This is a genomic window from Streptomyces sp. NPDC001744, from assembly GCF_042892575.1.
Taxonomy (GTDB): Bacteria; Actinomycetota; Actinomycetes; order Streptomycetales; family Streptomycetaceae; genus Streptomyces.
Genome location: NZ_JBIAUG010000012.1, coordinates 33,330 through 148,672, shown reverse-complemented (window position 1 = coordinate 148,672; position 115,343 = coordinate 33,330). Strand labels below are relative to the sequence as shown.

General features: G+C 72.7%; 93 protein-coding genes, 2 pseudogenes and 1 riboswitch (1 of these 96 only partly in view). Of the genes and pseudogenes, 68 read left to right on the top strand and 27 right to left on the bottom strand.

The features are described 5' to 3' along the window. Positions 1–917, bottom strand: partial view of a trypsin-like serine peptidase gene (locus tag ACFYZY_RS16730; RefSeq protein ID WP_388694278.1) — the 5' portion only. Its footprint begins 259 nt before the window's first position; only the first 917 of its 1,176 coding nucleotides appear in the window; it begins with the start codon at positions 915–917; the stop codon falls past the left edge of the window. Between the two features lie 566 nt (positions 918–1,483). Between ACFYZY_RS16730 and ACFYZY_RS16725 the strand changes: the two genes are divergently transcribed. From ACFYZY_RS16725 to ACFYZY_RS16705, 5 genes are all read left to right on the top strand, one after another. Then, on the top strand, positions 1,484–2,842 hold the full coding sequence (locus ACFYZY_RS16725) for a diaminobutyrate--2-oxoglutarate transaminase family protein (RefSeq protein ID WP_388694374.1): 1,359 nt from the start codon (positions 1,484–1,486) through the stop codon (positions 2,840–2,842). 207 nt (positions 2,843–3,049) lie between these two features. Next, positions 3,050–4,996, top strand: a complete 1,947-nt coding sequence (locus tag ACFYZY_RS16720; protein ID WP_388694373.1) for an IucA/IucC family protein — start codon at positions 3,050–3,052, stop codon at positions 4,994–4,996. A 57-nt stretch (positions 4,997–5,053) separates the two neighbouring features. Next, a complete protein-coding gene (locus ACFYZY_RS16715) occupies positions 5,054–5,938 on the top strand; it encodes a GNAT family N-acetyltransferase (protein ID WP_388694276.1) in 885 nt (294 codons plus the stop codon). A 246-nt stretch (positions 5,939–6,184) separates the two neighbouring features. Then, the gene (locus ACFYZY_RS16710) at positions 6,185–7,954 is read left to right on the top strand and encodes an IucA/IucC family protein (protein WP_388694273.1); all 1,770 of its coding nucleotides are present in this window, start codon (positions 6,185–6,187) and stop codon (positions 7,952–7,954) included. 37 nt (positions 7,955–7,991) lie between these two features. Further along, positions 7,992–9,989 (top strand): ATP-dependent DNA helicase, encoded by a 1,998-nt coding sequence (locus ACFYZY_RS16705; RefSeq protein ID WP_388694270.1) that lies wholly within the window; start codon positions 7,992–7,994, stop codon positions 9,987–9,989. A 91-nt stretch (positions 9,990–10,080) separates the two neighbouring features. On the opposite strand, the gene lexA is transcribed toward ACFYZY_RS16705, so the two are convergent. After that, a complete protein-coding gene (gene lexA / locus ACFYZY_RS16700) occupies positions 10,081–10,869 on the bottom strand; it encodes a transcriptional repressor LexA (RefSeq protein ID WP_388694267.1) in 789 nt (262 codons plus the stop codon). A gap of 436 nt (positions 10,870–11,305) precedes the next feature. On the opposite strand from lexA, the gene nrdR reads away from it, so the two are divergent. Continuing rightward, positions 11,306–11,815, top strand: coding sequence for a transcriptional regulator NrdR (gene nrdR, locus ACFYZY_RS16695; RefSeq protein ID WP_388694265.1), 510 nt, complete (start codon positions 11,306–11,308; stop codon positions 11,813–11,815). 177 nt (positions 11,816–11,992) lie between these two features. Beyond that, positions 11,993–14,890 (top strand): vitamin B12-dependent ribonucleotide reductase, encoded by a 2,898-nt coding sequence (locus tag ACFYZY_RS16690; protein WP_388694264.1) that lies wholly within the window; start codon positions 11,993–11,995, stop codon positions 14,888–14,890. 117 nt (positions 14,891–15,007) lie between these two features. On the opposite strand, the gene ACFYZY_RS16685 is transcribed toward ACFYZY_RS16690, so the two are convergent. After that, the gene (locus ACFYZY_RS16685; protein WP_388694262.1) at positions 15,008–15,538 is read right to left on the bottom strand and encodes a TerD family protein; all 531 of its coding nucleotides are present in this window, start codon (positions 15,536–15,538) and stop codon (positions 15,008–15,010) included. Positions 15,539–15,775: 237 nt separating this feature from the next. On the opposite strand from ACFYZY_RS16685, the pseudogene ACFYZY_RS16680 reads away from it, so the two are divergent. Then, positions 15,776–15,943, top strand: a pseudogene (locus ACFYZY_RS16680) (arylamine N-acetyltransferase); the annotation flags it as partial. 114 nt (positions 15,944–16,057) lie between these two features. Next, a complete protein-coding gene (locus ACFYZY_RS16675; RefSeq protein WP_388694261.1) occupies positions 16,058–16,663 on the top strand; it encodes a YdbC family protein in 606 nt (201 codons plus the stop codon). Between the two features lie 7 nt (positions 16,664–16,670). On the opposite strand, the gene ACFYZY_RS16670 is transcribed toward ACFYZY_RS16675, so the two are convergent. Continuing rightward, positions 16,671–17,300 carry a TetR/AcrR family transcriptional regulator gene (locus ACFYZY_RS16670; protein ID WP_388694259.1) on the bottom strand — a complete coding sequence of 210 codons (630 nt, stop codon included), beginning with the start codon at positions 17,298–17,300 and terminating at the stop codon, positions 16,671–16,673. A gap of 278 nt (positions 17,301–17,578) precedes the next feature. On the opposite strand from ACFYZY_RS16670, the gene ACFYZY_RS16665 reads away from it, so the two are divergent. From ACFYZY_RS16665 to ACFYZY_RS16650, 4 genes are all read left to right on the top strand, one after another. Further along, positions 17,579–18,238, top strand: a complete 660-nt coding sequence (locus ACFYZY_RS16665; protein WP_388694256.1) for a histidine phosphatase family protein — start codon at positions 17,579–17,581, stop codon at positions 18,236–18,238. 12 nt (positions 18,239–18,250) lie between these two features. Next, entirely contained in the window at positions 18,251–19,159 is a 909-nt protein-coding gene (locus ACFYZY_RS16660; RefSeq protein ID WP_388694254.1) for an ADP-ribosylglycohydrolase family protein, read from the top strand. 190 nt (positions 19,160–19,349) lie between these two features. Then, positions 19,350–20,054 (top strand): ribonuclease HII, encoded by a 705-nt coding sequence (locus ACFYZY_RS16655; RefSeq protein WP_388694251.1) that lies wholly within the window; start codon positions 19,350–19,352, stop codon positions 20,052–20,054. 105 nt (positions 20,055–20,159) lie between these two features. Then, the gene (locus ACFYZY_RS16650) at positions 20,160–20,789 is read left to right on the top strand and encodes a hypothetical protein (RefSeq protein WP_388694249.1); all 630 of its coding nucleotides are present in this window, start codon (positions 20,160–20,162) and stop codon (positions 20,787–20,789) included. A gap of 60 nt (positions 20,790–20,849) precedes the next feature. Here ACFYZY_RS16650 and ACFYZY_RS16645 read toward each other — a convergent pair whose 3' ends face one another. Beyond that, positions 20,850–21,479, bottom strand: a complete 630-nt coding sequence (locus tag ACFYZY_RS16645) for a hypothetical protein (protein ID WP_388694247.1) — start codon at positions 21,477–21,479, stop codon at positions 20,850–20,852. A 401-nt stretch (positions 21,480–21,880) separates the two neighbouring features. Between ACFYZY_RS16645 and ACFYZY_RS16640 the strand changes: the two genes are divergently transcribed. From ACFYZY_RS16640 to ACFYZY_RS16620, 5 genes are all read left to right on the top strand, one after another. Next, positions 21,881–24,040, top strand: coding sequence for a RecQ family ATP-dependent DNA helicase (locus tag ACFYZY_RS16640; protein WP_388694245.1), 2,160 nt, complete (start codon positions 21,881–21,883; stop codon positions 24,038–24,040). A gap of 265 nt (positions 24,041–24,305) precedes the next feature. Further along, on the top strand, positions 24,306–25,823 hold the full coding sequence (locus tag ACFYZY_RS16635; RefSeq protein WP_388694242.1) for a DUF4192 family protein: 1,518 nt from the start codon (positions 24,306–24,308) through the stop codon (positions 25,821–25,823). A gap of 709 nt (positions 25,824–26,532) precedes the next feature. Further along, positions 26,533–27,297 (top strand): NUDIX domain-containing protein, encoded by a 765-nt coding sequence (locus ACFYZY_RS16630; protein WP_388694240.1) that lies wholly within the window; start codon positions 26,533–26,535, stop codon positions 27,295–27,297. Between the two features lie 121 nt (positions 27,298–27,418). Next, positions 27,419–29,257: an ATP-binding cassette domain-containing protein gene (locus ACFYZY_RS16625; RefSeq protein WP_388694237.1), complete on the top strand. Its 1,839-nt coding sequence runs from the start codon at positions 27,419–27,421 to the stop codon at positions 29,255–29,257. Positions 29,258–29,417: 160 nt separating this feature from the next. Next, on the top strand, positions 29,418–30,305 hold the full coding sequence (locus ACFYZY_RS16620; protein ID WP_388694235.1) for a FadR/GntR family transcriptional regulator: 888 nt from the start codon (positions 29,418–29,420) through the stop codon (positions 30,303–30,305). A gap of 192 nt (positions 30,306–30,497) precedes the next feature. Here the strand turns inward: ACFYZY_RS16620 and ACFYZY_RS16615 are convergent, their stop codons facing one another. After that, on the bottom strand, positions 30,498–30,728 hold the full coding sequence (locus tag ACFYZY_RS16615; RefSeq protein WP_388694382.1) for a hypothetical protein: 231 nt from the start codon (positions 30,726–30,728) through the stop codon (positions 30,498–30,500). On the opposite strand from ACFYZY_RS16615, the gene ACFYZY_RS16610 reads away from it, so the two are divergent. Both ACFYZY_RS16610 and ACFYZY_RS16605 read left to right on the top strand, forming a co-directional pair. Then, positions 30,661–32,199: an RNA polymerase sigma factor gene (locus ACFYZY_RS16610; RefSeq protein ID WP_388694232.1), complete on the top strand. Its 1,539-nt coding sequence runs from the start codon at positions 30,661–30,663 to the stop codon at positions 32,197–32,199. The genes ACFYZY_RS16615 and ACFYZY_RS16610 overlap by 68 nt on opposite strands. A gap of 142 nt (positions 32,200–32,341) precedes the next feature. Beyond that, positions 32,342–33,160, top strand: a complete 819-nt coding sequence (locus ACFYZY_RS16605; RefSeq protein ID WP_388694229.1) for a S1 family serine peptidase — start codon at positions 32,342–32,344, stop codon at positions 33,158–33,160. A 159-nt stretch (positions 33,161–33,319) separates the two neighbouring features. Here ACFYZY_RS16605 and ACFYZY_RS16600 read toward each other — a convergent pair whose 3' ends face one another. After that, the gene (locus ACFYZY_RS16600) at positions 33,320–33,550 is read right to left on the bottom strand and encodes a hypothetical protein (protein WP_388694226.1); all 231 of its coding nucleotides are present in this window, start codon (positions 33,548–33,550) and stop codon (positions 33,320–33,322) included. 432 nt (positions 33,551–33,982) lie between these two features. Here ACFYZY_RS16600 and ACFYZY_RS16595 point away from each other — a divergent pair, with 432 nt between their 5' ends. The 4 genes and pseudogenes from ACFYZY_RS16595 to ACFYZY_RS16580 all read left to right on the top strand — a co-directional run bounded on the left by ACFYZY_RS16595 (position 33,983) and on the right by ACFYZY_RS16580 (position 38,709). Beyond that, positions 33,983–36,100: a type IIA DNA topoisomerase subunit B gene (locus tag ACFYZY_RS16595; RefSeq protein WP_388694224.1), complete on the top strand. Its 2,118-nt coding sequence runs from the start codon at positions 33,983–33,985 to the stop codon at positions 36,098–36,100. Between the two features lie 113 nt (positions 36,101–36,213). After that, positions 36,214–36,535 (top strand): annotated as a pseudogene (locus tag ACFYZY_RS16590) (DNA-binding response regulator); the annotation flags it as partial. 99 nt (positions 36,536–36,634) lie between these two features. After that, positions 36,635–37,120: a DUF485 domain-containing protein gene (locus tag ACFYZY_RS16585; RefSeq protein WP_388694221.1), complete on the top strand. Its 486-nt coding sequence runs from the start codon at positions 36,635–36,637 to the stop codon at positions 37,118–37,120. Next, a complete protein-coding gene (locus ACFYZY_RS16580; RefSeq protein WP_388694218.1) occupies positions 37,117–38,709 on the top strand; it encodes a cation acetate symporter in 1,593 nt (530 codons plus the stop codon). The genes ACFYZY_RS16585 and ACFYZY_RS16580 overlap by 4 nt, the downstream gene beginning before the upstream one ends. 19 nt (positions 38,710–38,728) lie before the next feature. Here ACFYZY_RS16580 and ACFYZY_RS16575 read toward each other — a convergent pair whose 3' ends face one another. Together ACFYZY_RS16575 and ACFYZY_RS16570 are read right to left on the bottom strand one after the other, a co-directional pair. Beyond that, positions 38,729–39,418: a response regulator gene (locus tag ACFYZY_RS16575; protein WP_388694216.1), complete on the bottom strand. Its 690-nt coding sequence runs from the start codon at positions 39,416–39,418 to the stop codon at positions 38,729–38,731. Then, positions 39,415–41,103, bottom strand: coding sequence for an ATP-binding protein (locus tag ACFYZY_RS16570; protein ID WP_388694213.1), 1,689 nt, complete (start codon positions 41,101–41,103; stop codon positions 39,415–39,417). Before ACFYZY_RS16570 ends, ACFYZY_RS16575 begins: the two co-directional genes overlap by 4 nt. A 422-nt stretch (positions 41,104–41,525) precedes the next feature. On the opposite strand from ACFYZY_RS16570, the gene ACFYZY_RS16565 reads away from it, so the two are divergent. Further along, on the top strand, positions 41,526–42,590 hold the full coding sequence (locus tag ACFYZY_RS16565; protein ID WP_388694210.1) for a CobW family GTP-binding protein: 1,065 nt from the start codon (positions 41,526–41,528) through the stop codon (positions 42,588–42,590). A 145-nt stretch (positions 42,591–42,735) separates the two neighbouring features. Here ACFYZY_RS16565 and ACFYZY_RS16560 read toward each other — a convergent pair whose 3' ends face one another. Beyond that, on the bottom strand, positions 42,736–45,195 hold the full coding sequence (locus ACFYZY_RS16560; protein WP_388694208.1) for a DNA topoisomerase (ATP-hydrolyzing) subunit A: 2,460 nt from the start codon (positions 45,193–45,195) through the stop codon (positions 42,736–42,738). 181 nt (positions 45,196–45,376) lie between these two features. Here ACFYZY_RS16560 and ACFYZY_RS16555 point away from each other — a divergent pair, with 181 nt between their 5' ends. From ACFYZY_RS16555 to ACFYZY_RS16540, 4 genes are all read left to right on the top strand, one after another. Then, a complete protein-coding gene (locus ACFYZY_RS16555) occupies positions 45,377–46,729 on the top strand; it encodes a M16 family metallopeptidase (RefSeq protein ID WP_388694206.1) in 1,353 nt (450 codons plus the stop codon). 26 nt (positions 46,730–46,755) lie between these two features. Further along, positions 46,756–48,123 carry a M16 family metallopeptidase gene (locus ACFYZY_RS16550; RefSeq protein ID WP_388694370.1) on the top strand — a complete coding sequence of 456 codons (1,368 nt, stop codon included), beginning with the start codon at positions 46,756–46,758 and terminating at the stop codon, positions 48,121–48,123. 261 nt (positions 48,124–48,384) lie between these two features. Next, a riboswitch (cyclic di-AMP (ydaO/yuaA leader) is annotated at positions 48,385–48,551 on the top strand. 13 nt (positions 48,552–48,564) lie between these two features. Continuing rightward, the gene (locus ACFYZY_RS16545) at positions 48,565–49,335 is read left to right on the top strand and encodes a M23 family metallopeptidase (RefSeq protein ID WP_388694203.1); all 771 of its coding nucleotides are present in this window, start codon (positions 48,565–48,567) and stop codon (positions 49,333–49,335) included. A 211-nt stretch (positions 49,336–49,546) separates the two neighbouring features. Further along, complete coding sequence (locus ACFYZY_RS16540; RefSeq protein WP_388694201.1) at positions 49,547–50,230, top strand: GntR family transcriptional regulator; 684 nt, start codon at positions 49,547–49,549, stop codon at positions 50,228–50,230. Between the two features lie 142 nt (positions 50,231–50,372). On the opposite strand, the gene ACFYZY_RS16535 is transcribed toward ACFYZY_RS16540, so the two are convergent. Next, entirely contained in the window at positions 50,373–50,654 is a 282-nt protein-coding gene (locus ACFYZY_RS16535) for an HPr family phosphocarrier protein (protein WP_388694198.1), read from the bottom strand. A 174-nt stretch (positions 50,655–50,828) separates the two neighbouring features. Here ACFYZY_RS16535 and ACFYZY_RS16530 point away from each other — a divergent pair, with 174 nt between their 5' ends. The 4 genes from ACFYZY_RS16530 to ACFYZY_RS16515 are packed head-to-tail and all read left to right on the top strand — an operon-like array spanning position 50,829 to position 56,344. Further along, on the top strand, positions 50,829–53,792 hold the full coding sequence (locus ACFYZY_RS16530; protein WP_388694196.1) for a GNAT family N-acetyltransferase: 2,964 nt from the start codon (positions 50,829–50,831) through the stop codon (positions 53,790–53,792). Between the two features lie 40 nt (positions 53,793–53,832). Further along, the gene (locus ACFYZY_RS16525; RefSeq protein ID WP_388694193.1) at positions 53,833–54,429 is read left to right on the top strand and encodes a DUF5998 family protein; all 597 of its coding nucleotides are present in this window, start codon (positions 53,833–53,835) and stop codon (positions 54,427–54,429) included. Beyond that, positions 54,429–55,634 (top strand): alkaline phosphatase family protein, encoded by a 1,206-nt coding sequence (locus ACFYZY_RS16520; protein WP_388694191.1) that lies wholly within the window; start codon positions 54,429–54,431, stop codon positions 55,632–55,634. Before ACFYZY_RS16525 ends, ACFYZY_RS16520 begins: the two co-directional genes overlap by 1 nt. A gap of 59 nt (positions 55,635–55,693) precedes the next feature. Continuing rightward, complete coding sequence (locus ACFYZY_RS16515) at positions 55,694–56,344, top strand: thymidine kinase (protein ID WP_388694188.1); 651 nt, start codon at positions 55,694–55,696, stop codon at positions 56,342–56,344. Positions 56,345–56,372: 28 nt separating this feature from the next. Here ACFYZY_RS16515 and ACFYZY_RS16510 read toward each other — a convergent pair whose 3' ends face one another. Next, entirely contained in the window at positions 56,373–57,077 is a 705-nt protein-coding gene (locus tag ACFYZY_RS16510) for a TetR/AcrR family transcriptional regulator (protein WP_388694186.1), read from the bottom strand. Between the two features lie 182 nt (positions 57,078–57,259). Here ACFYZY_RS16510 and ACFYZY_RS16505 point away from each other — a divergent pair, with 182 nt between their 5' ends. From ACFYZY_RS16505 to ACFYZY_RS16490, 4 genes are all read left to right on the top strand, one after another. Then, positions 57,260–57,877 carry an isochorismatase family protein gene (locus tag ACFYZY_RS16505; RefSeq protein WP_388694184.1) on the top strand — a complete coding sequence of 206 codons (618 nt, stop codon included), beginning with the start codon at positions 57,260–57,262 and terminating at the stop codon, positions 57,875–57,877. Positions 57,878–58,130: 253 nt separating this feature from the next. Next, the gene (locus tag ACFYZY_RS16500; RefSeq protein WP_388694182.1) at positions 58,131–60,704 is read left to right on the top strand and encodes a YfhO family protein; all 2,574 of its coding nucleotides are present in this window, start codon (positions 58,131–58,133) and stop codon (positions 60,702–60,704) included. 145 nt (positions 60,705–60,849) lie between these two features. Then, the gene (locus ACFYZY_RS16495; protein WP_388694179.1) at positions 60,850–61,815 is read left to right on the top strand and encodes a glycosyltransferase family 2 protein; all 966 of its coding nucleotides are present in this window, start codon (positions 60,850–60,852) and stop codon (positions 61,813–61,815) included. A 3-nt stretch (positions 61,816–61,818) separates the two neighbouring features. Then, entirely contained in the window at positions 61,819–63,183 is a 1,365-nt protein-coding gene (locus ACFYZY_RS16490; RefSeq protein ID WP_388694177.1) for a polysialyltransferase family glycosyltransferase, read from the top strand. A 38-nt stretch (positions 63,184–63,221) separates the two neighbouring features. Here the strand turns inward: ACFYZY_RS16490 and ACFYZY_RS16485 are convergent, their stop codons facing one another. Beyond that, positions 63,222–63,992: a VOC family protein gene (locus tag ACFYZY_RS16485; RefSeq protein ID WP_388694175.1), complete on the bottom strand. Its 771-nt coding sequence runs from the start codon at positions 63,990–63,992 to the stop codon at positions 63,222–63,224. Positions 63,993–64,154: 162 nt separating this feature from the next. Between ACFYZY_RS16485 and ACFYZY_RS16480 the strand changes: the two genes are divergently transcribed. After that, the gene (locus ACFYZY_RS16480) at positions 64,155–64,982 is read left to right on the top strand and encodes a sulfurtransferase (RefSeq protein WP_388694172.1); all 828 of its coding nucleotides are present in this window, start codon (positions 64,155–64,157) and stop codon (positions 64,980–64,982) included. 45 nt (positions 64,983–65,027) lie between these two features. Here ACFYZY_RS16480 and sepH read toward each other — a convergent pair whose 3' ends face one another. Beyond that, on the bottom strand, positions 65,028–66,098 hold the full coding sequence (gene sepH, locus ACFYZY_RS16475; protein WP_388694169.1) for a septation protein SepH: 1,071 nt from the start codon (positions 66,096–66,098) through the stop codon (positions 65,028–65,030). 451 nt (positions 66,099–66,549) lie between these two features. Between sepH and ACFYZY_RS16470 the strand changes: the two genes are divergently transcribed. Beyond that, positions 66,550–67,557, top strand: coding sequence for a hypothetical protein (locus ACFYZY_RS16470; RefSeq protein WP_388694166.1), 1,008 nt, complete (start codon positions 66,550–66,552; stop codon positions 67,555–67,557). Positions 67,558–67,595: 38 nt separating this feature from the next. On the opposite strand, the gene ACFYZY_RS16465 is transcribed toward ACFYZY_RS16470, so the two are convergent. Beyond that, positions 67,596–68,945, bottom strand: coding sequence for a D-arabinono-1,4-lactone oxidase (locus tag ACFYZY_RS16465; RefSeq protein ID WP_388694163.1), 1,350 nt, complete (start codon positions 68,943–68,945; stop codon positions 67,596–67,598). After that, positions 68,884–70,149, bottom strand: coding sequence for an MFS transporter (locus ACFYZY_RS16460; RefSeq protein WP_388694159.1), 1,266 nt, complete (start codon positions 70,147–70,149; stop codon positions 68,884–68,886). Before ACFYZY_RS16460 ends, ACFYZY_RS16465 begins: the two co-directional genes overlap by 62 nt. Positions 70,150–70,353: 204 nt before the next feature. Here ACFYZY_RS16460 and ACFYZY_RS16455 point away from each other — a divergent pair, with 204 nt between their 5' ends. Next, entirely contained in the window at positions 70,354–71,481 is a 1,128-nt protein-coding gene (locus tag ACFYZY_RS16455) for a ferrochelatase (RefSeq protein WP_388694156.1), read from the top strand. 130 nt (positions 71,482–71,611) lie between these two features. After that, on the top strand, positions 71,612–72,421 hold the full coding sequence (locus ACFYZY_RS16450) for an inositol monophosphatase family protein (RefSeq protein ID WP_388694154.1): 810 nt from the start codon (positions 71,612–71,614) through the stop codon (positions 72,419–72,421). An 86-nt stretch (positions 72,422–72,507) separates the two neighbouring features. Here the strand turns inward: ACFYZY_RS16450 and ACFYZY_RS16445 are convergent, their stop codons facing one another. After that, the gene (locus tag ACFYZY_RS16445) at positions 72,508–72,681 is read right to left on the bottom strand and encodes a hypothetical protein (protein ID WP_388694151.1); all 174 of its coding nucleotides are present in this window, start codon (positions 72,679–72,681) and stop codon (positions 72,508–72,510) included. A gap of 377 nt (positions 72,682–73,058) precedes the next feature. Here ACFYZY_RS16445 and ACFYZY_RS16440 point away from each other — a divergent pair, with 377 nt between their 5' ends. The 4 genes from ACFYZY_RS16440 to ACFYZY_RS16425 all read left to right on the top strand — a co-directional run bounded on the left by ACFYZY_RS16440 (position 73,059) and on the right by ACFYZY_RS16425 (position 76,691). After that, positions 73,059–73,712: a response regulator transcription factor gene (locus tag ACFYZY_RS16440; protein ID WP_388694149.1), complete on the top strand. Its 654-nt coding sequence runs from the start codon at positions 73,059–73,061 to the stop codon at positions 73,710–73,712. 4 nt (positions 73,713–73,716) lie between these two features. Next, complete coding sequence (locus ACFYZY_RS16435) at positions 73,717–74,955, top strand: sensor histidine kinase (protein WP_388694146.1); 1,239 nt, start codon at positions 73,717–73,719, stop codon at positions 74,953–74,955. Between the two features lie 395 nt (positions 74,956–75,350). After that, positions 75,351–75,647: a DUF4193 domain-containing protein gene (locus ACFYZY_RS16430; RefSeq protein WP_003955561.1), complete on the top strand. Its 297-nt coding sequence runs from the start codon at positions 75,351–75,353 to the stop codon at positions 75,645–75,647. A gap of 12 nt (positions 75,648–75,659) precedes the next feature. After that, on the top strand, positions 75,660–76,691 hold the full coding sequence (locus tag ACFYZY_RS16425) for a hypothetical protein (protein ID WP_388694143.1): 1,032 nt from the start codon (positions 75,660–75,662) through the stop codon (positions 76,689–76,691). Between the two features lie 54 nt (positions 76,692–76,745). On the opposite strand, the gene ACFYZY_RS16420 is transcribed toward ACFYZY_RS16425, so the two are convergent. Further along, positions 76,746–77,258, bottom strand: coding sequence for a DUF3093 domain-containing protein (locus tag ACFYZY_RS16420; RefSeq protein ID WP_388694140.1), 513 nt, complete (start codon positions 77,256–77,258; stop codon positions 76,746–76,748). Positions 77,259–77,429: 171 nt separating this feature from the next. On the opposite strand from ACFYZY_RS16420, the gene ACFYZY_RS16415 reads away from it, so the two are divergent. The 8 genes from ACFYZY_RS16415 (at position 77,430) to ACFYZY_RS16380 (ending at position 85,028) form a co-directional block, all read left to right on the top strand. Next, positions 77,430–78,014, top strand: coding sequence for a PaaI family thioesterase (locus tag ACFYZY_RS16415; RefSeq protein WP_388694138.1), 585 nt, complete (start codon positions 77,430–77,432; stop codon positions 78,012–78,014). Next, on the top strand, positions 78,014–78,526 hold the full coding sequence (gene dut / locus ACFYZY_RS16410) for a dUTP diphosphatase (protein ID WP_388694136.1): 513 nt from the start codon (positions 78,014–78,016) through the stop codon (positions 78,524–78,526). The genes ACFYZY_RS16415 and dut overlap by 1 nt, the downstream gene beginning before the upstream one ends. A 1-nt stretch (position 78,527) precedes the next feature. Further along, positions 78,528–79,292 (top strand): DUF3710 domain-containing protein, encoded by a 765-nt coding sequence (locus ACFYZY_RS16405; RefSeq protein WP_388694134.1) that lies wholly within the window; start codon positions 78,528–78,530, stop codon positions 79,290–79,292. 360 nt (positions 79,293–79,652) lie between these two features. Then, the gene (locus tag ACFYZY_RS16400; protein WP_388694368.1) at positions 79,653–80,321 is read left to right on the top strand and encodes an ABC transporter ATP-binding protein; all 669 of its coding nucleotides are present in this window, start codon (positions 79,653–79,655) and stop codon (positions 80,319–80,321) included. A 77-nt stretch (positions 80,322–80,398) separates the two neighbouring features. Continuing rightward, a complete protein-coding gene (locus ACFYZY_RS16395; protein ID WP_388694133.1) occupies positions 80,399–82,945 on the top strand; it encodes an ATP-binding protein in 2,547 nt (848 codons plus the stop codon). A 148-nt stretch (positions 82,946–83,093) separates the two neighbouring features. Beyond that, the gene (locus ACFYZY_RS16390) at positions 83,094–83,780 is read left to right on the top strand and encodes a response regulator (RefSeq protein ID WP_388694130.1); all 687 of its coding nucleotides are present in this window, start codon (positions 83,094–83,096) and stop codon (positions 83,778–83,780) included. Between the two features lie 114 nt (positions 83,781–83,894). Further along, on the top strand, positions 83,895–84,293 hold the full coding sequence (locus ACFYZY_RS16385; protein ID WP_388694127.1) for an OB-fold nucleic acid binding domain-containing protein: 399 nt from the start codon (positions 83,895–83,897) through the stop codon (positions 84,291–84,293). 3 nt (positions 84,294–84,296) lie between these two features. Next, complete coding sequence (locus ACFYZY_RS16380; protein WP_388694125.1) at positions 84,297–85,028, top strand: DUF3159 domain-containing protein; 732 nt, start codon at positions 84,297–84,299, stop codon at positions 85,026–85,028. 105 nt (positions 85,029–85,133) lie between these two features. On the opposite strand, the gene ACFYZY_RS16375 is transcribed toward ACFYZY_RS16380, so the two are convergent. Together ACFYZY_RS16375 and ACFYZY_RS16370 are read right to left on the bottom strand one after the other, a co-directional pair. Further along, on the bottom strand, positions 85,134–85,805 hold the full coding sequence (locus ACFYZY_RS16375) for a potassium channel family protein (RefSeq protein ID WP_388694122.1): 672 nt from the start codon (positions 85,803–85,805) through the stop codon (positions 85,134–85,136). Next, positions 85,805–86,473, bottom strand: a complete 669-nt coding sequence (locus ACFYZY_RS16370) for a potassium channel family protein (protein ID WP_388694119.1) — start codon at positions 86,471–86,473, stop codon at positions 85,805–85,807. Before ACFYZY_RS16370 ends, ACFYZY_RS16375 begins: the two co-directional genes overlap by 1 nt. Before the next feature lie 234 nt (positions 86,474–86,707). Between ACFYZY_RS16370 and ACFYZY_RS16365 the strand changes: the two genes are divergently transcribed. The 3 genes from ACFYZY_RS16365 to ACFYZY_RS16355 all read left to right on the top strand — a co-directional run bounded on the left by ACFYZY_RS16365 (position 86,708) and on the right by ACFYZY_RS16355 (position 91,010). Next, positions 86,708–88,759 carry an APC family permease gene (locus tag ACFYZY_RS16365; protein ID WP_388694116.1) on the top strand — a complete coding sequence of 684 codons (2,052 nt, stop codon included), beginning with the start codon at positions 86,708–86,710 and terminating at the stop codon, positions 88,757–88,759. Between the two features lie 60 nt (positions 88,760–88,819). Beyond that, positions 88,820–90,148, top strand: a complete 1,329-nt coding sequence (locus ACFYZY_RS16360; protein ID WP_388694114.1) for a class I SAM-dependent RNA methyltransferase — start codon at positions 88,820–88,822, stop codon at positions 90,146–90,148. A 319-nt stretch (positions 90,149–90,467) separates the two neighbouring features. After that, positions 90,468–91,010 carry an SMI1/KNR4 family protein gene (locus tag ACFYZY_RS16355; protein ID WP_388694112.1) on the top strand — a complete coding sequence of 181 codons (543 nt, stop codon included), beginning with the start codon at positions 90,468–90,470 and terminating at the stop codon, positions 91,008–91,010. Positions 91,011–91,379: 369 nt separating this feature from the next. On the opposite strand, the gene ACFYZY_RS16350 is transcribed toward ACFYZY_RS16355, so the two are convergent. Together ACFYZY_RS16350 and ACFYZY_RS16345 are read right to left on the bottom strand one after the other, a co-directional pair. Continuing rightward, a complete protein-coding gene (locus tag ACFYZY_RS16350; protein WP_388694109.1) occupies positions 91,380–91,931 on the bottom strand; it encodes an EF-hand domain-containing protein in 552 nt (183 codons plus the stop codon). A gap of 133 nt (positions 91,932–92,064) precedes the next feature. After that, entirely contained in the window at positions 92,065–94,362 is a 2,298-nt protein-coding gene (locus tag ACFYZY_RS16345) for a molybdopterin-dependent oxidoreductase (RefSeq protein WP_388694107.1), read from the bottom strand. A 477-nt stretch (positions 94,363–94,839) separates the two neighbouring features. On the opposite strand from ACFYZY_RS16345, the gene ACFYZY_RS16340 reads away from it, so the two are divergent. Together ACFYZY_RS16340 and ACFYZY_RS16335 are read left to right on the top strand one after the other, a co-directional pair. Next, entirely contained in the window at positions 94,840–95,430 is a 591-nt protein-coding gene (locus ACFYZY_RS16340; protein WP_388694105.1) for an isochorismatase family protein, read from the top strand. A gap of 406 nt (positions 95,431–95,836) precedes the next feature. Then, complete coding sequence (locus ACFYZY_RS16335; protein ID WP_388694366.1) at positions 95,837–96,679, top strand: hypothetical protein; 843 nt, start codon at positions 95,837–95,839, stop codon at positions 96,677–96,679. On the opposite strand, the gene ACFYZY_RS16330 is transcribed toward ACFYZY_RS16335, so the two are convergent. Continuing rightward, complete coding sequence (locus ACFYZY_RS16330; protein ID WP_388694103.1) at positions 96,666–97,007, bottom strand: beta/gamma crystallin domain-containing protein; 342 nt, start codon at positions 97,005–97,007, stop codon at positions 96,666–96,668. The two genes, ACFYZY_RS16335 and ACFYZY_RS16330, sit on opposite strands and share 14 nt — an antisense overlap. 303 nt (positions 97,008–97,310) lie before the next feature. Here ACFYZY_RS16330 and ACFYZY_RS16325 point away from each other — a divergent pair, with 303 nt between their 5' ends. The 3 genes from ACFYZY_RS16325 to ACFYZY_RS16315 all read left to right on the top strand — a co-directional run bounded on the left by ACFYZY_RS16325 (position 97,311) and on the right by ACFYZY_RS16315 (position 101,524). Further along, positions 97,311–97,874 (top strand): DM13 domain-containing protein, encoded by a 564-nt coding sequence (locus ACFYZY_RS16325; protein WP_388694100.1) that lies wholly within the window; start codon positions 97,311–97,313, stop codon positions 97,872–97,874. Positions 97,875–98,677: 803 nt separating this feature from the next. Then, positions 98,678–100,921 (top strand): DNRLRE domain-containing protein, encoded by a 2,244-nt coding sequence (locus ACFYZY_RS16320; RefSeq protein WP_388694097.1) that lies wholly within the window; start codon positions 98,678–98,680, stop codon positions 100,919–100,921. A gap of 60 nt (positions 100,922–100,981) precedes the next feature. Further along, positions 100,982–101,524 (top strand): hypothetical protein, encoded by a 543-nt coding sequence (locus ACFYZY_RS16315; protein ID WP_388694095.1) that lies wholly within the window; start codon positions 100,982–100,984, stop codon positions 101,522–101,524. Between the two features lie 107 nt (positions 101,525–101,631). On the opposite strand, the gene ACFYZY_RS16310 is transcribed toward ACFYZY_RS16315, so the two are convergent. Genes ACFYZY_RS16310 through ACFYZY_RS16300 form a run of 3 tightly spaced genes read right to left on the bottom strand, consistent with a single transcriptional unit; the run spans position 101,632 to position 105,919 of the window. Further along, entirely contained in the window at positions 101,632–103,662 is a 2,031-nt protein-coding gene (locus ACFYZY_RS16310; RefSeq protein ID WP_388694092.1) for a JmjC domain-containing protein, read from the bottom strand. Continuing rightward, positions 103,659–104,630 (bottom strand): metallopeptidase TldD-related protein, encoded by a 972-nt coding sequence (locus tag ACFYZY_RS16305; protein ID WP_388694089.1) that lies wholly within the window; start codon positions 104,628–104,630, stop codon positions 103,659–103,661. Before ACFYZY_RS16305 ends, ACFYZY_RS16310 begins: the two co-directional genes overlap by 4 nt. Then, positions 104,627–105,919 carry an MFS transporter gene (locus tag ACFYZY_RS16300; protein WP_388694087.1) on the bottom strand — a complete coding sequence of 431 codons (1,293 nt, stop codon included), beginning with the start codon at positions 105,917–105,919 and terminating at the stop codon, positions 104,627–104,629. Before ACFYZY_RS16300 ends, ACFYZY_RS16305 begins: the two co-directional genes overlap by 4 nt. A 643-nt stretch (positions 105,920–106,562) precedes the next feature. On the opposite strand from ACFYZY_RS16300, the gene ACFYZY_RS16295 reads away from it, so the two are divergent. From ACFYZY_RS16295 to ACFYZY_RS16270, 6 genes are all read left to right on the top strand, one after another. Continuing rightward, complete coding sequence (locus ACFYZY_RS16295) at positions 106,563–106,691, top strand: hypothetical protein (protein WP_360737009.1); 129 nt, start codon at positions 106,563–106,565, stop codon at positions 106,689–106,691. 96 nt (positions 106,692–106,787) lie between these two features. Next, positions 106,788–108,650, top strand: coding sequence for a B12-binding domain-containing radical SAM protein (locus ACFYZY_RS16290; RefSeq protein WP_388694084.1), 1,863 nt, complete (start codon positions 106,788–106,790; stop codon positions 108,648–108,650). Next, on the top strand, positions 108,637–109,605 hold the full coding sequence (locus ACFYZY_RS16285) for a DUF692 family multinuclear iron-containing protein (RefSeq protein WP_388694082.1): 969 nt from the start codon (positions 108,637–108,639) through the stop codon (positions 109,603–109,605). Before ACFYZY_RS16290 ends, ACFYZY_RS16285 begins: the two co-directional genes overlap by 14 nt. Next, positions 109,587–110,351, top strand: a complete 765-nt coding sequence (locus tag ACFYZY_RS16280; RefSeq protein ID WP_388694079.1) for a hypothetical protein — start codon at positions 109,587–109,589, stop codon at positions 110,349–110,351. The genes ACFYZY_RS16285 and ACFYZY_RS16280 overlap by 19 nt, the downstream gene beginning before the upstream one ends. After that, positions 110,348–111,568, top strand: coding sequence for a tol-pal system YbgF family protein (locus ACFYZY_RS16275; RefSeq protein ID WP_388694077.1), 1,221 nt, complete (start codon positions 110,348–110,350; stop codon positions 111,566–111,568). The genes ACFYZY_RS16280 and ACFYZY_RS16275 overlap by 4 nt, the downstream gene beginning before the upstream one ends. Then, the gene (locus ACFYZY_RS16270) at positions 111,565–113,616 is read left to right on the top strand and encodes a JmjC domain-containing protein (RefSeq protein WP_388694075.1); all 2,052 of its coding nucleotides are present in this window, start codon (positions 111,565–111,567) and stop codon (positions 113,614–113,616) included. Before ACFYZY_RS16275 ends, ACFYZY_RS16270 begins: the two co-directional genes overlap by 4 nt. 56 nt (positions 113,617–113,672) lie before the next feature. Here ACFYZY_RS16270 and ACFYZY_RS16265 read toward each other — a convergent pair whose 3' ends face one another. After that, positions 113,673–114,680 (bottom strand): helix-turn-helix transcriptional regulator, encoded by a 1,008-nt coding sequence (locus ACFYZY_RS16265; protein ID WP_388694073.1) that lies wholly within the window; start codon positions 114,678–114,680, stop codon positions 113,673–113,675. Between the two features lie 153 nt (positions 114,681–114,833). On the opposite strand from ACFYZY_RS16265, the gene ACFYZY_RS16260 reads away from it, so the two are divergent. Then, on the top strand, positions 114,834–115,229 hold the full coding sequence (locus ACFYZY_RS16260) for a RidA family protein (protein ID WP_388694363.1): 396 nt from the start codon (positions 114,834–114,836) through the stop codon (positions 115,227–115,229). Positions 115,230–115,343 lie beyond the last annotated feature (114 nt).

Below are 115,343 nucleotides of genomic sequence, written 5' to 3'. Positions count from 1 at the left end.
TGGCCGTCGAACGGCGGCGCCGCCGGGTAACCGGTCGCCGTCAGGCTTGCGACCTTCGGCACGGCGGGGGCGTTGAACTCCACCGGAAGCGCCGATCCGACCGTCTCCTCCAGGGACTTGCCCGACGAACCCTTCTCCGGGGTCACCTGGATGACCGCGAAGTCGTAGGGAGCGCCCGCGCCGCCCGTGTTCGCGCCCTCGGCGATCCACTGGTCGGAGGTCTTGACCCACTCCGCCCACCACACGCCGTACGGGGCGATCTTCTCCCGCGACGCCTTCTCCAGCTCGGAGGTCGCCAGCGCGGAGTCGTTGTACGAGGGCACGAAGGCGATGTTGCGGTACCAGCCGCCCTTCTTCCCCTTGTGCACGCAGTGACCGGCCGTCCAGACCATGTTCGACCTGCCCGGGTGCGCCGGGTCCCGCACGACGGTGGCCGAGCAGACCATGGAACCCTCGGGGCCGTCGAAGAAGACCTTGCCGGACTCCGGGACCCTGTCGTGGTACTTGGCGCCCACGGCCTTCGCCCGCACCGGGTCCGGCGCCGGGTCGGTGACGCCCTTGTCGCCGGAGATGTCCTCCTCCTCGACCGGCCGGTCGGGGCGCTCGGCCTCCCGCATCCGGTCCGGGTTCCAGAGGTCCTCGATGATCGGGTTGACGAAGTCCTTGGCCTCACGCAGCCACTTGTCGCGGTCCCAGTTCTTCCACTCGCCGTTGCGCCACTTGTCGAGGTCGATCCCGTGCGCCTTCAGGCGGTCCTTCAGGTCCTCCGGAATCTTGATCCTGGCGTCCGGACTCGGGCTCGCGGGCGCGCTGGGCTTGTCTCCCGCGTTCTCCTCGCTCGGCCCGCAGGACGTAACGGTGAGCGTCAGCACCGCGACGGCGGAGACCGCCCTCAGCAGCGGACGAATCGATCGCATCTCGTGATCCCCCTGGGACTACGTCAACTTGTACGGCTTGTTCGTGGGCGAACAGCGGCCGAGTCCTCGCGGGCTACGGCCGGCGGCCCCCACTATGCCGGTGCCGGAGGGGACGGTACGCGCCCCGCCGGCGGTTCCGGGAACCGTTCGGCCGTTGTCGTGCCGTGATCCGGGACACGCCAAGATCTCGTCCCCGGCCCGTGATCCCCGGCAGTTCCCGTCGTTGGTACGTACGGGGGACACGACGGAGGCGCTCGGGACGGCCCTCGCGGCCGTTCCGCGACGTCCCGATGTGCAACGCAACTGTTACCGCGGGAGGACACCGAGCCGTGGCCGTGACCGAACCAGCTCCAGCCGTCCCACCGGCCGCGCGTGCGCAGACCGGACCGGCCGGCGGGACCGCCGACGGGCCGCACCCCGCCGTCGGCGCTCCGGCCCGGGGCACCGGCCCGGGGCCGGGCACCCCGCCGACCCCGGCGGACGGAACGGGCAGAGCGGACCCGGGGCGCGAGGGGGAACAGGCGTCCCCCGCGGGCCGGACGGTACGGGGGACCGGATACGAGGGCATCCTGCGCCGCCAGGCCCTGCGCGAATCCGCCGCCCGCACCTACGCCCGGTCCCTCCCGATCGTGCCCGTCCGGGCCCGGGGACTGACCATCGAGGGCGCCGACGGCCGCCGCTACCTGGACTGCCTCTCCGGCGCCGGGACGCTCGCGCTCGGCCACAACCACCCCGTGGTCCTCGAAGCCGTCAAGAAGGTCCTCGACTCGGGCGCCCCGCTCCACGTCCTCGACCTCGCCACCCCCGTCAAGGACGCCTTCACCTCCGAACTGTTCGCCACCCTCCCCGGCGAATTCGCCGACGACGCCCGCATCCAGTTCTGCGGGCCGGCCGGTACGGACGCCGTCGAGGCCGCCCTCAAACTCGTCCGCACCGCCACCGGCCGCAGCGGGCTCCTCGCCTTCACCGGCGCCTACCACGGCATGACCGCGGGAGCCCTCGCCGCCTCCGGCGGAGCGAACGACGTCCGCGTCACCCGCCTCCCCTATCCACAGGACTACCGCTGCCCCTTCGGCGTCGGCGGCGCGTACGGCGCGGAACTCTCCGCACGCTGGACCGAGAGCCTCCTGGACGACCCCAAGAGCGGCGTCACCGCTCCCGCCGGAATGATCGTCGAGGCCGTCCAGGGCGAGGGCGGGGTGGTCCCGGCCCCCGACGACTGGATGCGCCGGATGCGCCGCGTCACCGCCGACCGCTCCATCCCGCTCGTCGTCGACGAGGTCCAGACCGGGGTCGGTCGCACCGGCGCCTTCTGGGCCGTCGAGCACAGTGGCGTCGTGCCCGACGTGATGGTCCTCTCCAAAGCCATCGGCGGCTCCCTCCCGCTCGCCGTCATCGTCTACCGCTCCGCGCTCGACGCCTGGGAACCCGGTGCCCACGCGGGCACCTTCCGCGGCAACCAACTCGCCATGGCCGCCGGTACGGCCACCCTCGCGTACGTCCGCGAGAACGGGCTCGCCCAACGGGCCGGTGCCCTCGGCGACCGCATCCTCGGACAACTCCGGGGCCTCGCCGCCTTCCACCCGTGCGTCGGTGACGTCCGGGGCCGGGGCCTGATGATCGGGATCGAACTCGTCGACCCCGAGGCGGCGGGACCGGGCGACCCCGTACCGCCCGCCGCCCCCGCCCTGGCCCGCGCCGTCCAGCAGGAGTGTCTGGCCCGCGGACTCATCGTCGAACTCGGCGGCCGGCACTCCGCGGTGGTCCGGCTCCTGCCGCCGCTCACCCTCACCGACGAGCAGGCCACCGCCGTCCTGGACCGCTTCGCCGACGCCCTCGCCGCAGCCGAACGGGCCCACACCCCCCGCCCGCCCGTCCCCCACGGGGCTCCGGCTCCCACGATCGCCCCCGAGCGGTCCGACTGATCCCGGACCGATCGGCCCCACCCCCCAAGGAAGCCCGTGAACGCCACCCCCGCCTCCCCGGCGCCCGCCACCGAGGCCCCTCTCGTCACCGAGTACTCCGCCGCTGATTCCCCCCTCACGCTCGAGCCCCCCGGCTCCGCGTCCCGCACCCCCGGAAGGACCGGCCGGGGGAGGGCCGCCCAGGAGGCGTTCGGATCCGGCGGGCACGTGCCCGAGACGCTCGTTTCCGAGACGCTCCACCCCGGAACCCACCCCTCCGAAACGTCCGGCTCCGCATCGCTCACGTCCGCATCGCTCACGTCCGAGACCCTTGCGTCCAGTGCGCCCGCGTCCGGAACCGCGACACCCGGAGCCGGACGCGGCCTCCTCGCGGAGCCCGAGGTCCCGTGCCGGCGCGCCGGCACCCACGCCCCCCGGCCGCCCCGGCCCGACACCGCCGACCCCCTGGACGATCCCGACCCGCAACGCGCCGCCGACACGGCCACGGTCGAGAACCTCCTCCGCTGCTGGGTCCGGGAGAAGAACCTTCCCGCTCCCGAGTCCACCACTCTGCGCATCCCCCTCGACGCCAGCGGCACCGCCCTCCTCGTCCCGGTCCGCTACTGGTCACCCACCGGCTGGCACCGCTTCGGCGCCCCCTCCCTCGAAGGGCTCCCCGCCTCGACACCGTCCGTCGACGCCGTCACCGTCGCCGCCCTCATCGCCCGGGAGACCGGCCGCCCCGCGGGCACCGACCTCGTCGGCCGGGTCGCCGACTCCGCCCGCCGCACCGCCGACTTCCTCACCGAACGCCGCCGACGGCCTCAGCCGCACCCGGAGGCCGACTTCTTTCTCGCCGCCGAGCAGTCCCTCCTGCTCGGCCACCCGCTCCACCCCACCCCCAAGAGCCGCGAAGGCCTCACCGAGGCCGAGAGCCGTCTCTACTCTCCCGAGTTGCGGGGCGCCTTCTCCCTCCACTGGTTCGCCGTCGACCCCTCCGTTCTGGCGGCCGACTCGGCCTGGACGGAACAGGGCCGGCCCGTCACCGCCGAACGGCTCGCCCTGGACCTCGCCGAGGGGCTCGTCCTCCCCGCCGGGACCGTGCCCCTGCCCCTGCATCCCTGGCAGGCCCGCGACCTGCGGCACCGCCCCGACGTCCACGCCCTCCTCGACGCCGGCCTCCTCCACGACCTCGGCCCCCACGGCAACCCCTGGCACCCCACCTCCTCCATCCGTACCGTGCACCGCCCCGGCGCCCGGGCCATGCTCAAACTCTCCCTCGGCCTGCGCATCACCAACTCCCGCCGAGAGAACCTCCGCAAGGAACTCCACCGCGGCGTCGAAGTCCACCGGCTGCTCCGCACCGGCCTCGCCGACGAATGGCAGGCCGCCCACCCGGGCTTCGACATCGTCCGCGACCCCGCCTGGCTGGCCGTCGACACCCCGGACGGCGCTCCCGTCACCGGCCTGGACGTCATGATCCGCCACAACCCCTTCGGGCCCGGCGACGACGCCGTCTGCATCGCCTCCCTCACCGCCCCCCGCCCCTGGCCCGGGGCCACCGCCGTGCGCTCCCGGCTCGCCGACCTCATCGGCCGGCTCGCCGCCCGTACCGGTCGTCCCGCCACCGCCGTGGCCACCGAGTGGTTCCTCCGCTACCTCGACCAGGTCGTCCGCCCCGTCCTCTGGCTCGACGGACACGCCGGCGTCGCCCTGGAAGCCCACCAGCAGAACACCCTGGTGCTCCTGGACCCGGAGGGCTGGCCGATCGGCGGCCGCTACCGCGACAACCAGGGTTACTACTTCCGCGAGTCCCACCGGAGCGAACTGGAGAGCCGCCTTCCCGGCATCGGGGCCGAGAGCGACACCTTCGTCTCCGACCAGGTCACCGACGAGCGCTTCGCCTACTACCTCGGGATCAACAACGTCCTCGGCCTGATCGGTGCGTTCGGTTCCCAGCACCTCGCCGACGAACGCGTCCTGCTCGCCGCCTTCCGCAGTTTCCTCACCTCCGCCACCAACCTGGGCTCGCCCCTTCCGCACCGGCTCCTGGAGGCCGAGACCCTGCGGAGCAAGGCCAACCTCCTCACCCGTCTGCACGGTCTGGACGAACTCGTCGGTCCCGTCGACACCCAGTCCGTCTACGTCACCGTCACCAACCCCCTCCGTACCTGAACCCGCCCGCGGCCGGCGGCCCCGCCCCGGCCGTCCCGTCGAGAGGAGAGCGACAGCGTGTCACCCATCCGCCCCCCGGCCGATCCGTCCGGGAACGACACCCCCGCCCCGGGAGCCGAAGGCGTCGTCGCCCTCCTCACCGGGAGAGCCCCGGTCCCGGCCCGCGCCATCCCTCCGGGCACCGCCTTCCCCGGTGGCCTCCCGCCGCACCACGGCCCCGCTCCCACCGGCCGGCCCGCCACCGATCACCCCACCCCCGGACTCCGCGCCACAGGTCTCCGTGCCCCAGACCTTTCCGCAGGTCTCTTCGGAGACCGCTCCCTGGACAGTGCCCTTCCGGGAGACGCCTTCCCGGGCGGGCTCCTCGACGGCGACCTGCTCGATGCCGTGGCTACCTGGAGCCCCGTCGCCACCCCGGCCGGTTCCTTCAGGCTCGTCCCCGTCCGGCTCGAACGGGACCTGCCACTCCTCACGGCCTGGATGAACGACCCCGTCGTCTCCGCCTTCTGGGAGCTGGCCGGGCCCCCGGCCACGACCGCCGAGCACCTGCGTGCCCAACTGGAGGGCGACGGCCGGAGCGTCCCCTGCCTCGGCGTGCTCGACGCGACGCCCATGAGCTACTTCGAGATCTACCGCGCAGACCTCGACCCGCTCGCCCGGCACTATCCGTCGCGTCCCCACGACACGGGTATCCACCTGCTGATCGGAGGCGTCACGGACCGGGGCCGAGGCATCGGCACCACACTCCTGCGCGCCGTCGCCGACCTGGTCCTCGACCACCGTCCCCACTGCACCCGCGTCATCGCCGAACCCGACATCCGCAACACCCCTTCCGTCTCGGCCTTCCTGGGCGCCGGCTTCCGCTACGCGACGGAAGTCGACCTTCCCGGCAAACGAGCGGCGCTCATGATCCGCGACCGCGCCCTGCGCCACGTCCTGTGACCACCCCTCCGTCCCGCGTACACCGCTGACCCACAGCGGCTTCCACTCCGAGGAGTCCCCGTGTCGACGTCCCCTGCACCTCACGACTCCGCACCACCCGCCCCTCCCGCGAGGACTTCCGAGAGCATCCCGGTCCAGCCCTCCGGAGGGACACCCCCCGCACCCACCCGGACCTCCACCTCCGTTCCGCCTTCCGTTTCCGTCCCGGCCCCCGCGCCCGATCCGCTCGCACCGGCCGATCCGTCCGTGCCCTCCGCTCTGTTCGCACCTCCCGAGCTGAATGCCGCCGCCTGGAACCGGGCGTCCTCCCGCCTCCTCGCCAAGGCGCTCGCCGAGTTCGCGTACGAGGAGATCCTCGAACCCGTCCCCGTCGAAGACGGCACCCCCGACCGGTACGGCCTGCGCCTCGACGACGGCACCGCCCTCACCTTCCGGGCCCTCCGCGGCGCCTACGGCGGCTGGCGCGTCGAGGCCGACTCGATCACCCACGAGGGCCGGCCGCTGACCGACCCGTTCGACTTCCTGGTCCGTGCCCGCGGTCTCCTCCGGCTCGACGGCGCCACCCTCGGCCACCTCATCCGTGAACTCTCCGCCACCCTCGCCGCCGACACCCGCCTCGACCACACGGCCCTCACCGCGGGCCGACTGGCCGACCTCTCCTACGCGGAACTCGAAGGCCACCAGACCGGTCACCCCTGGCTCGTCCTCAACAAGGGACGGGTCGGCTTCTCCGCCACCGACGCCGCCCGCTGGGCGCCCGAGGCACGCCGCCCCGTCCGGCTGCCGTGGATCGCCGTCAGCAACCGCCTCGCCACCTACCGGGGCGTCCCCGGCCTCGAAAGCCCCGGACGCCTCTACGCCCGCGAGTTCGACCCCGAGGTCCACACGGCCTTCCGTGCCGCCCTCACCGCGCGCGGTCACGAGGCCGACGACTACCTCCTGCTGCCCGTCCACCCCTGGCAGTGGGACGAGATCCTGCTCCCGCTCTACGCGCCGGCCGTCGCCGCCGGAACCATAGTCCCGCTCACCACCGACGGCGACCTCCGCCTGCCGCAGCAGTCCGTCCGCACGTTCCTCAACACCGACCGTCCGGACCGACACACCGTCAAGCTCCCGCTGTCGGTGCTGAACACCCTCGTCTGGCGCGGACTGCCGACCGAACGCACCCTCGCCGCCCCGGCCGTGACCGCCTGGGTCCACGGTCTGCGCGACGCCGACCCGTTCCTGCGGGACGAGTGCCGCGTGGTCCTCCTCGGCGAGGTCGCCTCCGTCACCGTCGAGCACCCCCTGTACGACCGGCTGCCCGAAGTCCCGTACCAGTACAAGGAACTGCTCGGCGCCATCTGGCGCGAACCCCTGAAGCTCCCCCCGGGCGAGCGCGCCCGCACCCTCGCCTCCCTCCTCCACACGGACCCGGACGGCCGGGCGTTCGTCGCCGAACTGGTCGAACGCTCCGGGCTCGCCCCCGTCGTCTGGCTCCGGCACCTCTTCACCGCTCTGCTCCCCCCTCTGCTGCACTTCCTCTACCGGTACGGCACGGTCTTCTCCCCCCACGGGGAGAACGCCATCGTCGTGTACGACGACGAGGACGTCCCCGTTCGTCTGGCGATCAAGGACTTCGTCGACGATGTGAACATCAGTGCCCAGCCGCTTCCCGAACACGCCACCCTCCCGGATGACGTCCGCGCCGTCCTGTTGACCGAAGAGCCCGGTTTCCTGATCCAGTTCATCCATTCGGGGCTCTTCGTGGGCGTCTTCCGCTATCTGGCACCACTCTGTGAAGACCAACTGGGAGTGTCCGAGCGGGACTTCTGGGACCTTGTCCGCGCCGAGATCCTGCGCCACCAGGCGCGTTTCCCCGAGCTGAAGGAGCGGTTCGAACTCTTCGACCTCCTCACCCCCCGCATCGAGCGGCTCTGCCTCAACCGCAACCGTCTGCATCTGGACGGTTACCGCGACAGGCCGAGGCGTCCCCACGCCGCCGTCCACGGGACGGTTCCCAATCCGCTCGCGTGACCGGGCTGTCGGTGCCGCCCCGTAGGGTGGGAGGGCTATGACGAAGCCATCCCTCCCCGACCTCCTCCATGCCGCCGTCTCCGCCGTCGGCGGCACGGAGCGGCCCGGCCAGGTCGCCATGGCCGAGGCCGTGGCCGAGGCCATCGACGACAACTCCCACCTCCTCGTCCAGGCCGGCACCGGCACCGGCAAGTCGCTCGGCTACCTCGTGCCGGCACTGGCCCAGGGGGAGCGGGTGGTGGTGGCCACGGCCACCCTGGCGCTGCAGCGCCAGCTCGTCGAGCGCGACCTTCCCCGGACGGTCGACGCACTGCATCCGCAGCTGCGCAGGCGCCCGCAGTTCGCCATGCTCAAGGGCCGGTCGAACTACCTCTGTCTGCACCGGCTCCACGAAGGGGTGCCGCAGGACGAGGAGGAGGGTCTCTTCAACCCCTTCGAGGCGGCCGCGCCCACCAGCAAGCTGGGACAGGACCTGCTGCGTCTGCGGGACTGGTCGGACGAGACGGAGACCGGTGACCGGGACGACCTGACGCCGGGGGTCTCCGACCGGGCCTGGTCCCAGGTCTCTGTTTCCTCCCGGGAGTGCCTCGGCGCGAGCAAGTGCGCGTACGGGGCGGAGTGCTTCGCCGAGGCGGCCCGGGAACGCGCCAAGCTCGCGGACGTCGTCGTCACCAACCATGCCCTGCTCGCCATCGACGCCATCGAGGGCGCTCCCGTGCTGCCGCAGCACGAGGTGCTGATCGTCGACGAGGCCCACGAGCTGGTCTCCCGTGTGACCGGCGTCGCCACCGGGGAGCTCACCCCCGGCCAGGTCAATCGTGCGGTGCGGCGGGCCGCGAAGCTCGTGGACGAGAAGATCGCCGACCAGCTCCAGACCGCCGCCGAGGGTTTCGAACGCGTCATGGAGCTGGCCCTGCCGGGGCGCCTGGAGAAGATCCCGGACGACCTCGCGTACGCCCTGATGGCGCTGCGCGACGCGGCCCGCGCCGTGATCACGGCCCTGGGTTCGACCCGTGACCGGGCCGTGCAGGACGAGGACGCCGTGCGCAAGCAGGCCATGGCCTCCGTGGAGACCGTCCACGGCGTCGCGGAGCGGATCACCCAGGCGTCCGAGTACGACGTCGTCTGGTACGAGCGCCACGAACCCCGGGGCGGGGCCGCCCCCCGGTACAGCGGCGCCTCGCTGCGGGTCGCGCCGCTCACGGTCTCCGGCCTGCTCCGGGAAAAGCTGTTCGCGGAGCGGTCCGTGGTGCTCGCGTCGGCCACGCTCAAGCTGGGCGGCGACTTCAACGGCGTCGGCGCCTCGCTCGGTCTGGCTCCCGAGGGCGTCACGGGCGACGACCTGCCCGTCTGGAAGGGCATCGACGTCGGCTCGCCGTTCGACTATCCGAAGCAGGGCATCCTGTACGTCGCCAAGCACCTCTCCCGCCCCGCGCGCGACGGGGAGCGGGGTGACATGCTCGACGAGCTCACCGAACTGATCCAGGCGGCCGGCGGCCGGACCCTGGGTCTCTTCTCCTCCATGCGTGCGGCGCAGCAGGCGGCGGAGGAGCTGCGGACCCGCATCCCGGAGTTGCCGATCCTGCTCCAGGGCGAGGACACCCTGGGCGAGTTGATCAAGAACTTCGCCGCCGACCCGAAGACCTGTCTCTTCGGCACGCTCTCGCTCTGGCAGGGCGTGGACGTCCCGGGCCCCAGCTGCCAGCTGGTCGTCATGGACAAGATCCCGTTCCCGCGTCCGGACGATCCGCTGACGAGCGCCCGGCAGAAGGCGGTCGAGGAGGCGGGCGGCAACGGCTTCATGGCGGTGGCGGCGACCCACGCGGCCCTGCTGATGGCTCAGGGCGCGGGCCGCCTCGTGCGGGCCACCGGCGACCGGGGCGTCGTGGCGGTCCTCGACCCCCGCCTGGCCACGGCCCGGTACGGCAGCTACCTCAAGGCGTCACTGCCCGACTTCTGGTACACCACGGACCGCAACCAGGTGCGGAAGTCACTGGCTGCCATCGACGCCGCCTCGAAGGCGGCGGAGGCCTGAGGATCGACCCCCGGCTCCGCTTTCCGGACAGAGCGGGGCCCCGGAACCGGCGCGGCGGGTTCCGGGGCCCGGTCGGAACCGGAGGGACGGGTCACACCCGCCGCAGCACCGCCACGACCTTGCCGAGGATGGTGGCCTCATCGCCGGGGATGGGCTGGTAGGCCGCGTTGTGCGGAAGCAGCCAGACATGACCGTCCTCGCGCTTGAAGCGCTTGACCGTGGCCTCGCCGTCCAGCATCGCGGCGACGATGTCACCGTTCTCCGCGACGGGCTGGCGGCGGACGGTGACCCAGTCGCCGTCACAGATGGCGGCCTCGATCATCGAGTCGCCGACGACCTTCAGGACGAACAGTTCGCCGTCGCCGACCAGCTGCCGGGGGAGGGGGAAGACGTCCTCGACGGACTCCTCGGCCAGGATCGGACCGCCGGCGGCGATCCGGCCGACCAGCGGGACGTACGAGGCGGCGGGCTTGCCGGTGGTGTCCGTGGGCTGGGTGCTCGGCTGGTCGGAACCGCGCACCTCGTACGCCCGGGGGCGGTGCGGATCGCGGCGGAGGAAGCCCTTGCGTTCGAGAGCCATGAGCTGGTGGGCCACCGAGGAAGTGCTGGAGAGGCCCACCGCCTGCCCGATCTCACGCATCGACGGTGGGTAGCCACGTCGCTGGACCGAGTCGCGGATGACTTCGATGACCCTGCGCTGTCGGTCGGTGAGTCCCGAGCTGTCGGCCCGGATGCCAGGAGGTCGTCCGGGAAGGGCGCGGGCGGGACGCCCGGCCTCCTCACCGTTCATGTTCGCGTCACTCATGGCGTGCACCGCCTCGAGTCGGCCCTGGGAGCGGTCCTGGGCGGTGATGGTGGCACTGTCTGCGGTGGTGGTCACGTCGGCCCCTCTCGAATGGTCTCCCTGGCTGGCACAACGGTAGTAGCTTTCGAAAGGTTGCGCCAAACACACGTTCGAGTGAAAATTCGCAGATTGCCCTACGCCTGTACGAAGAGAGGTGTATGCGCAGGGCCGCTTCGTAACCCCGGCCGGGCGTTCCGGTAGCCTTCGCCGCTGGGTCGCGATCACCCGGCGGACCCCCCTCTGCGCCACACCCGCCGAAGCGGGGTCCGGGAACGGGCATGCCGCGACACGCGGAAGGGCTGGAAGTCCGCCCAACCCAAGATCTAGTGGTTGGATGTCACCGGCCACCCAGGGGTAGTGGTCCCCGGTCTGCCGGGGGTGCCCGTATCGCCTATGCTGGTGGTCGCTTCGCGGAGCCCCCACGGGCAGCGTGAGGTCCGTCAGTCGTGCCGCGAGGGAGGCTCTGGAACCAATGCACTGCCCCTTCTGCAGGCACCCCGACAGCCGTGTCGTCGACAGCCGAACCACCGACGACGGGACGTCGATCCGGCGCCGTCGCCAGTGCCCCGAGTGCTCCCGTCGTTTCACGACGGTGGAGACGTGCTCGCTCATGGTGGTGAAGCGTTCCGGCGTCACCGAGCCCTTCAGTCGCACCAAGGTCATCTCCGGAGTGCGCAAGGCGTGTCAGGGGCGGCCGGTCACCGAGGACGCCCTCGCCAAGCTCGGCCAGCGCGTCGAAGAGGCGGTGCGCGCCACCGGCAGCGCCGAGCTGACCACTCACGACGTGGGGCTGGCCATTCTCGGCCCCCTGCGGGAACTCGACCTCGTCGCGTACCTGCGCTTCGCGTCCGTGTACAAGGCGTTCGACAGCCTCGAGGACTTCGAGGCCGCCATCGCGGAACTCCGCGTGCGGCCTTCCGCCGAGGATTCCGGAACCGGCGCGACCCCAGGGGTCCCCGTTCCGGCCACCGCCGCCGACTGACCGGCGGTCCGGGCCGGCGACGGCCCGGGCGACCCGGCCGCCGTCGTGCGGCCCGGCAGACGTGCCCCGAGGTCCCTGAGGGTCCTCGTGGCAGCAGTACAGAACGACGTACCAGAAGACGGTGCCCTGGGACTATCTGGGCGCCAAAGTGTGTTTTGCCCGTATATGGGAGGCGGCATGACAGAGACGGCGAGCGGCCCGGCACGTGGTTCCCGAACCAAGGGAGCCAAGTCGGCGAGCAAGGGTCTGCGCATCGAGCGCATCCACACCACCCCCGGCGTGCATCCGTACGACGAGGTGACGTGGGAGCACCGGGACGTCGTCATGACCAACTGGCGCGACGGCTCGATCAACTTCGAGCAGCGTGGCGTCGAGTTCCCCGACTTCTGGTCGGTGAACGCGGTCAACATCGTCACCAGCAAGTACTTCCGCGGTGCGGTCGGCACCCCGCAGCGCGAGACCGGTCTCAAGCAGCTCATCGACCGGATCGTGAAGACCTACACGAAGGCCGGCGAGGAGCACGGCTACTTCGCCTCCCCCGCCGACGCCGAGATCTTCGAGCACGAGCTGGCCTACGCCCTCCTGCACCAGATCTTCAGCTTCAACTCGCCGGTCTGGTTCAACGTCGGCACCCCGCAGCCCCAGCAGGTCTCCGCCTGCTTCATCCTGTCCGTCGACGACTCCATGGAGTCCATCCTCGACTGGTACAAGGAAGAGGGCATGATCTTCAAGGGCGGCTCCGGCGCCGGCCTGAACCTCTCCCGCATCCGCTCCTCCAAGGAGCTGCTCTCCTCCGGCGGCAACGCCTCCGGCCCGGTCTCCTTCATGCGCGGCGCCGACGCCTCCGCGGGAACGATCAAGTCGGGCGGTGCCACCCGCCGCGCGGCCAAGATGGTCATCCTCGACGTCGACCACCCCGACATCGAGGACTTCATCCAGACCAAGGTCAAGGAGGAGGAGAAGATCCGCGCGCTGCGCGACGCGGGCTTCGACATGGACCTGGGCGGCGACGACATCACGTCCGTCCAGTACCAGAACGCCAACAACTCCGTCCGCGTGAACGACACGTTCATGAAGGCCGTCGAGTCCGGCGGCACGTTCGGCCTCACGTCCCGCATGACCGGCGAGGTCATCGAAGAGGTCGACGCCAAGTCGCTCTTCCGCAAGATGGCCGAGGCCGCGTGGGCCTGTGCCGACCCGGGAATCCAGTACGACGACACGATCAACCGCTGGCACACCTGCCCCGAGTCCGGCCGGATCAACGGCTCGAACCCCTGCAGCGAGTACATGCACCTGGACAACACGTCCTGCAACCTCGCCTCGCTGAACCTGATGAAGTTCCTCAAGGACGACGGCAAGGGCAACCAGTCCTTCGAGGTCGAGCGCTTCGCCAAGGTCGTCGAACTCGTCATCACCGCGATGGACATCTCCATCTGCTTCGCCGACTTCCCCACCCAGAAGATCGGCGAGAACACCCGCGCCTTCCGCCAGCTCGGCATCGGCTACGCCAACCTCGGCGCCCTCCTGATGGCGACGGGTCATGCGTACGACTCCGACGGCGGCCGCGCCCTCGCCGGTGCCATCACCTCCCTGATGACCGGCACCTCGTACAGGCGTTCCGCCGAACTCGCCGCGGTCGTCGGCGCGTACGACGGTTACGCCCGCAACGCCGAGCCGCACCAGCGCGTCATGAAGCAGCACGCCGACGCCAACGCCAAGGCCGTTCGCATGGACGACCTGGACTCGCCGATCTGGGCCGCCGCCACGGAGGCATGGCAGGACGTGATCCACCTCGGCGCCAAGAACGGTTTCCGCAACGCGCAGGCGTCGGTCATCGCCCCCACCGGCACCATCGGCCTCGCGATGTCCTGCGACACCACCGGCCTCGAGCCCGACCTCGCCCTGGTCAAGTTCAAGAAGCTCGTCGGCGGCGGTTCGATGCAGATCGTCAATGGCACCGTTCCGCAGGCCCTGCGCCGCCTGGGTTACCAGGAGGAGCAGATCGAGGCGATCGTCGCCCACATCGCCGAGCACGGCAATGTGATCGACGCTCCCGGACTCAAGACCGAGCACTACGAGGTCTTCGACTGCGCCATGGGTGAGCGTTCCATCTCCGCGATGGGCCACGTCCGCATGATGGCCGCCATCCAGCCGTGGATCTCCGGGGCCCTCTCCAAGACCGTGAACCTGCCGGAGACGGCCACGGTCGAGGACGTCGAGGAGGTCTACTTCGAGGCGTGGAAGATGGGCGTCAAGGCGCTCGCGATCTACCGCGACAACTGCAAGGTCGGCCAGCCGCTCTCCGCCAAGAAGAAGGAGAAGGAGAAGGCCGAGGTCACCGCGAAGTCCGAGGCGACGATCCGCGAAGCCGTCGAGAAGGTCGTCGAGTACCGCCCGGTCCGCAAGCGCCTGCCCAAGGGCCGCCCGGGAATCACCACTTCCTTCACCGTCGGTGGTGCCGAGGGGTACATGACGGCCAACTCCTACCCGGACGACGGTCTCGGCGAGGTCTTCCTGAAGATGTCCAAGCAGGGTTCCACCCTCGCCGGGATGATGGACGCCTTCTCCATCGCCGTCTCCGTCGGTCTGCAGTACGGCGTCCCGCTCGAAACCTACGTGTCGAAGTTCACCAACATGCGCTTCGAGCCGGCCGGTATGACGGACGACCCGGACGTGCGGATGGCGCAGTCGATCGTCGACTACATCTTCCGCCGCCTGGCGCTCGACTTCCTGCCCTTCGAGACCCGGTCCGCCCTCGGTATCCACTCGGCCGAGGAGCGCCAGCGTCACCTGGACACCGGCTCGTACGAACAGCCCGAGGACGAGGACGTCGATGTCGAGGGCCTGGCCCAGTCGGCCCCCCGCACCCCGGAACTGAAGGCCGTCGCCACCGCTCCGGTCCCGAAGGCCGAGGTTCCGGCCCCCAAGCAGGTCCACACCTCGGCGGAACTGGTCGAGATGCAGCTCGGCATCAGCGCAGACGCCCCGCTCTGTTTCTCCTGCGGCACGAAGATGCAGCGGGCCGGCTCCTGCTACATCTGCGAGGGCTGCGGCTCCACCAGCGGTTGCAGCTGACACCGGCCCACGGCGGACCGGTGCGCTCGTGAACGGCGGGAGCCGCTGAGCGCGCCGGACCGCCCGGGAGGGGCGTCGATCCACAGGGTCGGCGCCCCTCGTCCGTATCGGGACCGTTCAGGAGGCCACGGAACCCAGGAGTTCGCCGAAGGTCTGCGGGTCGGCGTCGAAGCCCCGGGTGACCGGACGGTACGTCCAGCCGTCCGTCCCGTCGCGGACGAACTCCACGACCGTCGCCGCCAGGGCGTCCGGTACGTCGGTGAAGTCGTGGGCCAGGAGGTCGGTGTAGCCCTCGCGGACCCGTATGCCGACGCCCGTCACGTCACCGAAGGCCAGCCGCCCGCCGTTCTGTTGTAGGGCCACGCCCACCACCACGCGTGCGTACCGCGGTGCCAGGCGGTCCAGCTCCAGGGTCATGGCCTCGTCGTAGCCGAAGCCCTGGCCCGTACGGCTGTCGCGGTGGAGCGTGATCGTGCCGTCGGGGGAACGGCTGCCGAAGTGCACCAGGTACACCGGTGCTCCGTGAGGTTCGTCGGTGGTGAACACACCGGCGACGAGGTCCAGGTCGTGGGCCGGAGCGCCCGCCGGCGCCGGGTCCCATTTGAGCGTCACCTCGACCCGTCCCACCCCTTTGTTGAGTCCGCTCATGGTGCTTCCCCTCTCCGCGCGCTCCCCGCGCACGCCTCGTCCCGTACCGCCGTACCGCTCGAAAGCCCTTGGTCGTGGGCCGGTTGTTCATGGTGTCACGTGCCTACGACAGGGGACCCGGCGCTTGAGGGGGAGAGTGGTGCGCGGAGTGATGACGAGCCGGATCTCGACGTTTGCCTGGCTCGAATCGGATACGGCAGCGGATGGAGCGGGGAACCCGCCGCGGATTCATGAGCCCTGACGGGGTTTCACCGGACGCAGGTCCGGACCGTTCCGTTCGAGAACCTCGACATGCCGTCCGGAAGAGCGATCCCGCCGGACCTGAGGGGGCTTCAGGAGAAGCTCGTCGAACGGTGCCGGGGCGGTTCCTGCCGCGAGCGGAACTTCCTGGTCGCGGCGGTCGTCGGACGGATCGGGACCGGACGGGGCGACGAGGAGCGCACGGGGCCGGAGCGAATGCGCCCGCCGGGAGGCCGCCGAAGTCTGCCGGGGTCCTCCCGTGCCCCGTACGATGGCGCGGTGCTGGTCAAGTGGATTCGCTGCACCGTGGTGGACCGTCGAGGGTTCGAGCGGGGGCAGCGGAAATGGGCGGGGCTGCTCGGCGAGCCCGGGTTCCGGGGGCAGGGCGGCGGTTGGAGCCGGGGCCGGCCGGACGTCGCCCATGTCTTCGCCTTCTGGGAGAGCCGGGCCTTCTACGACTCGTTCATGGCGCGGTCGCACGATCGGCTGGCTTCCTCGCAGGCGGGCACGTTCAAGGACGCCCAGGTCAAGCTGTTCGACCACCGCTTCGACGTGAAGACGGGGTTCGAGCCGCGGTTCTCCGACGCCGACGTGGCGAGGGTGGCGCACTGCCGTGTCCACGAGGAGCGTGCCGAGCACTTCGCGCTCATGCAGGAAAAGGTGTGGAACCCGGCGATGGCCGGTTCCCCCGGCATGCTGCGGGGCATGTTCGGCGAGGCGCCCGGCAGCGAGTTCCTGGTGCTTTCGATGTGGCAGTCCGCCGCCGAGCACGGCAAGTACCGGGAGGAGCGGGTGGAGCGGCTCGGGCTGCGGGCCCGGACCGCGGCCGATGTGGCGGCGCTGAGCGGGGACGTGGTGCGGCTCGAGCCGGCCTGGACGGTCTGAGGAACGCTCAACCCGCCACGAACGCGCCCGCCGCGACCCCCGCCAGCACCGCGCGGGCGGCCTGGTCCGCGAGCGCGCCGTCGATCGGCTCACGGGTGACGAAGAGCCGGAGCAGCAGGGGCGCGAGGGCCGCCCGGACGACGGCGGCGGCGTCGGTGCCGTCCGGGGCCTCGCCGCGGGCGGTGGCACGGGTGACGACGGCCTCGCAGCGGCGGAAGCGTTCGGAGGAGAACGCGTGCAGGGCGTCGGCGGCCCGGGAGGACTGGAAGGCGGCGCCGACGAAGGCGGTCGGGACGGCCGCCTCGCCGGGGTCGCCGAAGGCGTCGACGACTTCGTGCGCGAGCGCGCGCAGGTCTCCCGCGAGGCTGCCGGTGTCCGGAGGCGTCCAGGCCCTCTCGCCCGCCAGGCCGAGCACGTCGGCGAGGAGCCCTTCGACGCTGCCCCAGCGCCGGTAGAGGGTCGCCCTGTGGACCCCCGAGTGCTCCGCCACGTATTCCATCGTGAGGGCCGGATAGCCGTGCTCGGAGAGGCCGGTCAGGACGGCGTCGCGGACGACGGCCCGGGTGCGGGCGGTACGCCCACCGGGGCGTCTGCTGCCCGGTGCGGGAGCCGGCGGCTCCACGATCGGGTCATTCATGTGCCCCTCCTGTTGCCTCGGGGATGCCGACCGTGCCACGCTCATTCTAACGCGATGGATGTCGCATTTATGTCCGCTCTCGGAGGTGACCTTGTCCAGCCCTTTCCCGTCGTGCGAGGCCGCCGTGCCCCGTGGCGAACCCCGCTTCCGCCCGCGTTCCGTTCTCCGTGTGCTCCGGGGAGCGGATCGGGGCAGAGGGGGAGAACGGCGCGGACGAGCCGACCCCCGCCGCGCCCCTCGGTCGAGCCCGTCGAAGACCGGCGATCTAGGGTCGGGGTATGGCACGACCGCGGCGCATCGTTCTCGTACGGCACGGAGAGTCCGAGGGCAATGCCGATGACACGGTGTACGAACGGGAGCCCGACCATGCCCTGCGGCTCACGGAGACCGGCCGGCGGCAGGCGGAGGCGACGGGGGAGCGACTGAGGAAGCTCTTCGGAGAGGAGACGGTCAGCGTCTACGTCTCGCCGTACCGGCGCACCCACGAAACCCTCCACGCCTTCCGGCTCCCTCCGGAACAGGTCCGGGTGCGCGAGGAACCGCGGCTGCGGGAGCAGGACTGGGGCAACTGGCAGGACAGGGGGGACGTGCGCCTCCAGAAGGCGTACCGTGACGCGTACGGGCACTTCTTCTACCGCTTCGCCCAGGGAGAGTCCGGAGCGGACGTCTACGACCGGGTCGGGGCGTTCCTGGAGAGCCTGTACCGCAGCTTCGAGGCGCCCGATCACCCGCCCAACGTCCTGCTGGTCACCCACGGACTGACCATGCGGCTGTTCTGCATGCGCTGGTTCCACTGGACGGTCGCGGAGTTCGAGTCCCTGTCGAACCCCGGCAACGCCGAGACGCGCGTCCTTCTGCTCGGCGACGACGGGAGGTACCGCCTGGACAGGCCCTTCGAACGCTGGCGTACCCCTGAGCCGTACGGCCCCACCGGATAGAGTGGCAGACCGATGACCGCTGACTCCTCACCCGACCGGCGCTTCGAGCGCGCCCTGGCCAGTCTGCGAGGGCTGTCCGTGGGAGACGCCCTCGGCTCCCAGTTCTTCGTACCCGCCCACTACCCCCTGCTGAAGCGGCGCGAACTGCCGCCCGGCCCCTGGCAGTGGACCGACGACACCGAGATGGCCTGCTCCGTCCTGGCCGTCCTCGTGCGGCACGGCCGGATCGACCAGGACGACCTGGCCACGTCGTTCGCACAGCACCACGACTTCGACCGGGGCTACGGCCCGGCGGTCAACAGGATGCTCGGGCTCATCCGGGAGGGCGGCGACTGGCGGGAGCTGGCCGCCGCGCTCTTCAAGGGACAGGGCTCCTGGGGCAACGGTGCCGCGATGCGGATCGCCCCGCTCGGGGCCTGGTACGCGGGTGACCCGGAACAGGCGACCCACCAGGCGGAGATCTCCGCCTACACGACGCACCAGCATCGCGAGGCCGTCGTGGGGACGATGGCCGTCGCCGCCGCGGCCGCCATCGCGGCCGACCCCGCCGGACCGCCCACGCCCGAAGCGCTGCTCGACGGGGTCATCGCCCTGGTGCCGCGCAGCGCGGTCGGAGCGGGGCTGCGCAGGGCCCGCGACATGCTCGACTACGGCGACGCCGGCACGGTCGCCGCCGTGCTCGGCAGCGGCCGGCGGACGAGCGCGCACGACACGGTTCCCTTCGCCCTCTGGTCGGCGGCCCGCGGGCTCGGCGACTTCGAGAGGGCGTTCTGGACGACCGCGCAGGTCGGTGGCGACGTCGACACGACCTGTGCCATCGCCGGGGGCGTGGTGGCGGCCACGGCGAACGGCGCGCCGCCGGCGGACTGGCTGCACCGGACCGAGGGACTCCCGGCCTGGGTCCCGACCGCGGCGGTCTGACACCGCACCGCTTCCCCCGGGTGCCGATGTACCCGGCTCCCGGTGGCCGTCGGCCTTCCCGGCCACCGGGACCGGCGGTGCCGGGCCGGGCGTGGCGACGGCTCCCGGAGGCGCGGCAGGGATTTCCCCGGCGTCCGGAGGGGAGCCGGGTATCGCGCGCGGCGCCGAGCGGCGTAACCTGTCTGGCGCCATGCCGTACGAACCCCCCACCCACACCGTCGAGCGATCGCTCCGCGCCACCACCGGCGCCAGGATCGTCGCCGGAATCGACGAAGTCGGGCGCGGGGCGTGGGCCGGGCCCGTCACGGTGTGCGCGGCCGTCACCGGCCTGCGCCGACCCCCCGCCGGGCTCACCGACTCCAAGCTGATCACCCCCAAACGCCGTACCGCGCTGGCGGCGGAACTCGAACGGTGGGTCACGGCGTACGCGCTCGGTGACGCCTCCCCGCAGGAGATCGACGACCTCGGGATGACCGCGGCACTGCGCCTCGCGGCCGTCCGGGCCCTCGAAGCTCTCCCCGTGCGGCCCGGCGCGGTGATCCTCGACGGCAAGCACGACTACCTCGGCAGCCCTTGGCAGGTCCGTACGGTGATCAAGGGCGACCAGTCCTGCGTCTCCGTGGCCGCCGCCTCCGTCCTCGCGAAGGTCCGCCGGGACGACCTCATGGCAGGGCTGGAGGCCGGGGAGTACGCGCCGTACGCCTTCGGGGCCAACGCGGGCTACCCGTCGCCGGTCCACAGGGCCGCCCTCGAAGAGCTGGGGCCCACCCCGTACCACCGGCTCTCCTGGTCCTACCTGGACGCGCTGCCCCGGTGGCGCCACCTCAAGAAGGTCCGTCTCCCCGCCGGGACGGCCGCACTGGAAAGCGGGGGCCAACTCGGCTTCGACTTCTGAACTTCCGGACGCGAGCCCTGCCGAAGGGCCGTGCACGCGCCCGGAGCGCACCTGTGTGCCCACCCGCCGATGTCCCACGCACCGGCGTTTGATAGACAACCACCCATGCCTCTCATCCCCGAGGAGCCTCAGATTCACGAGAGCGCCCAGGGTCCCCGCGCCACCACGGCCGCCGGCCGCCCCGCGTCGACCCCCCGTCCCGTACCCGGCCCGCGCTCCGCGGCCACCCCGCGTCCCGGACGCCCCGTTCCCGGCCCCGCCAGGCCCGTACCGCCGCCGCGCCCCGGCGCCGGGAAGGCTCCGGCCGACGGCCCGGAGAATCGTTCCGGTCAGCGGCCCTCCCCGCAGCTCCAGCTGATCCCGGCCCCGGTCGACGGCGCCCTCGACGCCGCCGAGGAGGCTCTGGACCTCCTGCTGGAGAACGGCCGGGCCCCCGGCGACGTCCTGTTGCTCACCACCGGCGCACAGCACCCCTGGACGGCACACGAGCTGTCCTTCGGCGAGGCCGCCTACTGGGCGCAGCAGGACACCGGCGACGACGTGTTCTTCGCCGATGCCTCCGCGGTGGAGCGGACCGCCCCCCGCCCCGTGGTGATCGTCGCCGTCAACGGCGGGGACGACGAGACGGCGGCCCGTGCCCTTCCGGCGGCGCTGGCTCGTGCGGGCGCGCTGCTCGTCGTCTGCGGCGACCCGCAGCGCATCACGGCCCTCCTCGGAGCGGGCGCCGGCGTCTGACCGGTCCTCTGCCCGCCGAACCGGTACGGACCGGCGGGCAGAGGGAAGCCGCCCGTCCGTTCAGCGCGCGGCGGCCCGGCGCAACGGTTCGCTCGCGCCGCTCGCGGTCCTCGGCACGAGCCGGCCCAGCTCGGCCGGCCCCTCGCCGATCGGCAGGGGGAGCGAGTCGGAGTTCGGGCGGCGGCCCCCACGGCCCTCCCCGAGCACCTGCCAACCCGCCCGGGTCAGCGTGATGTACGCGCCGCAGCGGAGCCCGTGCAGGGTGCAGGCGTCACGGAGCCCCCACATCCAGGCTCCGTCCTCCTCCGTCCATCGCTCGTCCCCCTCGCGGCAGTACAGCAGTACCGCGGTCCGTACGGGTGAGCGTCTCCTGAGGTCGTGGGGGATGACGCGCCGCAGGTGGGCCAGGAGCGCGTTGCGGAAATCCCACCCGTCCGCCGGGGCGGGACGGTGGACGAACGAGGCGCTGGCGGCGAGCCGCTCCTCGTGGTCCAGGACCGCGAGGACCGCTGTCGAGGGCGTGGGGGCGTGACGCGAGTGGAGACCGCTGACGACCTCGCGCGGATTGCGCAGCAGAGGAATCCCCGCCGCGGTCCACTCGGCCGGTTCGAGCATCCGGGCGAGGCGGCTGGCGGACCCGGACGATGATCTGAACGAGGTGGCTGTGGGCGGAGCGAATCCGAGGGTCACGGTCCTCCCTTCGGATACGCGCCCGCTGGGCGGGCAAGGTCGGGTGAGGGCGCACCACGGCACAGTCCTTCCGGACCGCTGACGGGCCGTGCGGGGCGGTGCCCCAATTCTTGCTGGCCCGTGCGTGAGCGGCAATGAGCAATTGAGGCCGCTGACGGGAATGGGTTGGTATGCCACTCATATCCCTGCCCAGTTGCCCATTGTTCACTCCCCGTTCCCTTGTCGGTTTCCTCGCGGGCGGGGAGAGCGCCGACGCGAGCCTCCCGCCGTCGCGCTCGGGCGCGCTGCGCGGCCGACGGGCCCGTGGCGCCGGGAGGCGTGTGGGCCGGGGACCGTCCGTGAGAGACGCGTCACTCCGGGTGAACTGGTCGATTGTCGGTGCCATCGGGTTGCATGGAGGCATGACCAACCTGGAACTCCGCGCCGAAGCCGATGCCGTCCTCGCCGAACTGGTCGGCGACCCCGGGGGCTCGGCACGGCTGCGGGAGGACCAGTGGCAGGCGGTGGCGGCTCTCGTGGAGGAACGCCGACGGGCGCTGGTGGTGCAGCGCACGGGATGGGGCAAGTCGGCGGTGTACTTCGTCGCCACCGCGCTGCTGCGTCGGCGCGGCTCGGGACCGACGGTGATCGTTTCGCCGCTGCTGGCGCTGATGCGCAACCAGGTCGAGGCGGCGGAGCGGGCCGGTATCCGGGCGCGCACGATCAACTCGGCCAACCCGGAGGAGTGGGACACGATCTACGGGGAGATCGAGAGCGGGGCGACCGATGTGCTCCTCGTGAGTCCGGAGCGACTCAATTCCGTGGACTTCCGGGAGCAGGTGCTGCCCAGGCTCGCGGCCACGACGGGCCTGCTGGTGGTCGACGAGGCGCACTGCATCTCCGACTGGGGCCACGACTTCCGCCCCGACTACCGCCGGCTGAGGGCCATGCTCGGCGAGCTGGCCCCCGGTGTGCCGGTGCTCGCCACCACGGCGACGGCGAACGCACGGGTGACGGCGGACGTGGCCGACCAGTTGGGCACCGGCGCGAGTGAGGCCCTGGTGCTGCGCGGTTCGCTGGAGCGGGACAGCCTCCGGCTCGGCGTGGTGCGGCTGCCGGACGCGGCGCACCGGCTGGCGTGGCTGGCCGAGCACCTGGACGAGCTGCCGGGCTCGGGGATCATCTACACGCTGACGGTGGCCGCGGCCGAGGAAGCCACGGCTTTCCTCCGGCAGCGGGGTTTCGCGGTGGACTCCTACACCGGGCGGACGGAGAACGCCGACCGCCTCCAGGCCGAGACCGACCTCCAGCAGAACAAGGTCAAGGCGCTCGTGGCGACGTCGGCGCTGGGCATGGGCTTCGACAAGCCGGATCTCGGCTTCGTGATCCACCTCGGTTCGCCGTCCTCGCCGATCGCGTACTACCAGCAGGTGGGCCGTGCCGGCCGCGGAGTGGAGCACGCGGAGGTGCTCCTGTTGCCGGGGCAGGAGGACGAGGCGATCTGGCGCTACTTCGCCGACACCGCCTTCCCGCCCGAGGCCCAGGTCCGGCAGACCCTGGCGGCCCTCGCCGACGCGGGGCGCCCGCTGTCCGTGCCGAGCCTGGAGGCGGCGGTGGACCTGCGGCGCACCCGTCTGGAGACGATGCTCAAGGTTCTCGACGTGGACGGAGCGGTCAAGCGGGTGAAGGGCGGCTGGGAGAGCACCGGACGGCCCTGGACGTACGACACCGAGCGGTACGCGTGGGTGGCGCGCCAGAGGGCGGCGGAGCAGCAGGCCATGCGCGACTACGTCGGCACCTCCCGGTGCCGCATGGAGTTCCTGCGGCGACAGCTCGACGACGAGGGCGCGGTCCCGTGCGGCCGGTGCGACAACTGCGCGGGCCCGTGGATCGACTCCTCGGTCTCGGCCGACGCGCTGACGGGGGCGACGAAGGAACTGGACCGCCCCGGTGTGGAGGTCGAGCCCCGCCGTATGTGGCCGACCGGCATGCCCGCACTGGGCATCGACCTCAAGGGACGCATCCCCGCCGGTGAACAGTGTTCCACCGGCCGTGCCCTGGGCCGGCTCTCGGACATCGGCTGGGGCAACCGGCTGCGCCCCCTCCTGGCCGACAACGCCCCCGACGCCCCCGTTCCCGACGATGTCCTGAAGGCCGCGGTGGCCGTCCTCGCCGACTGGGCGCGCTCTCCGGGCGGCTGGGCACCGAACGTCCCGGACGCCGCCGCGCGCCCCGTGGGGGTCGTGGCCGTACCGTCCCTCTCCCGCCCGCAGTTGGTCGGTTCCCTCGCCCGGGGGATCGCGGCCGTCGGCCATCTTCCCTACCTCGGCGCCTTGGCGTACGCCGGGCCGGACGGCGCGCGCTCGGCGAGCCGCAGCAACTCCGCCCAGCGCCTCCGGGCCCTCTCCGGGGCCTTCACCGTCCCCGAGGACCTGGCCGCGGCCCTGGCGGGCTCCCCGGGACCCGTCCTGCTCGTGGACGACCGCACCGATTCCGGCTGGACCCTCGCCGTCGCCGCCCGTCTGCTCCGCCGGGCAGGCAGCGGGCCGGTGCTCCCGCTGGTTCTCGCCGCGGCGGGCTGAGCGGTTCTTCCACGACCGCGCAGCCGGGTCCCGTCCTGCCCGCCGGGCCCGGAACGGGCCGGACGGATGCGGCACCGACGGCCGCACGGCACACGAGCCCGTCTTCCGGAAGCCGCACGAGTCGTCTCCATGAAACCCGACGGCGCGGCCCCCACGCGGATGAGCCGCCGAACCTGTGGACAACCGGGCGAACCGACGGATGCCGCGTTCCGGGAGTTATCCACAGGGGTTTCGGATTTCGGGAGATCGCGAGACCGTCCTGACCATGAACGCGAATCACCACGAAACCAGCGGACCCACCCGTACCCAGCGGATCACCCTGCGAGGCCCGGCCGAACTGGCCGACGCCCTCCCGTTCATGCTGGGCTTTCACCCCACGGACTCCGTCGTCATGGTCGCTCTCCACGGCGAACACGGCCGTTTCGGCGGCCGGATCAGGCTCGGGATCCCGAACTCGCCCCGCGAATGGGCCTCCACCGCCGACCACCTCGCCGAGTGCCTCGTCGAAGGGGGGGCCCGAACCGGTGCCCGGCCCGACGGCATCGTCGTCTTCCTCTGTCAGGACCCGGAACCCGGTGAGACGGGCCGGAGGGTCATGGAGCGGCTGCGCCCCTTCGCCCAACGACTGCGCACCGCCTGCGGAGCCCTCGACATTCCCGTCTACGAAGCCCTCTGCATCTCCGACGGCCTCTACTTCTCCTACTGCTGCCCCGACGCACGCTGCTGCCCACCCGACGGCACTCCGCTCGCGCTGAGCGGCACGACGGTGATGGCGGCGACCGCCGCGTACGCCGGAATCCAGGTGCGGGGTTCCCTGAGGGACATGGAGGCCCGGCTGAAGCCGGCCGACGGAACCGGAGCGGAGGAGCAGCGGGCCGCGCTCGACGCCGCCGCCGCCTCGATCGTCCCCCGCATCGTCGAGGGTTCCGAGGAGCGGGGGAGGGAGGAGGTGCGCGAGGGGACACTGCGTCTCGCTCGCGAGATCCTCCGTCGATTCGCCGGCCCGGAGGCCCCGAAAGTTCCGGACGGTCCACGGGAACCGAAAACCCCGGAAATCCCGAAGGCCTCGGACGGCCCAAGGGATCCGGAGGCCCCGAAGGCGCCGGGAGGGCCGAGGAGTTCGACGAACCGGAGGAGCCCGGGGAGCACGGTGAAACCGGGGAGGTGCGCCGCCGGCGCTGCGGCGGGTGACGCCGCCGACGACGCCCTGGTCACGGCCGACGAGGCCGCCGCACTGATCCTGGGCCTCCAGGACCGCGTCACCCGGGACCGCGCCGCCGAATGGATGGAAGGCTGGGAGGGGGCCGCCGCCCTGCGGCTCTGGCGCGTACTGGCCCGGCGTTGCGTCACCCCCTACCAGGAGCATGCCGCCGCGCCCCTCACCCTCGTGGGCTGGACGGCGTGGTCCACCGGTGACGAGCCGACGGCCCGGGTCGCTCTCGGACTCGCGCTCGACGCGGACCCCGAGTACGTCTTCGCCCGGTTGCTGCACCAGGCGTGCAACGAAGGTCTCGATCCCGAGTCGCTGCGTTCCTGCCTGAGGAGCGAGCGGGACGCCCGGACCGTCCCGGAACGGGCCGCGCCGGCGTCCTCCCGGCGGGTCAGGGTGCGTGCCACCCGTCGGCGGACCACCCGCCAGGGCCTGGTCGGGGCGGGACGGCAGACCGGGACGGGGGACCGGAGGGCCGCGGCCGGGGTCCGACCCGCTGGGCCCGCCACCAGCAGGCCCGGGAGCGGGGTTCCCCGGCCCGGCGGACATCGTGGGACCAGGAGCGGCCGATGACGACCGTGATCGGGTCGGTCGCAAGCGCGTTCCCCTCCCCGGCGCGGATGCGCGGACCGTGCCATCGGTGCTCCTCCGGCCTCCTGGTCCGCGCGGAGGGCGCTCCGTGTCCACCACGGCCCTCGGTCGCCCCGCCGGACAGCCGACCGGACACGTCCACGGCGTTCGTCTCGCATCCCCGCACGGCACGACGGACGCAACTCCCTCCGGCACACGGCATGTTCGATCACGTCCTCCCGCTCGTTCCCGACGTTCTGCGCACCTCCGAGGAGGCGGGCCCCGGGGTGCCACCCTCGGACGTGCGCGGGGCGGGGTCGGAAGGGAGCGGGGCATCTCGTGGAGCGCCGCCGCCCGTTCCCGTCGACTTCCTGCGGAAAACGCTCCGCGCGTGGACTTCGCGGGCTCCGGAACGAGGGCGGTCGCGGATCCCGGCCCGAACCCGCGGTGGGTCTCCGCGGAACCGGACCGGACCTGTCAGGAGGCGCCGGGCGTTCCGGTCGTCGGGCCCCGTGGTCACGGAGAACCGCGCACCGTACGGACGGCCGGGTGTGGTCTCGGTATGGTCGGGACAGCAGCGGAGGCGTTCGATCGGGGGTGTGACGGGATGCCGGGCACGGACATGAGGGAAGCTTCGCGGCACGTCGGGGAAGCCGTCGCCGAAGATTCCCCGGGACGTGCTTATCGTCAGGAAGACGACTATGATCCCGGCATGCCTCCCTACGACCCGTCGGCCTTTCCGCCCTTCGCCGTCACCGTCGATCTGGTCGTGCTCACCGTGCGGCGCCACGCACTCTGTGCGCTGGTCGTCAAACGGGGGGAGGCGCCGTTCAAGGGGAGCTGGGCGCTGCCCGGAGGTTTCGTGCGGGCGGAGGAGGACCTCGGTGCCGCGGCGGCGCGCGAACTGGTCGAGGAGACCGGCCTTCGTGCCCACGACCCGGCCGCACCGACTCCCGTGCCGAGCAACGGCGCGCACCTGGAGCAGCTGGCGACGTACGGGGCGCCCGACCGCGACCCCCGGATGCGCGTGGTCAGCGTCGCCCACCTCGCCCTGGCTCCCGACCTTCCCGCCCCCCGGGCGGGCGGCGACGCCAACAGCGCCCGCTGGGCCCCGGTCGAGGAGCTGCTCGGGGAGGGCGGGGCCGCCGGCGCCGAGGGCGAAGGGGCGCTCGCCTTCGACCACTCCAGAATCCTCGCCGACGGGGTGGAGCGTGCTCGATCCAAGATCGAGTACTCCTCCCTGGCCACTGCCTTCTGTCCGCCGGAGTTCACGGTCGGCGAGCTGCGGCGCGTTTACGAGGCGGTCTGGGGGGTGACCCTGGATCCGCGCAACTTCCACCGCAAGGTGACCGGCACGCCCGGCTTCCTGGTTCCGGCCGGTGGCACCACGACCCGTCAGGGAGGGCGTCCCGCCCAGCTCTTCCGTGCGGGTGGGGCGACCCTTCTCAATCCGCCCATGCTGCGCCCCGAGGTCTGAGGAGGGCGGAAATCCGGCGCCCCTGATGCCCGCCATGCGCCTCAAGTCCGAAATGTAGCGTTATCTTGCTGCGGTAGCGCCGCCCTGCCGCGGAGCGGTGTCACCTACCGCGAGAGAAGCGATGCTCCAGGCAATCGGACTCACCAGCACTTCCCGCCCCGGTCGTCCGCCCTCCGTGGACGATCTGACCTTCGACGCCCGGCCGGGTGCCGTGACCGCCCTTCTCGGACCCCGGGGCTCCGGCAAGACCACCGCCCTCCGCCTCATGCTCGACATCGAACCGGGGCGGGGGATCACCTACTTCCGCGGTCGGCCGCTGCACCGCATCGCCCACCCCCCTCGCGAGGTCGGCGTGCTCCTCGGCGACGTCCCCGCGCATCCCGCCCGTACGGTCCGGGGGCAGCTCCGGATGCTCTGCGCCGCCACGGGAGTCCCCGCCTCGCGCGCGGAGGAACTGGTGCGGGAGGTCGGCCTCGCCGGCCTGGAGCGACGGCGGATCGGCACCCTGCCGATCGGGGCGGATCGCCGTCTCGGCCTCGCCGCGGCGTTGTTGGGCGGCCCCCACACGCTGCTGCTCGACGAACCGGGCGCCGGTCTCTCCGCATCCGAGAGCAGGTGGCTGCACGCGTTCCTGCGTGCCCACGCCTCCGCGGGGGGCACGGTGCTCTACACCACGCGGGACCCCAAGGACGCGGCCCGCAACGCCGACCGGGTGGTCGCCGTCGACCGCGGCCGGCTCGTCGCCGACCAGGACGCGGCCGAGTTCGTCCGCACCCGGCTGCGTCCGCGGGTCGCCGTCCGCACCCCGCACGCCGCGCGTCTGGCCGCGGCCGTGACCCGGGAGGCGAGAGCCGCCCGCCGCCCGGTCGAGGCGGTCGCCGAGGACGGCAACCGTCTCCTCGTCTACGGCAGTGACTGCGCCTCCGTCGGTGACACCGCCTTCCGGCACGGCGTGCCGGTCCACCGCCTCACCGAGGAGGTCGGCGACACCGGTGCGACGGGCACGGCCGGAGGCGCCGACGTCCGTGGCGACGGCGGCGTCGGACGGCGTGCCGAACAGGGTGGTGCTCCCGGGAGGGCCGCGTCCGGGGGGGACGGCGCGGCGGCGTCGCGGTACACCGGACGGCCTCGCGCCACCGCGGCCGGTGACGCCCCGCCCGGGAGGCCGGATGCTGCCCGAAAGCCGGTCCGCGCGCCCTCGCGTCCGCTCCGGTACGAGGTCCACCGCCTTCTGGGCGTGCCGTCCACGCCCCTCGTGATGGGCGCCGTCCTGCTCGTCTCCGTGGCGTTCGCCCTCCTCCTCGGTCGCGGTGGCCGGACCGCGCTGCCCGCCGTCCTCGCCGGCTGGCCCGCGTTCTCCCCGCTGCCGCCCGCGGCTCTGGGGGCCGGATTGCTCGGCGCCCTCTCCTTCGCGGAGGAGTACCGCCATCCCGCGCTCACCGCCGGCCGTGGGGCCGTGGCCCGCGAACCCGCCCTGCTGCTGGCCAAACTCGCCGTGGCGGCGGCCGTCGCCCTCGTGCTCGGAGTGCTTGTCGTGATGGCGGCCCTGGGGGCGCTGCGGCTCGTCCACGGAACCGATTTGATCCCCGTTCCGGAGAACGCTCCCACGCTGTGGGCGAGTTGGCTGGGGTTGATCGTCGGCTGCGCCTGGGCGGGAGTGCTCGGGGCCGGCGTCTTCCGGGCCGCTGCGGCCGGGATGGCCGCGGTCCTCGCCGTACCGGTCGCCTTCGTCCCGCTGATGCAGAAGGTGTTGACGGGGCCGTCGGTGCGGTCGGCCGCCGGCCTTCCGGAGCGGCTGCGCGCGTTTGTGGGGCCGCACTGGTCGCCGGTCGTGGACCAGTGGCTGACGGCGGCGCTGCGGGTGGTCGGACAACCCGCAGGAGTGGCCCTTTCGTTGACGTTGACGGGGTTGCTCTGCGCTTATGTGCTCACCGGACTGCGCCGCAGGGCTCGTTGGTGATCGTGTGCAGACCGAAAGGTTCCGCCTGATCGACAACTCTTTTGCGTTATGCACTATATGACCGATTAATCGTCAATTGTGTAAGGGGTGCTGATCACCCTTTCGTGTGCTTTTCAGCAAAGACCTCAAGGGCTGTCGAAGCAGCGCCGACAAAAGATGCGTGAGTACCCTTGCGCACACCATGATGACCGCCGCCCGCTCCGTCGACCCCGGCCTCGGCGCCCCGGGCGATCTCGACCGCTACCCCTACCCGGAGGCGCCCGCCGCCGGTCGTGTGGGCCCCTCCTCGTGGGAGGGGGTGGAGACCGACCTGGGCCGCGTCGGACGCAGGAGCACCGGCAGCCGGGGTCGGGGACTGCACGGACAGCTCGTCCAGCAGCTCGGCCAGATGATCGTCTCCGGTGACCTCGGCGCCGACCGTCCGCTCGTCCCCGAGGAGATCGGCCAGCGGTTCGAGGTCTCGCGCACCGTGGTGCGCGAGTCGCTCCGTGTGCTCGAGGCCAAGGGGCTCGTCAGCGCCCGTCCCAACGTCGGTACCCGGGTCAGGCCCGTCAGCGACTGGAACCTCCTCGACCCCGACATCATCGAATGGCGCGCCTTCGGCCCGCAGCGCGACGATCAGCGCCGTGAGCTGAACGAGATGCGCTGGACCATCGAACCCCTGGCCGCCCGCCTCGCCGCCGGACACGGTCGCGAGGACGTGCAGCAGCGCCTCGCCGACATGGTCGAGATCATGGGGCACGCCTTCACCCAGGGGGACGGCACCACCTTCTCCCGGGCCGACACGGAATTCCACTCCCTCCTCATCCAGCTCGCCGGGAACCGCATGCTGGAGCACCTCTCCGGCATCGTCGCCGCCGCGCTCCAGGTCTCCGGCGGCCCCGCCACCGGTTGCGACCGGCCGAGCGAGGCGTGCCTCGCGCACCACGGCCGGATCGTGGACGCGCTCGCCGCCGGAGACGCCCAGGGGGCCGAGGCGGCCATGCGGCAGCTGCTCGTGGTCCACCCCGAGGGGGAGCGTGTCGTTCCCGCTCCCCGCGAACACTGACCCGCGAGCCGCGGCCGGGCGCCGAGGCGTACGCACCGGGTCCCGGGAGTTCGGCGGAGCCCTCCCGCGAGGCTTCGGGGTTTCGGCGGTACGAATGTGCACTGATCCACCGGTCTGGGCTGTTCGTCGCAAATAGGGTGTGACTCGGGCCACGAAGATTGGGCGTAACACTCCTCCGGGCCGTGCGATGACCTAAGAGGTGACAGCCGAGGAAGGAATACAGCAGCCGTCCCAGGCGCTGTGCAGTTCCCCGGTCCAGCCCGCGCCGTCGGCACACTCCCCGTCGACGGTCGTCGGCTCCAGCCCGATCCAGGGCGGGGCCGGAAGCCGTTTCCATCGTTCCGAGAGGTTGTTCGTGTCGGCCAGCACATCCCGTACGCTCCCGCCGGAGATCGCCGAGTCCGAGTCTGTGATGGCGCTCATCGAGCGGGGAAAGGCTGATGGGCAGATCGCCGGCGATGACGTGCGTCGGGCCTTCGAGGCTGACCAGATTCCGCCAACCCAGTGGAAGAATGTTCTGCGCAGCCTCAATCAGATCCTCGAGGAAGAGGGTGTGACGCTGATGGTCAGTGCAGCGGAGTCGCCCAAGCGCGCCCGCAAGAGCGTCGCAGCGAAGAGCCCGGCCAAGCGCACCGCCACCAAGACCGTCACCGCCAGGACGACCGTGACGAAGTCCACCGTCTCGGCCCCCGCGGCCGAAGGTGCCGACTCGGCCGACGAAGCGGGCTCGCCCGCCAAGAAGGCGGCCGCCAAGAAGACCGTCGCCAAGAAGGCGGTCGCGAAGAAGACCGTCGCCAAGAAGACGGCGGCCAAGAAGACCGCGTCCAAGAAGGACTCCGACGAGCTCGTCGAGGGCGAGGAGCTGATCGAGGACGTCGCGCCCGGCAAGGGTGAGGAAGAGGAGACCGAGGGCGAGGCCAAGGGCTTCGTCCTGTCCGACGAGGACGAGGACGACGCTCCCGCGCAGCAGGTCGCCGTCGCCGGTGCCACCGCCGACCCGGTCAAGGACTACCTCAAGCAGATCGGCAAGGTCCCGCTGCTCAACGCCGAGCAGGAGGTCGAACTCGCCAAGCGCATCGAGGCCGGCCTGTTCGCCGAGGACAAGCTCGCGAACTCGGACAAGCTCGCCCCGAAGCTCAAGCGCGAGCTGGAGATCATCGCCGAGGACGGCCGCCGGGCCAAGAACCACCTCCTGGAGGCCAACCTCCGTCTGGTGGTCTCCCTCGCCAAGCGCTACACCGGCCGGGGCATGCTCTTCCTGGACCTGATCCAGGAGGGCAACCTGGGTCTGATCCGCGCCGTCGAGAAGTTCGACTACACCAAGGGCTACAAGTTCTCCACGTACGCCACCTGGTGGATCCGTCAGGCGATCACCCGCGCCATGGCCGACCAGGCCCGCACCATCCGCATCCCGGTGCACATGGTCGAGGTCATCAACAAGCTCGCGCGCGTCCAGCGGCAGATGCTCCAGGACCTGGGCCGCGAGCCCACCCCGGAGGAGCTGGCCAAGGAACTCGACATGACCCCCGAGAAGGTCATCGAGGTCCAGAAGTACGGCCGTGAGCCCATCTCCCTCCACACCCCGCTGGGTGAGGACGGCGACAGCGAGTTCGGCGACCTCATCGAGGACTCCGAGGCGGTCGTCCCGGCCGACGCGGTGAGCTTCACGCTCCTCCAGGAGCAGCTGCACTCCGTCCTCGACACGCTCTCCGAGCGTGAGGCGGGTGTCGTCTCGATGCGCTTCGGCCTCACCGACGGCCAGCCGAAGACGCTGGACGAGATCGGCAAGGTCTACGGCGTGACGCGGGAGCGGATCCGCCAGATCGAGTCGAAGACGATGTCGAAGCTCCGCCACCCCTCGCGTTCGCAGGTGCTGCGCGACTACCTCGACTGAGTCGTACGCGACGCGGAACGTCACGCCGAAGGACCCGGCTCCCCGGAAGAGGGAGCCGGGTCCTTCGGCGTGCGGGGGTGCGCCGGGGCCGCCGGTGCTGGACTCTGGGTGAACAGATGTCACCGGAGAGTCAGGAGGCTCCATGCGTGGTTCCCTCACCCGAGCGCTGACGGGTGTTCTCGGCCTGATCACCGCGGCGGCGGGACAACTCGCCGTCGCCGCCCCCGCGACCGCCGACGGTGTCGTGGTGGGCGGCAGCCGGGTCCGGATCGCGGACGCGCCGTGGGTCGTGGCGCTGTCCAGCCGTGACCGGTTCGGAGGTGCGCGCGCGGGACAGTTCTGCGGTGGCGTGGTCGTCGCGCCGACCAAGGTGCTCACCGCGGCCCACTGCCTGGGCAGGGAGGTCCTCGGAGGCGAGCCGGGGGAGGTGTCCGACTTCGCGGTCGTCGCGGGCCGTACCGCGCTGCGTGGCCAGGGCGGTCAGGAGGTGCGGGTCTCCGGCGCCTGGATCAACCCCGGCTACGATCCGGCGGCCAACACGGGAGACCTGGCGGTGCTGACGTTGGCGAGGGCGCTGCCGGAGTCGTACGTGATCGGCGTCGCCCGCGGCGGGGACGCCGCGTACGCGCCCGGGACGGCCGCACGCGTCTACGGCTGGGGGGACACCACCGGAAACGGTTCCTACGCCTCCACGCTGCGTACGGCGAGCGTCCAGGTGCTGCCGGACACGGCGTGCGAGCGGGCGTATCCGGGCGGTTCCGGCGTGCGGTACCAGAAGGACACGATGATGTGCGCGGGGGACCCACGAGGCGGCAAGGACGCGTGCCAGGGGGACAGCGGGGGTCCCCTGGTGGCCCGGGGGCTCCTCGTGGGGCTGGTGTCCTGGGGCAGCGGGTGCGGGCGGGCGGAGAGCCCCGGTGTCTACACGCGCGTCTCCGCCGTGCTGCCCGAACACTTCTGAGCCGGGGTCCGCGGAAGGCGCCGGGGGTGCCGCGCCGGACTCCGCCGCGGTCGACCGGGGCGGAGGAACGAGAACGGGCGGCCACCCTCCTCGGAGAGAGGGGTGACCGCCCGCCGTCCGGTCAGTGACCGACCCTGGGCTCGTCGTGGATGCGGGGCGTCAGTGTTCGTCACCCATCGTGCGGGCCGGCGCATCGGTCAGCCGGTCCGTCTCATCCTGTATCTCAACGGCGATCTTCTTGAGTTCCGGCTCGAACTTACGTCCGTGGTGGGCGCAGAAGAGCAAGTCACCTCCGCTGGTCAGAACGACACGCAGGTAGGCCTGGGCGCCGCAGCGGTCGCAGCGGTCAGCGGCCGTCAGGGGGCTCGCGGGGGTCAGAACAGTAGTCACGTCGCCTCTTCTCTAGCTCGACGAGCTGTCGTACCAGGGTCAACATCCAACCAGGCCGAAAACGTTCCCGCTCGTGGCTTTTCCTTGAAACTTCTTCCAAGGTGGCTGTCTGTTGCCGGTTGCGGCGAATGAGCCGTATTGCGTCGCACTACGGTTTTCGCGTTGCTTGTCTCGGTCGGCCCTCCCGGCGTGGTTGCCGGTTGTTCATGAGGACGTGCCCGGAGCCTAAATGGTTCATGCCTGGAAGGGAACGTGATGTTCGCGTCAGCCCTCCGAGGGATCGAACATCTATGCGACTCTGGACTAGCATGAGGAAACGGGGAGGGTGGCGTGGCAACGGCTCTACCAGGCATCGGTACGCTCTGAACCGGTGAACCGACGCCGGGCCTTACCCATCGGGCCAGATTTCAAATTCAGCGAGGAGCGAACCGCGTGACCGCCGAAACGTCCGTGCCGTCCAGTGCGCTGCTGACCGCAGACCGTGACGGTTCCAACTACACCGCGCGGCACCTGCTCGTACTCGAAGGGCTCGAAGCGGTTCGCAAGCGCCCCGGGATGTACATCGGGTCCACCGACAGCCGCGGCCTGATGCACTGCATCTGGGAGATCATCGACAACTCGGTCGACGAGGCCCTCGGCGGCTACTGCGACCACATCGAGGTCCTCCTCCACGAGGACGGCTCCGTCGAGGTCCGGGACAACGGCAGGGGCATCCCGGTCGACGTCGAGCCGAAGACCGGTCTCTCGGGCGTCGAGGTCGTCATGACCAAGCTGCACGCCGGCGGAAAGTTCGGCGGCGGTTCGTACGCGGCCTCCGGCGGTCTGCACGGCGTCGGCGCCTCCGTGGTCAACGCCCTGTCGGCCCGTCTCGACGTCGAGGTCGACCGGAACGGCGCGACCCACTCGATCAGCTTCCGCCGCGGCGTCCCCGGAGTCTTCACGGAGCAGGGGCCCGACAGCCCCTTCGACCCGGCCAACGGGCTCCACAAGGGCAAGCGGATCCCCAAGACCCGCACCGGCACCCGCGTCCGCTACTGGGCGGACCGGCAGATCTTCCTCAAGGACGCCAAGCTCTCCCTGGAGACGCTCCACCAGCGCGCCCGGCAGACCGCCTTCCTCGTGCCCGGCCTCACCATCGTCGTCCGCGACGAGCGGGACCTGGCCGGCATCGGCAAGAGCGAGGAGACCTTCCGCTTCGACGGAGGGATCAGCGAGTTCTGCGAGTACCTCGCGCAGGACAAGGCCGTCTGCGACATCCAGCGCCTCACCGGACAGGGCACCTTCAAGGAGACCGTCCCGGTCCTCGACGATCGCGGTCACATGACCCCCACCGAGGTCACCCGGGAGCTCGCGGTCGACGTCGCCCTGCGATGGGGCACCGGCTACGACACGACGGTCAAGTCCTTCGTCAACATCATCGCCACCCCCAAGGGAGGCACCCACGTCTCCGGCTTCGAGCAGGCCGTCACGAAGACCGTGAACGAGGTGCTGCGCTCGGCCAAGATGCTGCGGGTCGCCGAGGACGACGTCGTCAAGGACGACGCCCTGGAAGGGCTCACGGCCGTCGTGACCGTGCGTCTCGCGGAGCCGCAGTTCGAGGGGCAGACCAAGGAGGTGCTCGGCACCTCCGCTGCCCGCCGGATCGTGGCGAACGTGGTGGCCAAGGAGCTCAAGGCGTTCCTCACCTCCACCAGGCGGGACGCCAAGGCGCAGGCCCGCGCCGTCCTGGAGAAGGCCGTCGCGGCGGCCCGGACCCGGATCGCGGCCCGGCAGCACAAGGAGGCGCAGCGCAGGAAGACCGCGCTGGAGTCCTCCTCCCTGCCGGCCAAGCTCGCCGACTGCCGCAGCGACGACGTGGAGCGCAGCGAGCTCTTCATCGTCGAGGGGGACTCCGCGCTCGGTACGGCCAAGCTCGCCCGCAACAGCGAGTTCCAGGCCCTGCTGCCGATCCGCGGCAAGATCCTCAACGTGCAGAAGTCGTCGGTCTCGGACATGCTCAAGAACGCCGAGTGCGGTGCGATCATCCAGGTCATAGGAGCGGGTTCGGGCCGCACCTTCGACATCGACGCGGCCCGCTACGGCAAGGTCATCATGATGACCGACGCCGACGTCGACGGCTCCCACATCCGCACCCTGCTGCTGACCCTCTTCCAGCGCTACATGCGGCCCATGGTCGAGGCGGGGCGGGTCTTCGCGGCCGTACCCCCGCTGCACCGCATCGAACTCGTCCAGCCGAAGCGGGGCCAGGACAAGTACGTCTACACGTACTCGGACAACGAGCTGCGGCAGACCCTGCTGGAGTTCCAGCGCAAGGGGGTCCGCTACAAGGACTCCATCCAGCGCTACAAGGGCCTGGGCGAGATGGACGCGGACCAGCTCGCGGAGACCACCATGGACCCGCGCCACCGCACCCTGCGCCGGATCAACATCGGTGACCTGGAGGCGTCCGAGCAGGTCTTCGACCTGCTCATGGGCAACGACGTGGCACCCCGCAAGGAGTTCATCACCAGTTCGGCGGCCACTCTCGACCGCTCGCGCATCGACGCCTGAGGCGCTCCGCCCGTGGGTGGAGGCACATGCTCCACCCACGGGTCGATCACACGATGCCTGACTCTCCGTAGTGCTGTGGTGACGGATGGGATGGGGGTGGGTGCGGACCGTGGATGCCCCGCTGCGACGGTGTCGGGGCCACCCGCCGGATCCGCGAGCGGCGCCTCGGAGCGGAGGTCGTGGTGCTGGCCGCGTACGCCGACGACATCTCCTTGTTCCCGGTTGTTCCCGGCGTTGCGGGCCGGTGCGCGCGGACGCCTCGCCGAGGGCGCCGGCGGAGGGGAGACCGCAGGACGCCCGCGGATCTCCACGGCGACGGTGGAGACCCGCATCGACGACCTCTTCGCCAGGACCGGAGCACGCGACCGCGCGCAGGCCGTGCGGTACGCATATCAGCACGGGCTTGTCAGGGTGCCCGGAGGAAAACTCACCTGATGGGGTGAAGTTGGAAGGGAGAAGAGTCCGGGAACTTCCCGCTCTGTCCATCCTTGGATGCGCGGCCGAAACGGTCCGCTGACAAGGAGAGTTGGACCGGTGGAGCAGGTGGACAAGCAGGAGGGGCGCGGCACTTCGACGGTGCCGGCCGACGACCCCTGGTACGACGTGACGACCCCGGGCCGGGAGGGGTGGGCGGAGAGCGGAACGGCCGGTGACGGCCATCGGGGCACGGTGCCGCGGCAGCGGGTCCCCAGCGCGGCGGAGATCTACCTGGAGGTCCAGCGCAGCCCCGCCTTCCAGGAAGTGCGCGGCCGCTACCGCCGGTTCGTCTTCCCGGCCACCTCCGCCTTCCTGCTCTGGTACCTCGCCTACGTCGTGGCGGCGACCGCCGCGCCGGAGCTCATGGCCCGGCCGGTCGCCGGAGCGGTGAACGTGGCGATGGTCGCGGGACTCGGGCAGTTCCTCACCACCTTCCTGCTGACCTGGGCCTACGCGCGCCACGCGCGGCTGCGCAGGGACCGGGCGGCGCTGGAACTGCGCTGGGACACGCAGGAGATGACCCGAGGGGCGGCACAGCGGTGACCGGAGACCACCAGACCCTGGCGCTCGTGCTGTTCAGCGTCTTCGTCGCCGTGACCCTGGGCATCACCACCTGGGTGAGCCGCAGCCGACAGGGTTCGGCGGAGGAGTTCTACGCCGGCGGGCGGCTGTTCTCACCGATGGAGAACGGCTTCGCCATCGCCGGCGACTACATGTCGGCGGCGTCCTTCCTCGGCATCTCCGGACTGATCGCGCTCTACGGCTACGACGGCATGCTGTACTCGATCGGCTTCCTCGTCGCCTGGCTGGTCGTCCTCCTGCTGGTCGCCGAACTGGTCCGCAACTGCGGGCGGTTCACGCTGGCCGACGTCGTCGCCGCGCGGATGTCCGAGCGTCCCGTGCGGATCGCCGTCGGGACGTCCTCGGTGGCCGTCTCCGTGCTGTACCTCGTGGCGCAGATGGTGGGCGCCGGAAGCCTGGTCGCCCTGCTCCTCGGCGGCACCGGCGAGGCGGCCCGCTCCTGGACGGTGATCGGCGTGGGGGCACTGATGGTGATCTACGTGTCGCTCGGCGGCATGCGGGCCACCACCTGGATCCAGATCGTCAAGGCGGTCCTGCTCATGGCGGGCACGGTCGCGCTCACCGTCCTCGTCCTGCTCCGTTTCCACGGCGACGTGAACGGTCTGCTCTCCACCGCCGCCGAGCGCAGCGGCCACGGCCCCGGCTTCCTCGCCCCCGGACTCCGGTACGGCGGCGACTGGACGGCCCGCCTCGACTTCATCAGCCTCGGCATCGCCCTGGTCCTGGGCACGGCGGGGCTGCCGCACATCCTGTCGCGCTTCTACACCGTGCCGACCGCCCGGGCCGCCCGGCATTCCGTCGTCTGGTCCATCGGCCTCATCGGCAGCTTCTACCTGATGACCATCGTGCTCGGCTTCGGCGCGGCCGCCCTCATCGGCCCCGACGAGGTCCGCGCGTCCAACGCGGCCGGGAACACCGCCGTACCGCTCCTCGCGCTCGACCTCGGCGGAGGCGCGGGCTCCACCGGGGGCACCGTGCTCTTCGCGGTGGTCGCCGCCGTCGCCTTCGCGACCATCCTCGCCGTCGTCGCGGGGATCACCCTCGCCTCCTCGGCCTCCGTCGCCCACGACCTCTACGCCTCGCTGCGCCGCCGGCACGCGAGGCAGTACAGCGAAGTGGCCGTGGCCCGGGTCGCCGCGGCCGTGATCGGCGCCGCCGCCATCGGCCTCGGACTGCTCGCCAGCGACCTCAACGTGGCCTTCCTCGTCGGCCTGGCCTTCGCGGTCGCGGCCTCCGCCAACCTGCCGGTGCTGCTCTATTCGCTGTTCTGGCGGAAGTTCACGACCAGGGGGGCGGTCTGGTCGGTGTACGGCGGTCTGGTTCCGGCCGTGCTGCTGGTCCTGTTCTCACCGGTCGTCTCCGGTGCCCCCGAGGCGCTGTTCCCCGGCGTCGACTTCCACCTCTTCCCGCTCCAGAACCCGGGTGTGGTGTCCGTTCCGCTCGGTTTCCTCGCCGGCTGGATCGGTACGGTCACCTCCGCCGAGCCGCCCGACGAGGCGCGGCACGCGGAGACCGAGGTCCGGGCGCTCACCGGAGCGGGAGCGGTCTGACCCGGTCCCGTTCCGGGCGTCAGACGGCGGCCGGTGGAGTCGTCCAGGTGTACTGGTGCTCGGGGCGGCCCGTCTCGCCGTACCGGAGCGAGAGGCGTACGCGGTCGGCGCGCTCCAGGAGCTTCAGGTAGCGCTGGGCGGTCTGGCGGCTGACGCCGGAGCGCTCGGCGATCTCCTGCGCGGACAGCGGGCCGTCGGCGGCGAGCAGGACCTGCCGGACCAGTTCGGCCGTGGTGGGGGAGTGGCCCTTGGGCAGGTCGGGGGCGACGGAGCCCGCCGACAGGGCTCCGAAGATCCGGTCCACCTCGACCTGTTCGGCCTCGCCCCCGCCCTCCAGGGTGCGGCGGAGCGTCGCGTACGCCTCCAGTTTGGCGCGCAGTCCGGCGAAGTTGAACGGCTTGACCAGGTACTGGAGGGCACCGTGCCGCATCGCCGCCTGCACGGTGGCCATGTCCCTGGCCGCCGTCACCATGATCACGTCGCACTGGTGGCCACGCGCGCGGAGTTCGCGTACCGCCGCGAGGCCGTTCTCGTCCGGCAGGTAGTGGTCGAGGAGGACCAGGTCCACCGGCCGCGCGTCCAGGGCGGCGAGCGCCCCGGCGGTCGAGTGGGCGGTGGCGACGACCCGGAAGCCGGACGTCTTGGCGACGTAGGCGGCGTTGATCCGGGCGACCCGCACGTCGTCGTCCACCACGAGTACGTCGATCATCGCGCCTCCCCGGCCGGTCCCGGTGACGCGGTGGGCACGCCGGGCCCCGGGTCGTCCGAGGGGTCGGAGAGCGCGTCGGGGAGGACGACGGTGAACCGGGCGCCGCCGTCGGGGCCTCCGGTCACGGTGGCGGTTCCGCCCCGGCGCTCGGCGAGTCGGCGCACCAGGGCGAGACCGAGTCCGCGCTTTCCGTGGGACGGAAGGGGCTTCGTCGTCCAGCCCTCGGTGAAGATCAGTTCACGGCGGTCCTCCGGCACACCGGGCCCGCTGTCCGAGACCCGCAGGACGACCGCCCGGCCCTCGGCGCGGAAGGAGACGTCGATCCGTGCTTCGGGGGTACCCGCGGCGGCGTCCAGGGCGTTGTCGACGAGGTTGCCGACGACGGTGACCAGTTCGCGAGGGTCGACGAGCCGGTCCGGCAGCAGGGAACCGGACGCGATCCGCAGCGAGACGCCGCGCTCGGCGGCGACGGTGGCCTTGCCGACCAGGAGCGCGGCGAGGAGCGGGTCGTGGACCTTCTCGGTGACCTGCTCGGCGGTGGCCCGGTGCACCCCGACCACCTCGGTGACGAATTCCACCGCGTCCTCGTACATCTCCAGTTCCAGGAGGCCGAGGAGGGTGTGCATCCGGTTGGCGTGCTCGTGGTCCTGGGCCCGGAGGGCGTCGATCAGGCCCCGGGTGGAGTCCAGCTCGCGGCCGAGGCGTTCCAGCTCGGTGCGGTCGCGGAGGGTCGCCACCGCGCCGCCGTCGTCCGTGGGCATCCGGTTCGCGATCAGTACCCGGTGTCCCCGGACCGTGACCAGGTCCTCGCCGGTGACCCGGCCCGCGAGGACGTCGGAGGTGCGGCCCCGGCCGAGGACCTCGTCGAGCGGCCGGCCCGCGGCCTCGGGGCCGAGGCCGAGGAGCCGCTGCGCCTCGTCGTTCATGAGCCGTACGGAGCCGTTGCGGTCCAGGGCCACGACCCCCTCCCGGATGCCGTGGAGCATGGCCTCGCGTTCGGCGAGGAGGGCGGAGATGTCGGAGAAGGCCAGGTCGTGGGTCTGCCGCTGGAGACGCCGGGAGATCAGGTACGCCGCCAGGGCCCCGGCCGCGAGCGCCCCGCCGGCGTAGGCCAGGAGGCCGGGGATCGCGGCGAGGAGCCGGGCGCGGACGCTGTCGTACTCGATGCCGACGGAGACCGCTCCGACGATCCGCCCGTCCGCGTCGCGCAGCGGCACCTTGCCGCGCGCCGAGCGGCCCAGGGTGCCGTCGTCGATCTCCATCACCTCCCGCCCGGCCAGGGCGGTGCTGGGGTCGGTGGAGACGAGCCCGCCGATGCGGGCGGGATCGGGGTGCGACCAGCGCACTCCTCGCGTGTCCATGACGACGACGTACTCGGCGCCCGTGGAGGTCCGGACCCGCTCGGCCTCCGTCTGCACCGGGCCCCGCGCGGACGGCGGCCCGGCGTCGAGACCGGCGGCGAGCCGGGGCGACGCGGTGGCCCCGGCGATGGCCAGGGCGCGCCGCATGGCCTGGTCGTCGAGCTGTGCGCCGAGCGGAGCCAGGAAGAGTCCGGTGGCGAGGACGGTCACGCCGGTCGCGATGGCCAGCTGCATCAGCAGGACCTGCGAGAACACCCGCTGGGGCCACCCGAACCGCCGACGGCGCGCGAGGGGGCACGCAAGGCCGGTCTGTGCGGGGTTCATGTCCGAAAAGGTACGGGGAGACACCCCGGGACGGGAAACGAGCCTCCCGGACGAAGGGCACCGGGCCGGTCGCGGAGGCCCGGACGGTGGGGGGAAGCGCTGTGGGGACCACGCGAAGGGCGGGGGAGAGAGCCGGGGCCGGGACGGAGACGAGGGGGGAGGACGAGGGAGGACGGAAGGCCGGGACGGAGACGAGGGGGGACGGAAGGCCGGGACGGGGCGTGCGGGGGCCGGGGCCGGCGGGCGGAGGCGGCGCGCGTGCGGGGGCGGGAGCGGGGTAGGACCCGGAGGACCGCAGCGGTACCCGCGGCACCGCGCCGTTCCGGAGCCCGCCACCGGCCGGACGGACGCCTATCCTGGGCCTTTCCGCGGGGTGGCGTGCCACGGAGACCGCGACCGAGTACGACCGGAGGCACGTTCCCTTGACCACACAGCAGATCCCCGTCGTCGTCCTGGCAGGGTTCCTCGGGGCCGGGAAGACCACGCTCCTCAACCATCTGCTGCGCAGCGCCCGGGGCACCCGCATCGGGGTCATGGTCAATGACTTCGGCGACATCGGCATCGACGCGATGACCGTCGCCGGCCAGGTCGGCTCCACCGTCTCCCTCGGCAACGGCTGTCTGTGCTGCGCCGTCGACGCGAGCGAACTCGACGAGTACCTGGAGGTCCTGACCCGGCCCGAGTCCCGGCTCGACGTGATCGTGATCGAGGCGAGCGGACTCGCGGAGCCGCAGGAACTCGTCCGCATGGTGCTCGCCAGCGAGAACGGGCGGACCGTGTACGGAGGGCTCGTCCAGGTCGTCGACGCGGCCGAGTTCGAGACCACCCGGCAGCGGCACCCCGGGACCGACCGGCACCTCGCCGTCGCCGATCTCGTGGTCGTCAACAAGATCGACCGGGTGCCCGGGGACGAGCTGCGGGCCGTACGGGAAACGGTGGCGGAACTCGCCGGACGCGCCGCAGTGGTCGAGACCTCCCACGGACGCGTCGACCCGGAACTGCTCTTCGACCGGGTCGCGCCGGACGGCGAGATCGAGGGCCAGATGTCGATCGAGGACGTCCTGTACGAACCCGGCGAGACCGATCAGGAGCACCCGCACGCGGACTACGAGGCGTTCTCGCTGACCGCCTCGACGCCGCTCCATCCGCGCCGTCTGATGGAGTTCCTCGACGCGCGCCCCGAGGGCGTCTACCGGATCAAGGGCTTCGTCGACCTCGGCGCCGCCGACCCGGTCAACCGCTACACCGTCCACGCGGTCGGGCGCTTCCTCCGGTTCTACCCGGAGCCCTGGCCCGCCGGCGAGGAGCGCCTCACCCAGCTCGTCCTGATCGGCTCCGGCACCGACGCGGCCCGTCTGCGCAAGGACCTCGCCGCCTGCGAGCTGAACGGCCCGGAGGACGTGCCCGACGAGCACAGCATGTGGGGCGTGCTGCGGTATGTGCAGCAGACGGAGCAGGACCCGGGCCAGGAGGACGCGGTCTCCTGAGCTGACCGGGACGGGGCGGGGCGGGCCCGCCGAGCCGACGCCGACCCGGCGGCGCGCCCCGGACCCGGCCCACGGCCTCCGGCGGACGCGAGAGGCCCCCGGAGGCGGTGCTTCCGCCCGCCTCCGGGGGCCCGGGTGAATCCGGTCAGACGGCGGGGCCCGCCACCACGTCCACCGGCTTCGCCAGCGGCGTGCCCGAGCCGTCGCGGCGGGGGTCGGCCTCCGGGAGGTCGACCGGGGCGCCGGTCTTCTGGGCGGCGCGGGCCGGGGCGGCCCCCGCCCAGGCCAGGACCAGGACGTCCTCGCCCTTCAGGAAGCGGTGGCAGCGGACACCGCCCGTGGCACGGCCCTTGCGCGGGTACTGGTCGAAGGGCGTCAGCTTCGCCGACGTCCCGACGGAGGAGTCCAGGGCGCCCGTGGAACCCGCGACCGTGAAGACGACGCCGTCCGAGGCCGGATCGACGGCCGTGAAGGAGACGACCTCGGCGCCCGCCGCCAGCTTGACCCCCGCCATGCCGCCGGCCGGCCGGCCCTGGGGCCGTACCTGGGACGCCTGGTAGCGCAGCAGCTGGGCGTCGGAGGTGATGAAGACCAGGTCCTCCTCGCCCGTCCGCAGCTCGGCCCCGCCGACGATCCGGTCGCCGTCCTTGAGGGTGATGACCTCCAGCTCGTCCTTGTTCGCCGGGTAGTCCGGCACCACCCGCTTCACCACGCCCTGCGCCGTGCCGAGCGCGAGACCGGGCGAGGACTCGTCGAGCGTGGTCAGACAGACCACCGTCTCCCCCGCCTCCAGGGAGAGGAACTCCGACAGCGGCGCGCCGCCCGCCAGGTTCGGGACGCTCGCGGTGTCCGGCAGCCGCGGCAGGTCGATCACCGCGAGCCGCAGCAGTCGGCCGGCCGAGGTCACCACGCCGACGTCACCGCGCTGGGTGGCCGCCACCGACGACACGATCACGTCGTGCTTGACCCGCTTCGCGTCCGGGTCGGCCCCGGGCAGCTCCGCCGTCGCCGTACGGGCCAGCAGGCCGGTCGAGGAGAGCAGCACCCGGCACGGGTCGTCCGCGACCTCCAGGGAGACGGCCGTGACGGGCGCGCCCGCCGATTCCAGGAGGACGGTCCGCCGGTCCGTGGCGAACTTCTTGGCGACCGCGGCCAGCTCCGCCGAGACCAGCTTGCGCAGCTCCGCGTCGGAGTCGAGGATTCCGGTCAGCTCGTCGATCTCGCCGTTGAGCCGGTCGCGCTCGCTCTCCAGCTCGATCCGGTCGAACTTGGTGAGGCGGCGCAGCGGGGTGTCCAGGATGTACTGCGTCTGGATCTCGCTCAGGGAGAAGCGCTCCATCAGGCGCTCCTTGGCCTGCGCCGAGTTCTCGCTCTCCCGGATGAGGCGGATGACCTCGTCGATGTCGAGCAGCGCGACGAGCAGGCCCTCGACCAGGTGGAGCCGGTCGCGCTTCTTGGTGCGGCGGAACTCGGAGCGGCGGCGGACGACCTCGAAGCGGTGGTCCAGGTAGACCTGGAGGAGCTCCCTGAGGCCGAGGGTGAGCGGCTGTCCGTCGACCAGCGCCACGTTGTTGATGCCGAAGGACTCCTCCATCGGCGTCAGCTTGTAGAGCTGCTCCAGGACCGCCTCCGGCACGAAGCCGTTCTTGATCTCGATGACCAGGCGCAGACCGTGGCTGCGGTCGGTGAGGTCCTTGACGTCCGCGATGCCCTGGAGCTTCTTGGAACCGACCAGGTCCTTGATCTTGGAGATGACCTTCTCGGGGCCCACCGAGAACGGCAGCTCGGTCACGACGATGCCCTTGCGGCGCGCCGTCACGTCCGTCACGGTCGCGGTGGCGCGGATCTTGAAGGTGCCGCGACCCGACTCGTACGCGTCCTTGATGCCGGAGAGGCCGACGATGCGGCCGCCGGTCGGCAGGTCCGGGCCGGGCACGAAGCGCATCAGCGCGTCGAGGTCGGCGTTCGGGTGCCTGATCAGATGACGGGCGGCCGCGACGACCTCGCCCAGGTTGTGCGGGGGCATGTTGGTCGCCATGCCGACCGCGATGCCGGAGGCGCCGTTGACCAGCAGGTTCGGGTAGGCGGCGGGCAGCGCCGCCGGCTCCTGCTCCTGGCCGTCGTAGTTCGGCGCGAAGTCGACCGTGTCCTCCTCGATGGACTCGGTCATGAGCAGCGCGGCCGGGGCCATCCGCGACTCGGTGTACCGCATGGCGGCCGGCGGGTCGTCGTTCCCGAGGGACCCGAAGTTGCCGTGGCCGTCGACGAGGGGGAGGCGCATGGAGAAGGGCTGCGCCATGCGGACCATCGCGTCGTAGATCGACGCGTCGCCGTGCGGGTGCAGTTTGCCCATCACCTCGCCGACCACACGGGCGCACTTCACGAAGCCGCGGTCGGGCCGCAGCCCCATCTCGTTCATCTGGTAGACGATGCGGCGCTGGACGGGCTTCATGCCGTCGCGGGCGTCGGGAAGCGCGCGCGAGTAGATCACCGAGTACGCGTACTCGAGGAAGGAGCCCTGCATCTCGTCGACGACGTCGATGTCGAGGATCTTCTCCTCGTACGCGTCGTCCGGCGGCGGTGTTTTCGTGCTGCGGCGGGCCATCGCGGCTGCGGCTCCTTCACCAACATGGTTGCTCTGACGCGGACCATTGTGGACCGTGCCACCGACAACGCCGACCGCGACCCGGAAGAGGGACATCTCGAACGGGCGGGAACTTCGCCAGGTGTCGGCGCGCTTGCATACAGTGGCAGGACTTTTTCACATCGCGATCGAAGGGACGTACATGCCCATGGGTCACACGGCCACGGCCGAGGCCGGCTCCGGCGGCCTGACAGCGACCGAGCACCGGCTGGCGAACGGCCTGCGCGTGGTGCTCTCGGAGGACCACCTGACCCCGGTCGCCGCGGTCTGCCTCTGGTACGACGTCGGCTCGCGCCACGAGGTCGAGGGCCGCACGGGCCTTGCCCACCTCTTCGAGCACCTGATGTTCCAGGGCTCGAAGCAGGTCCACGGGAACGGTCACTTCGAGCTGGTGCAGGGTGCGGGCGGCTCGCTCAACGGCACGACGAGCTTCGAGCGCACCAACTACTTCGAGACCATGCCCACGCACCAGCTGGAGCTCGCGCTCTGGCTGGAGGCCGACCGCATGGGCTCGCTCCTCGCCGCCCTGGACGACGAGTCCATGGAGAACCAGCGGGACGTCGTCAAGAACGAGCGCCGCCAGCGCTACGACAACGTGCCGTACGGCACGGCCTTCGAGAAGCTGACCGCCCTCGCCTACCCGGAGGGCCACCCCTACCACCACACGCCGATCGGCTCCATGGCCGACCTGGACGCGGCCACCCTGGAGGACGCGCGGAACTTCTTCCGCACGTACTACGCCCCGAACAACGCGGTGCTCTCCGTCGTCGGCGACATCGACCCGGAGCGGACCCTCGCCTGGATCGAGAAGTACTTCGGCTCCATCCCGTCCCACGACGGCAAGCCGGTCCCGCGCGACGGCTCGCTGCCCGACGTCATCGGCGAGCAGCTCCGCGAGGTCGTCGAGGAGGAGGTCCCGGCGCGCGCGCTGATGGCCGCCTACCGGCTGCCGCACGACGGCACGCGCGCGTGCGACGCCGCCGACCTGGCCCTGACGGTCCTGGGCGGCGGGGAGTCCTCCCGCCTGCACAACCGCCTGGTCCGCCGCGACCGCACGGCCGTCGCCGCCGGTTTCGGCCTGCTGCGGCTCGCCGGGGCGCCCTCGCTCGGCTGGCTGGACGTCAAGACGTCCGGAGGCGTCGAGGTCCCGCAGATCGAGGCGGCCGTCGACGAGGAGCTGGCCCGGTTCGCCGCCGAGGGGCCCACGGCCGAGGAGATGGAGCGCGCCCAGGCCCAGTTGGAGCGCGAGTGGCTGGACCGGCTGGGCACCGTCGCGGGCCGTGCCGACGAACTGTGCCGGTTCGCCGTGCTGTTCGGCGACCCGCAGCTCGCCCTCACCGCCGTCGACCGGGTCCTCGACATCACCGCCGAGGAGGTGCGGGAGGCCGCCGCGGCCCGGCTGCGCCCCGACAACCGCGCGGTGCTCGTCTACGAGCCGGTGGCCACCGAACAGAGCGAGAGCGACAGCGACGAGGAAGAGGGGGCGGACCAGTGACCGACGCTGCCGTGTCTTTGACGAGCATGGAGTTCCACCCGCGGCCGACGCCGGGCACCGCACGCCCCTGGGCCTTCCCGGCCCCGGACCGCAGTGCCCTGGAGAACGGCCTGACCGTGCTCACCAGCCACCGCCCCGGCCAGCAGGTCGTGGCCGTGGAGCTGTTCCTGCCGGCCCCGCTGGACGCCGAACCCGCCGGTCTCGACGGCGTCGCCACCATCATGGCCCGCGCGCTCTCCGAGGGCACGGACCGGCACACCGCCGAGGAGTTCGCGGCCGAGCTGGAGCGCTGCGGCGCCACGCTCGACGCGCACGCCGACCACCCCGGCGTACGGGTCTCCCTGGAGGTCCCGGTCTCCCGGCTGCCCAAGGCGCTCGGTCTGCTCGCCGAGGCGCTGATCGCCCCGGCGTTCCTGGAGACCGAGGTCGAGCGCCTGGTGCGCAACCGCCTCGACGAGATCCCGCACGAGACGGCCAGCCCGGCCCGCCGGGCCGCCAAGCAGCTGTCCAAGGAGCTGTTCCCGGCCGAGTCCCGGATGTCCCGGCCGCGCCAGGGCACCGAGGAGACCGTCGCGGCGATCGACGCCGCCGCGGTCCGCGCGTTCTACGCGGCGCACGTGCGGCCCGCCACGGCGACCGCCGTGGTCGTGGGCGACCTGACCGGGGTGGACCTGGAGAAGGTCCTGGCGGAGACGCTGGGCGCCTGGACCGGCGAGCCGGGCGAGCCGCTTCCGATGCCGCCGATCACCGCCGACGACACCGCGCGGGTCGTCGTCGTGGACCGCCCCGGCGCCGTCCAGACCCAGCTGCTCATCGGCCGGATCGGTCCCGACCGGCACTCCAGCGTCTGGCCGGCCCAGGTCCTCGGCACGTACTGCCTGGGAGGGACCCTGACCTCGCGTCTGGACCGGGTCCTGCGCGAGGAGAAGGGCTACACGTACGGCGTGCGGGCCTTCGGCCAGGTGCTCCGTTCCGACGCCGGGGGGAACGGCGCCGCGATGCTCGCCATCAGTGGCTCCGTGGACACCCCCAACACGGGCCCGGCCCTGGACGACCTGTGGAAGGTGCTGCGCACCCTGGCCGCCGAGGGGCTCACGGACGCCGAGCGGGAGACGGCCGTGCAGAACCTGGTGGGGGTGGCGCCGCTCAAGTACGAGACGGCCGCCTCCGTAGCCGGAACGCTCGCCGACCAGGTCGAGCAGCACCTCCCGGACGACTTCCAGGCGCAGTTGTACGCGCGCCTGGCCGAGACGGGCACCGTCGAGGCGACCGCCGCCGTCGTCAGCGCCTTTCCGGTGGACCGGCTCGTCACCGTCCTGGTGGGTGACGCGGCGCAGATCGCGGAACCGGTGCGCGCGCTCGGCATCGGTGAGGTCACCGTCGTCAGCGGCTGACCGTCCCCCGCGGGGACGGCGGTCCACCACCGCCGTCCCCGCGACCGGGGCCCGGATGTGACGGCTCGTCAGGAAAATCCCTTGTGGGAAGGGCGTCCGCGGAGGAGTTCCCGCAAGGGAATTGTCCGCATTGGCGGCAAGAGTGATCCTCTGCCCTGTGGCATGTCTTACAAAAGGCCCTGTTCGGTTGGTGATCGACTGGCGGCCCGCTTACCGTCGATCCGGCTGTTCGCCAGTCGTACCCGCCGCACCCGCGGCACCGGACAGCCATCGCCGAGTCCCCGTCAGGCGCGAGCCCAGGGGAGCCGGGGACCCGCACGCAGTCCCTGGGGTGAATCGGACGCCTTCGTCCCGTACGGAGGGGCCCGTAGGAGACCTTCCTGCTCCGAACCCGTCAGCTAACCCGGTAGGCGAGAAGGAGGGAAAGGAAACAGCGTCTTCATGGCGTTCACCCGTGCCACCGGGAAGCATCGTGGTCCGAGCCGGATGGCGCGCCGCAGCGCCGGCATCGCCGGCGTCGCGACGCTGGCCACCACCGGCGTCATCGGAACCCTCGCCTCCCCGGCGCTCGCCGCCGACACGGACAACCGGTCACCCGAGGACACCGGTCTCATCGAGGTGATCACCGAGGAGTCCCTCACCGACCGCATCAACGCCCAGGCCGCCGCCCAGGACCGGCAGGCGTTCGAGGCCGCCGCCGAGGCGAAGGTCCGGGCCGAGGCGAAGCGCAAGGCCGAGGCCCGCGCCAAGGAGATCCGCGAGGCGAAGGAGCGCGCCGCCCGTGAGGCCGAGCGCCGCCGCCTGAACTCCTTCCAGCTCCCGATCGCCGGTTCGTACGTCTCCACCGCCTACAAGACCGGCGGTTCGCTCTGGTCCTCCGGCAGCCACTCCGGCATCGACTTCCACGCCGACTACGGCAGCCGTGTCGTCTCCGTCGGCTCCGGCACCGTCGTCGAGACCGGCTGGGGCGGCGCGTACGGCAACAACATCGTCATCCGGATGAACGACGGCACGTACACCCAGTACGGTCACCTCTCCTCCATCGGGGTGTACGTCGGCCAGACCGTCGAGCCGGGCCAGCAGATCGGCGTCTCGGGCTCGTCCGGCAACTCGACCGGCCCGCACCTCCACTTCGAGGCGCGCACGAGCCCCGAGTACGGCTCCGACATCGACCCGGTCGCCTACCTCCGCGCCCGCGGCGTCACCGTCTGACACCGTCGCCCCTCCGCGCGTCCCCGGCCCCCGGGGCCCCGCCTCGGGAAAGCCCCGGCCCGTACTGGGCCGGGGCTTTTCTTCGGCCGGAACGCGTCCGTGGAATCCGGCGGGGCATCGGAAATTCCGGCGGGCTGCAATAGAGTCGTGGCACGGGCGCGGAAAAGGCGCCGCTCGAATGGACTCGCGCGGACCAAGGCGGAGGTCGGACATGCGTATTCCCGCGCATTCGGTGTGCACGGCGATCCGGGACGACATCGTCTCCGGCGTCTTCGCGCGGGGGAGCCGGCTGACCGAGGAGCGGCTCGCCCGCAGGTACGGGGTCTCCCGCGTCCCGGTCCGCGAGGCGCTGCGCACCCTGGAGTCCGAGGGCTTCGTCCTCACCCGGCGCCACGCGGGCGCGCACGTGGCCGAGCCCACCGAGCGGGAGGCGGCCGACCTGCTCGACATGCGGACGCTGCTCGAACCGCTGGGAGCCGCGCGGGCCGCGCAGCGGCGCACCGAGGCCCACCTCAAGGTGCTGCGCGGCCTGGTCAGGCTGGGGCAGGAGCGGGCCGGACGGGGCCGGGACGAGGACCTGCGTCCGCTCGGCGGCTGGTTCCACGAGACGCTCGCGCAGGCGTGCGGCAGTCCGGCCCTGACGGCGCTGCTCACCCAGTTGCGGCACAAGATCGCCTGGGTGTACGCGGTCGAGCGGCCCGCCCGGCCGGCGGACGTCTGGGCCGAACACGGCGCGATCGTGGACGCCGTGGCGCGCGGTGACGCGGAGCGGGCGAGGGCGCTGACCGCGCTGCACGCGGAGCGCTCGCTGTCGCTGCACCGGCTCAAAGGGGCGGAGCGCGGTCGTGTGAGGGTTCCGCAACATGTCGTCAACACGACGAGCGTCCGGAATTAACACGCCCATCGTAAAAAAGGGGGGCAGGAATTCGTCGGGCGGCTTTTGCGCTGCCCGAAAAAGAGGCCGGAAAAGCGAAATGCCGTGACCGCCGCAATTGCGGCGGTCACGGCATTTCGGGACCGTCCCGGCTCGGACGGTCTCAGACGGTCTCGGGCAGCTCGTCCAGGCCCTCGGCGACCAGCTTCGCGAGGCGGTCCAGCGCGGCCTCGGCGCCCTCGGCGTCCGAGGCGAGCACGATCTCCTCGCCGCCCTGCGCGCCCAGGCCGAGCACCGAGAGCATGGAAGCGGCGTTCACGGGAGCGCCGTCGGACTTGGCGATCGTCACCGGAACGCCGGAAGCCGTGGCGGCACGGACGAAGATGGACGCGGGACGGGCGTGCAGGCCCTCGGCCCATCCGACGTTGACGCGGCGCTCAGCCATGGTGTTGCCCTTCAAGTCTCAAGCGGGTTGTCTAGACCAGTCTCTCACGGGACGCGAGGTGCTCACACCGGTCCCCGGCCCGGTCCGGACCGCCTCCCGGTCCCCCCACCTTGCAACGGGCACCCCCGCCGCGCGACCGGTGCCCCACCCGTGTCGCAGCCGTAGGCTGACCCCATGCAGAGCGCGTCGGAACAGCCGGAAGCGACGGAACCGCAGGTGGCGCCGGAGCACGCCTACCCCGACCACTGGGAGGCGGACGTGGTGCTCCGCGACGGCGGCACCGCGCTCATCCGGCCCATCACCACCGACGACGCCGACCGGCTCGTCAGCTTCTACGAGCAGGTCTCGGACGAGTCGAAGTACTACCGCTTCTTCGCTCCCTATCCGCGCCTCTCCGCCAAGGACGTGCGCCGCTTCACCCACCACGACTTCGTGGACCGCGTGGGACTCGCGGCGACCGTCGGCGGCGAGTTCATCGCCACCGTCCGCTACGACCGCATCGACGCCCGGGGGCTGCCCGCCTCCGCCCCGGCCGACGAGGCCGAGGTCGCCTTCCTCGTCCAGGACGCGCACCAGGGCCGCGGCGTCGCCTCCGTCCTGCTCGAACACATCGCGGCGGTGGCCCGCGAGCGGGGCATCCGGCGCTTCGCCGCCGAGGTGCTCCCCGCCAACAACAAGATGATCAAGGTCTTCACCGACGCGGGCTACACCCAGAGGCGCAGCTTCGAGGACGGTTCCGTCCGGCTCCACCTCGACCTCGAACCCACCGACCGTTCCCTCGCCGTCCAGCGCGCCCGGGAGCAGCGCGCGGAGGCCCGCTCCGTGCAACGGCTGCTCGCTCCCGCGTCGGTCGCCGTGGTCGGCGCCGGCCGCACCCCCGGCGGCGTCGGCCGGACCGTTCTGCGCAACCTCCTCGGCGCGGGCTTCACGGGGCGCGTGTACGCGGTGAACTCCGCGTTCCCCGAGGCCGGTGACGGGGACGGCGGTCCGGCCGAACTCGACGGCGTCCCCGCTCGTCGCTCCGTCGGCGCCATCGGCGAACCCGTGGACCTGGCGATCGTCGCCGTCCCCGCCGAACGGGTCCCGGAAGCCGTCGCGGACTGCGGCGAGCACGGCGTGCGGGGCCTGGTCGTGCTCTCCGCCGGGTACGCCGAGAGCGGCCCGGACGGCCGCGAGCGGCAGCGCCGGCTCATACGGCAGGCCCGCTCCCACGGCATGCGGATCATCGGGCCGAACGCCTTCGGCATCATCAACACCGCCGCCGACGTCCGGCTCAACGCCTCGCTCGCGCCGCACCCGCCGACCGCCGGGCGGATCGGGCTCTTCACCCAGTCCGGCGCCATCGGGATCGCCCTCCTCGCCGAACTGCACCGGCGGGGCGCCGGGCTCTCCTCCTTCATCTCGGCCGGGAACCGCGCCGACGTCTCCGGCAACGACTTCCTCCAGTACTGGTACGACGACCCCGGCACCGACGTCGTCCTCCTCTACCTGGAGTCGATCGGCAATCCCCGGAAGTTCGCCCGGCTCGCCCGCCGCACCGCCGCCGTCAAGCCGGTCGTCGTGGTCAAGGGCGCCCGGCACAGCGGCAGCGCTCCGCCCGGACACCGGGTGCCCGTCACCCGCGTCCCGCACGCCACGGTCTCCGCGCTGCTCCGGCAGGCCGGGGTGATCCGCGTCGACACCGTCACCGAACTCGTGGACGCCGGGACGCTCCTGGCCGCCCAGCCGCTGCCCGCCGGGCCCCGGGTCGCGATCCTCGGCAACTCCGAGTCGCTCGGCCTGCTCACGTACGACGCCTGCCTGACCGAGGGGCTGCGGCCGCTGCGGCCGCTGGACCTGACGACCGCGGCGACCCCGGAGGACTTCCGGGACGCGCTGGCGGCGGCCCTCGCGGACGAGGCGTCCGACGCCGTCGTCGTGACCGCGATCCCCTGGGTCGGCGAGGACGGCGCCACCGAGTCCGGCGACGGCGAGGTGCTGGCGGCGGCGCTCCGCGAGGCCGTCGCCTCCGCCCCGGCGAAGCCGGTCGTCGTCGTCCACGTCGAGATGGGCGGCCTCGCGGAGGCCCTGGCGGTGGCCACGAGCACGCGGCCCGCCCCGCCGGGCGGCGTGCCGTCCTCGGCGGCGGGCCCGGACCGGGGGACCGATCCCCACCGGGGGGCCGGCCCGCATCGCGCTCCCGCCCCGGAACGGACCTCCGGCCCGGCGCCCGCTGCCGGAAGCACACCCGTCCCCGAAACCGTCCCCGGAACCTCCCCCGCCCCGGTCACCATCCCCTCCTACCCCGCCGCCGAGCGGGCCGTACGGGCGCTGGCCGAGACCGTGCGGTACGGGCAGTGGCGGCGGCAGGCGGCCGAACCCGGCCGGGTGCCCGCGTACGAGGACATCGACGAGGCCGGGGCCGCCGACCTGATCGCGCGGGTGCTCACCACCGAGCGGGCGGACGCGCGGGGCGTGCCCCTCGCCTCCCCGGAAGCGGGCGAACTGCTCGCCCGGTACGGCATCACCGTCCTGCCGGCCCTGCCCGCGCCCGCGCCCGACGCCGCCGTCGCGGCGGCCGCCCGCCTCGGCTACCCCGTCGCCCTCAAGACGACCGCGCCGCACCTCCGCCACCGTCCCGATCTCGGAGGGGTCAGGCTCGACCTGGCCACCGAGGGACAGCTCCGCACGGCCTACGCCGAGCTGACCGAGGCCCTCGGCAGGCCCGAGGAGCTCCGGCCGGTCGTCCAGGCCATGGTGCCCCGGGGCGTCGACACCGTCGTCCGCTCCGCCATCGACCCGGGCGTGGGAGCCGTCCTCTCCTTCGGTCTCGCGGGCGCGGCCTCGGAACTCCTCGGCGACACGGCCCACCGGCTGGTCCCGGCCACCGACCGGGACGTCGCCGAACTCGTCCGCTCCCTCCGGACCGCCCCGCTGCTCTTCGGCTGGCGCGGCTCCGCCCCCGTGGACACCCCGGCCCTGGAGGAACTGCTGCTGCGGGTCTCCCGGCTCGTCGACGACCACCCCGAAGTGGTCGCCGTCTCCCTGGAGCCGGTGGTCGTGGCCTCCCGGGGCCTCTCCGTCCTCGGCGCGACCGTCCGCCTGGCCCCGTCGCCGCCCCGCACCGACCTCGGCCCGCGCAGCCTGCCGAGGTACTGAGCGGGCCGAGGGGCGCCCCGGGCCCCGTAGGATGGAGTCCATGGCGAAGAGCGGTACGACGACCCAGGGGCTGCGCGCGGCGATCGAGCGCAGCGGCTACTACCCGGCCCTCGTGGCCGAGGCGGTGGAGGCCGCCGTCGGCGGCGAGGCCGTCGCGTCGTACGTGGTGCACCAGGAGACCACCTTCGACGCGAACGAGGTCCGCCGCCACGTCACCGTGCTCGTCCTGACCCCGAACCGCTTCATCGTCAGCCACACCGACGAGCAGGCCGCCGACACCAGCTCCCCGACCCCGTACGCCACGACCTCCACCGAGTCCGTGAAGCTCGACCGGATCTCGTCGGTCGTCGTCAGCCGCGTGGTCGCCAACCCCGAGTCCTACACGCCGGGCACGCTGCCCCGCGAGGTGGTCCTCACCATCGGCTGGGGCGCCGTCTCCCGGATCGACCTGGAGCCCGCCGCCTGCGGCGACCCCGACTGCGACGCGGACCACGGCTACACCGGCAACTCCACCGCCGACGACCTCAGCCTGCGCGTGAGCGACGCCGGGGACGGCCCGGACACCGTCCGGCAGACCCTCGCCTTCGCCCAGGCGCTCTCCGAGGCGACCGCGGCCACCGCCGCCTCCACCCGCTGATGGAGCGGTCCACCGAGGTGTCCTACGGCTGGCCCGACGATCCGGTGCCGCTCGCCCCGGAGACCGCGCCGGTGCCCGAGTACGCCTCCGGCTCCCTCGGCGACCTCCTCCCGACGCTCGTCGCGGGCCAGGGGGTGCCCGGCTTCGCCCCGCGGATCGCGGAGCTGACCCCCGCCGACCGGAACTGCGTCTTCCTGATCGACGGGCTCGGCTGGGAGCAGATCAGGTCCCACCCCGACGAGGCCCCCTACCTCACCTCGCTCCTCGGCTCCTCGCGGGGCGGCACGGGCCGGCCGGTCACCGCCGGGTTCCCCGCCACCACCGCGACCTCCCTCGCCTCCGTCGGCACCGGCCGCCATCCCGGCACGCACGGGCTGCTCGGATACACCGTGCGCGATCCCGGCACCGGCGCGCTCATGAACCAGCTCCGCTGGAAGCCGTGGACCGCGCCGCGCGTCTGGCAGCCGTACCCCACCGTCTTCCGGCTCGCCCACGAGGCCGGGGTCCACACCGCCCAGGTCTCCTCCCCGGCCTTCGAGCGGACCCCGCTCACCCAGGTCGCGCTCAGCGGCGGAACGTTCCACGGACGGCTCTCCGGCGAGGAGCGGATGGACTTCGCCGCCGAGCAGCTCGCCGCCGGGGACCGCTCGCTCGTCTACACGTACTACAGCGAACTCGACGGCGCCGGGCACCGCTTCGGCATCGACTCCGACGCCTGGCGCGGCCAGCTGATGTTCGTCGACCGGCTCGCCCAGCGGCTCGCCGAGCAACTGCCGCCCCGCTCCGCGCTGTACGTCACGGCCGACCACGGCATGGTCGACATCCCCTTCGACGAGGAGCACCGCATCGACTTCGACGAGGACTGGGAGCTGCGCGCCGGCGTCGCCCTCCTCGGCGGCGAGGGGCGGGCCCGCCACGTCTACGCCGTGCCCGGTGCCGAGGCGGACGTCCTCACCTGCTGGCGCGAGGTCGTCGGCGAGCGGTTCTGGGTCGCGGGCCGGGAGGAGGCGATCTCCCTCGGCTGGTTCGGCGACGAGATCGACGCGCGCGTCCACGGGCGGATCGGGGACGTCGTCGTCGCGGCCCACGACGACGTGGCCATCACCGCCTCGGTCAACGAGCCCCACGAGTCCGCGATGGCCGGCATGCACGGGTCCATGACCCCCGCCGAGCAGTTCGTCCCGCTGCTCGAAGTGCGCTCCTGACCTTCCGGCACTTCCCCCTCCCCCCACGTCCCACGCCCCCGAAAGGTCCCCGACCCGTCATGCCCGAGCTGGTCTTCTTCTCCGGAACCATGGATTGCGGGAAGAGCACCCTGGCGCTCCAGATCGCCCACAACCGCGACGCGCGGGGGCTCCAGGGGGTGATCTTCACCCGTGACGACCGGGCGGGGGAGGGCAAGCTGTCCTCCCGGCTCGGCCTGGTGACGGAGGCGGTCGAGGCGCCGCGGGGCATGGACCTGTACGCGTACCTCGTCGGCCAGCTCTCCCAGGGCGGCAAGGCCGACTACGTGATCGTGGACGAGGCGCAGTTCCTCGCCCCGGAGCAGATCGACCAGCTCGCCCGCATCGTCGACGACCTGGGCCTGGACGTCTTCGCCTTCGGCATCACCACCGACTTCCGCACGAAGCTGTTCCCCGGCTCGCAGCGGCTGATCGAGCTGGCGGACCGCATAGAGCAGCTCCAGGTCGAGGCCCTGTGCTGGTGCGGAGCCCGCGCCACGCACAACGCCCGTACGGTGGGCGGCGAGATGGTCGTGGAGGGCGAGCAGGTCGTGGTCGGCGACGTGAACCGTCCTGCGGAGGAGATCGGTTACGAGGTCCTCTGCCGCCGGCATCACCGCCGCCGCGTGACCTCGGCGTCCGCCCGCGCCGGCGTCCTCTCCCCGGACGTGCTCCCCGTCAACCAGGTCTGACGACCCCGGGGGCGCGGCCCGGAGGGTTCTACGGTTCCGGGAGCGCCGTCGGCGGGTTCAGGGTCCCGGGGGCGCGGCCGCCGGCCGGGCCGTCGGGGCCGGCCGCCTCCACCGGCGCCGTTCCCGTGAGGGTGGCGACCAGGGCCTGGGCGAGGACGGTGGCGGTGGCGAGCCGGGGGTCCTCCCGCTCGTCGCCGGTGATCCGGCCGATCACGGCGTCCCGCACCGCTTCCGAGGTGCCGGGGTCCCCGAAGAGGCCGGGGAAGGACAGCGCCATCATGCACACGCCCACGTTGGCGGAGAGGACGGCCCGGCCGGCCGGTTCGGGGGGCATCCGCAGGCGCCCGGCGTCCCGGCACCGTTCCAGGGCCGCCAGCAGGATCGCCTGCGCCTCCTTGATGCCCTCCGGCCTCGCGTCGCCCGTCGGCGTGAACATCAGGCGGTAGAGGTGCGGGTTGCGCAGCGCGAACGCGACATGGCTGTCCCAGGCCGTGCGCAGGTCCGCCACCGGGTCGTCGGTGAGCGGATTGAGCCTCTTGGCGGCGAGGAAGCGCTCGAAACCGATGTCGGCCACCGCCGTGAGCAGCCCCTGCTTGTCGCCGAACCGGCGGTAGATCTCGGGCATGCCCACCTTCGCCCGGTCGCAGATGGCCCGGGTCGAGATCGCCAGCGCGTCCTTGGTGGCGAGCAGCTCCTCGGTGGCTTCCAGGATGCGCTCGCGGGCTGTCGACATGGCTCCACGGTATCAGCGCTAACAGGGGGGACCTGGGCAAATTCCCTGTTCGGGCCCTCGGCGGCGTAGGCGTCGACTCTCTTGTTATCAATGATTGCGATCTGTGTTAGCGTTGAAAACAAGCAGGGGCGGTCGTGCGTGACGGCCCCTCCACCGCCCCTCCCCGTCCGAAAGGAACCGCCATGACCGCGTCTCCCACCCTCCGCGAGGTGATCGGCCTCCCCCGGGAGCTGCCGCGACTGAGCGAGTCGGTCCTGATCATGATCGACTTCCAGAACACCTACCGCACCGGCGTCATGCGGCTCGACGGCGCCGAGGAGGCCGTGGCCGCCGGTGCCCGCCTGCTCGCGGCCGCCCGCGCCGCCGGAACCCCGGTCGTCCACGTCGTCAACGACGGCGGCGAGGGCACCCCGTACGACATCCGGGCCGAGATCGGCTCGATCAGCGACGAGGTCGCCCCGGCCGAGGGGGAGAGGGTGGTCGTCAAGCAGGCCCCCAACGCCTTCCACGCCACGGAGCTGGAGGACGTCCTGAAGGAGCTCGGCGCCGGCGGCGATCTGGTCCTCGCCGGGTTCATGACGCACATGTGCGTGCTGTTCACGGCGCAGGGCGCCTTCCACCTCGGCTACCGCCCGACCGTCGTCGCCGAGGCCACCGCCACCCGCCCCCTGGAGGCGCCGGACGGCACCGTCCTGTCCCCGGACGCGCTGGGGGCCGCCGCCCTGACGACCGTCTCCGACCTGTTCGGCACGGTGGCCCGCACGGTCGACGAACTCGTGGCCGGCGCCCCGGCCGCCTGACGTCCCCGGGCGCACGGCATCGACCGCCCGGCCTCTTCCGGGGGGCACCGGTCGTCCGGCCCGTCCCGGGGCGCGCGCCACCGGTCGTCCGGCCCGTCCGGGGGCGCACGGCACCGGGAGTTCACCCGCGGTGTACCCGAACCCTCCCCGGTGATCGGCCGCGGGTCGCCCGCCTCGGTGGTAATGGCGGTCGGCCCGTGCGTGACGACTCCACCTCCGGGCGTTCCCGCGCCGTACGACCCCTGGAGGACGCGTGCCCCCCGCCCCCGAGACCGTGCCCGCCGCCACCGGGGCCGAGGCGAAGGCCGGGGGCGCGGGTGCGGCCGGGACCGGGGCGGAGGGCACCCGGCCCCGCTCCGGGACCCCCCGGCCCCGCCTCCACCGACCGGAGTTCCGGGCCGCGACCGCCGCCGCCCTGCTCACCACCGTGCTGTTCTGCCTCGCCACCCGGCTCGCCCGTGCCCATCCCTTCGGCCCGATGACCAGGAACGTCGTCGACCTGGGCCAGCAGTACCTGCCGTACCACACCTACTGGCGCGCCTTCCTGCGCGGCGAGACCCACGGGGACGCCCTCCTCGACTGGAACACCGGATTCGGCTCCAACTTCCTCGGCGACATCGGCACGTACCTGAGCAGCCCCTTCAGCCTCCTCGTCGTGTTCTTTCCGGCGGACCGCGTCGAACTCGCCCTGTACGCGGTCACCACCCTCAAGATCGCCGCAGCCGGGGCCGCCATGGCCCTGCTCCTCCTGCGGCTGCGTCCCGGCCCCTGGCCGGTCGCCGCCGTGCTCGGCACCGCGTACGCGCTCTCCGGCTGGACCCTCGACCACGGGTCCACGGTCCCGATGTGGCTCGACGGGCTCGTCGCCCTCCCGCTGCTCTGCCTGGCCGGGGAGTGGGCCCGCACCGGCCGCAGGCCCGTCCTCGGGCCGCTCGTCGTCGCGCTGGCCTGGACCGCCAACTTCTACACCGCGTACATGGCGACCCTCGGCGCCGCCGTCGTCCTCGCCGTCCGGCTGCTCACCGCCGGGGAGCCCGCCACCGCGCGGCAGCGCCTCGCCGGCGCGGCGCGGGCCGTCCGGAGCGTCCTCATCGGCGTCGGGCTCGCCGCGCCGCTCGTCGCGGTCGTCTTCCTCGCCACCCGGGCCGCCGACCCCACCCCGGAGACCGTCTTCGCGCCCGCGGCCCCGGCGGACGTCCTCGCCCGCCTCCTGCCCGCCACCGCGAGCGTGGCCACCCCCGCGCTCTTCGTCGGCACCTCCGCCCTCGCCCTCGCCCTGACGCTGCCGTTCCACCGGGCCGTCGCCCCGCGCGTCCGGGCCGGCTGGACGGCGGCGGCCGTCCTGGTGGCCCTCTCCCTCCAGTGGGAGCCCACCCATCTGCTCTGGCACGCGGGCGCCTCGCCCAACGGCATCCCGTACCGCCAGTCCTTCGTCCTGTGCGGCCTGCTGCTGATCGGCGCCTGGTTCTCGGCCGCCGCGGGAGTGCCCCGCCCGGCGGCGCTCCTCGCGGCCGGCGGTCTGCTCGGCGCCCTGGCGTGGGCGGCCCGGGGGAGCGCCGACATCGACCGGTGGACCTTCCCCGCCTTCGGCGCGGCCGCGCTCCTGGCGCTCGCCGCCGCCCTCGCCGCCCTGACGGCCGCCCGCTCCCGCCCCCGCGCCGCCCGCCTCCTCACCGCCCTGACCCTGGTCCTGCTCGTCGCCGCCCAGGCGGGCGAGGCGGTCGTCACCGGGGAGCGGGCCGAGGAACAGCGGCGGAACGAGGTCGCCTGGTCGCCCCGGACCGGCCCCTGGCACGAGGCCGTGGCGCGCGAGACGGCCCGCGCGGACGCCTGGCCCCGGTACCGCACGGAGCCCGGCGAGGTCCCCGGCGGCAACGACGCCCTGCTCGTCGGCGGACAGGGCGCCGACCACTACAGCAGCCTCACCGCCGACGTGACCTCCCGGACCCTCACCGGCCTGGGCTTCGGCCACTACGCCAAGGGCCGGCACCCCGTCACCCTCGACAACCCCGTGACCGACGCCCTCTTCTCCATCGGCACCCGGGTGCGCTCGAAACCCACGGAGCCGGTGCGGCGGGACGCCCCGCCCCGCGCCGCGGTCACCGCCACGACCGTCCCCGTACCGCCGCTGGTCACCGTCCGCCCGGCGCCGCGGCCCACGGGGCGGCCGGGGGACTCGGCCTTCGTCCGGCAGGAACGCCTGCTCGGCGCCCCCGTGTACGAGCTGCCCGCGCCCCGCCGCGCCGGACACGTCCTCACCGCCCGCTGCCCGGCCGGCTCCGACGTGTGGTTCTGGGCGCCCGAGTACCGGGGCACGGCGGCCCTCGCGGGGGAGGACCCCGTGGCGTTCGGGGGCGGACCGCCCGCCGTCAGCGCCGCCATGGGCGCCCTCGGAGCCGTACCCGCCTCGGGAGAGGTGCGGATCGAACTGTCCCCGGAGGCCGGGCCGAAGCTGCCCCGGCAGCCCGTCGGCTGCCTGGTCCGCGCCCGTCTCGACGCCGCCGTGGAACGGCTCACCGCCACCGGCGCCACCCGGGTCCGCGCCACCGGACACACCGTCACGGCCGAACTCCCGCGAGGCAGCACGGGCGTCGCCGTCCTCGCCGTCCCCCGCGTGCCCGGCTGGAGCTGCGCCGCCGGTGACGCGGACCTCCGTCCCGCGCGTACGTACGACGGGCTCGTCGCCGTCCCCCTCGACGGGCGGGCGGACACGGTCCGCTGCTCCTTCCGGCCCCCGGGCCTCCGCCTCGGCGCCGCCGTCGGGGCGGTCGCCCTCCTCGCCCTGGTCGCGACCGGGGCGCCGCGCCGCCGACGCGCCCGTGCGTGACGGGCCCTCGGGGGGACGCGCCGTGCCGAGAGGGCGGGGAGAGTTCACCGGCCGTACACGCGCGGCTCGTTCGGCCGGGAAGGCGGAGCACTACCGTACGCGGCACCACGACGTTCGACCGTCCGATCCAGTGTGGGGAACCCGAGTGCCGAAACTGTCCGTCGTCGTACCGTTCCACAACGTCGGGGCGTACGCCTCCGACACCCTGCGCGGTCTCGCGAACAACGCGGACCCGGACTTCGAGTTCCTGCTGGTCGACGACTGCTCGACGGACGACACCCCGGAGATCCTCGACCGCTGGCGCGACCGCCTGCCGAACGCCACCGTCATCCGGCACGAGACCAACCGGGGCGTCGCCCAGGCGCGCAACACCGGGATCGACGCGGCGACCGGCGACCACCTCACCTTCCTCGACGGCGACGACTGGTACGCGCCCGGCCACCTGAAGGCCGCCGTGGCCGGAATCACCCGCCTGGGCTGCGACTTCGCCCGCACCGACCACGTCCTGGCGGAGGGCCGCAAGCGCCAGATCCGCTACGCACCCGCCAAGCGCCGGGACACCGTGATGGACCCCAGGGACGGCATCTCGCCGGCCGGCATGGTCACGATGGTGGACTACCCCTTCGTCCCCTTCGGCATCTACGGCCGGCACCTCTTCGAGAACGGCGCGTCCCGCTTCGAGACGTCCCTGCGGACCGCCGAGGACCGCCTCTGGATCTGGCGGCTCCACCTGAGGGCCCGCACCTTCGCGGCGCTCTCCCTGCACGGCGTCTTCTACCGGCGGGGGGTCGCCACCTCGCTCACCCAGATCACCGACCACCGGCAACTGGACTTCATCCCCTCCTACGACCTCCTGCTGGACGAGGTCTCCCGGGACGCCGACGCCGACCGCTTCCTGCCGAAGGCGGTCCGCACGTACTGCGCGATGATCGCCTTCCACGTCGGCAAGGCCGGCGCGTACGAACCCGCCGTCGCCGAACGGCTGCGCGCGGACGTCCGCGACGCGCTGCGCCGCATGCCCCAGCGGGTCCTGGACGAGACCCTGGCCACCATGGACACCCCGCGCGCCACCCTCCTGCGGAGCCTGCGCGAGACCGGAAGGACCGCCTGACCCATGGCCCCCGAGAAGGACGCCACGACGGACACCGACACCCGTCCGGTCCAGATCTTCCAGGTGTCCACCCTCTACGGCGCCGCCACCCTGGCCGCCGCCCTCGACGCCGGGCTCTTCGGTCCCCGCGCGGACGTCCGCCGGCTCCTGCTGGTCTCGCACAACGCCGAGATCCCGGAGACCGCGCCGCGCCTGCGGGACATGACCGGGTACGGGCGGATCGCCACCCGCTTCGACGGCACCCTCGACTGGAACCGGACGATCCACCCGTACCACCCCGCCGCCTGGGCCCCCCGTCCCGAGGAGGCCCCGCTCTGGCAGCGCGTGCTGCGCACCGCCTGGGGCCTCGGCACGGCGCCGGTCGAACTGGCCGTCGAGTCCATCCAGGTCAACCCCGCGAAGGCACTGGCCGTCGCCTTCCCCGAGAGCTCCCTGCACGTCTACGCGGACGGCCTGATGAGCTACGGCCCCACCCGCAACGACCTCGCGCAGTCGGTCGCCTGCCGCGTCCGGAGGGTCCTCCACCCCGACCTGGTCCCGGGCCTGCGGCCCCTCCTCCTGAGCGAGTACGGGGTCGAGCCCGAACCGGTCCCCGACGACGCCTTCCGCGCGGTCCTCGCCGAGATCGCCGAGGAAGCCGCCGACGACCCCCTGATCGCGCGGGCAGCCGCTGCCGGGCCCACGGCCCTCCTGCTCGGCCAGTACCTCGCGGCCCTGAACCTCCTCACCGCCGAGGAGGAGGAGAACCTGCACGTACGGATGCTGCGCGGAGCCGCCGCCGCCGGACACCGCTCGGTCGTCTTCAAACCGCACCCGTCCGCACCCGCCCGCTACTCCCGGACCCTGGAGGAGGAGGCGGAGCGCTCCGGCGTCCGCCTGACGGTCCTCGACAGGCCGCTGCTCGCCGAGACCTTCTACGAGCGGTGCCGGCCCCGGCTCGTCGTCGGCTGCTTCTCCACGGCGATGCTCACCGCCGCCGTTTACTACGGCGTGCCCGTCGCCCGCGTGGGCACGGCCGAGGTCCTGGAACGGCTCACCCCCTACGAGAACAGCAACCGCGTCCCGCTCACCCTCGTCGACCACCTCGTCGCCGACCTGGAACGGGGCGAGGAGCCCGCCGTCCCCGGCCCGGCCCCCGCCTCGCTCGCGCCCCTGGTCCGGGCCGTCGGCTACTGCATGCGCCACAAGAGCCTCCCGGAGCTCCGGGAGGAGACCGCCCGCTTCCTGGCCGCCCACCACGACGACCCCGGCACCGCCCACCACTTCACCGCCGAACGGCTGACCCTGCTCGGCCTGCCGGGCGGAGCGCGGACCCCGGGCGGCGCGCCCCGGCCGCTCCGGAGCCTCCTGCGGGGCCGCCGGGGCTGAGTCCCACGGCCTTCGCGCCGCCCGCCCGTCCGTCCGGGTCAGCGCCCGGAGGACCCGACCAGGGTGAAGACCGCCCCCTCCGGGTCCGCCACCACGGCGAGCCGCCCCGCCGGGCCGTCGTGCGGCGGGCGCAGGACCCGGCCGCCCAGCTCCACGACGAGCCGGGCGGCCGCGTCCGCGTCGGCGACCTCGAAGTACGTCATCCAGTGCGGGCCCCGGTCCCGGGGCAGGCCCTCGCCGACGCCGTGCAGGGAGGCCACCGGGATCCCCTCCACGTGCAGCGCCGCGTAGTCCTGCCCGGTGGAGGGGACGGGTTCCACCTCGAAGCCGAAGACCGCCCGGTAGAACTCCCCGGCCGAGGAGGTCTCGTACGTGAGGAGCTCGTTCCACACCGGGGTCCCCGGCCCCGCCGTCGCCGTGCCGTGGTGCGCCTCCGCCTGCCAGACGCCGAAGACCGCGCCCGTCGGGTCGGAGCAGATCGCCAGGCGGCCCGCCTCGGCCGCGTCCAGCGGGCCCACCGCGACGGTGCCGCCGCAGCAGCGGATGCTCTCGGCGGTCTCGTCGGCGTCCTCGGTGGCCAGATAGGGGGTCCAGGCGATGCGCAGGCGCCGGTCGTCCGGCAGCCGGCCGATGCCCGCCACCTCCCTGTCGCCGAGCAGGGCGCGGACGTACGGGCCGAGCTGCTCGGGGCCGGGCACGAACTCCCAGCCGAAGAGCGCGTGGTAGAACTCCTGCGTGGCGTCAAGCCCGTGCACCATCAGGCTCACCCAGCAGGGCGTGCCGGGGGTGCGCCGAGTCGCCTCGGTCATCGTCACCCTCTCCTCGGACCATCGTCGTGGCCGTGTGCCCGTCCGGCGGTGGCACCGGCGGGAACGCGGCGGACCCCGGCCGCACCACGCGGTGGCGCGATCCCGGGGGCAAGGCGCCGGGTCCGTCCCCCGCGGCCGTGCGGCTGCGCGAGTATGGCACCCATGAACCCCATCATCTCCGCAAGCGAACTGCTCAGCGAGTCGGCGGGACCCCGGCCGCCGGTCCTCCTGGACGTCCGGTGGGCGCTCGGGGGCCCGCCCGGGCGGCCCGCCTACGAGGCCGGCCACCTGCCCGGAGCGGTCTACGTCGACCTGGAGACGGAGCTGGCGGGCCCGCCCGGGAGCGGCGGGCGCCACCCCCTGCCCGACCCGGAGACCTTCGGCGCCGCGATGCGCCGCGCGGGTGTCTCGGCGGACCGGCCGGTCGTCGCGTACGACGGCGGTTCCGGCTGGGGCGCGGCCCGCGCCTGGTGGCTGCTCCGCTGGACGGGCCACCCGGACGCGCGGGTCCTGGACGGGGGCCTCGCGGCCTGGACGGGCGGCCTCACGACGGAGGTCCCCGCCCCGGAGCCGGGCGATTTCCGGCCACGGCCGGGCGCACTCGGGCTGCTGGACGCCGACGGCGCGGCGGCACTGGCCGGCACGGGGCTGCTCCTGGACGCGCGGGCGGCCGAGCGCTACCGGGGGGACGTCGAGCCGATCGACCGGGTCGGTGGGCACATCCCGGGCGCCGTCTCCGCCCCGACGACCGGGAACGTCGACGCCGAGGGGCTGTTCCTGGCGGCCGACGTCCTGCGGGAGCGGTTCACCGCGCTGGGCGCGACCGGGGGGACCCCGGTCGGGGTGTACTGCGGCTCGGGCGTCTCCGGCGCCCACGAGGTGCTCGCCCTGGAGGTCGCGGGCATCCCGGCCGCCCTCTACGCGGGCTCCTGGTCGGAGTGGTCCGCCGACCCGTCCCGCCCGGTGGCCACGGGCCCGGACTCCCGGTAGCGCGCGCGGCACCGGTCCGGACGCCCGTACGGAGGCGCGCGAAGGTCAGTCCTGCTTCTTCCTGCGCGTGCCGAACACGATCTCGTCCCAGCTGGGCACCGCCGCGCGGCGGCCCGGACGGACGCCGTCGGCCTCGGCCTGGCGGTCCGTGGTGCCGGTGAGCCGGTCGCGGTGGCCCGACACCGCACGCGGCATCAGCACGTCGGCGTACGCGGCGCCCGCCCCCGCCGAGGCGGCGGGTGCCGGCGGCTCCTCCGCCGCGGGCTCCTCCGCGTGCTCCGAGGAGTCCGGCTGCTCGGGCACGACCATGTCGCCGCGGAAGCTCGGCACGGCCTCCAGGAGGCTCGTCAGGGAGTCCCGCTCGTCCTCCGGCTCGACGGGCGCGGGCGTCCGTTCCAGCTGGTGGCGGTCGAGCTGGCGGTCCAGGGCTCGGTCGAGCGGCCGGTCCCGGGGCAGCCGGGCGATGCGCGGCACGAACGGGAAGCTGGGCTCGGGCGCGGCGGCGATCGTGTCGTCCGTCTCGCCGATCAGGGCCCGCGCCTCGTCGTCCACGGCCTGGACGAGCCGCCGGGGCGGGTCGTACGTCCAGCTGGCCGTGTGGACCTCGCCCGCGACCCGGTAGACGAGCAGCACCTCCCAGGTGCCGTCGTCCCGGCGCCAGGAGTCCCACTGCACGGTGTCCTTCTCGGCCCCGCGCAGCAGCAGCCGCTCCTGCACCGCCTCGCCGAGCTGGGGGCCGCTGTTCTCCCCGGGCCTGCGGACCGGGGTCTTGCGGGCCCGCTCCGCCATGAAGGCGCGCTCGGCGAGCACGGGCCCCTCGAAGCGGCGCACGCGGTCGACGGGGATGCCGGCGAGCTGGGCGACCTCCTCGGCGGAGGCACCGGCCCTTATCCGCGCCTGGATGTCACGCGGGCGGAGGTGGCTCTCCACCTCGATCTCGATCTGGCCGAGGCGCGCGCGGTCGTTGCGCACGGCGGCGCGCAGCCGCTCGTCGATCGGAAGTGTGTACTCCGTGCTGTCAGCAGCCTTCAGCACCAGTCGTGTGCCGTCGTTGGAGACGGCCACGACACGCAGTTCGGGCATGGGTACCTCCCGGGTGGTGCCTGCCGACGTCACGTGCGTCGCTGCTTCCGCTAGTCGAGTGTGGCCTGCCCGGGTGCAGCCTGCCACTACTTACCGAGTTGCCCGGCGTGTCGGGCGTGGACCCCGGAACGCCGTTGTGTCACGGTTGCCCGATCGCTACGGCCAGTGACTGGCGGTCACTCTGTGCAGCCGGTTCCCGTGTGATGCCGAAACGCCGCCGGTGCGGGCGCCGTCCCCGGCTCCCGCACCGTGATCCGGGGCACCCGTGAGGGCGTCCGGACCCAGGGTTCGCCAATGTACTCCATTCGGGCCACCTGGGTGGACAGGCGCGCCGCCCAATGTGTCGGGCAGTGCGGGAGTTGACTCCCCACGCTCCTCCTCCGCACGTGTCGCTCTTCACAGAAAGGGCGGAAACGGAACTATTCCCCTCTCCCATTTGTCCCTTCTGGGTGCAGAGCACTCAATGAGTCGGCAGGGGTTGGAGATGGGGCAGAGGCCGAGGACCGGCACGGACGAGCCAGAGGAGGCGGAGGGGACGAAGGCGACGAAGGCGACGGAGACGGCGGAGAGGACGGAGCCGGCCGGGAAGGCGGAGGGGAGCGGCAGGAGGAAGATCGACCTGAGCATGGCCCAGGTCTCGGGCAGCGCCCTGGCCGCGGTCGTCGCCGCCAAACTGGCCTCGACCCTCGGCGTGTACGGCACGATCGTCGGGGCCGGCGTGATCAGCGTCATCGCCACCTGCGGCGGCCCGTTCTTCCAGTACGCCCTGCGGCGCACGGGCGAACAGGTCCGCGACGTGACCACGGCGGCCCGGCCGAAGGCGCGCCGCATCCGGCTCGTGACCACGACCTCGCCCGACGGGGACGACCGGACCCTGCTGCTCCGCACGGTCCCGGCGCCCGGCGCGGAGACGCCCGGCGGGGAGGACTTCGGGGAGGCGACCACCCACGGCACCCGCGTCCGGGGCTGGAGGCGCCCGGTGGTCGCCGCCGCCCTGGTCTTCGGCGTCACCATGGGCGGCATCACCACCTACGAACTGGTCGCCGGAGAGGACTTCGGCGGCAGGCAGGGCGCCACCACCTTCGGCTCCGCCGTCCGCGGCGACGGCGGTACGGAGAAGAAGGCGCCGGCCCCGGGCGGGGAGACCACGCCCGCGCCGTCCGGGACGGGCGACGGCACCGGGCGGCCGGAGGACGGGGGCGCGAGCTCCGCGCCGGGCACCGTCCCGACCCCGGGCGACGGCGGGTCCGGGCGGCCGGACCCCGGGCGGAGCGGAACCGGCTCCCCGTCGGCGGAGCCGTCCCCCTCCGGGTCCACCGGGAGCGGGACGACGCCTCCGCCGGAACCGACCGGCCCCACGACGGGACCGACCGCCCCGACCGGGGAGCCGTCCACCGGGACGGGACCGTCCGGGGCCCCGGCGCCCCCGTCGCCCCCGGAGACCCGGGCCCCGGCCGGTCCCGGGACCGGGACGGAGCCCGGGGACGAATGAGGAACGGCCGCCCCGCACGCGCGGGGCGGCCGTTCCCGTCAGTCGCCGAGGACGCGCCGCAGGTAGTCGTTGGTGAACAGGCGGTCCGGATCGAGCCGGTCGCGCAGCGCCGTGAACTCGGCGAAGCGCGGATAGACCCCGGAGAGGTACGCGGCGTCCCGGGTGTGGATCTTGCCCCAGTGCGGGCGGCCCCCGTGCGCCGTCATGATGCGCTCCACCGCGGTGAAGTACGCCCGGTGGGGCGTCCCCCGGTAGAGGTGGACGGCGATGTAGGCGGTCTCCCGCCCGGAAGCCGTGGAGAGCGCGATGTCGTCGGCCGGGGCCGTGCGCACCTCCACCGGGAAGCTGATCCTGAGCGGTGACCGCTCGATCATCGCCTTCAGCTCGCGCAGCGCGGCGACGGCCGCCTCGCGCGGCAGCGCGTACTCCATCTCCATGAAGCGCACCCGGCGCGGCGAGGTGAAGACCTTGTAGGGGATGTCGGTGTACGTACGGGCCGACAGGGCCCGGCTGGCGATCCTGGCGAGCGGGGGGACGACCGGCGGCACCGCCCGGCCCAGCGAACAGGCGAGCTGGAAGACCCCGTTCGACAGGAGTTCGTCGTCGACCCAGCCGCTGACCCGTCCGGGGGGAGCGGCGGGGCCCGCGCTGCGGTTGTTGCGCTTGGTGCTGCAGTTCTCCGTGTGGGGGAACCAGTAGAACTCGAAGTGCTCGTTCTCCGCGTGCAGCGCGTCGAACTCCGAGGTGACCCGGTCGAAGGACATCGGCTCCTCGCGCGCGGTGAGCAGGAAGACCGGTTCCACCGCGAAGGTGATCGCGGTGATCACGCCGAGGGCGCCGAGCCCGATCCGGGCGGCCGCGAAGACCGCGCGCTCCTCGTCGTTCCCCTCCGCCGAGCAGGTGAGCAGCCGCCCGTCCGCGGTCACCATTTCGAGGCCGCGGATCTGCGCGGCTATCGACGCCGACTCGCGGCCCGTGCCGTGCGTGCCGGTGGAGACGGCGCCGGCGACGGTCTGCTCCATGATGTCGCCCATGTTCGTGAGCGACAGGCCCTCCCGGGCCAGCGCCACGTTGAGCCGCTTCAGCGTCGTGCCCGACTCGACCGTCACGGTCATCGCCTCGCGGTCGATCCGCCGGATCCCGCTCAGCAGTCCCGGCCGGATCAGCACGCCGTCGGTGGCCGCGATCGAGGTGAAGGAGTGGCCGGTGCCGACCGTCTTCACCCGCAGCCCGTCCTCGGCCGCCCGGCGCACCGTCTCGGCGAGCTCCTCGGCCGAGGCCGGGTTCGCCTCCCGGACCGGACGGGAGGTGACGTTCCCCGCCCAGTTACGCCACGGACCGCTCGCCGTCCTGCTGTTCCCCGGCCCCGCTGTTGTCGTCCCGTTCACGCTGCCCCTCCCGGTTCGGCGCCGGCCTGCGCAGCCGGCGGTGTCCGAGGAGACCCACCGCGACCGCGGCGGCGCCCGCGACGACGGGCACCACGTACCCCGTCTCGGCGCCCGCCGCGTCGACCACCCAGCCGGCGGCGGAGGAACCGAGCGCCACGCCGACCGCGAGCCCGGTACTCGTCCAGGTCATGCCCTCGGTCAGTTCGGTGCGCGGTACGTGCGCTTCGACGAGGGCCATCGTGGTCACCATGGTGGGCGCGATGGAGAGGCCCGCGACGAAGAGCGCCACGGCCAGCAACGGCAGGTTCCCGGCCAGTAGGAGGGGGATCATACTCACGGCCATCGCGCAGATGCCCAGCAGCCACCTTCGGGACGGCTCCCCTTTCAGGTGGAGCAGGCCGAAGACGGCTCCGGCCAGGCAGGAACCCAGGGCGTAGACGGCCAGGACGAGACTGGCGGCGCCCGGCCGCCCCCGCTCCTCGGCGAAGGCCACGGTCACCACGTCCACCGAGCCGAAGACGGCGCCGGTGGCGACGAAGGCGAGGACCAGGACCTGGAGGCCGGGGGAGCGGAGCGGGGAGCCGCGCCGCTCCCCGCTCCGCCGGGGGTGGGGCCGGGGCTCCGTGGCGCGCTGCGCGGTCAGCCAGAAGACGCCGACGGCGAGGAACGCCCCGGCGAACAGCGGGCCCGCCTCGGGGAACCAGTTCGTGGACAGGCCGATGGAGACGATCGGGCCGAAGATGAAGCACACCTCGTCGACGATCGACTCCCAGGCGTACGCCGTGTGCAGGTGCCTGCTTCCGCCCCGGTGGATCTCCGCCCAGCGGGCCCGGACCATCGCGCCGACGCTGGGCACGCAGCCGATCACGGCCGTGAACGCGAAGAGCGTCCAGACCGGCGCGTCCCGCTGCACGCAGAGGAGGAGGCCGGCGGCCCCGGCGAGCGACACCAGCGTCACCGGCCGGAGCACCCTGCGCTGCCCGTGCCGGTCGACCAGGCGGGAGACCAGCGGGCCGAGGACCGCGGCCGACATCGCGAGCGTCGCCGCGAGCGCGCCGGCGAGCCCGTACGCGCCGGTGACCTGCGAGATCATGGTGACGATGCCGATGCCCATCATCGACAGGGGCATCCGTCCGAGGAAGCCGGCGACGGAGAACGCGGCGGCTCCGGGCGCCGCGAAGATCGCGCGGTAGGGACTGGCCAAGGGGACTCCGTACGTGCCGCGGAGCCGGTCCCGCGCGACGGCACGACCCGTGGGACGCCGGCACCGACAGGTGTAGTTAATAGCTAAAGCCTACAGTGTTGAAGTTGCGGGGTGCCCCCCTTTTTCCCGGTCGGCCACCCCGCCCGACGGCCCCCCGGACGGGCCGGGCCCCCTCCGGCGGAAGCGGGTGGCAGGATCGGTGCCATGTCCGATCAGCACGATCCCGCCCCGTACGACGCCCTGCTGCTGCTCTCCTTCGGCGGCCCCGAGGGGCCGGACGACGTGGTCCCGTTCCTGGAGAACGTGACGCGCGGCCGCGGCATCCCGAAGGAACGCCTCAAGGAGGTGGGGCAGCACTACTTCCTCTTCGGCGGCGTCTCCCCGATCAACGACCAGAACCGCGCGCTCCTCGACGCGCTGCGGCAGGACTTCACGGAGTCCGGGCTCGACCTCCCGGTCTACTGGGGGAACCGCAACTGGGCGCCCTACCTCACCGACACCCTCCGGGAGATGGTCACCGACGGCCGGCGTCACATCGCCGTCCTCGCCACCAGCGCCTACGCCTCCTACTCCGGCTGCCGCCAGTACCGCGAGAACCTCGCCGACGCGCTCGCCGCCCTGGAGGCGGAGGGGCTCCCGCTGCCCCGGGTCGACAAGCTCCGGCACTACTTCAACCACCCCGGCTTCGTGGAACCCATGGTCGAGGGCGTCCTCGCCTCCCTCGCCGAGCTGGACCCCGCCGTCCGGGACGGCGCCCACCTCGCCTTCACCACCCACTCCATCCCCGAGTCCGCCGCCGACACCTCGGGGCCGGCCACCGGGCACGGCGGGGGCGGGGCCTACGTGCGCCAGCACCTCGACGTGGCGCGGGTGATCGCCGACGCCGTCCGCGAGCGGACCGGCACCGACCGGCCCTGGAAGCTCGTCTACCAGTCCCGCAGCGGCGCCCCCCACATCCCGTGGCTGGAGCCCGACATCTGCGACCACCTGGAGGAGCTGCGCGCCGCCGGAGCCCCCGCCGCCGTCATGGTCCCGATCGGCTTCGTCTCCGACCACATGGAGGTCCTGTACGACCTCGACACCGAGGCCACCGCCAAGGCCGCCGAACTGGGCCTGCCCGTCCGCCGTTCGGCCACCGTCGGCGCCGACCCGCGCTTCGCCGCCGCCGTCCGCGACCTGGTCCTGGAGCGGGCCGCCGCGGAACGGGGGGCCCGGCCGGAGCGGTGCGCCCTGGGCGCGCTCGGCCCCTCCCACGACCTGTGCCCGGTCGGCTGCTGCCCGGCCAGGACGGAGCGGCCCGCGGCGGCCGGCGCCGACAGCCCGTACGCGTAGGAAGAGCCCGCGGCCGGCCCGCGCGCGGCGGAAGAGCCGCCGCGGCCGCCCCGTACGCGCGAGAAGGCCCGCCGTGACCGCCCCGCACGCGCAGAAGATCCGTGACCGACCGCACGCGCAAGGAGACCCCGTGACCGATCCGGCAGAGCCCCTCCTCACCGAGCTGCACGACCTCGCCCTGGAAGCCGCGCGACGCGCCGGAGCGCTGCTGCGCGACGGCCGGCCCGACGACCTGGCCGTGGCGAGGACCAAGAGCAGTCCCATCGACGTGGTCACCGAGATGGACATCGCCGCCGAGAAGCTGATCACCGGCTTCCTCGCCGAGCACCGCCCGCAGGACGGCTTCCTCGGCGAGGAGGGCGCGTCGAGCCCCGGCACGAGCGGGATCCGCTGGGTCATCGACCCGCTCGACGGCACCGTGAACTACCTGTACGGCCTGCCGACCTGGGCCGTCTCGATCGCCGCCGAGCGGGACGGCGAGACCGTCGTCGGCGTGGTCGAGGCGCCGATGCGCGGCGAGACGTACCACGCGGTCCTCGGCCGCGGCGCGCACGCCGGGGACCGGCCCCTCGCCGTCCGCCCCGCGCCCCCGTTCGACCAGGCCCTGCTCGGCACCGGCTTCGGCTACCTCAAGATCCGGCGCGAGCGGCAGGCCGAGGTCGTCCGGCAGCTGATCCCCCGCGTCCGCGACATCCGGCGCGGCGGCTCGGCGGCCGTCGACCTCTGCGACGTCGCCGCGGGGCGCCTCGACGCCTACTACGAGCGCGGCCTCAACCCCTGGGACCTCGCGGCGGGCGCGCTCGTCGCCCGCGAGGCGGGGGCGCTGACGGGCGGCCGCCCGGGGGAGCCGGAGTCGGGCGAACTGACGGTCGCGGCCTCTCCCGGACTCTTCGGGCCCCTCCAGGAACTCCTGGAGGAGCTGGGAGCCTGGCACGACTGACCGGGACCGGGACGCGCGAGGGCCCCGGAGCCGGGGGACGGCTCCGGGGCCCTCGCGCGGCCTCGCGGGGCCGCGGGCGGTACGGGTCAGACGGTCGGCGCGGCCACCTCCACCCCGTGCTCGGCGGCCAGGCGGTGCAGGTCCTCCAGCTCCGCCTGCTCCACCTCCACCAGATAGTCGTCGCCCGTCTCACGCGCCCGCGTGAGGTCCGTCTGCGTGGTTCTGATGCGGTGCAGCAGGCCGGCGGTGAAAGCGTCCATCGTGCGCCCCCTCGTCGTGGGTCGGCTGGCACGGGGGTGTGCCGAGGGTGGGTCGGATCACCCCCTGTGGCCCCTGGGGACAGGGAGCGTCGGGTGGCGTGCCACATACAGGGCGTGATCGCGGGGTGTGCAGTCGTCCTCCCCAGCCCTTTCCTCAGAGAAACCTCAACCGGCCCGGAAATCGGGCGGATTCCCGGAGCGCCCCCGAAGCCCGGTCCGGCCCCCGCCCACGGGCCCGCGGACCGTCCCGGAGGGCGCCGACCGCCGCCTTACAGCCGGTTTACGCGCGTACGGGGCAGGATGGGACACCCACAGTCAGCACACTCAGGCCCGGCCGACCCCCCTCCGGCCGCGGCCCCACGGGAAGGATGTACGACGTGCGCGTACTCGTCGTCGAGGACGAGCAGCTGCTCGCCGATGCGGTGGCCACCGGACTGCGCCGGGAGGCCATGGCCGTCGACGTCGTGTACGACGGCGCGGCGGCCCTGGAGCGGGTGGGGGTCAACGACTACGACGTCGTCGTCCTCGACCGCGACCTCCCGCTCGTGCACGGCGACGACGTCTGCCGCAGGATCGTCGAACTCGGCATGCCCACCCGCGTCCTGATGCTCACCGCCTCCGGCGACGTCAGCGACCGCGTGGAGGGGCTCGAACTCGGCGCGGACGACTACCTGCCCAAGCCCTTCGCCTTCACCGAGCTCACCGCGCGCGTGCGCGCCCTCGGCCGCCGTACGACCGTGCCCCTCCCGCCCGTCCTGGAGCGCGCCGGCATCAGGCTCGACCCGAACCGCCGCGAGGTCTTCCGCGAGGGCAGGGAGGTCCAGCTCGCGCCGAAGGAGTTCGCCGTCCTGGAGGTCCTCATGCGCAGCGAGGGCGCCGTGGTCTCGGCCGAGCAGCTCCTGGAGAAGGCGTGGGACGAGAACACCGACCCCTTCACCAACGTGGTGCGCGTCACCGTCATGACCCTGCGCCGCAAGCTCGGCGAGCCGCCCGTCATCGTCACCGTGCCCGGCTCCGGGTACCGGATCTGACCCGATGGCCACCACTCCCGCGCCGCACCCCCAGGCGCCCCCCAAGCCGACCTGGGACCCCAGGGACCCGGTCCGCCCGCTCCTGCGCCCCACCATCCGGATACGGCTCACCCTGCTGTACGGCGGGATGTTCCTGATCGCGGGCATCCTGCTGCTCTCGATCATCTACCTGTTCACCGCGCAGGCCCTCAGCGACAGCGCGGCCCATCTGCCCTTCAAGATCGTCAAGGGCGAGGTCCAGCCCACCACCTCGTGGTGCGACCTGCCCGACACGGGCACCGGCGAGCAGTTCAACGACGCGGTGTCCGTCTGCCTCCAGCACCAGAGCGACCGGGCCCTGGACGACCTGCTGCGCCGTTCGCTCTTCGCCCTGCTCGGTCTGAGCATCATCGCCTTCGCCTTCGGCTACGCCATGGCGGGACGGGTGCTCTCCCCGCTCGGCCGGATCACCCGCACCGCCCGCCAGGTGGCCGGTTCGGACCTGTCCCGGCGGATCGAGCTGGACGGTCCGGACGACGAGCTGAAGGAGCTCGCCGACACCTTCGACGAGATGCTGGAGCGACTGGAACGGGCCTTCACCGCCCAGCAGCGGTTCGTCGCGAACGCCTCGCACGAGCTGCGGACCCCGCTCGCGATCAACCGCACCCTCCTGGAGGTGCACCTCTCGGACCCCGGGGCGCCCGTGGAGCTCCAGCAGCTCGGCAAGACCCTGCTCGCCACCAACGAACGCAGCGAACAGCTCGTCGAGGGTCTGCTCCTGCTGGCCCGCAGCGACAACGAGATCGTCGAGCGCAAACCCGTCGACCTCGCCGAGGTCGCCGAACGGGGCGTCGACCAGGTGCGCGCCGAGGCCGAGGCCAAGGGCGTCGAGATCCTCGGGGAGCGCGCGCCCGCCGTCGTCCAGGGCAACGGCGTCCTGCTCGAACGGATCATGCTGAACCTGCTCCAGAACGCCGTGCGGTACAACGTGCCGGAGGGCGGCTGGGTGGAGGTCACCACCGGGACCCTGCACGGCCAGGCGGTCCTGGTCGTGTCGAACACGGGCCCCGTGGTCCCCGCGTACGAGACCGACAACCTCTTCGAGCCGTTCCGGCGGCTCCGGCAGGAGCGGACCGGCAGCGACAAGGGGGTCGGCCTCGGCCTGTCGATCGCGCGGTCCGTGGCCCGGGCCCACGGAGGCCGTATCATCGCGGAGCCCCGCGCGGGCGGCGGTCTCGTGATGCGCGTCACCCTGCCGATCTGACAGACTGCGCGACCCGACCCGTTCTGTTCGCTTTGCGCGGAATTCCATCCCCCCGGTCCTGAGACGCCCGTGTGTGATCGATCACAGGCCGGGGTGGGCGGTTCTCCACTCTCCGTGACCGGGAAACCCCTCGGAAAACCAGGAAAAGTACGGGTTTCCGGGCCCCGGTATGACGGGAAGTACACGGGGTGGCGCCTGTGAGGAACGCCCGAAGGACCGTGTACGGTCCGCATCGCCACCCGAAGCCGATCACTCGCGAGAAGGCGCGACGGGTGTCGATTGAGTAACAGACCTTGATGTGAGGCAAAATCTCCGCCTCAGGTCGGGCACAAGTCCGACCTCTCACGCGTTACGTGCGCTGGAGACACCGCAACCACCCAGAGGGGGAGAGCGACATGGCAACGGATTACGACACCCCACGCAAGACCGACGACGACGTCGACTCGGACAGCCTTGAAGAACTGAAGGCCCGCCGGAACGACAAGTCGACCTCGACCGTCGACGTCGACGAGTTCGAGGCCGCAGAGGGCCTGGAGCTTCCCGGCGCCGACCTCTCGAACGAGGAGCTGGCCGTCCGGGTCCTGCCCAAGCAGGCCGACGAGTTCACCTGCATGAGCTGCTTCCTCGTGCACCACCGCAGTCAGCTGGCCAGGGAGAAGAACGGTCAGCCCATCTGCCGCGACTGCGACTGAGAAGGACCGGCCGTGGCAGGCGACACACCGTCCCGGAAGCGGCGTTCGTGGCTCCCCGGGAGCCCGCGGACGCACAAGGGCGACCCGGGCCCGGCGGAGGGTGCCCAGAAGGCCCCCGAAGCCGAGCCCACCGCCTCCCTGCCCCCTCTCGACGCACGTGACGACGAGCGGGGCCTGCCGGCCTCGCTCGAGGCGGCCACCGGGCCGGAGCGGGTACCCCTTCCCGCGGAACGGGAGGCGGGACGGGACGACGGGACCGTCGAAGTCCGACAGGACGGTCTTCCCGACGCCGACCGTCCGGCCGTCCCCGCCCGGGGCCGTTTCGACCGGTTCAAGGTCGATTCCCGCCGGATCGACGCCGTCCGGCGCGGCGTCGCGTACGGAGTGAAGCGCGGCGGAGACGGCGCCAGGGCCGGCATCGGCCATCTGGCCGACCGGCTGATCGACCTCGCCCCGCGGATTCCCGTCCGCGACCTGGCGGCCCTCCGCGCCCAGTTCCCCGGGCTCGGCCCCGAGGAGCTCGCCGACAAGCTCGTCGCCGGCGCGGCGCACGCGAGCTCGACCGTGGGAGCCGGCGTCGGCGCCGCCGCCATGCTCCCCGTCCCCCCGGCCCTGCCGGCCGAACTGGCGGCCGAGATCACCGGCGTCGCCGCCGTGGAACTCAAACTCATCGCCGAACTGCACGAGGTGTACGGCCTGCGGCCCCTCGGCCGGCTTCCCCAGCGTTCGACGGCCTACCTGTCCTCCTGGGCCGAGGAGCGGGGCATCGACCCCACCCGACCCACCACCGTCAACGCGGCGCTCGGCGGACAGCTCAAACGCGAACTGCGCCAGCAGATCATGAAGCGGATGGTGCGCAACCTGCCGAACCTCATGCCGTTCATGGTGGGCGCCGCCGTCGGCGCCGTCATGAACCGCCGCGACACCAGGAAGCTCGCCGCGCGCGTCCGGGAGGACCTGCGCCGCCGCCAGGTCCCCTGGGACGCCCTCCACGAGCTGCCCGCCCTCGACCGGCCCGCCGGCGCCGGGAAACCGGGCTCCTAGACCGGGCCCGGACCCCGGGACGGCGGCCCGGGGGGCCCGGGGGAATCCGCCCCCTCAGTCCCCGGCGCCGTCCCGCACGGCGTCCAGTGCCGCCACCAGGGCCTCCGGCTCACGGCTGGAGAGGTACACGTACGGCGTGGGGTCCGCCGGGTCCGTCACCTCGATCCGTACCGCCCGGGGCACGTAGCCGCGCATCAGCATGAAGGCGCGCGTGTCCGCCTTGTACGTGCGCCAGGCGCGCGCCTCCTCCGCGTCCAGCACCTCGGCCGCCCCCAGGGCGGAGACCGGGATCCGCGCGTCGCCCGCCACCAGCGAACCGGCCACCACCCGGACGCGGGCGGAGCCGTACGAGGAGACCGCGATCCCGGCGAGCACCGTCGCCGCGATCAGACCGCCCAGCATCGGGACCGTGCCCAGCGGGAACATGATCAGACCGCCGGACAGGCCGAGCAGGCCCGCGATCGCCCACCAGGAGCGGGGAGCCGTCAGCCGCTCGTCGAAGAGCGGCGCGGCCGGGGCGGCGGAGGGCTCGGGGGAGGAGGCCGGGGACGGTACGGAAGGCTGCATGCGTCCAAGCTTGGCACGGCGCGTCCCGCCCCCGCCCGCGCGGGTGGGGGCCGTGTTCGGCGTCCACGCCGCCATCGCGTCCGGCCTGCCCGCGCGGGTGGGCCCGTGTTCTTCCGGAGGGGCCGACCGCCGCCCGCACCGCGTCCGCCCGCGCGGGTAAGGTCTGCGCCTGTGACTGCAACATCTGCCGCCCTCACCCCGCCCGCCGACGCCGTACCGCCGGTACGCCACCCCGACGCGCCGGCCCCCGGCGAGCTCCTCGGTTCGCACTACGGCCACTGCTTCGGATGCGGCGGCGGACAGCCCCACGGCCTCCACCTGGAGTCGCGGGCGGGCGAGGGCGTGACCGTCACCGCCGAGTTCACGGTGACCCCCGACCACCAGGGTGCCCCCGGCCTCGCGCACGGCGGCGTCCTCGCCACCGCCCTCGACGAGACCCTCGGCTCCCTCAACTGGCTGCTGCGGGTCATCGCCGTGACCGGACGCCTGGAGACCGACTTCCTCCTGCCCGTGCCGGTCGGCACCGTGCTCCACCTGGAGGCCGCCGTCACCGCCGTGCACGGCCGCAAGCTCTACTCGACCGCCGTCGGCCGGATCGGCGGGCCGGAGGGCCCCGTCGCCGTCCGCGCCGAGGGCCTCTTCATCGAGGTCAAGGTCGACCACTTCATCGACAACGGCCGGCCGGAGGAGATCCGGGCCGCCATGTCCGACCCCGACCAGACCAGGCGCGCCCGCGCCTTCGAGGTGAACCCCTGATGCGCAACCCCGTGGACGTACTGATCCGGCGCGTGGACCCCGAGGTCCCGCTCCCGGCCTACGGGCACCCCGGCGACGCGGGCGCCGACCTCGTGACCACGGAGGCCGCCGTACTGGCCCCCGGCGAGCGCGCCGTACTCCCCACCGGCATCTCCCTCGCCCTCCCCGACGGGTACGCGGCCTTCGTGCATCCGCGCTCCGGACTCGCGGCCCGCTGCGGAGTGGCGCTCGTGAATGCCCCGGGGACGGTGGATGCCGGGTACCGTGGAGAGATCAAGGTGATCGTGGTCAACCTCGACCCGCGCGAAAGCGTGCGGTTCGAGCGGTTCGACCGGATTGCCCAACTCGTCGTCCAGCAGGTCGAGAAGGTGCGCTTCCACGAGGTGGCGGAGCTTCCCGGCTCGGCGCGGGCCGAGGGGGGCTTCGGGTCCACCGGCGGTCACACCGCCGTGGACGGCACAACGGGTGGGAATCGATACGCTTCGGCCGTATCCGACCGGGAAGGACAGTGACGTGTTCGGACGTCGCAAGAAGAGTGGTGCCGCCGAGGACGCGGCGAGCGAGGCCGAGCAGGTCGTCGACGCGGTGGAGGACGACGAGGACGCGGCCGGTGCGCCGCGCCGCGTGAACCTCCCGCCGGCGCCCCGGCCCGACGGGCCCTGGGACATCTCCGAGGTCACCACGCCCGAGGAGGGCCGCGTGGACCTCGGAGGGATCTTTGTGCCCGGTGTCGAGGGCATGGAACTCCGGGTGGAGGTGGCGGGCGACGCGATCGTCGCGGCCACCGTCGTGCTGCGCGACAGCGCCGTACAGCTCCAGGCGTTCGCCGCCCCCAAGAACGAGGGCATCTGGGGCGAGGTCCGCGACGAGATCGCCACGGGCATCATCCAGCAGGGCGGCGTCATCGACGAGGTCGAGGGGCCGCTGGGCTGGGAGCTGCGCGCGCAGGTCCCCGTACAGCTGCCGGACGGCAACCGCGGTGTGCAGCTCGTCCGCTTCGTGGGCGTCGACGGCCCCCGTTGGTTCCTGCGCGGAGTGATCTCCGGGCAGGGCGCGGTCCAGCCCGAGGCGGCCGGGCTCCTGGAGCAGATCGTCCGCGACACCGTGGTGGTCCGCGGCGACGCCCCCATGGCTCCGCGCGACCCGATCGTCCTCAAGCTGCCGAACGACGCCCAGATGGTGCCGGACGGCGTTCAGCAGGAGGAGCAGGAGGGCTCCCGCTTCTCCGGCGGCATGGGCCAGCTCCAGCGCGGTCCGGAGATCTCCGAGATCCGCTGACCCCTCCGGCCGCGGCGCGCTCCGGGACCTCCGCGCGCCCCGGCGGGACGCTCCGCGCCGCCTTCCGGCGCGGAGGAGAACGAGCGGTGGGCCGCTCCCCGTACCTCGCGTACGGGGAGCGGCCCACCGGCCGTCGTCCCGGGCCCTCCACCCGCCTCCCGGGCCCTCCACCTGCCGTCTCCCGCCGGCCGTCCTTCCCGCCGTCCCGGTTTTCCACAGGTCCGGCCCTCCGGCTCTGGCCTCGGGCCCGGCGGCGGACCATACTGGCGAGCGCACATGTTCGAGGAGGGGGAACACCGGGTGAGTGAGAGCAGCACGAGGTCCGCGACGGCCGTCATCGAGGACCCGGCCGGACCTCCCATGGTCCGCGTCGAGAACCTGCGCCGCTCGTACGGCACGGGCGAGGCCGCGGTGCACGCCCTGCGCGGCGTCTCCTTCGACATCCCGCGCGGCCAGCTCGTCGCGCTCAAGGGCCGCTCGGGCTCCGGCAAGACGACCCTGCTCAACCTCGTGGGCGGCCTCGACTCCGCCGACGGCGGCCGGATCGTCATCGACGGCACCGACCTCTCCGCGCTCGGCGAGAGCGGCCTCCTGGAGCTGCGCCGCGACCGGATCGGCTTCATCTTCCAGTCCTTCGGCCTGCTCCCGATCCTCTCCGCCGCCGAGAACGTGGGCGTCCCCCTGCGGCTGCGCAAGGCGGACCCGAAGGAGCGCGAGGAGCGCGTGGCCCTGCTGCTCGGCCTGGTGGGCCTCGCCGACCACGCGGCCCAGCGGCCCGGCGAACTCTCCGGCGGCCAGCAGCAGCGGGTCGCCATCGCCCGCGCCCTGGCCAACAAGCCGGCCCTGCTGATAGCCGACGAGCCGACGGGCCAGCTGGACGCGGAGACCGGGCTCGCCGTCATGCAGCTCCTGCGCGCGGTGGTCCGCAGCGAGGGCTGCACGGCCCTGGTCGCCACCCACGACCCCCAGCTCCTGGGGCTCGCGGACCGGGTCCTGGAGCTGCGGGACGGCGAGATCGCCGAGTACTGACGGGGAACCGGCGCGGGGCCGGGGGAGCACCGGGGCCGGGCGGCCCCGGCCCGGCCGGCCGGACGTAGGGTCGAGCCATGGGACGCGGCACACTACGCATCTACCTCGGCGCTGCGCCGGGCGTCGGCAAGACCTACGCGATGCTCTCCGAGGGCCACCGCCGGGTGGAGCGCGGCACGGACTGCGTGGTGGCGTTCGTGGAGCACCACGGACGGCCGCGCACGGAAGCGGTGCTGCGCGGCCTGGAGCGGGTCCCGCCCCGCACCGCGGAGCACCGGGGGACCGTCCTCGCCGAGATGGACGTCGACGCCGTCCTGGCCCGCCGCCCCGCCGTCGCCCTCGTCGACGAGCTGGCCCACACGAACGCCCCCGGCTCCCGGAACCCCAAGCGGTGGCAGGACGTCGCCGAACTGCTCGCGGCCGGCATCGACGTCGTCTCGACCGTCAACATCCAGCACCTGGAGTCGCTCGGCGACGTGGTCGAGGCGATCACCGGCGTACGGCAGCGGGAGACCGTCCCCGACGAGGTCGTGCGCCGGGCGGACCAGATCGAACTGGTCGACATGAGCCCGGAGGCCCTGCGGCGCCGGATGGCCCACGGCAACATCCACACCCCCGACGAGGTCGACGCGGCCCTCTCCAACTACTTCCGTCCCGGCAACCTCACCGCCCTGCGCGAGCTGGCCCTGCTCTGGACCGCCGACCGGGTCGACGAGTACCTCCGGCGGTACCGGGGCGAGCACAACATCCGCTCCACCTGGCAGGCCCGGGAACGCATCGTCGTCGGCCTCACCGGCGGCCCCGAGGGACGCACCCTCATACGCCGGGCCACCCGGCTCGCCGAGAAGGGCGCCGGCGGCGAGGTCCTCGCCGTCTACATCGCCCGCAGCGACGGACTCACCGCGGCCTCCCCGAAGGAGCTGGCCGTCCAGCGCACCCTCGTCGAGGACCTCGGGGGCACGTTCCACCACGTCATCGGCGACGACGTCCCCTCCGCGCTCCTGGAGTTCGCCCGCGGGGTCAACGCCACCCAGATCGTCCTCGGCTCCAGCCGTCGCCGGACCTGGCAGTACATCCTCGGTCCCGGCGTCGGCCAGACCGTGGCCCGCGACTCCGGACCCGACCTGGACGTCCACATCGTCACCCACGGCGAGGTCGCCAAGGGGCGCGGCCTGCCGGTCGCGCGCGGCGCCCGCCTCGGCCGCTCCCGGACCCTCGCCGCCTGGGCGGTCGGCGTCGCGGGACCCGGCTGTCTCGCCCTGCTGCTCACCCATGTCGACGCCGACCTCGGGCTCGCCAACGACATGCTGCTCTTCCTCGCCCTGACCGTGGCCGCCGCGCTGCTCGGCGGGTTCCTGCCGGCGCTCGCCTCGGCCGCCGCCGGATCGCTCCTCCTCAACTGGTTCTTCACCCCGCCCGTCCACCGGCTCACCGTCGCCGATCCCAAGAACATCGTCGCCATCGCCGTCTTCCTCGGCGTCGCGATGTCGGTCGCCTCCGTGGTGGACCTGGCCGCCCGCCGCACCCACCAGGCCGCCCGGCTCCGCGCGGAGGCCGAGGTGCTCTCGTACCTCGCGGGCAGCGTGCTGCGCGGCGAGACCAGCCTGGACGCCCTCCTCGAACGCGTCCGCGAGACCTTCTCCATGGAGTCGGTCGCCCTCCTGGAGCGCGAGAACGAGGTGGAGCCGTGGACGCCCGCCGCCAGCGTCGGCCCCCACCCGGCGGCCCGGCCGGAGGAGGCTGACGTGGACATGCCGGTCGGGGACCACCTGGCGCTCGCCCTGTCCGGCCGGGTGCTGCCCGCCGAGGACCGGCGGGTGCTCGGCGCCTTCGCCGCCCAGGCCGCCGTCGTGCTCGACCGCCAGCGGCTCGTCGGCGAGGCGGAGGAGGCGCGGAAACTGGCCGAGGGCACCAAGATCCGCACCTCCCTGCTCGCCGCCGTCAGCCACGACCTGCGGACCCCGCTCGCGAGCATCAAGGCGTCCGTCTCCTCCCTCCGCTCCGACGACGTCGAATGGTCCGAGCGGGACCGGGCCGAACTCCTGGAGGGCATCGAGGACGGGGCCGACCGCCTCGACCTCCTCGTCGGCAACCTCCTCGACATGTCCCGCCTCCAGACCGGCACCGTCAGACCCCTCATGCGCGTCGTCGACCTCGACGAAGTCGTCCCCATGGCCCTGGGGGGAGTGCCGGACGGCAGCGCCTGGCTCGACATACCCGAGACCCTGCCCATGGTCGAGGTCGACAAGGGCCTCCTGGAACGGGCCGTCGCCAACATCGTGGAGAACGCCGTGAAGTACAGCCCCGAGGGCGTGCCCGTCGCCGTCGCCGCCAGCGCCCTGGGGGACAGGGTCGAACTGCGGGTGGTGGACCGCGGGCCCGGCGTCCCCGACGAGGCCAAGGACGGGATCTTCGAGCCCTTCCAGCGCCTCGGCGACGCCCCGCGCGGCTCCGGCGTCGGCCTCGGCCTCGCGGTGGCCCGCGGCTTCGTGGAGGCGATGGGCGGGACGCTCGACGCCGAGGACACTCCCGGCGGCGGCCTCACCATGGTGCTCACCCTCCGCGCCGCGCCGGGCGGCCCCCCGGTGCCGGCCGGGGACCCGGCGGCCGGCGCCGTGACCTGAACCGGGCCCCGTCCCTCCGTACGCGCCACCCCTCCGTACGCACCGTCCACCCGCCCGCACGGGGCCGGGAAAACCACAAGAACCACAAGAACCACAAGAACCGCAAGAACCGCAAGAACCGCAAGAACCGAAAGAAAGGCCCTCCCCCATGACCCGGGTCCTCGTGGTCGACGACGAGCCGCAGATCGTCCGCGCCCTGGTGATCAACCTCAAGGCGCGGAAGTACGAGGTCGACTCCGCGCCCGACGGCGCCACCGCCCTCCGCCTCGCCGCCGACCGGCACCCGGACGTCGTCGTCCTCGACCTCGGCCTGCCCGACCGGGACGGCGTCGACGTCATCAGGAAACTGCGCGGCCGGACCCGGGTGCCGATCCTGGTCCTCTCGGCCCGGCAGACCTCCGACGAGAAGGTCGAGGCCCTCGACGCGGGCGCCGACGACTACGTCACCAAGCCCTTCGGCATGGACGAGCTGCTCGCCCGGCTGCGGGCGGCCGTGCGCCGGGCCGAGCCGGTCGGCGGCACCGGGGAGGGACCCTCGGTGGTCGAGGCCGAAGGCTTCACCGTCGACCTGGCGGCGAAGAAGGTCCACCGCGACGGGCGGGACGTCCGGCTCACCCCCACCGAATGGCATCTCCTCGAAGTCCTCGTCCGCAACGCCGGCCGCCTGGTCGGCCAGAAGCAACTGCTCCAGGAGGTCTGGGGACCTTCGTACGGCACGGAGACCAACTACCTCCGGGTGTACATGGCGCAGCTCCGCCGCAAGCTGGAGAGCGATCCGTCCCACCCCCGGCACTTCGTCACCGAACCGGGCATGGGGTACCGCTTCGAACGGTGAACCGGACACCGTACTGAGGGGCGTCCCGGACCGTGCGGAGGGGACCGCCCGGGGCCGCCTCCGTACGGCGCCGGGGCCGCCTCCCGCGACGGCGGCGGCCGGTACGCTTTCTGTATGAGTGCTGCACCGCGTACAGAGAAGCCGGCCGGCAGGTTCCGCCGGATGCTCGACCGGCTCTCCTCCTCGCCCGAGGACCTGGAGTCGGAGGAGCTCCAGGAGGACACCGAGGCGTCGGGGTGCACGCGCATCTGCGACTGCTCCGACCGCCAGGTGGTCATGGTGGCTGGTACTTTGCGCACGGTCACGCTGCGTCCCCGGGCGGGCGTGCCCGCCCTGGAGGCCGAACTCTTCGACGGCACGGCGCCGCTGGACGTCGTCTGGCTCGGCCGCCGCTCCATCGTGGGCATCGAGCCGGGCCGCAAGCTGATCGCCTCCGGCCGCGTCTCCATGAGCCACGGCCGACGGGTCCTCTTCAACCCCAAATACGAGCTCCGACCGCTCGGACAGGAGTAGCCGGTGACGTCCCTCGACAAGCCGACCAGCACGGACCAGGACGACCGGACCCCGAAGGAGGTCACCGAGGCCGCGCTGTTCGAGGCGTTCGGCGGCCTGCGCGGCATGATCGAGACGATTCTGCCGGGCCTGCTCTTCGTCACGATCTTCACGGTCAACAAGGACCTGCACATCTCCGCGATCGCCGCGCTCGCGGTCTCGCTGGTCCTCGTCGCCGTCCGGCTGATCCGTCGCGACACCGTCAAGCACGCCTTCAGCGGCGTCTTCGGCGTCGCCTTCGGCGTGGTCTTCGCGATGATGACGGGCAACGCCAAGGACTTCTACCTGCCGGGCATGCTGTACACGCTCGGCCTCGCCCTCGCGTACATGGTCACCGCCGCCGCCGGGGTGCCGCTGATCGGCCTGATCCTCGGACCGGTCTTCAAGGAGAACCTCTCCTGGCGCACCCGCAACCCCGGCCGCAAGAAGGCGTACACGAAGGCGAGCTGGGCCTGGGGCCTGATCCTGCTCGGCAAGTGCGCGGTGCTCTTCCCGCTGTACTGGTGGGCCGACCCGACCCGGTTCGGCTGGGTGTCGGTCGCCCTGAAGATCCCGCCGTTCCTGCTCGCGGTCTACCTCACCTGGGTCTTCCTCGCGAAGGCCCCGGCACCGATCGACGTCTTCGCCGAGATGGAGGCCGAGGAGCGCGCCCAGAAGGCCCGCGAGGCGGCGGCCGGGGGACGGCCGGAGGCCTGACCGGGACACCGGCGCCCGCCGCACGCGGGAAGCCCCGGCACGTACGGGAGGGCCCGGACCGGTCAGCCGGTCCGGGCCCTCCCGTACGCGTACGGCCGCAGCCGGTCAGGAAGGCTCGCGGCGGACCTGCAACAGGTCCTCCAGCTGCTCCTCGCGCGCCTGCGCGGCCACGAACAGCAGCTCGTCACCGGCCTCCAGGGTCTCCTCGGCGCTCGGCGTCAGCACCCGCGAACCGCGGATGATCGTCACCAGCGAGGTGTCCTGCGGCCAGTCCACGTCCCCGACCGAGGTGCCGGCGAGCGCCGACTCCGGCGGGAGCGTCAGCTCGACCAGGTTCGCGTCGCCGTGGCTGAAGCGCAGCAGCCGGACCAGGTCGCCGACGCTCACCGCCTCCTCCACCAGGGCCGACATCAGCCGCGGGGTCGAGACGGCCACGTCCACGCCCCACGCCTCGTTGAACAGCCACTCGTTCTTCGGGTTGTTCACCCGGGCGACCACCCGGGGCACGGCGTACTCGGTCTTGGCGAGCAGCGAGACGACCAGGTTCACCTTGTCGTCACCGGTCGCCGCGATCACCACGTTGCAGCGCTGGAGCGCCGCCTCGTCCAGGGAGGTGATCTCGCAGGCGTCGGCGAGCAGCCACTCCGCCTGCGGCACCCGCTCCACCGAGATGGCGGTCGGCGCCTTGTCGATCAGCAGGACCTCGTGGCCGTTCTCCAGCAGTTCGCCGGCGATGGAACGGCCCACCGCACCCGCGCCCGCAATAGCGACACGCATCAGTGACCGCCCTCCTCGGGACCCTCGGCGAAGGCCTCCTCGACCTTCGCGATCTCGTCCGTACGCATCATCACGTGCACCAGGTCGCCCTCTTGGAGCACCGTCTGGGACGTGGGGATGACCGCCTCGCCGAGCCGGGTGAGGAACGCGACCCGCACACCCGTCTCGTCCTGGAGCCGGCTGATCTTGTGACCGATCCAGGACGGCGAGGTGTGCACCTCGGCGAGCTGCACCCCGCCGCTCGGGTCCGTCCACAGCGGCTCGGCGCCCGAGGGCAACAGCCGCCGCAGCATCTGGTCGGCGGTCCAGCGGACCGTCGCGACCGTCGGGATGCCGAGCCGCTGGTAGACCTCGGCACGGCGCGGGTCGTAGATCCGCGCCGCCACGTTCTCGATGCCGAACATCTCGCGCGCGACCCGCGCCGCGATGATGTTCGAGTTGTCGCCGCTGCTCACCGCGGCGAAGGCCCCGGCGTCCTCGATCCCGGCCTCGCGCAGCGTGTCCTGGTCGAATCCCACGCCCGTGACGCGACGACCGCCGAAACCCGACCCCAGACGGCGGAACGCCGTCGGGTCCTGGTCCACGACCGCGACCGTGTGCCCCTGCTGTTCGAGGGTCTGCGCGAGAGCGGCTCCCACTCGCCCGCAGCCCATGATGACGATGTGCACGTCCCCTTACCCCGCACTCCTGATCGCCTTGCTGACCTGCGAAAACACCCTGCTCACAACTTTCCTCGCCCGATCCGCCCGGGCAGCGGCGGACGACACCCTGCCGGGTCGTCCGGTCCGAGCTTATGCGGCAACGCCGACCGGGACCGCATCCGAGGTGCTTGACGAAAAGATTCCGTATGGATAGGGGGTCGCGGTGAACTTGGCTCTTTTCGAACGCTTACGATCCTCTCCGTGTCCAAACTGACCGACGTGCCCAAACGGATCCTGATCGGGCGGGCCCTGCGCAGCGACAAGCTCGGAGAGACCCTCCTCTCGAAGCGGATCGCCCTTCCCGTCTTCGCCTCCGACCCCCTGTCCTCGGTGGCGTACGCGCCCGGCGAGGTCCTCCTCGTCCTCTCCGTCGCGGGCCTGTCGGCCTACCACTTCAGCCCGTGGATCGCGCTCGCGGTCGTCGTCCTGATGTTCACGGTCGTCGCCTCCTACCGGCAGAACGTGCACGCCTACCCCAGCGGCGGCGGCGACTACGAGGTGGCGACCACCAACCTGGGGCCGAAGGCCGGACTCACCGTGGCGAGCGCCCTGCTCGTCGACTACGTCCTGACCGTCGCCGTCTCCATCTCCTCCGGCATCGAGAACCTCGGCTCGGCCGTCCCCTTCGTCGTGGAGCACAAGGTCGCCTCCGCGGTCGCCGTCATCCTGCTGCTCACCCTGATGAACCTGCGCGGGGTGAAGGAGTCGGGCACCCTCTTCGCCATCCCGACGTACGTCTTCGTCGCCGGCGTCTTCCTCATGATCGTCTGGGGCGCGTACCGGGGGATCGTCCTCGACGAGACGATGAAGGCCCCCACCGCGGACTTCGAGATCAAGGCCGAACACCAGGGCCTGGCCGGCTTCGCCCTGGTCTTCCTGCTGCTGCGCGCCTTCTCCTCCGGCTGTGCCGCCCTCACCGGCGTCGAGGCCATCTCCAACGGCGTCCCCGCCTTCCGCAAGCCGAAGTCGAAGAACGCCGCCACCACCCTCGCCCTCATGGGCGGCCTGGCCGTCACCATGTTCTGCGGCATCATCTTCCTGGCCATGGCCACCCAGGTGCGGATGGCCGAGAAGCCCGCCCACGACCTGCTCCGCGACGGCGTCCCGGTCGGCGACGGCTACGTCCAGGACCCGGTGATCTCCCAGGTCGCGGCCGCCGTCTTCGGCGACGGGACGTTCTTCTTCGTCGTCCTCGCCGCCGCCACCGCGCTCGTCCTCTTCCTGGCCGCCAACACCGCGTACAACGGCTTCCCGCTCCTCGGCTCGATCCTCGCCCAGGACCGCTACCTGCCGCGCCAGCTGCACACCCGCGGCGACCGGCTCACCTTCTCCAACGGCATCGTGCTCCTCGCCGGCGCCGCCGCCCTCCTCGTCTGGATCTACGGGGCCGACTCGACCCGCCTGATCCAGCTGTACATCGTCGGCGTCTTCGTCTCCTTCACCCTCAGCCAGATCGGCATGGTCCGGCACTGGAACCGGCACCTCGCGACGGAACACGAACCCGCCAAGCGCCGCCACATGATCCGCTCCCGCGCGATCAACGCCTTCGGCGCCTTCTTCACCGGCCTCGTCCTCGTCGTCGTCCTCGCCACCAAGTTCACCCACGGCGCCTGGGTCGCCCTGCTCGGCATGGTGATCTTCTACGGCACGATGACCGCGATCCGTAAGCACTACGACTCGGTGGCGGCGGAGATCGCCGCGGCCGAGGAGAAGCCCGACGAGTACGTGCGCCCCTCCCGGGTCCGCTCCATCGTCCTCGTCTCCAAGCTCCACAAGCCCACCCTGCGCGCCCTGGCCTACGCCAAGCTCGTGCACGCCAACCAGGTCGAGGCGCTGACCGTCAACGTCGACCCGGCCGAGACGAAGGCGCTCAAGGAGGAGTGGGAGCGGCGCGGCATCGACGTCCCGCTGAAGATCCTCGACTCGCCGTACCGCGAGATCACCCGCCCGGTGATCGAGTACGTGAAGAGCATCCGCCGCGAGAGCCCGCGCGACGCCGTCTCCGTCTACATCCCCGAGTACGTCGTCGGCCACTGGTACGAGCACCTGCTGCACAACCAGAGCGCCCTGCGCCTCAAGGGCCGGCTCCTCTTCACCCCGGGCGTCATGGTGACCTCGGTCCCGTACCAGCTCCAGTCCTCCGAGGTCGCGAAGAAGCGGGCCCGGAAGCGGCAGGAGTGGAACGCGCCGGGCTCGGTCCGCCGCGGGCCGGTCGAGAAGAGGCACAAGGAACCGGCCGCGAAGAACGGCTAGACTGGTGGGCTGCCGTCCGAACGGCAGCCCACCCCCGCTTCCCCTTGGAGACCCCCCACCATGCAGAACACCCCTGTTTCGTCGCTGGTCGGGGAGGAGTACGAGGTCGAGGTCGGCCCGGTCGCCCACGGCGGTCACTGCATCGCCCGCACCGACGAGGGCCGCGTCCTCTTCGTCCGCCACGCGCTGCCCGGCGAGAAGGTCGTCGCCCGCGTCACCGAGGGCGAGGAGACCTCCCGCTTCCTGCGCGCCGACGCGGTCACGGTCCTGGAGCCCTCCAAGGACCGGGTCGAGGCCCCCTGCCCCTTCGCGGGCCCCGGCAGGTGCGGCGGCTGCGACTGGCAGCACGCCAAGCCCGGTGCCCAGCGCCGCCTGAAGGGCGAGGTCGTCGCGGAACAGCTCCAGCGTCTGGCCGGGCTCACCCCGGAGGAGGCCGGCTGGGACGGCACGGTCATGCCGGCCGAGGGCGACAAGCTGCCCGCGGGCGAGGTCCCGCAGTGGCGCACCCGCGTCCAGTACGCGATCGACGCCGAGGGCCGCGCGGGCCTGCGCAAGCACCGCTCCCACGACGTGGAGGTCATCGACCACTGCATGATCGCCGCGCAGGGCGTCTCGGAGCTGGGCGTCGAGAAGCGCACGTGGGAGGGCATGGCCTCGGTCGAGGCCATCGCCGCCTCGGGCTCGAACGACCGCCAGGTCGTCCTCACCCCCCGCCCCGGCGCCCGCCTCCCCCTGGTGGAGCTGGACAAGCCGGTCTCCGTGATGCGCGTGGACGAGAAGGACGGCGGGGTCCACCGCGTCCACGGCCGCGCCTTCGTCCGCGAGCGCGCCGACGACCGCACCCACCGCGTCGGCAGCGGCGGCTTCTGGCAGATCCACCCGAAGGCCGCCGACACCCTCATGAAGGCCGTCATGCAGGGCCTCCTCCCGCGCAAGGGCGACACCGCCCTCGACCTCTACTGCGGCGTCGGCCTCTTCGCGGGCGCCCTCGCCGACCGGGTCGGCGACCAGGGCGCGGTCCTCGGCATCGAGTCCGGCAAGCGCGCGGTGGAGGACGCCCGCCACAACCTGGCCGACTTCCCGCGCGTCCGCATCGAACAGGGCAAGGTCGAGTCGGTCCTCCCGCGCACCGGCATCACGGAGGTGGACCTCATCGTCCTGGACCCGCCCCGCGCCGGCGCCGGCAAGCAGACCGTCCACCACCTGGCGACCCTGGGTGCCCGCCGCATCGCCTACGTCGCCTGCGACCCGGCGGCCCTGGCCCGGGACCTGGGGTACTTCCGGGAGCGGGGGTACCGGGTGCGGACGCTGCGGGTGTTCGATCTGTTTCCGATGACGCACCACGTGGAGTGCGTGGCAATCTTGGAGCCTGCAGCAAAGGGGCTCTGACCTGCTGTTTCTCTGGATTGCCGAGGATCGCCGGTGGTTCCTCGGCCTGGTGTCCAAGGCGCACGGTGCGGAGTCTCGCCGTATGCCCGGGAGCGCCTCCGACCTGCGATTTCGGCCGGTGCCGGCTCGACATCTCTGCGCGGTTCGTTCTCGGCGACTGTCAAGCCTCGCGGTTTCGACGTCCACCGAAACCGGGGTGGTTCAGAGCGTAGGATCCAGCAGCCCGAGGGCGCTTCGACCGGCCCGCCGTGCTGTCCGGCTACCGTAGGTGAGCCCGTTGAGTGGCATGGCGAATCTGTGCGGAGAGGGGCGGCGGGGGATGAGTGGGGTGGAGAGCTGGTCCCGCGTCATGGATCTCCTCCGGGAGTACGCTCCGGCCGATCACGCGGACCTGCCCGGCCCGGCCGCGGAGCGGATGCTCGCGGCCGCCGAGGAACGCATGGGTGTCTCATTGCCTCGGGAACTGCGGGCGTGGCTGCTGCGGAACAACCTGGATCTTCCCGAGGACGATGTGGACGACGACGTGGCCTGCTGCGGTTACGCCGGGTTCCCGGACGAGGGGAGCTTCTTTCTGGGCATCCGGACGATGGAGAGGCTCTACGCGAATCACCCCTTGTCCGGCGGGGGCGAATGGCGCGAGGAGTGGATCCCGTTCCAGTCGGACCAGGACGGCTGGATGGGACAGTTCATCGACGCGAGGGACGGTCGTGTCGGCAGATGGTTCGTGGGTGGGCCCACGGTCACCGGCGAGTACGCGTCATTGGCCCACTACTTCGACTCCGTGGCGGAGATGCTGAGGAGGATCGGCGCGGGGGACTGTCCGGTCTGTTCGGTTGTCGATGGGCGCCTCGTCTGGTCGTGAGGCCGCGAGGTCGTGAACGGGCGTGCCTCCTGGGAACCCGTTCCTCGAACGGTGCGTCGTACTCGTTCACCCGGTTCGGTATCCGCCGTACGCGGAAGCGGCCTTCGTCTGAACAGGTGGTCCGTCCAAGGAGCGCACACGTCCCGCACGAAGGCCGCGAGGATGAGACTGCTGCATCACGATGCCCGGCGAGATCCGTCGGCGGAACTGGCCGGTGCTCTGCGCCCGCTGCGCGACCCGGACGCGCCGGGGCCGGACGAGAACGACGGGTCGGCCGCCGATCGGGGGACGCGCCAGGGACTGCCCGGCCCGGGGCCTCGACGCCGACCGCCCGCACGACAGTGGTGTGGGCGGTCGCATGCCGGGCTGTCAGGCGGTGACCTTGCCGAAGAGGTGGTTGGCAGGAGCGTCCGGGTCGTTGCCGTAGAAGAACTCGATGAGGGCCTGGTGGAATTCGGCGCGGTCCAGTCCGCCGGAGCCGTCCCTGTCCAGAGCGGCGAAGACCGTGGCGCAGTCCTCGCCGGGCACACCGGCGACCGAGTCGAACATCTGCTGGAACTCGGCCTGGTCGATCTTGCCGTCCGCGTTGAGGTCGACGAGGTCGAAGAAGCAGTCGGTGACCGGCGCGATCTGCTGCGGATAGAGGGCCGGGTCGGTCAGGACGCTCCTGAAGCCTTCGGTCATCTCCCGCAGATCGACCTTCCCGTCACCGTCCTGGTCCATCGGGGCGATCACATTCGTCCAGAACCCGTCCATTCCCTCGATGAGCCGGCGGGCGGACGCGGAGTCCGGCGCGGTGTCCCGGGCGGCGATGTAGCGCTCGCTCATCGCGCGGACGTCTTGCTGGGTGATGAACCCGTCGCCGTCGACGTCGGCGCCCCTGAACCACTGGCCGTACTTGAGGTCTTGAAGTGCAGTCACGACTGCGCACAGTATTCATCCGATTACGCAATTGCAAAACGGGAGGGGAGCCCCTGGCAGCCGGGGCGGCCCGCTGCGCGCTCGACGACGGCGAACACGAAGGGCCTGCTCGAAGAGGCAGGCGGCTTGCGGGTCAGCGTTCGAGGTGGGGTGGTGCGAAGGCGAGCACATCCGGAAGGGGGCCGTCGTAGAGTTCGACGTCGACGAGCGCGCTGTGGGCGCTCGGCCCCTGGGACAGACGTGAGCACCCTCGGTCGGCCGTAAGGGTGTTCGGATTGCCGTGGTGGTCCAAGGTGCCGCTCCGGCCTGGCTGGGCCGGGTCCCACCATGCTCCGGTGGACAGTTGGATGACGCCGGGCATGACGTCGTCCGACAGGACTGCCCCCGCCAGGCAGCTGCCGCGGTCGTTGTGGACGCGTACGATCATGCCGTTCTCGATGCCACGGGGCGCGGCGTCCAGCGGATTGATCGTCACGGGCTCACGGCCACGGATCTTCGACTTCAGGCTGTGGCCGCCGTTGTCGTACTGGCTGTGCAGGCGTGAGGCGGGCTGATTCGAGATCAAGTGCAGCGGGAACCGGTCCGACAGGTCGGCACGGAGCCACTCCACGGGTTCGAACCACGCCGGATGCCCGGTGCAGTCGTCGTAGCCGAACGAGTCGATCTCCTCGGAGAAGATCTCGATCCGGCCCGACGGGGTCGTCAGGGGGAAGCGCCGGGGATCCGCGCGGAGCGCCTCGAAGCTGCCGGGGAACGGGCCGCGCAGCGCCGGTAGCTCAGCCGTGGAGTTTCGCCAGAAGTCGTCGAAGCTCGGCAAGGCCCCGTCGTCGCCGAGGTCGGCCCTCGTCTGCTCGTAGAGGTGCCGGACCCATTCGATCTCGGAGCGTGACCGCGTGAACTCGCGCTCGTATCCGAGCCGGGAGGCCAGGGCGGTGAAGATGTGATGGTCGGTGCGTGACTCGCCCGCCGGCTCACGGACTTTCGGCATCGCGACGAGGTGGGGGTCGGAGAATCCGGCGGCGAAGTCGTCGCGCTCCAGGCCGGTGGCGACGGGAAGGACGATATCGGCGAACTTGGCCGTGGTGTTCCACCAGGCTTCGTGCACCACCACCGTGTCAGGGGTCTGCCAGGCGCGGGCCAAGCGGTGAAGATCTTGGTGGTGGTGGAACGGGTTCCCTCCGCACCAGTAGACCAGGTGGAGCTCGGGCAAGGTCAGGCGCCGGCCGTCGTAGTCGATGGTCCTGCCCGGATGCAGCAGAGTGTCGGCGATCCGTGCGACGGGGATGAAATCCGCGACGGGGTTGGGAACCCGGGGAACCGACGCCACGGAGGGCCGGCCCGGGGCGACGCCGGTCGCGTCCATCGTCGCGTAGCCCGCGCCCCAGCCACAGCCCGGCCGCCCCATCGAGCCCGCCATGGCGGCCAGTACGACCGACATCCAGATCGGCTGTTCGCCGTGGTCCGCCCGTTGGATCGCGTAGTTGACCATGATGAGCGAACGTCGCGTGGACAGGCGGCGGGCCAGTTCGGTGATCGTGTCCTGGCTGATGCCCGTGATCCTCGCTGCCCAGGCGGCATCCTTGGCAACGCCGTCGACCTCGCCGGTCACGTAGGAGGCGAAGCGGTCGAAGCCGACGCAGCAACGGCGAAGGAAGTCCTCGTCGTGCCAGCCGTTGACCAGCATCGTGTGGGCGATGCCGAGCATCGCGGCGGTGTCGGTGTTGGGGACGACGGGCAGCCACTCGGCGTCGAGGAAGCCGGCGGTGTCACTGCGGAGAGGGCTGATGTTCACGAACCGCACCCCGGCCGCACGGCACTTCCGCTGCAGGTCCTGCGTCTGGTGTCTGGCCAGTCCGCCGGGGTTGACCTGGCTGTTCTTGAGAGCCAGCCCTCCGAACGCCACCACCAGCTCACAGTTCTCGGCGATCTCGTCCCACATCGGCATCCGGGACTGGTAGCTCCACGGAGCTCCGCCGATCACATGGGGGAGGATGACCTCCAAAGCCGCGGTGCTGTACGTGTTGCGGGAGTCGGTGTATCCCCCGCCCAACGCCAGAAACCGGTGGAGTTGCGCCTGCGCGTTGTGGAACGTGCCCGCGCTCGCCCAGCCGTAGGAGCCGCCGAACACGGCGCTGTCTCCGTGCCGAGAACGCACCCGTCGCAGTTCCTCGCTCACCAGGGTGATCGCGTCGTCCCAGCTCACCTCCACGAAGGCGTCCGAGCCCCTGGCCGTGTCGTGCGCGCGCGGCAGGCCGTTCAGCCAGCCCTTGCGCACCGCGGGGCGCAGCACGCGGGCGCTGTCGTCGGCGGCTGTCACCATTCCGGGTCCGATGGGCGACGGCGCGGGGTCATCGCCCCTCGGCTCGATGCGTACCAGCCGACCGGAATCAACCACCGCGACGAAACTGCCCCAGTGCGTCGCGACCGACATGCGTCGTTCCACGATGCCTCAACTCCGTCTCCGCGTTTCCCCGGCTCCCGGACGGCGGCCACTTGTGTCGCAGGGGTTCCAGGTCAGTTGACGGGCCGCAGGACACAGACTCCCCCTGCGGCCCGCTGCCGAACCCTGTAGGGGCGCGAGTCTTCCAACGGCCGCGTGGGTTCGGCTCTCCGCAGTCCCGCAGAGGGGGAGCTCTGTGCTTGCGGGCCCAGTCGAGGGCGACTTCTCCGGGCTGTCCGGCGGACGGCCGGATGGTGCCGAGGTCGGCCGGTCGAGCCGACGCACCGGACGGCGGACAACCGCACGGACTTCGCCGGGTGCTCGTCTCTCGGCCGGGTGCTCGACCCGCAGCGGGACACTTTCACCACGTGTGTCTCTTTCGGGTGAGTGCCGACGAGTGTTGCGTCAGCTCACCGAGGGAGGGAGCGACCATACGGACAATGGGTTCTTCCGAGGGAAAGGGTCTCCGTGCGCCGTGCATTGATCGTCGTTGATGTGCAGAAGGACTTCTGCGAGGGCGGCAGTATTCCGGTGAAGGGCGGCGCGGGCAGGGCTGTGGCCATCGCCGACCTGGTACGGCGCGCCAATGGAAGGTACGCGCACGTCGTCGCCACCCGTGACCACCACATCGACCCGGGGGCCCACTTCTCCGAGCACCCGGACTTCCAGAACTCTTTTCCCGAGCACTGCGTCGTGGGCGGCGAGGGAGGCGAGTTCCATCCGGACTTCGCGCCCGCCGTCACCTCCGGCGGTGTGCACGAGGTGTTCTACAAGGGGGCGTACTCCGCCTCGAAGAGTGGTTTCGAGGGTTCGGCTCAGGACGGCACCTCGCTGGCCGACTGGCTGCGTGCCCGCCACATCAGTGGTCTCGACGTCGTCGGCATCGCCACCGACCACTGTGTGAAGGCCACCGCGCTCGACGGGGTACGAGCGGGCTTCGCCGTCCGGGTCCTGCTCGACTACACCGCCGGCGTTGCCGCCGACACCACCAGCGCCGCGATCAACGAGCTACGCCAGGCCGGTGTGGTGCTGAGCGGCAAGCCAGTCGTCCTCGCCTGAGAACCACTGCCGCCTTGGCCGCGGGGCTTGCCCGCAACAGGCGCACCTTCCGTATCACGGTCGTGGCTGCTGGTCATGACGCCCGTTTGACGCTCCGGGCGCCCGCAGGCGTTACAGCGAGCCGCGAGATGGGCTCTGACCTGCGAGTTTCCGGATCCCGCTGGAGTCGACATCTTTCCGATGGCGCATCACGTGGAGTGTGGGGCGATTCTGGAGCCGGTGAAGAAGGACGTCTGACCCGCGGTCGGTGGGTGTGCCCCGTGGGCGCGTCCGCCACCGCCGGGGGAGGGTGGCCCGTGGCGCCGGGGGAGGCCGGCGGTTCGTGAGGGGCTCCCGCACCCCCGATCCGCGAGCGGAAGGACCGGTTCGATGGATGCGGATCACCCGTCTGCTGTACGTTCCCGGCATGGTCACGGGCAAATTGAGCGAGACCGCGGAGTCGCGTTTCTCCGCTCTTCTGGTCGGCGCGGCAAGGCTTCCGGGTGTGCGCATCGACAGGGAGGCGTATCTCCGGGCGGCGCTGGCCCGTCATTGTTCCGAGGACGAACTGCGCAGAGCGACAGAAGAGACCCCCGCGGCGGCGGGCATCCCGCTGGCTGTTCTGGACCGGGTGGCCAACGAGTCCATCCGCTACGAAACCGCCAAGGTGAGCGCGGTCTCCGCGGCTGCCGGGATCCCTGGGTTCATCGCCCTGCCCGCCACGGTGCCGGCCGATCTGGCCCAGTACGTCGCCCACATGCTGCGCATCGCGCAGAAGCTCGCCTACCTCTACAGCTGGCCCGATCTGTTCTCCCTCGACGACGACGACCTGGACGACGCGACCAAGGGAGTGCTCACGCTCTTCTTCGGAGTGATGTTCGGAACCCAGTCCGCGAACGCCGCCGTGGGAAAGGTGGCGGGGATGATGTCCGAGCACCTGGATCTCGCGGTTCGAGCGTCGTGGAGCCCTCTCGTATCCGTTCCGGAGCACCTGACCGTGCGGGTCGGTCACGACCCGCACGGTCACGCCGTGGCGGCGGTGCCGGTGCGCGTGGCCGGGCCGCCCGTCGTCCGCTCCGGTCGCGCTCGGCGGGGGACCCGTCGAGCAGGACGTACTCCGGTTCACCCTGGCACAGGACCTCGATCGGGCCGGGTGTCCGGGAGGGCGACGACCCCCGTGGTGCGGGCGGTGCCGGCCGGCGACCGGCGCACTCGCCGACGAGGGTCCGCTGTCGCCTCGTTCGCGGCGACGGGTGCTACCAGATCGTGATCTTCGTGATCTTGTGGATGGGGTCACCGGGGACGTTGCCGAAGTGCCACTTGTCCACGGTGGCGCTGGTCGCCGGCGCGCCCAGCCTCGGGACGTACTCCAGCGTGACCTTGTTGTCTCCGGTCCAGATCCGGTCCACGCCGTAGATCGCCACGTTCTGCGCGCCCGCGTTGGCGAAGCAGAGGGAGCCGCCCGCGTTGTGGAGCGACAGGAGACCCAGTCCGTTGCAATCGGTGCGGTTGATGGCGAACGCCGACGAAGCCGGCAGCGTGACGGCCATGGCGCCGGCCGCCGCGACTACCGCGAGGCGTGCGATGAAACGCTTCACTGGTGCGTTGTTCCTTCCGTGGTGGTGTGGTGCCGCCGAGGTTCGCAGCGCACGGCGGCGCCGGGACGCACGCGCGTCCCATCGACGCAACGGGGGAAAGAGCGCTCCGGTTCACCAGGGGAGCGCCTTCCTTCGGACGCGGCCGTGACCTCCCTCCATGTCCGCAGGCCCCTCGCCCGGAGGCGCCCCCCTTGTCCCGGCCCGACGGCACAACGCCCTTCGACCGCCGACCGGGTCTTCCGCCGGTATGCCAGGTCGCGTTGGATGGCCCCGAGAAGACGTGAGGGACGAAGGAGGGGCGCCATGGGGCGTGTCACGAAGAAGCAGTGGTGGGCGGGGGCGGCGGTCGTCACCGCCGTGGTCGTGGTGGCCGGGCTGGTGTGGTTCAAGCCCTGGGCGCTGTGGGTGGACGAGACCGTCAACGAGGCGCTGCCCCCGGTGGCCACGCCGACCGGGACGCGGACGGGGTCCGCGAACCCGTCCTCCTCCCCGGGAGCCGCGCCGCCCGCCGGTCCGGCCACCGTGGCGCGGGGCTCGTTCATCAGCCACGAACACATGACGACCGGCACGGTGCGGATCGTCCGGCTCGCCGACGGCACTCACACGCTCCGGCTCGAAGGGCTCGACACGAGCAACGGCCCCGATCTGCGCGTGTGGTTGAGCGACGCGCCGGTGAAGGAGGGGAAGGCCGGCTGGGGCGTCTTCGACGACGGGAAGTACGTCAACCTCGCCAAGCTCAAGGGGAACAAGGGCGACCAGAACTATCCGCTGCCGGCGGATCTGGACCTCTCGGCGTACACGAGCGTCAGCATCTGGTGCGACCGTTTCGACGTCTCGTTCGGTGCCGCGGAGATCGTCCGCGCCTGACACCGTACGAGGGGGGTGTTCGGTATGTCCCCGGCCAACGTCCTTCCGTGGGGGTGGAGTTCCTGATTCCGCCGCCGGAATGATCACACCGTCACGGTGAGAAACGGCGTGGGCACAGCAAGATCACGACTGGCAGGCTGCCGCGCGTCTGTTCCCTCTCGATCAGAAGGAGTACAGCGTGCGCAGAACCACCGGCCGGTCCCGTGGACCGGCCCGGCACGGCAGGACCCGGACCCTGGCCCTGCCTCTCGCTCTGGCTCTGCTCGCCCCCGTGGGCGTGCTGGCGGGCGGCCCCCTGTCCCCGGCGGCGGCCTCCCCGGCCGCAGAGGCCACCCATGCCTCCGCGGCCACGCCCTCCGCGACCTCCCGCGAGGAGGTGAACGCGCGGCTCACCGCCCAGGCCCAGGGCCGGCGGATCGAGGTCGTCGGCGCCCGCACCGAGAACACGACCCTGTGGGCGAACCCCGACGGCACCATGTCCGTCGAGTCCTTCGCCGGTCCCGTGCGCTACCGGGAGAACGGCCGCTGGGTCGGAGTCGACCTCACGCTCGTCAAGGACGCCGACGGTACCGTCCGCCCCAAGGCCCACCCGCGCGGCCTGCGTCTCGCCGGGCGCACCGGGGCCGCCGGAGGCGACCTCGCCACCCTGGGGAGCGGGGAGCGGGGAGCGGGAGCTGGCCCTCGGCTGGAAGGGCGCGCTGCCCGAGCCGCGGCTGAGCGGCTCGAAGGCGACGTACGAGAACGTCCTGCCGGGCACCGACCTCGTCGTCGAGGCCACCCGCACCGGCTTCGAGCAGTTCCTGGTGGTCGCCGACCGGGGGGCCGCCGAGCGCGCCGCGGCCCTGACGCTGCCCGTTCGCTCCAAGGGGCTGGAGGCGCGCCAGGGCGAGGACGAGACGCTCACCCTGACCGACACCCGCACCGGTGCCACGGTCGGGCGGGGCTCCACCCCGTACATGTGGGACGCCTCGGCGGGCGGCGAGAACGCTCCCGGCGCCCGCACCGCCCGCGTCGACCTGGACGTCACCGAGCGGGGACAGGGCTTCGACCTCACGGTCAGGGCGGACCGCTCCTTCCTGGCCGACAAGGCCACCCGCTACCCGGTCACCATCGACCCGGCCGTCTACTTCGGCACCGACTTCGACACCTACGTCCGCAACGGCGACACCGCCGACTTCTCCGCCGCGCCCGACCTGCGGGTCGGCCGCGAGTGGCAGAAGGGCGAGGCCCGCTCCTTCATCAACTTCCCGAGGAACTCCGCCGTCACCGGCCAGGACGTCCTCAACGCGGAGCTGAACCTCTACGCCAACTGGTCCGACGGCTGCACACCGCGCTCCTGGGAGATATGGGACACCGGCAACGCGTCGTCCGCCACCCGCTGGAACAGCCAGCCCGCCTGGCGCTCCAAGGTGACCTCCTCCACCCAGACGCACGGGCACACGGACTGCGGCCCGCGCTGGATATCCGAGGACATCACCCCGCTGGTGAAGCAGTGGTCCAGGACGGCCAACGCGGTCGACACCGTCGGCCTGCGGGCGACCGACGAGAACGACGTCACGGCGTTCAAGGTCTTCGCCTCCGCCCAGACCACCACCGCGCCCTCGATCCTCGTCACCTACGAGACCCCCGCCGACCCGGTCAAGGACCACGTCGTCTACTGGAACGACGTCCTGCAGGAGACCTACCGCCAGGTCGGCGGCGCTCCCGGCCCGCTCGCCCGGGCCGGTGACATGGTGCACGGCGCGATCTACGACGCGGCCAACTCCGCCCGGTGCGCGGAGGGCCCGCTCAAGTGCCTCGGTGACGCCTACCTGGTGAAGGCCACCGCCTCCAACGGGGCGGTGCCCGACGTGAACAGCGCCATCGACCACGCCGCCTTCGACGTTCTGCGGTCGCTCTACCCGGCGCTGAACTTCGACGACGAGATCGCCGCCGCCCGCTCCACCATCCCCGCCGCCGTCACGGCCGCCCAGCGCGCCGCCGGCACCGAGGTCGGCCAGAAGGCCGCCGCCGCGATGATCGCCGCCCGCCAGAACGACGGCTCGGCCCCCGTCGCCCCGTACACCGGCTCCACGCAGCCCGGCTACTGGCGGCCGACCGGCACGGGCGACGGCGCCACCCCGCAGTGGGGCCTGGTCAAGCCCTTCGGCATGGCGAGCAGCTCCCAGTTCCGCTCCGCCGGCCCGGCCGGGCACACGCAGATGAGCACGCTGCTGCCGAGCCAGGCGTACGCCGACCAGGTCAACGACGTGAAGAGCCTGGGCGCTGCGGAGTCCACGGCCCGTACGGCCGACCAGACCAAGGCGGCCCTGTTCTGGGCCAACGACCTCGACGGCACCTACAAGCCGCCGGGCCAGCTCTTCGAGCACACCCAGACCCTGTCCCGCCAGTACGGCACCACCGTCGCCGGCAACGCCAAGCTCTTCGCCCTGACCGCCTTCGCCATGGCCGACGCGTCGATCGTCTCCTGGGACCAGAAGTACCGGACGGACGTCGACCTGTGGCGGCCGGAGAGCGCGATCCGCCTCGACGGCGACGGCAACGCGAACACCACCGCCGACACCAACTGGCAGCCGCTGTCCCAGGACCGCAACGGCCAGCACTTCTCGCCGCCCTTCCCGGCGTACATCTCCGGGCACGCCACCTTCGCGGGCGCGTGGTCGAAGGCGACGCAGACGTGGTTCGGCACCGACCGGATCACCTGGACCGCCACCACCGAGGACCCCAACGCCCTCGGTGCCACCCGCACCTTCACCTCGATCTCCGCCGCGGCGACCGAGAACGCCGTCGGACGGGTCTGGCTCGGCGTGCACTACCGGTGGGACGGGACCGACGGCGTCACCGCCGGAGGCAACGCCGCCGCGTACGGGGTGGCGAACCGGCTCAAGCCGAACACGGCCGCGAGCTGGACCGCGTACGAGACGCTGCGCAACCTCGCCGGGTGCCAGGAGGTCGGCAAGCGGCTCGTCGCCGAACACCGCTGGACCTCCTACCAGTGCACGCAGGTGCAGGCGCCCGAGCCCGACCACACGCTGTACGTGAAGTAGCGGCCGATGAGACCGATGAGACCGATGAGACCGATGAGGACGAGGAGAGGAGACGAGGACATGCGTATGCGCACCCACCAGCCCCAGCAGCCCCGCAAGGGGGTGCGAAGGACGGTCGTCGCCCTGGTCGCGACCTGCGCCGTCGGCGCCGTCGCGGCCCCGATCGCCCTCGCCGCGGCCTCCGCGGACCGTGCCCCGGCGGCGGCCGCCGGGGACGGCCGGCTGCTGCCGACGCCCGAGGCGCCGAGGATCTCGGACGGCTCGTACGCGGGCTTCCAGCTCTGCGGCGGTCCGGCCGGGGACCCGGTCGTCACGACCGGCACCCCGACCCTCGCGGCCACCCTGGAGTCGGTCGCCCCGCCCGGCACCGTCGAGCCGGCCCGGCCCGGCCCGCGCCGCAAGGTGGCCTTCGAGGTCGACACGGCCGCCGGCGGGCCCGTGCTCCACCGGCAGCTCACCAGCGACACCAGCAACGCCGCCGCCTTCCAGCTGCCCGAGGGCACCCTCGCCGACGGCGCCTACCGCTGGCGCGTCCGCGTGAAGGACGGGGGCACGTCCTCCGCCTGGACCGCCTGGTGCTCCTTCACCGTCAAGCACGGCTGAGCGAACCGCCGAACGACCGGTGCCCCGGAACGCCCTCCGCGTTCCGGGGCACCACCACGTCCGCGCCGCCGCGCGGGTCCCGGGCGGCGGCGAGCACCGCGGGTCCCTCACCCGCGCGCCGACAGCCCGGCCCACAGGGCACGGCCCCGGGAGGTGAGGTGCCCGTCGTGCCGCAGGGCGTCCAAGGAGTCGCGGATGCGTGCGGACAGGCCCGGCTCGGGGTCCGGGGCGCCGTCGTGGCGGCGCAGGAACTCCCGTTCGTTCACCGCCGCGTAGGTGTCCCGCAGCAGCGCGGAGACCGGCAGACCGGCCCCGGCCGGCGACGGGCGTACGACGGCCCCCGGCTCCTCGCTCAGCGCGTACAGGTCACCGATCGCGTCGTAGCGCGTCTGGGCGGCCGCGCGGCACAGGTGCCGGGCCGTCTCCAGGGGGCCGGTCCCGGCGACGACGGCCGCGCCGCGGAACGCGGGCACCGTCTCCGGCGAGGAGGGCGACCACGCCGGGGCGAGCCGGCGCAGGGAGGCGCGGACGTCGTCCGCGGCCGGCGGCCACGCCTTCTCGATCAGGGCCAGCGCCCGCGCCACCGTCTCCAGGAACTCCTCCGCGCGCTCCCCCCTCGGCGGAGGCGGCGAGAGGTGCCCCGCCGGGTGGAAGGCGGTGTACCAGGAATGCGCCGGCAGGACGCAGGGGCCGCCCCCGGGAAGGGCGGGAAGCACGGTCACGGACGGACCCGCCGTCTCTCCCGACAGGTCCGTGGAGGGTATGCGTACGCCCGCCACGTCGGCGTGCGACGTGTGCACCTCGACCGTCACCGTCCCGTCCGCCGCGTCCGGCAGCGCGATCACCCGGCCCGCCGAGGGAAGGACCAGCTCCGCCGGGGCGCCGGGGGCGGCCACCAGGACGGTGCCCGGTTTGAGCACCCCGTGCCGGACCAGTTCGGGCAGGCAGAACGACGTGAGGTGGGCGAGCAGGAGGTCCGGCGCGCGCCGGTAGCCGGCCTCGCGCTCGCGCTCCGCCTGCCGCACCCAGGACGTCACCTCGGGGCCCCGGCACCAGGCGAGCAGAACGGGGTGCGGCAGGCGCGTGAGTCCGTTCACCACGGCCTGCACCGAGCCGGCGAGCCGGGCGTCGCCGCAGGCTCCCGCCCGGTCCCGGGCCAGGATCAGCAGCCGTTTGAGGTGGCGCAGGGCGACCGGGCCGTCCAGCCGGGCGGCCGTCCCGCCCGGCAGCACCGCCTCCCCGAGGTCGATCGCGGGCGCGGCGCCGGTGAACAGCGGCTTGACCGGGGTGATGTCGACCGTCACCGGGTCGACCCGGACGGGTTCTGGCCGGGCCGGGTGCGATTCGGGGCGGTGCTGGGCGACGGTGGAGCGGCGGGCCTCCCGCCACCGGGCCAGGACGCGCCCTCGTACCCCGGGGTCCGCGAGCAGGTCGAGGAGTTCGCCGAGGGACCGCTCGTCGGGAGCGTCCGGCAGGGGGGAGGGGTGCCACCACGGGCGGAGCCCGGACAGCTCCTCGTGGAGCACCGGCCAGAGCTCGGTGAGCGGGGTGACCAGGTTGCAGGTCATGGTGAGGGAGAGGGAGCGGCCGGTGGAGGTGCCCCAGTGCGGGTGGAAGAGCGGGATGTACAGGAGGTCGCCCGCCTCGACCACGAACTCCTCGTAGTCGTCGGTGAGGTAGAACCGACCCGAGATCGCGGGGTCCTCCAGGACGCGCCGCCGCCGGTCCGCCTCCGGTACGGCCGTGGGGGAGCCGACGCGCCAGACCTTGCTGCCGTCCTGCTGGAGGGTGAAGTTGTCGTCGTAGTCGAAGTGGCAGCCGATGCTGCCGGGGGCGTGGGTGCGCGACACGTCGAAGGTGACCCGCGGCCATCCCAGCGCCCGCTGGAGTTCCTTGGCGCGCCGGGCCAGTTCGGGGCTCACCGCGTCGGCGCCCTTGACGAACTCGATGCGTCCCGGGTCGCGGGCGAGCCGGTCGGGCGTCCGCTCGCGGACCCGCGCGACGATCGCGTCCGCCTCCTCGTAGGACAGCGTCCGCCCCAGGAGGTCGTGCGCGCCGCCCTTGACGAACAGCGGCTTCCGGCGCCAGTACTCGCTCAGGAACCGTTCGTAGGTCAGGCCCCTCACGAACTCCGTCATGGTGTCCCTCCGTCCGGATACAGCAGCAGGTCGTCGAAGAGCAGGTACGGGGCTTCCAGGGAGACGGAGACCTCCTGGCCCTTCTTCTCGCAGCGGTGGTACGGGTCGTTCATCACCACCCGGTCGCCGACACCGCGCAGCCTCCTCATGAGCTGCACCTTGTGGGCGCGCAGCACCAGGTCGCGGTACACCTCGTCGGTGATCCGGCCGTCGCGGATCCGCCGGGCCCAGGCCGGTTTGAGCAGGGCGTACTCCCGTACGGAACCGCCCTCGCGCGGGGCGCCGAGCAGGAAGCCGTCCGCGACCGACGCGACGAGGTCCTCGGCGCGGTGCTCGCCCGGTCCCACGCTCAGCACGCCCATCCGGGGGAGCGCCCCGGGGGCGGCGGGGGCGCGCCGGCCGTGACCGTTGCTGCCGGCCGGGCCCGGGTGGGAGCGGCTGGTCAGCAGTCCGCTCCAGCGGCCGTCCTCGACGAGCCGGACGGGGACCGCCGCCACGCCCTCGTCGTCGTGGTCGTAGGACCCGCAGTGCCCGGACCGGGTCGGGTCGTCGGTCACCGTCAGCGGGACCCGGGTCCAGCGGTCCCCGAGGCCGATGCCCAACCGGTGCCCGTAGGCGGCGTGGTTGTCGGCCTCGCTGGTGTGCCCGACGCATTCGTGCACGGCGATGGCGGCCATCAGCGGTGTCATCACCACGGGCGCGGCCGTCCGGGCGGGCAGGGGGCGGGCGGTCCGGTGGGCGTCCAGGTCGGTGCGGAGCGAGTCCAGCCCCTCCGACAGCAGCGCCGTCCGCAGGCCGGCCGCGTCCGGCGAGCGGACGCCCCACCGGACGAGGCCCCCGCCGTCGTGCGTCACCAGGACGGCCCACCCCGTGGCGTCCGTCTCCACGACGACCCGCATTCCGGGCAACCGGTGGCACAGCGCGGTCAGTTCGGCGGTCAGCGAGCGGGCCGTCGCCGCCGCGCTCATTCGGCCTTGCCCCCTCCGGCGGGGAGGGGGGCCCCTTCGGCGGCGTCGGGCGGAAGCGGTCCGGCACCGGTACCGGCACCGCCGAGGGTTGCCACGTCCCGTACGGCCAGCGGCAGCAGGGTGGTGACGAAGACGACGGCACCGGCCGCCGCCATCGCGGTGGCGGCCTGGTCGGCGCCCACCACCAGCAGACCGGCCAGCATCTGTCCGGCCGGCATCCCGACGAAGGAGGCGAAGAAGTCGAGGGCGAAGACGCGGCCCAGGAGCGCGCGGGGGACGTGCCGCTGGATGGCGGTCGTCTTGAGCACGTCGAAGAACTGCACGCCCGCGCCGCCGAGCACGAACAGCGCGACCAGCACGGGCAGGGAGGAGGTCACCGCGAAGGCGAGGCAGGCCACGCCGAACAGGCTGATCGCGGCCAGCGCCCACAGTCCCGGCCGCCGGAAGAGCTTCTGCGTCAGACCCGCGAGGGCCGCGCCGCCGATGCCGCCGAGGGCGAACGCGGACAGGACGAACCCGTACCCGGCCGGGCCGCCGAGACGGTCGTCGGCGATCAGCGGGACCAGGACGAACCAGGGGCCGACGGCGAGCAGCACGTGGACGACGGCCATCGCCTCCAGCGCCATCAGCCACCGCATCCGCACCACCACGCGGATGCCGGCGACGGCCTCGGCGAGCATCGACTCCTGCCGGCGGGCGGCGGGCCGGCGCCGTTCGCCGAGCTGCCGTCCGACCATCAGCAGGGTGAGCGAGGAGACGGCGAAGGTCGCCGCGTCGACCCACAGGGCGCTGCGCGGGCCGACCGCCGCCACCAGCAGGCCGGCTCCGGCCGGGCCCGCGACCTGGCCGATGTTCTTCAGCATGTTCGTGGCGGCGTTGGCCTGTTCCAGCGTCTGTTCCGGCACGAGGGACGGCACGAGGGAGTCGTGGGCCGGCTGGAAGATCGACTCGCCGGCGCCCATCAGGAAGGTGATGAGGGCCAGGGCCCACAGCGGGGCGCCGTTCCCCAGCGTGATGAGCAGCAGGACGGCGGCGAGCCGGACCACGTCGCTGGACATCATCAGGCGGAGCTTGTCCATCCGGTCGGCGAGCACGCCGCCCACCAGGATGAGCAGCGCGAGCGCGCCGAAGCGGGAGCCGAAGACGACACCGAGCGAGAAGGCGGACCCGTCCCTGCCCAGCGCCAGGGCGACGACGGCCATGGGGAACAGCTGGTCGCCGATGATGCTGATCAGCTGGCCGGACCACAGCCAGCGGTAACCAGCGTGCGAGAAGGGCCCACGCCCCACGTTTCCCCCTTGTGAAGAACATTTTCGGCCGATGTGCTCAGGGCATTCGCCCACCCGATCGTGCCGGCCGAGCTTACGGGCCGGCGTGTGTGTCTGTCACGACGTCCCGCCTTTTCGGCGCCGTCGTCCGGCGGCATTCAGGAGCGTCGCGGCGCGAGGGCGCGACGGGAATTGTTGAATCCTGATCGAGTTGCGGAGAGTCATCATTGACAGCCCCCGGTAATCCTCTCTAACGTCTTCGTGTCAGGAGTCCGGCGCCGGGCTCCACGGGGACATCGCGGACACCGCGATGCCGGACCACGGGGGCTTTCTTGTGATTCCTGCCGTTCGCGCCGGACACTGAGCACGGCACTCTTTCCTGATTCTCCTCGCTTCTTTCTGCTTCTTTCCGCTTCTTTTCCGGCGGCGCCGTACGCATACGGCCGGAGCCGTTCCCATTCCACTTCTCAGCGAGATCCGCCAGACCGCGGCATGCCCGGGAGCGAAAAGCCCCGCGGCGGCGGCAGTCCTGTGGCGCCCTGTGCCTCCTCGGGTTTCCCCGGTTTTCCCTTTCCGCCGGAGTTCCGTCGAGGAGTAAGGAAAATCCGTTGTGGGGCCAGGCGTGTCCGCACGCCGTCCCCCGCATGTCGAGAAAGGAATCGCCATGAACGAAGAGCAGATCCAGAAGGACGTGAACGAGGACCTGCTGACCGAGCTGGACGGTCTGGAGGTCGTCGAGGCCGCCGAGCTCCAGGACGGCGCGGCGTTCCACGCCTTCCGCTTCGCGGTCTGACGCACGGCCGTGGCCGGCGGGCGGCTCCCCGACGGGGAACCGTCCCGCCGGCCCCGGCGCCCGAACCGAACCCCGCCGGCCCGACGAGGAGGAACGGTGCCCCACCGGACACCTCAGGCAGCGGTGCACCTGGTCTTCCCCGGGGTGACCGAGGCGCGCCTGTTCCCCTATCTCAGCCTCCCCATGCTCGTCTCCTACCTGCGCCGGCACGGGGTCGCGGCGGCCCAGAGCGACCTCAACATCGCGCTGACGCACCGGCTGCTGGAACCCGGAACGCTGAGGGAACGGCTGGGGCTGGGCGGACTGGACGAGTTCGACCGGACCCTGCTGTCCTTCGCGGAACAGCGGCACGACCTGCTGCACCGGACCGTCGTCCGCAAGGAGAGCACGTCGCTGCCTTGGGACGTGGGATTCCGGCTGGTCAACAACGTCCTCGACATCATGCTGCGGGACAGCGCGCTGACCCGGACCGCGACCAGCCTGCCCGAGGTCCTCCGCCTCGCCGAGCGGGAGGCGCCGCCCGAGGACCTCGCCGCCCACCAGTACGACGCCCTGGCCCTCGCCGCGCTCGCCGACCGTCCGGCCCGCGTCGTCGGCCTCTCCGTGGCGTACTTCAGCCAACTCGCGCCCGCCTTCCGCGTGGCGCGGCTGGTGAAACGGCACGCCCCCGGGACGCTCGTCGTCCTCGGCGGCCAGCAGCTGATGATGCGCGGCGCGGAACTGGCCGCCCGCCCCGAGACGTTCCGCCACGTCGACGCCCTCGTCACCACCCAGGGCGAGGCGGTGCTGCGCGGGCTCGCCGGGGCCGTCGAGAAGGGACTGCCCCTCGACGACGTACCCGGACTGATCACCGCGCGGGGCGGCACCGCGCCCGCGCCGGAGCACCACCTCGCGGACAACCCGCCGCCCGACTTCGACGGCCTGCCCTTCTCCTCGTACCTCAGCCCCGCACTCCAGCTCCCCCTCATCTCCTGCGTGGGCTGCTACTGGGGCCGGTGCACGTTCTGCTCCTACGGCAACCGCACCCGCGGCCGCTACCAGCAGCTCACCCAGGAACAGCTCGCCGACCACGTGGAGCACGGCCTGCGCGGCACGGACGCGCGCTTCGTGGCGTTCGTCGACGAGAACTGCAACCTGCGGCTCGTCCTCGGCGCCGCCGAACTGGTGCGCGCCCGCGGCCACGCCTTCACCTGGTCGACCCGCAACCGGCTGGAGCCCCTGCTCGCCGACCGGGCCTTCGTCCGGCGCATGTACGACGCGGGCTGCCGGCTGATGAGCGTCGGCTACGAGACCAACTCCCAGCGGCTGCTCGACCTCGTCGACAAGGGCGTGCGGGCCGACCTGTACCAGCGGATCGTCGAGGTGCTCGACGAGGTGGGCATCGTGCTGCGGCTCAGCGTCATGGGCGGGCTGCCCGGCGAGACGGCGGAGGAGGCCGGGGAGAGCCGGGAGTTCCTCGTGCGCAACGCGGCCCGGCTCGGCATCGACGCCGCCCAGATGATGATCGCCGAACCGACCTCCCTGCTCGTCTCCGAGCCCCGCCACCGCACCGGCCTCACCCTGGCCGACGACGACGCGCTCCAGTCCAACGACGGCTTCAGCTACCTGGCCGGACGGCACGGCAGGACCCTCACCTACGAGGGCGCCACCCGCGAGGAACGGGCCGACTGGCTCCGCGAGACCGTCCGCACGGTGCTCCCCGGCAAGAACGACGAGAAGCACCCGCGGTGGAAGAAGGCCGGCGGCGCCGTACCCACGGACGAACTGGTCCTGCACCCCTGGATCGTGCCGCTGGAGGGACGCCTGATCGACCTGCGCTGGCGCATGCGGTACGGCATCGGGCCTGGACACGTCACCCTCCGCGCGTCCGGCGCCGTGAGCCGCCTGACGGCCCGTACCGAACTCGGCCGCAAACTGCTCGGCCTGCTGAAGGAGGCGGATGTCGGTGACCACAGCTGAACCCCTGCCCCGTCCCGCCCGCGCGGGCCGTCCCGCGCGCCGGGGACTGGGCGCCGGGATGGACCTGCCCTGGGGCGCCCCGATCGGCTTCGACCCCGACGAACCGGGCCCCAACGAACGCGTCCGCAACTTCCTCGCCCGCCACGGCACCGACTACGCCTACTACGCCTTCGCCTTCCAGCCCCGCGGACCGGTGCCGCTGCTCGCCGCGCACTACCTGGAGCCCTACCGGCGCCTGATGGCCGCGCTCCCCGCCGGCACCCCGGTCGCCCTGCACCAGACCATGCTCAACCTGGGCGCCGCGGAACCCTACGACCGCGCCCGCGTCTACGAGTTCACCAACGAGACGCACCGGCACTTCGACTGGCAGTGGGTCGTCGAGGACCTCGGCATGTGGTCCCTGGGCGGCATCCCCATGCCCTACCCGCTGCCGCCCTACCTGGTGGAGGAGAACGTCGCCCCCGTGGCCGGCGCCATCCGCGAGGCGATGCGGGAACTCGACCCGGTGCTGCGGGTGGAGTTCCCGGGCTTCACCGACGGCGTCACCGTGGTGGTGGGCGACATGGACGCCTACGACTTCTTCCGCAGGGTCGCCGAACGCAGCGGCGTCGACGTCACCCTGGACGTCGGGCACCTGATCAGCTGGCGGTGGTGGCGGGGCGAACGGGGCGCCGGACTCTACGCCGACCTGGACCGGCTGCCGCTGGACCAGTGCACCGAACTCCACCTGTCCGGCTCGGCGTTCAGCCGCGACCGCTTCCTCGACCTCCACCACGGAGTCCTGCTGGACGAACAGCTGGTCCTCGCGGAACGGCTCATGGAGCTGTGCCCCCGGCTGGAGGCGGTCACCTACGAGGACCCCAACTACGACAGGGACGGCCGGCTGGTGCCCAGGAGCCTGCCCAACCTCGAACGCCTCCGGAAGGCGGTGGGCCGGTGGCAGGCGGCGAACTGACCGAACTCAACCGCGCGTTCAAGCACCGCCTCACCTATCCGGGCCCCCGCCGCACCGGCGGGACGGACGGTGTCGCCGCCGTGGACCCGGGCGCCCCGGCCGCCCTGCGCGCGGTGGACACCGAACAGCTCGCCAGGGTCGCGCACGAACTCACCCAGGGCATCTCCCAGGGCGCCATCGGCGGAGTGCCCCTGCGCGAGCACTTCGCGGGCAGCCTGCGCGCGCTGTACCCCGACCGGCACAACGCGGGACAGCGCGCGGTGGCGGAGTTCCTGCGCGGACCCCACTGCCACGACGTCGACATGCTCGGGCTGTGCCGGGGCCGTTCGGTGACCGAGGCGTTCGGGGAGTTCCTGCTCGACCGGGCCGGGGACGACGTGCCCACCGCGCTCCTGGTCGAACGGGAACTGCTGGCCGCCCTGGTCAAGACGCTGGCCCGGCACCCCGAGCCGGGCTACCTGATCCGCCACCCGCACCTGCGCCGCACCGGCGAGGACGCCTGGGTCGCCTGGACCGACGGCACCCGGCCGCTGCGCGACGCCGACCGCGAGCCCGGGGCCCCGGCCGTCTTCGTCGCCCGGGGCGGCCGGTACTTCGCGGGCGGACTGAGCGCCCCCCTGGTCGCCGCCCTGCTGTGGAGCGCCGAGCCCCGGCCGGGCTGGCTGCGCGCCTGGACCGCCGGCGAACGCGCCGCGGCCGTCGACCGTGCCCGCGAGGCGCTCCGGAGGAAGGGACTGGTCCCGTGATCGCGCTGCACGAGGAACACGGCGAAGTCGTCGCGAGCTGGACGCGGCTGGGCTACCGCGCCGAGTCGGTCGTCTGCTTCGACCGGCACCTCGACCTCAAGCCGCTCACCCGCGCGGCGGCCGCCCGGCTGACCCGCCCCGGCGGCGACCGGACCGTCGAGGACGAGAACCGCAAGCTGCCCATCAGGGAGGTGGAGGGCAGCTACGGCCTGGACGACTTCTACGCCGCCGGAGCCACCCTCGGCCTGGTGTCCGGACTGACCTGGGTCCGGGCCACGCGGGAGGCGGACTCGCCGGCCGCCCGGCGCAGACTGCTCGCCGCGCTCAGCGTGATCGCCGCGGAGCCCGACGTGCTCGACACCACCCGCTTCGACGGCCGCGGCGCGCTGTACACCCGCGTCTGCGGCCTCGACCTGGCGATCCACACCCCGGACACCTTCGGCGCCACGCCCCAGGACCCGGCCGCCCGGGTCGACCTCGACCTGGACTGGTTCGCCGACGTACGCACCGGACAGGACCACCGGCCGGACGAACTCCTCGGCCTCCTGGACCGGCACGGCCTCCGCGGCAACGTCGACTCCATGACGTACTCGGTGCGCAGCGGCTTCCTGCCCGAGGCCCGGCGCGACCTCGCCCCGCTGCTCGCCGGCGAACTGGCGCGCGGCCTGCGGCAGCGCGAACGGGACGCCCTCCCCCTGCCGCAGGCCACCTTCACCGCCCTGCGCGGGGCGGCGGACCCCGTACCGCCGGAGCGGTACGAGTCCGAGCTGGCCCCGCTCGGCCCGGTCGGCACCGCCCTGCTGGGCCTGCTGCACCTGCACACCGCGGGCGACGCCGACCGGGCCGCCCGGTGCTGGCACGAGGCGGCCCGCGCGGGCTGCCGCTCCTCCTGGCTGGCGTACGGCATCGGCCTGTCCCACTACGGGAGGCGGGCCTTCACGGAGGCGGGGGAGTGGTTCCGCCGCGCCACCGGGGAGCGCACGGACACCATCGAGGTGAAGTCCGCGTTCCTCGCGGCCCTGTGCACCCTGCGGAACGGCGCGTACGAGGAGGCGCACCGGGCCCTCCTCGACTTCGCCCGGCACTATCCGCTGCACGCCGACGCGGCCCGGCTCGCGGCCGGGCTCGGCGACCGCCTGGGGATCGAGCGGCAGCCGTGGCTGACGCGGCGGATCGACGCGCACGAACAGCTGATCGGGAACGGAGCGGCAGCATGAACCCCACCCCACCGCGACGGCCGGAACCGCTGGCCGTCCTCGACGAGGAGTTCTTCGGCACCCACTGGCGGCGCGCACCCGTCGTCCTGCGGGGCGCGGCGGGCGACTTCCTCACCCGGGCACCGGGACGCGAGGAGGTCAGGGCCCTGGCCGACGCCACCACCGGGGTGCGGACGGACGGCCGCTCCATCTGGTTCCTCGAAGCGCTGCGCGGGGGACTGCCCGGCGTGGCCGGGCTGTGCGGGGCGGCCCGGGAGAAGTTCGACTGGGACGACCTGTGGTGCGACGTGTTCCTCACCGAGGGCGGCTCCTCGATCGGCTCGCACATCGACAACAGCGACAACTTCACCGTCCAGCTCGAAGGCGACAAGCGCTGGCGGCTGGCCCCGCCCACCACGCTGGACGCCGAGCAGCGGCGGCTGCGCATGCTCGGCGAACCCGGCGTCGGCGGTGCCCCGATGACCCGGGACGCGCGGGAGTTCACCCTCCACCCGGGGGACGTGCTGTACATCCCGCTGCTGTGGCGGCACTGGGGCGTCTCGGACGGTGACAGCCTCAGCGTCAGCCTGGTGGTGAACGCCAGGACCGTCTGGCAGGCCCTCCACCGCACCCTCGGCGCCGAACTGCGGCACGAGGAGACCTGGCAGCGGCCCCTGCCGGTCGGACCCGGAACCGGCGGGGAGAGAAGGGCCCGGCTCGCCGAGGCCGTCACGGGCCTCGCCCGCGGCGGCGCGCTGGAACGGACCAGGAGAAAGGCGGAAGGCGAAGTGGCGACGCGGACGACGCGAGGACCGGTCGACAGGCTCGACATCGACATGGCGGCGGTGAAGGCGTTCGTCGCCGCGGCACCCGCCCCTCCGGTGGACGGCTTCGTCCTGCCGGGCGGAACCCCGGACGCGGTCGCCCCGCTCAACGCGCTGCTCGCCCGGAAGAACCTGCGCGACCTGCTGAAACTGGTGCTCCACCGGTTCGCCCGGACCACCGGGGAGGCGGAACGCGAGCTGTACCAGGCGGTGGTGACGACCCTCACCGCCACCCCCGCCACCGCCCTGGAGCGCCTGCTCGCCGGTCCCGACGTCACGTCGTGGATCGCCGTGGCCAAGCAGGAGCCGGGCGACCTGCCCGTCGCCCGGCAGGAGGACCCGCTCGCCCACTGGCTCGCCTTCTTCCTGCTGCCCGAACTGGCGGCGTCCGGGGGCACGGTGCCCGTCCCGGAGATCCGCGTCCCCGCCGACCGCGACGGGGGCCTGGCCGTGCCCCGGCTGGGCCGTGCGGTCGGCGCGCGGTCGGCGGCCGGCACCTGGTCGCTGAGCGTCGCGGCGGACGGCACCGTCCTCGCCCGTGACGGCGCCACCACCGTCTCCCTCTTCGAGGACGGGCCGGACACGAGGGCGCTGGACCGCGTCCTCGACGGCCCGTGGATCGTGCCCGGCCCCTCGCGGTGGCTGGACCGGCACCTGCCGCCGACCGAGGTGCTGCCCACGGCGGAACCGGCCGACGTGGCGCGCTTCCGGGACGAGTTCACCGAGGCCGCGGAGCTGCTGCGCGCGGTGTGGCCCGAGGCGTGGGACGAGACCCGGGCGTGCGTCGAGCGCCTGCTGCCGATGCCGTGGGCCGGGCTGAGGCCGCACAACTACAGCATCCACGCCTTCCGCGGCCAGATCGTCAGCAGCCCCCGCCCGGCCCTGATGGCGGCACAGACCCTGGTCCACGAGACGGGGCACAACCGGATGAGCACCCTCATCGACCTGATGCCGCTGTGCGCCAACCCCGACGACCGCGCCATCAGCCCCGTCGTCGACGCCGACCGGCCGCTGACCGCCGTCTTCCACGGCTGCTACTCCTTCGCCCGGGAGATCCACCTGACCGCCCTGCTGATCGACAAGGGCGTCCCCGAGGTGCCCACCACCGACATCCGCGGTTACCTCGCGCGGCGCACCGGGATCGTGCGCGCCGCCTGGGCCCTGCTGCGCGAGCGGGCGCGGCCGGAGCCGGTGGGCGCGGCGATCCTCGCGGAGGTGGAGGGGATCCTGGACCGGCTGTCCTGACGCGCGGGGCGGGGGCCGGGGCGGTACGACCGGCCCCCGGCGGCCCGCCCCGGCCGTCACCGGGCGCCGGGGTGCTCGGTGAGGGCCCGCGCCGCCGGACCGGCACCGTAACGGGCGGCCATCTCCGCGGCGCGGTCGCGCAGGGCGGCGCGCAACGACTCCGGGGCCAGGGCCTCCGCGTCCGTACCGAGCCGCCACAGCGCCCACTCGGCGTGCCGCAGGTCCTGGAACGTCAGCTCCAGCCGCAGCCTGCCGTCCGCGTCGGGCTCCACGGTGCGGACGGCCACCGCGGCGTCCACCAGCTCCTCCCGCCGACCCGGTTCCACCCGTACCGGCACGGTGATGTGGCCGTCGGCGAGGAACCGCGCGCAGCGCTCCCGCCAGACGCGGTCCAGATCGACCCGCTCCGGCCGCCGTGCCGGTTCGGGGAGCGCCTCGGCGGCCAGCGTCCGCGACAGCCGGTAGGTGCGGTCCGCGCCGGACCGCGTGGCCAGCAGATAACCGCGCCGGCGCACGGTGACCAGGCCGACCGGGTCCACCGTGCGCCACCGCGGCTCCTGGTCCGCCGCCGCGTAGTGGATGCGCAGCCGTTGCCCGGCGAGCACGGCGCGCCGGATCTCGGCCATCGTCGCGCCGGGCACCTCCTCGGCGTCCGTCCTGCGAGGGAGCAGGTCGGTCTCCGGTTCGACGAGGAGCCGGCGGGCCGCGTCGCCGGCGGCGTCCCGGCGGCTCTCGGGCAGCGCGTCGACCACCTTGCGCAGGGCAGAGGCGAGCGCCGGGCCGAGACCGAACGCCTGCCCGCCGCGTCCCGGTCCGGCGGTCAGCAGGGCGAGGGTCTCCTCGTGGTTCAGCCCGGTCAGTTCGGTCCGGAAGCCGGGCAGCAGCGCGAACCCGCCGTGCCGGCCGCGTTCGGCGTAGACCGGGACGCCGGCCGAGGAGAGCGCCTCGATGTCGCGCAGCACGGTACGGGTGGAGACCTCCAGCTCGCGGGCGAGCGCGTCCGCGGTCAGCCGGCCGCGCTGCCGCAGCAGCAGTACCAGGGAGACCAGCCGATCGGCGCGCACGCCGGGACCCTACCGAATACACGACGGAGGGTGTCGTGATTCGTTGGAAGGCTCACGGACACGACGTCACCGGCGGCTCCCGCGCCGGCGGGGCGTACGGATCCCGCGTCGGAACGACGCGGTGCGAGCCGGACGAACGGAGCGGATGTGGCAGTGGAACGCACGGCGGTCAACCCGGTGACGTGGTCGCTGGACATGGGGTTCAACCAGGGCGAGGTCGTCTCCGGACACACGCGGACGCTCTACTGCTCGGGGCAGACCGCGATGAGCGAGGACGGCAGGCCCGAGCACGAGGGCGACATGGCGGCGCAGCTGGCGCTGAGCCTGGACAATCTGGAGGGGGTGCTCGACGCGGCCGGCATGTCCCTGGCGAACCTCGTCAGGCTCAACGTGTACACCACCGACGTCGACCTGCTGTTCCCGCACTACGACGCGCTGGCCTCGCGGCTGCGCGCCGCCGGGGTGGCACCGGCCACCACGATGCTCGGGGTGGCACGGCTGGCCGTCCCCGGCCAGATGGTCGAACTGGAGGGCACCGCCGTCGCGTGACCCCGTCCGGGCGCCCCCCCCCGGCCCCCCCGGGGGGGGGGGCGGGCGGGGGTGCCCCGCGGGGGGGGCGCGCCCCCCCCCCCCCGCCCCCCCCCCCCCCCGCGCCCCCCCACG

What these genes read in the sequence shown, in the direction of transcription:
- ACFYZY_RS16705 (WP_388694270.1), top strand. Translation starts at nt 7,992, where the DNA reads ATGACGAAGCCATCCCTCCCCGACCTCCTCCATGCCGCCGTCTCCGCC.
- nrdR (WP_388694265.1), top strand. Translation starts at nt 11,306, where the DNA reads ATGCACTGCCCCTTCTGCAGGCACCCCGACAGCCGTGTCGTCGACAGC.
- ACFYZY_RS16690 (WP_388694264.1), top strand. Translation starts at nt 11,993, where the DNA reads ATGACAGAGACGGCGAGCGGCCCGGCACGTGGTTCCCGAACCAAGGGA.
- ACFYZY_RS16685 (WP_388694262.1), bottom strand. Translation starts at nt 15,538, where the DNA reads ATGAGCGGACTCAACAAAGGGGTGGGACGGGTCGAGGTGACGCTCAAA.
- ACFYZY_RS16670 (WP_388694259.1), bottom strand. Translation starts at nt 17,300, where the DNA reads ATGAATGACCCGATCGTGGAGCCGCCGGCTCCCGCACCGGGCAGCAGA.
- ACFYZY_RS16665 (WP_388694256.1), top strand. Translation starts at nt 17,579, where the DNA reads ATGGCACGACCGCGGCGCATCGTTCTCGTACGGCACGGAGAGTCCGAG.
- ACFYZY_RS16660 (WP_388694254.1), top strand. Translation starts at nt 18,251, where the DNA reads ATGACCGCTGACTCCTCACCCGACCGGCGCTTCGAGCGCGCCCTGGCC.
- ACFYZY_RS16655 (WP_388694251.1), top strand. Translation starts at nt 19,350, where the DNA reads ATGCCGTACGAACCCCCCACCCACACCGTCGAGCGATCGCTCCGCGCC.
- ACFYZY_RS16650 (WP_388694249.1), top strand. Translation starts at nt 20,160, where the DNA reads ATGCCTCTCATCCCCGAGGAGCCTCAGATTCACGAGAGCGCCCAGGGT.
- ACFYZY_RS16640 (WP_388694245.1), top strand. Translation starts at nt 21,881, where the DNA reads ATGACCAACCTGGAACTCCGCGCCGAAGCCGATGCCGTCCTCGCCGAA.
- ACFYZY_RS16635 (WP_388694242.1), top strand. Translation starts at nt 24,306, where the DNA reads ATGAACGCGAATCACCACGAAACCAGCGGACCCACCCGTACCCAGCGG.
- ACFYZY_RS16630 (WP_388694240.1), top strand. Translation starts at nt 26,533, where the DNA reads ATGCCTCCCTACGACCCGTCGGCCTTTCCGCCCTTCGCCGTCACCGTC.
- ACFYZY_RS16625 (WP_388694237.1), top strand. Translation starts at nt 27,419, where the DNA reads ATGCTCCAGGCAATCGGACTCACCAGCACTTCCCGCCCCGGTCGTCCG.
- ACFYZY_RS16615 (WP_388694382.1), bottom strand. Translation starts at nt 30,728, where the DNA reads ATGAGCGCCATCACAGACTCGGACTCGGCGATCTCCGGCGGGAGCGTA.
- ACFYZY_RS16605 (WP_388694229.1), top strand. Translation starts at nt 32,342, where the DNA reads ATGCGTGGTTCCCTCACCCGAGCGCTGACGGGTGTTCTCGGCCTGATC.
- ACFYZY_RS16575 (WP_388694216.1), bottom strand. Translation starts at nt 39,418, where the DNA reads ATGATCGACGTACTCGTGGTGGACGACGACGTGCGGGTCGCCCGGATC.
- ACFYZY_RS16570 (WP_388694213.1), bottom strand. Translation starts at nt 41,103, where the DNA reads ATGAACCCCGCACAGACCGGCCTTGCGTGCCCCCTCGCGCGCCGTCGG.
- ACFYZY_RS16560 (WP_388694208.1), bottom strand. Translation starts at nt 45,195, where the DNA reads ATGGCCCGCCGCAGCACGAAAACACCGCCGCCGGACGACGCGTACGAG.
- ACFYZY_RS16555 (WP_388694206.1), top strand. Translation starts at nt 45,377, where the DNA reads ATGCCCATGGGTCACACGGCCACGGCCGAGGCCGGCTCCGGCGGCCTG.
- ACFYZY_RS16550 (WP_388694370.1), top strand. Translation starts at nt 46,756, where the DNA reads ATGGAGTTCCACCCGCGGCCGACGCCGGGCACCGCACGCCCCTGGGCC.
- ACFYZY_RS16545 (WP_388694203.1), top strand. Translation starts at nt 48,565, where the DNA reads ATGGCGTTCACCCGTGCCACCGGGAAGCATCGTGGTCCGAGCCGGATG.
- ACFYZY_RS16540 (WP_388694201.1), top strand. Translation starts at nt 49,547, where the DNA reads ATGCGTATTCCCGCGCATTCGGTGTGCACGGCGATCCGGGACGACATC.
- ACFYZY_RS16535 (WP_388694198.1), bottom strand. Translation starts at nt 50,654, where the DNA reads ATGGCTGAGCGCCGCGTCAACGTCGGATGGGCCGAGGGCCTGCACGCC.
- ACFYZY_RS16530 (WP_388694196.1), top strand. Translation starts at nt 50,829, where the DNA reads ATGCAGAGCGCGTCGGAACAGCCGGAAGCGACGGAACCGCAGGTGGCG.
- ACFYZY_RS16525 (WP_388694193.1), top strand. Translation starts at nt 53,833, where the DNA reads ATGGCGAAGAGCGGTACGACGACCCAGGGGCTGCGCGCGGCGATCGAG.
- ACFYZY_RS16520 (WP_388694191.1), top strand. Translation starts at nt 54,429, where the DNA reads ATGGAGCGGTCCACCGAGGTGTCCTACGGCTGGCCCGACGATCCGGTG.
- ACFYZY_RS16515 (WP_388694188.1), top strand. Translation starts at nt 55,694, where the DNA reads ATGCCCGAGCTGGTCTTCTTCTCCGGAACCATGGATTGCGGGAAGAGC.
- ACFYZY_RS16510 (WP_388694186.1), bottom strand. Translation starts at nt 57,077, where the DNA reads ATGTCGACAGCCCGCGAGCGCATCCTGGAAGCCACCGAGGAGCTGCTC.
- ACFYZY_RS16505 (WP_388694184.1), top strand. Translation starts at nt 57,260, where the DNA reads ATGACCGCGTCTCCCACCCTCCGCGAGGTGATCGGCCTCCCCCGGGAG.
- ACFYZY_RS16490 (WP_388694177.1), top strand. Translation starts at nt 61,819, where the DNA reads ATGGCCCCCGAGAAGGACGCCACGACGGACACCGACACCCGTCCGGTC.
- ACFYZY_RS16485 (WP_388694175.1), bottom strand. Translation starts at nt 63,992, where the DNA reads ATGACCGAGGCGACTCGGCGCACCCCCGGCACGCCCTGCTGGGTGAGC.
- ACFYZY_RS16480 (WP_388694172.1), top strand. Translation starts at nt 64,155, where the DNA reads ATGAACCCCATCATCTCCGCAAGCGAACTGCTCAGCGAGTCGGCGGGA.
- ACFYZY_RS16470 (WP_388694166.1), top strand. Translation starts at nt 66,550, where the DNA reads ATGGGGCAGAGGCCGAGGACCGGCACGGACGAGCCAGAGGAGGCGGAG.
- ACFYZY_RS16455 (WP_388694156.1), top strand. Translation starts at nt 70,354, where the DNA reads ATGTCCGATCAGCACGATCCCGCCCCGTACGACGCCCTGCTGCTGCTC.
- ACFYZY_RS16445 (WP_388694151.1), bottom strand. Translation starts at nt 72,681, where the DNA reads ATGGACGCTTTCACCGCCGGCCTGCTGCACCGCATCAGAACCACGCAG.
- ACFYZY_RS16435 (WP_388694146.1), top strand. Translation starts at nt 73,717, where the DNA reads ATGGCCACCACTCCCGCGCCGCACCCCCAGGCGCCCCCCAAGCCGACC.
- ACFYZY_RS16430 (WP_003955561.1), top strand. Translation starts at nt 75,351, where the DNA reads ATGGCAACGGATTACGACACCCCACGCAAGACCGACGACGACGTCGAC.
- ACFYZY_RS16420 (WP_388694140.1), bottom strand. Translation starts at nt 77,258, where the DNA reads ATGCAGCCTTCCGTACCGTCCCCGGCCTCCTCCCCCGAGCCCTCCGCC.
- dut (WP_388694136.1), top strand. Translation starts at nt 78,014, where the DNA reads ATGCGCAACCCCGTGGACGTACTGATCCGGCGCGTGGACCCCGAGGTC.
- ACFYZY_RS16400 (WP_388694368.1), top strand. Translation starts at nt 79,653, where the DNA reads ATGGTCCGCGTCGAGAACCTGCGCCGCTCGTACGGCACGGGCGAGGCC.
- ACFYZY_RS16395 (WP_388694133.1), top strand. Translation starts at nt 80,399, where the DNA reads ATGGGACGCGGCACACTACGCATCTACCTCGGCGCTGCGCCGGGCGTC.
- ACFYZY_RS16390 (WP_388694130.1), top strand. Translation starts at nt 83,094, where the DNA reads ATGACCCGGGTCCTCGTGGTCGACGACGAGCCGCAGATCGTCCGCGCC.
- ACFYZY_RS16385 (WP_388694127.1), top strand. Translation starts at nt 83,895, where the DNA reads ATGAGTGCTGCACCGCGTACAGAGAAGCCGGCCGGCAGGTTCCGCCGG.
- ACFYZY_RS16375 (WP_388694122.1), bottom strand. Translation starts at nt 85,805, where the DNA reads ATGCGTGTCGCTATTGCGGGCGCGGGTGCGGTGGGCCGTTCCATCGCC.
- ACFYZY_RS16360 (WP_388694114.1), top strand. Translation starts at nt 88,820, where the DNA reads ATGCAGAACACCCCTGTTTCGTCGCTGGTCGGGGAGGAGTACGAGGTC.
- ACFYZY_RS16355 (WP_388694112.1), top strand. Translation starts at nt 90,468, where the DNA reads ATGAGTGGGGTGGAGAGCTGGTCCCGCGTCATGGATCTCCTCCGGGAG.
- ACFYZY_RS16345 (WP_388694107.1), bottom strand. Translation starts at nt 94,362, where the DNA reads ATGTCGGTCGCGACGCACTGGGGCAGTTTCGTCGCGGTGGTTGATTCC.
- ACFYZY_RS16335 (WP_388694366.1), top strand. Translation starts at nt 95,837, where the DNA reads ATGGTCACGGGCAAATTGAGCGAGACCGCGGAGTCGCGTTTCTCCGCT.
- ACFYZY_RS16325 (WP_388694100.1), top strand. Translation starts at nt 97,311, where the DNA reads ATGGGGCGTGTCACGAAGAAGCAGTGGTGGGCGGGGGCGGCGGTCGTC.
- ACFYZY_RS16315 (WP_388694095.1), top strand. Translation starts at nt 100,982, where the DNA reads ATGCGTATGCGCACCCACCAGCCCCAGCAGCCCCGCAAGGGGGTGCGA.
- ACFYZY_RS16310 (WP_388694092.1), bottom strand. Translation starts at nt 103,662, where the DNA reads ATGACGGAGTTCGTGAGGGGCCTGACCTACGAACGGTTCCTGAGCGAG.
- ACFYZY_RS16305 (WP_388694089.1), bottom strand. Translation starts at nt 104,630, where the DNA reads ATGAGCGCGGCGGCGACGGCCCGCTCGCTGACCGCCGAACTGACCGCG.
- ACFYZY_RS16295 (WP_360737009.1), top strand. Translation starts at nt 106,563, where the DNA reads ATGAACGAAGAGCAGATCCAGAAGGACGTGAACGAGGACCTGCTGACC.
- ACFYZY_RS16270 (WP_388694075.1), top strand. Translation starts at nt 111,565, where the DNA reads ATGAACCCCACCCCACCGCGACGGCCGGAACCGCTGGCCGTCCTCGAC.